We start from the raw sequence: 113,871 nt of genomic DNA, 5'->3' as shown, positions 1-113,871 counted from the left end.
CACCGCGGATGCCATGAAGGTGCGCGCCGAGATCCGCGCCAACGCGCAGCACAAGGCGAACATTTCCGACGCCGGCGGCTGGCTGGTAACCGCGGACCAGGCCCTGGCGAACACGACCGACATCCTGCGCCGGGTCAAGGACCTCGCGGTGACCGCCGGCGGCGCGGCCCTGAGCCCGGCCGACCGGGGCGCCATTGCCACCGAGATCGAGGGCCTGAAGCAGGACCTTCTGGGCCAGGCCAACACCACGTATCTGGGCCGCACCGTCTTCGCCGGCAACTCCGACGCCGGGCATGCCTTCAGCGCCGACTCATACGCGTACACCGGGGCCACCGACGCCGGCAAGCACGGCCCGGTCGAGCGCCGCGTCGACGTGCACACCAGCGTCCGCGTGGACGTGGACGGGACCACGGTCTTCGGGGAGGGCGATTCCTCCGTCTTCAAGCTGCTCGATGACCTGGCGGCGGACCTGCGCGGCAACGGCACCGGCGCTGCCCTCTCCGCCGACCTCGACGCCCGCATCAACGCCGTGCTGACCGTCCACACCGAGGTCGGCGTCCGGCATGCCCGCACGCTGAGCGCCGAGGAGCAGAACATGGAGCAGGCCGTGGCGCTGGAGACCCGCCGCTCGGGCATCGAGGACCTCGACACCGCCAAGGTGATCATGGACCTCAAGCTCCAGGAAGTGGCCTATCAGTCGGCCCTGGCCGTCACGGCCCGGGTGCTGCAGCCGACCCTGATGGACTTCCTGCGATGAGCCAGCCGCTGACCTTCGTGACGCCCCCTCCGGGCCTGGAACCCCAGGTGCACTATCTGCTCGAGGAGGTCGACGGCGCCGTGGGCCTGTTCTCGCTCGTGCCACGGGAGCCGGGCAGCGGTGTTTCCCGGCTGTTCCTGCTCGACGCCGGCGCGTACCTGCCCGGCTACGCGCCGCGGATTTCCGACGAGCAGCAGCGCATGCTGGGCCTGCGGGAACCCTCCGAGGCATGGGTGCTGGTGGTCGCCAATCCGGCACTGTCCGGTACCACCGTGAACCTGCTGGCGCCGATCGTGCTGAACTCCTCCACGGGGCAGTGCGCCCAGCTCATCCTCGAAGGCCAGGACTGGCCGCTGCGCGCTTCCCTCGAGGACTTCGCCGCCGCCTGACCGCCATCGCCTAACGGAACCCCGGCTGCGAGGGCCCGGCACATGCGACAGGGCCCCTGCTCCTTCCGGAGCAGGGGCCCTGTCGCATATCCGCGGCCGCCAGGTCCTGCGGCTGCCCGCGGCGGTCCGCCTACTGGAAGTCGGAGACCGCGGGGTCGGCGGCGATACGGCCCTCCGGGCCCTTGTCCATCGCGGTGATCGCCTGGACGTCCTCATCGGAGAGGGTCAGGTCCAGCGCCTTCCAGTTCTCGGCGATGCGGGACTCGGTGACCGACTTGGGGATCACGATGTTCCCCAGCGCAAGGTGCCAGGCGAGGACGACCTGGGCGGGGGTCGCGCCGTCGTACTTGGCGGCGATCTCCTTCAGCTGCGGGTCCTCGAGCAGGCCCTCACCGGAGCCCAGCGGGGACCAGGACTCGTGCAGGATGTTGTGTTCCGCCTCAAAGGCCCGCAGGTCCGCCTGGTTGAAGTACGGGTGGGTTTCCACCTGGTTCAGCACCGGGGTGACGCCCGTTTCGTCGATCAGCTCCTGCAGGGCTTCCTTGGTGAAGTTGCAGACGCCGATGGACTTCACCCGGCCGCGCTTCTGCAGCTCGATCATCGCCTTCCACGTGTCGACGTACTTGCCCTGCTTCGGCTGCAGCCAGTGGATCAGGTACAGGTCCAGGGTCTCCAGGCCCAGCCGCTCCATGGACGCCTCGAAGGCGGCGATCGTGGACTCGTAGCCCTGGTCCGCGTTCCAGACCTTGGTGGTGATGAACAGCTCGTCGCGATCCAGGCCGGACGCGGCGATCGCCCGGCCCACGCCCTCCTCGTTCCCGTAGATCCGGGCGGTGTCGATGTGCCGGTAGCCGACCTTGAAGGCCTTGCCGACGACCTCCTCGGCGACCTTGTCCTCCACCCGCCACACGCCGTAGCCGAGCTGGGGGATGGTGTTGCCGTCGTTGAGGGTCACGAATGGTGATGTTGTCATGGGACCCATCCTTGCAGCAGCCGATGGCCGGCCAGGCCCATGCCGGCCGTTGTTTGCTCCCCGCGAACGATCGTCCGTTCCCGCGGGCTCAGGAGGCGGCGGACAGCAGCGCTTCGGCCTCTTCGACGTCCCGGACCACCAGCGCCGCCCGGCGCCGCACGTTCTCCAGGCCCGCGGAGGCGATGCCCCACCGCTCGCCCTCCAGCCGGGACATGGCGGCCGCCTCGGCGGTCGCGGCGAGCGAATTGCCGCTGCGGGACAGGGCCCGGTGCACGCTGATCAGCGCCCCCGGGATGTCCTGGCCGTCGCTGGGGTGCAGTTTCTGCGCCTGGGCGCAGGCCTGCCGGACCCGGGGCAGCAGGTCCGAAAGAGTGTTGGCCACCAGCGCCAGCTCGTTGTACAGGGCGTCGTCCTCCACCCCTTCGAGCATCTGGTGATACCGGTCCAGGCCTCGGGTGAAACGGTCGTGGGCACGCCGCCACACTCCCCGCCCGAGTTCGACGTCGTCCTTCCGCCCCCTCCGGGCGGCTGCAAACAGTGCCATGACCTAAAGGTACTGGCCGGGGCCGGACTGGGGCTCGGCGCTGCGGGCCGCGCGGGGCTGCTGTCCGGGTCCGCCGGCACGGCGGGGTTCGCCGTCCTCGCCGACAATGACGCCCGGGGCCAGCACGGTGCCCGGCGGCAGCTGGCGCAGCTGCAGGCGGGACGCGAGCTGCTGGTTGGCTGTCTGCTGCGCGGCGATGGCGGTCTGGATACCGCGGAAGAGGCCTTCCAGCCAGCCGACCAGCTGGGCCTGGGCGATCCGCAGCTCGGCGTCGGTGGGGACCGTATCGTCGAGGAAGGGCAGGTTGATGCGCTGCAGTTCGCTGACCAGCTCAGGGGCCAGGCCGTCTTTCAGCTCCTTGAGGGAGCGCTCATGGATCTCGGCCAGCCGGTTCCGGGCCGCGTCGTCCAGCGGAGCGTTCCGCACCTCTTCCAGCAGCTGCTTGATCATGGTGCCGATCCGCATGACCTTGGCCGGTTCGTCTACCAGGTCCTTGAGCCTGGCCGGTCCGCCGTCGCGGGACCCGCCGGCTTCCGGGACGACGGCGCCGTCGCCGGCCTCCGCGACCGGCCCGTTTCCTCCGGTGCCCTCCGGTCCGCCCGGCTCCCCCGTCCCGGAGACCGACGTCGGTTCCCGGGGCGCGTCAGCCGCGGCGTCGGCGGGAACCGGCCCGGTGGACGGGACGGAATCGGTCTGGTCAGTCATGGCTTAATGCTCTCACGTAGGGGTGGCAGCCGGGATGCCACGGTCAGTTTTCGAGCTCTTCTTCGCGGTTGCGCGCATACTCTCCGTCCGGGCTGAGCCCGGCAACCTGCTGCCCGGCGTTCAGCTGGCCGGCGGTGTAGTGCCGGTCATCGAACTCCGGGCCGCCCACCTGGTCCTCCTCGGGGCGGTTGATGTCCTGGGCGAGGTGGTCATCCTCTGCGCCCAGGTCCTCGTGCGGGACGCTGATGTCGTCCAGCAGGTGCTCGTCGGAGGGCAGCTCGTTGTCGTCTTTGCGGAAGATTCCCATCAGTCAAGGAAAGCAGCCGCTGCATGGCGGATGTCAAGGCCGCGTGACGAACGCCGAAGGGCGGCACCCCGGTGCGGGATGCCGCCCTTCGCCTGCCTGCCGCCGGTCAGCAGCAGCGTCCTCCCGGGTTCGCGTCCTGCCGGTCGAACCGGTCCTTCCAGAACTCACGCTCGCTCATGGGAGCCGCTCCGCAGCCGGTGGCCTCGTGATGCGCCCGGTACTTGCGGTAGGCGTCCTCGCCCATGACGTCGCGGAAGAACCGCACGAATCCGCGCAGTCCGCCCAGGAGCCCGGTCGGAGCGGCGCCGTCGGCCATCAGTGCCCGGCTCCTGCCGTCCGGCGCTGCTCCTCGGGCAGCGTGCCCCACTGGGCCATGATCTCCTTCTCCGCCGGGGTGGCGAAGAATCCTGCCGGCGCGAACATCCGGGAAGCGACCGGCGGCGTTTCCGCGCTGGGCGCCCCGCCGGAGCGGTAGGACCGGATGCTGGCCAGGATGGCGGTGATGATCACGATGATGGCCAGTGTCACGAACACGATGGACAGGGTCCCCTGGACGAAGGTGTTGCGGACCACCGCCTCCATCGCCTCCACGCTCTTGGCGGTGCCGAAGCTCGTCTCCCCCCGTTCCAGCGCCGCCTTGAAGGCGTTGTGCTGCGCCCAGTACCCCACCGCCGGCACCGGCGAGAAGATCTTGTACATCGACGCGGTGATGGTCACCACCGCGGCGAAGCCGAGCGGCAGGCCGACGATCCACAGCCATTTGAAGGCGTTCTTCTTCGCCAGGATCGCCAGGCAGACGGCCAGTGCAATGGCCGCGAGCAGCTGGTTGGCGATGCCGAAGAGCGGGAAGAACGTGTTGATGCCGCCCAGCGGGTCGGTGACGCCCAGGATCAGGATCGATCCCCAGCCCGCCACCATGACCGCCGTGCAGATCCAGGCTCCGGTCCGCCAGCCGGTGTCCCGGAACTTCGGCACAAAGTTGCCGATGGAATCCTGCAGCATGAAGCGGGCGACGCGGGTGCCGGCGTCGACCGCGGTCAGGATGAACAGCGCCTCGAACATGATGGCGAAGTGGTACCAGAAGGCCATCATGGCCGGGCCGCCGATGAAGCTCTGCATGATGTACGCCAGGCCGACGGCGAGTGTGGGCGCGCCGCCGGTGCGCGAGACCACCGACTCCTCGCCGACGTCGGAGGCCAGGGAGGTGAGCATGTCCGGGGTCAGGTTCACTCCGGCCAGGCCCAGGGAGTTCACGAAGGCGACGGCGCCCTCCACGGTGCCGCCGGTGGCTGCGGCGGAGGAGTTCATCGCGAAGTAGATGCCGCGGTCGATCGAGATGGCGGCGACCAGGGCCATGATCGCCACGAAGGACTCCATGAGCATGCCGCCGTAACCGATGAACCGGGTCTGGCGTTCCTTTTCGATCATCTTCGGCGTCGTGCCCGAGGAGATCAGGGCGTGGAAGCCGGACAGGGCACCGCAGGCGATGGTGACGAACAGGAACGGGAAGAGCGGGCCGGCGACCACCGGCCCGTCGTCGCGCGAGGCGAACTCGCTCACCGCGGGCACGGCGATCTCCGGCCGGACCACGATGATGGCCACGGCGAGCATGACGATGGTGCCGATCTTCATGAACGTGGACAGGTAGTCCCGCGGGGCCAGCAGCAGCCAGACGGGCAGGACGGCGGCAATGAAGCCGTAGATGATGATGCCCCAGGCGATGGTGGTCCGGTCCAGGGTGAAGAACTCGGCCAGCGGGGACTCGGCGATCCAGCCGCCGCCGATGATGGCGGCCATCAGCAGCACGAAGCCGATGATGGACACCTCGGTGACCTTGCCCGGCCGCAGGTAGCGCAGGTAGACGCCCATGAACAGGGCGATGGGAATGGTCATTGCCACGGAGAAGACGCCCCACGGGCTTTCGCCCAGCGCGTTGACGACCACCAGGGCCAGGATCGCGACGATGATGATCATGATGGCCAGGGTGGCCAGCAGGGCCGCGGTGCCGCCGATCACGCCAAGTTCCTCGCGGGCCATCTGGCCCAGGGACCGGCCGCCGCGGCGCATCGAGAAGAACATGACCAGGTAGTCCTGGACGGCGCCGGCGAGGACCACGCCGACGATGATCCAGATGGTGCCCGGCAGGTAGCCCATCTGCGCGGCGAGCACGGGCCCGACCAGGGGCCCGGCGCCGGCGATGGCGGCGAAGTGGTGTCCGTAGAGGACGCGGCGGTCGGTGGCTGCGAAGTCCTTGCCGTCGGCCTTGTACTCGGCCGGAGTGGCACGCCGGTCATCGGGCTTTAGGAGCTTGCGCTCAATCAGCTTCGAGTAGAAGCGGTAGCCGATGAGGTACGTGCAGACGGCGGCAAACACGAACCAGATGGCGTTGACCGTCTCGCCGCGGACGATCGCCAGCATGGTCCAGCTGATCCCGCCGAGCAGGGCAATGCCCGCCCAGAGGGCAATCTTCCCCGGAGTCCAGCGTTTGGCGGCGGCCTCGGCCTCGGGGTCGACGGCCACCGGGGGCAGGTTCGGGTCCTGTTCCAGGACGGCGGCGTCGCCGGCGGCTGCACCGTCGCGGCGCCGTTGCTTCGCGCTCATGTTTTCCCCTTTGGTATGCGTCCTGCGGCCCAGTGGAGGCCGCGGTGATGGGCAGGGACCGGCCCTGCCCATCAGACGCTAGCATCGGGAATGTGACGTACGGCATAGGAGGCGCCCGCGTCGCGCGCCGGGTTGGATCCGAAGCGGTCCGCCGACGTCGGCCCTCCGGCACCGGGGCGCCGCCCGCCGCTAGACGGTGAGGAGGATTTTGCCCTTGTGCTCGCCCGAGTCGAAGTACTCATGGGCGGCGGCTGCCTCGGCCAGCGGGAACGTCCGGTCCACCAGGGCGCGGACCTGCCCTGCCTCCACCAGCGGCCACACGCTGCGCTGCAGGGCGGCCATGATGGCGCTCTTCTCCTCCACCGGCCGCGAGCGCAGGGTCGTGCCGATGATCCCGGCCCGCTTGCGCATCAGGGCGTTGAGGTCGAGCTCGGCGCGGGTGCCGCCCTGCAGCCCGATGACCACCAGGCGCCCGCCGGTGGCCAGGGCGTCGAGGTTCCGCTGCAGGTACTTGGCGCCGACGACGTCGAGGATGGCGTCGGCCCCGTGTCCGCCGGTGGCTTCCCGGACCGCGTCCACGAAGTCCTGTTCGCGGTAGTTGATCAGCGTTTCGGCGCCCAGCTCCGCGGCAAGGGCCAGTTTCTCCGCCGAGCCTGCGGTCACCATGGGCACCGCGCCGAAGGCGGCGACCATCTGGATGGCCATGGTGCCGATGCCGCCGGCCGCCCCGTGGATGAGCACGAAGTCTCCGGGCTGGACGTCAGCCTCCATGAAGAGGTTGGAATAGACGGTGGCCGCCGTCTCGGGCAGTGCCGCCGCCGTCACCAGGTCCACGCCCTCCGGCACCGGCAGCACCTGCCCCGCCGGGACCGCAACCTTCTCGGCGTACCCGCCGCCGGCCAGCAGGGCCACGACCTCCTGGCCGACCTGCAGCTGGGACACTCCGTCCCCCACGGCGCCGATGCGCCCGGAAACCTCCAGGCCGGGATAGGGGCTGGCCCCCGGGGGCACCGGGTAGTTGCCCTGCCGCTGGAGCACATCGGCGCGGTTCAGGCCCGCCGCCGCGACCTCGATGACCACTTCACCCGGCTGGGGAACCGGATCGGCCGCCTCCGTGAGCTGCAGGTTTCCGGGTCCTCCGGGGGCGGTGATTCCGATGGCTTTCATGCTTCTCCTCGGGCGCTGATAGATTTTGGCCGGCCGTGGCTATCTGCCAGACTACTAGTGGGGAAGGTTGTCCGAGCGGCCGATGGAGCTGGTCTTGAAAACCAGTGGGCGGTAACCCCGTCTCAAGGGTTCGAATCCCTTACCTTCCGCCAGTCACGACGGCGCCCCCGCCTCAGCGCGGGGGCGCCGTTTCCTTTAACCGGCGGGCAGCCCACATTCATTCAATTGCATGGAATTCTTGGTTCCTGCTTTCCCGGCATGCAACATAAGGGGACTGCCGAAATATTCCGGTAGGGTATTCGGGTGGTTTGAGGCCCATTGTTGGGGGTACCGGCCACTAAAGCGAACCACTTTCTGAGGAGAAATTTAATGAATCCGTCCGCATCCCGAGCCGTCCGGGCACGGAACCTGATTCTTACCGCAATGCTGGCCGGCCTGCTGTCCAGCTGCGCCGTCGCTCCCGGCAACGACGAGGACGCCTCGGCGCCGGAGACGGCCGCGGCTGCTTCCGCCGAACCCGCCGCCGTCGAGGACGACGAGGCCGAGGAGACCGCCGAAGCCGTCGACCCGGAGGTCGTGCACTCCACCGAACTCAATGTCGGTGACTGCATTCTGGATGAAACGACCGGAGAGGAAATCGGCGACGTCGACCTCGTTCCGTGCGACCAGCCGCACACCGCCGAGGTTTTCGCCGCCTACGACATGGATCCGGGCGCCTACCCGGGCGAAGAGGCCGTTACGGCTGCCGGCGAGGAGTTCTGCGCCAACGAACTCACCGGGTACATCGGGGAAAACTTCGAATCGCCCACCGCCCCGGATCTGTCCGATATCTCCATCGCCTACATGACTCCCACGCCCGAGTCCTGGAATTTCGGCGGTGACCGCGAGATCCTCTGCTACCTGACCACTTCCTCCGGTGCGACGACCACCGGGTCGCTGCGCGGCGCCCTGAACTGATCCCCGACGCTTCACAGCACGACGGCGCCCCGGCTTCGGCCGGGGCGCCGTCGTGCTTTGCCCACAGATGACAGCGGCTCCCTTGCCGGCCTTCCCCTCCTCGCGCAGGCTCGGCGGCAGCCGGCCGCTGCCGGGCGGGCCCGTCGAAGACTGTCGAGGAGACTGCCGTGGAACTTCCTGTTGGACCAGCGCTGAAATCGTCCCGTCCCGCGCTCCTTCTCCTCGCCGTGGGCGTCCTGACTGCCGGCTGCGCGGTGATTCCTTCCGGGCCCGGGGCTCAGGTGCGGCCGGCTGAGTCGCCGTCTCCACCCGCGGATGCCCGGGAAGCCGGTCTTGGCGCCGCCCGGGAGCAGGAGGCCCCCGTTGCGGGCCCGGGCGCGGATGCGGAGGAACCGGAACCGGAGACGGTTACAGTTTTCAAGCTCGTGCAGGGTGACTGTTTTGCGTTCCCCCCGGCACCGGGCAGCTCCGTCGAAGGGGAGCCCGGTGACGGCGACGGCACCGTCCACAGACTCCCCTGCAGCGCCAGGCACACTGCCCAGGTCTATGCCGTGGCAAGTATTGAGGACTCCGGCCCCTATCCGGGGATCGACGACCTCCAATGGCTGTCCGAGGCGCTCTGCACGGCCGAGAATGACGTGCTGGATCATGACCTCGTGGCCGCCGTGCCCAACCCGAAACAGAAGATGATCGTCCCCTCCCCCGAGTCGTGGGGCTACGGGGACCGGAGGATCCTCTGCTATGTGAAGAGCCCGCAGGCCTTCACCGGATCCCTGTTGATCGACCGTTGACCGGCCCCCTCTCCAGGGCTGAACGGTTGAGGGCAGTTCAGGCCCGGCCGGCGCCGTCGGCAGGCAGCACGGAGAACAGCGCAGGCGCCGCGAAGCCGTGTGCGGCGAACTCGGCCTGCACCGCGGCCGCAGCCACGTCCGCCTTCCCCTCCTCGAGCAGGGCGATGGCGGAGCCGCCAAATCCGCCGCCGGTCATCCGGGCGCCGAGGGCGCCGCCGGCGAGCGCGGCGTCGACGGCGGCATCCAGCTCCGGGCAGGACACCTCATACAGGTCGCGCAGGGACCGGTGGCTGTCGGTAAGCAGGGGGCCGACGTCGCGGATCCGCCCCTCCTGCAGCGCCCGGACGGCCGTCAGGACGCGCTCGTTCTCGGCCAGGACGTGCTGCACCCGCGCCGCAGTGGTGGAATCCAGCCGGGACAGGTCCGCGTCCGCGGGCAGCTGCCGCAGTGAGGGCACCCCGAAGGCCGCCGCTGCTGCTTCGCAGGCGGCCCGGCGGGCCCCGTAGCCGCCGTCCGCATGCGAGTGCGAGACCCGGGTGTCAATGACCAGGACCGTCAGGCCCTGCTCGGCGAGCGGCAGCGGAACGGCCTGCCCGGACAGGGTTTGGCAGTCGAGGAAGAGCGCACGGCCGCGGCTGCCCATCAGCGAGGCGGACTGGTCCATGATGCCGGTGGGGGCGCCCACGAAGTTGTTCTCCGCCCGCTGTGTGAGCCGGACAAGTTCGGGTGCGGACAGGTCCAGGCCCAGCAGCTCGTTCAGCGCGACGGCGACCGCCACCTCCACGGCGTGCGAGGAGGACAGCCCGGCGCCGACGGGGACGGTGGAGTCCAGCAGCAGGTCGAAGCCGGGCACCTGGTGGCCGGCGGCCTGCAGGGCGTGCACGACGCCGGCCGGATAGGCGCCCCATCCGGGGACGGTGCCCGGGGCCAGCGCAGCGGGATCGAAGCTGCTGCGCGAGAGGCCGGAGCCGTCAGGGGAATAGGTGGAGGCGAGCCGCACCGTGCCGCCGTCCGGACGCAGCCGCACTGCGGCCAGCACCGAGCGGTCGATGGCGAAGGGCAGCACGAAGCCGTCGTTGTAGTCCGTGTGCTCGCCGATCAGGTTCACCCGCCCCGGCGCACACCAGATGCCGTCGGGGGCGGTGCCGTATTCCTCGGTGAAGGCGCCGGCCAGGCGGGAGCGGCGGAGGTCTCCGGCGTCGGCCGCGGGGTTAGCGGCGGTCATCGGCCGGCCTCCCGCAGGCGCGCCGCGGCCTTCTCCGCCGGTACATCGTTGATGAACGCGCCCATCGCCGCCTCGGAGCCGGCCAGGAACTTCAGCTTGTCCTCGGCGCGGCGCGGGCTGGTCAGCTGCAGGTGCAGCCAGCCGGCGTCGCGGTCGGGCGTGTTGACCGGCGTCTGGTGCCAGGCCGCAATGTAGGGGGTGGGCGTTGGGTACAGCCGGTCCAGCCGGGCGAGCAGGTCCGGATAGAGCACGGCCAGCTCGTCCCGCTCGGCGGCCGACAGGGCCGCCAGGTCCGGCACCTGCCGGTGCGGCACCAGGTGGACCTCCAGCGGCCAGCGGGCGGCGTAAGGCACGTAGGCGGAAAAGTGCCCGCCCTGCAGGACCATCCGGTCGCCGGCGTCGCTCTCGCTGCGCAGCAGTTCGCCCATCAGCGGGCGTCCGGTGTCCGCCAGGTGCCGGCGCGACCGCTCCGCCAGGCGCGCAGCGTACGGGGCAGGGTACGGATAGGCGTAGATCTGGCCGTGCGGATGGTGCAGGGTCACCCCGATGTCCTGCCCGCGGTTCTCGAACGGAAACACGTGGCGGATGCCCGGCAGGGCCGAAAGGGCCGCCGTGCGCTGCGCCCAGGCCTCCACCACGGTCCGGGCCCGGTCCGGGCCCAGCCGGGCGAAGGACCCGTGGTGGTCGGGCGTGAAGACCACCACTTCGCAGCGTCCGACGGCGGGAGCGGGAACGCCCCAGAGGCTCCGGCCGGCGTCGTCGTCCGCCGGTTCGGGCAGCTCCCCCAGATCCGGGCCGAGCGAGGGGAAGCGGTTCTCGAAGACCACGACGTCGTAGTCCGAGGCCGGGATCTCGGTCTGCCGTCCGTCGCGGGAGGGGCAGAGCGGGCACTGGTCCGCCGGGGGCAGGTAGGTGCGCGCCTGGCGGTGGGCGGCGACGGCCACCCACTCGCCCGTGAGCCGGTCGAAGCGCAGTTCGCCGTTGCCGGTCCGCGGATCCAGCGGCCGCCGGTCTTCGACGTGGTCAACGGGAGCGTGGCCGGGATCGCTGAAAAACAGTGCCTGCCGCCCGTCGGCGAGGCGGTGGGAACGGACCTCGTGCCGGCTGCCTGCCTGCTCTGCTGCTTTGTGCACTGCCTCTCCACCGCTCCTCGGGTTGCCCGCCGTACTCCCCCGACAGGGCCGCAGGCGGCCGGCCCGGCCGCCTGCGGCCAGTATCCCACGCCCGAAAGCGGCCCCGCTGACGCCCTCCGTTCCCCGGCCGGACATCTGCGTGTAACGAGTGTCACCTACTATCCGTACTATTCCCTTTGCAACACCACTCGTATCCTGCCGCACACCGCGGCAACGCAACCGCGGTCCGGGGACCGCTGAGGAGCATGAGGCATGAGACCTTCATCCTGGAAGGCTGTCCTGGGCACCGCCCTGTCGGCGGGCCTGCTCGCCGCGCCGCTGGCGGCGGTGCCCGCCGTCGCGGCCGAGCCGGCGGACGGCGTCATCATCAATGAGGCCTATCTGAGCGGCGGCAGCGCCAATGCTCCGTTCACCCACAAGTTCGTGGAGCTGCACAATCCCACCGACGCTCCGGTCAGCCTGGACGGCTGGTCGCTGCAGTACCGGGCGGCGGGCACGACGGCGGCCCCCACCGGCGTCGCCCGGCTGTCCGGCAGCATCGAGCCCGGCGGCTACTACCTCGTGCAGGGCGCGAGCAACGGCTCGAACGGCGCGCCGCTGCCGGCCGCCGACGCGACCATCGGCGCGAGCTTCTCGGGCAGCGCCGGAACGCTCGTGCTTGCCAGCCAGCCCGCGGCGGTGAATCCGCTGCCCACCGGTTCGGTGACCGATCTTCCGGGCGTGGTGGACCTGCTGGGCTACGGCACCTCCAACACCTTTGAGACAGCTGCCGCCGCAGTGCCGGCCGGCAACTCCGACCCGCGGTCGCTGAACCGCACCGGCGCCGTGGACACGGACAGCAACGCCGCCGACTTCACCCTGAGCAGCACGGTGACGCCGACCAACACCTCCGGCGCCGGCGCCGAGCCTGAGCCGGGGCCTGAACCCACGCCGACGCCCACGCCCACGCAGCCGGCCGACGTCGTCGCGATCGCCGATATCCAGGGCACCGGCGACGCCAGCCCCATGGTCGGCGCCCAGGCCGCCACCCGCGGCAAGGTCACCGCCGTGTACCCGACCGGCGGGTTCAACGGGTACTACATCCAGACACCGGGCACCGGCGGCGAGCTGGGCACGGACCATGCCGCCTCGCACGGCCTGTTCATCTTCTCCGCCGCCACGGTGGGCCAGGTCGCCGTCGGCGACTACGTCCAGGTGAGCGGCACCGTCGGCGAGTACTACGGGCTGACCCAGCTCACCGTCGCCGCCGGCGGCATGAGCAAGCTCGCCGAGCCCGCTCCCGAGGTCAAGCCGGCCGCCGTCACCTGGCCGGCTGACGAAGCGCAGCGCGAAGCCCTCGAAGGCATGCTGCTGGCACCCCAGGGCGAGTTCACCGTCACCGACAACTACACGCTGAACCAGTATGCGGAGATCGGCCTTGCAGCTGGAACCGATCCGCTGGTCCAGCCCACCGCCGTCGCGCCGGTCGGATCGCCTGAGCACGCCGCCGTGGTCGCCGGGAACGCGGCGAAGGCGGTCAAGCTCGACGACGGGGCCTCCACCAACTTCCTGTCCGCCGCCAACCAGGGCAAGCCGCTTCCCTACCTGACGACGGAGGATCCGCTGCGCATCGGCGCGGCCGCCACCTTCACCACGAGCGTGATCCTGGACTACCGCAACAGCGCCTGGAAGTTCCAGCCGCTGACCGAGCTCACGCCCGCCAACGCCGCGGCCGTGCAGCCGGCGGTGTTCGAGGACACCCGCACCGCGGCACCGCAGAGCGTGGGCGGAAACCTGAAGCTCGCCTCGTTCAACGTGCTCAACTACTTCAGCACCACCGGAGACCAGCTCTCCGGCTGCACGTACTACAACGACCGCGCCGGCACCCCGGTGACCGTCCGCGGCGGCTGCGATGCGCGCGGCGCGGCGAACGAGGCCAGCCTTGAACGCCAGCAGGCCAAGATCGTGTCCGCCATCAACGCGCTCGGAGCCGACGTCGTCGGGCTGATGGAGATCGAAAACTCCGCAGCGCTCGGCAAGGACCGCGACACGGCCCTCGCGCACCTGACCGCGGCACTGAACGAGGCCGCCCCCGGCACCTGGGACTACGTCCGCTCGCCGGCGGACCTGCCGGACGCCGAAGACGTCATCCGCACGGCCTTCATCTACCGTACGGCCGCCGCCGAGCCCGTGGGTGAGTCCGTGATCCTCAACGACGAATCCGTGTTCTCCAACGCCCGCGAGCCGCTGGCACAGGCCTTCAAGCCGGCCGGCGGGGCGGACAGCGAGAGCTTCGTGGCGATCGCGAACCACTTCAAGTCCAAGGGCTCGGCTCCGGACTCGGGCGAGAACGCCGACACCGGGCAGGGCGGCTGGAACGCCGACCGGGTCCGGCAGGCCCGCGCGGTCGCGGACTTCGCCGACTCGGTGGCGGCCGACGCCGGCACCGAGCGGGTCTTCCTGCTGGGTGACTTCAACTCCTACGCGGCCGAAGATCCCATGCAGGTGTTCGCCGACGCCGGCTACGTCAACCTCGGCCAGGCCACGGGCAGGCACTCCTACGCCTTCAGCGGCATGGTCGGCTCCCTGGACCATGTGCTGGCGTCACCGGCGGCCGCCCAGGACGTCACCGGCACCGACATCTGGAACATCAACTCCGTGGAGCCGCTGGCCCTGGAGTACAGCCGGTACAACTACAACGTCACCGATTTCCACGCCCCGGATCCCTACCGGTCCTCCGACCACGATCCGATCCTCGTCGGCCTGGACCTGAGCCCGGCCGAGGCGGAGACCACCGAGCTGAACCTGCTGAACATCAACGATTTCCACGGGCGGATCGACGCGAACACCGTGAACTTCGCGGGCACGGTGGAGCAGCTGAAGGCCGCCTCGCCCGAGGGCAGTTCGCTGTTCCTCTCGGCGGGTGACAACATCGGCGCGTCCCTGTTCGCCTCGTCGGTGCAGCAGGACCAGCCGACCCTCGACGTGCTGAACGCGCTCGGGCTGCGCGCCTCGGCGGTGGGCAACCACGAATTCGACGGCGGCTTCGCCGACCTGACCGACCGGGTCGTCCCGGCGTCCGACTTCAGCTACCTCGGCGCCAATGTGTACCGGAAGGGCACGGACACACCGGCCCTGCCCGAGTACACGATCCTGGACGTCAACGGCGTGGACGTCGCCGTGATCGGTGCGGTGACCGAGGAGACCGGTGCCCTGGTCAGCCCCGGCGGCATCGCGGACCTGGAGTTCGGGGACCCGGTGGAAGCGGTCAACCGGGTGGCGGAGCGACTGGCTGCCGACGGCCTGGCCGACGTCATCATCGCCGAGTACCACGAGGGCGCCGGCGCGGGCACCCCCGACGGAGCCACCCTGGAAGAGGAGGTCGCCGGCGGCGGCGCCTTCGCCGGGATCGTCACCGAAACCAGCCCGCTGGTCGATGCGATCTACACCGGCCACACGCACAAGCAGTACGCGTGGGACGCCCCGGTGCCCGGTGCGGACGGCAAGACCCGCCCGGTGGTCCAGACCGGCTCCTACGGCGAATTCATCGGGCAGATCCGCCTCGAGTACGACGAATCGACCGATGAGGTTCTCTCCTACACCGCGGGCAACGTGGCACGGACCGCGGCACCCGCCGCGGAACTGGTCGCCGCCTACCCGGCGGTGGCCGAGGTCCAGCGCATCGTCGACGCCGCCCTGGCCTACGCGGCCGAGGTGGGCAACCAGCCGATCGGTTCGGTGACCGCCGATATCACCACCGCGTTCAACGGCGGCAACCGCGACGACCGCAGCGCCGAGTCCACCCTGGGCAACCTGGTGGCTGACTCGCTGCTGGCCTCGCTGGCCGCACCGGAGCGCGGCGCCGCCGAAATCGGCGTCACCAACCCAGGCGGACTGCGCGCCGAGCTCTACTACGGCGAGGACGGCGTCATCACCTACGCCGAGGCCAATGCGGTGCTTCCGTTCGTCAACAACCTCTGGACCACCACGCTCACCGGCGCGCAGGTCAAGACGATGCTGGAGCAGCAGTGGCAGCCCGAAGGCAGCTCCCGGCCTTTCCTGGCCCTGGGCCTGTCCGACAACGTGACCTACACCTTCGACCCGGACCAGCCGGCCGGCTCCCGGATCCAGACGGTCACCGTCAACGGCGAGCCGCTGGACACCGACCGCTCCTACCGGATCGGCACGTTCAGCTTCCTGGCCCAGGGCGGGGACAACTTCACCGTCTTCCGTGAGGGAACCGATGTCCGCGACACCGGGCTGATCGATCGGGATGCATGGATCAGCTACCTGCAGGCCAACAGCCCGGTCTCCCCGGACTTCGCCCGCCAGGGCGTGCAGGTCCAGGGCGCCCCGTCGGCCCTCACCCCCGGCGCATCCGCCACCTTCTCGGTGGGCCGGCTCGACCTGACCTCGCTCGGCAGCCCCGCCAACACCTCGCTGGCGGCCAGCTTCGTCGATGCCTCAGGCACCACCAGGGCCCTGGGCAGCACGCCGGTCACGGCCGGCAGCGCCGCCGTCACCCTCACCCTGCCGGCGGCGACGGCGGCAGGCGCGGGAACCCTGGTCCTGACGGCCGACCCGTCGGGCACCACGGTCAGCCTGCCGGTGACCGTGGATCAGGCCGAACAGCCGGGACCGGTCTGCCTGGCTCCCTCCAAGCCGCGGCACTGGTGGGATGTCATCGGCTGGCTTCGCTACGCGATTGACTACGCCCGCTATCTGGTCTGCGTCAGCGGCCGGTAGCTCCAGGCTGTGACGGTGCCGCCGGAAGCCCTGCTTCCGGCGGCACCGTCACGTTAAGGGCGTCGGTTGACCCTCCCGCCGGGGGAGGCCGCAGTATCGACATCAGCGGCAGCCATGCCGGCGGAACCAGCAGGAGGAACAGACAGATGATGGGTGTGGGAGAGTTCGCCCAGGCCACCGGCCTCACCGTCAAGGCGCTTCATCTCTACGATGAACGCGGCGTCCTGAACCCGGCCGAGGTGGACCCGCAGTCCGGATACCGCCGCTATGCGGCCGCCCAGCTGCGTGAAGGGCTGCTGCTGAAGGCGCTGCGCGACGTCGGTGTTCCGCTGAGCGATCTCGCCGGCAACGATGTCCGGGAGGCCTTCACCGGGCTTCTCGCGCGGCGGCTGGCGGACATCCAGGCCGAGCGGCGCAGCCAGGACGCGGCGGCGGCGGCAGCCCGGGCCCTCTACCAACGCCTCACGGCGCCAGTGCCGGTGGAACAGCGCCGTGCCGCCGCGCAGCCTTACGCCGCCGCCGTCCTCCGGGTTCCGGACTCGGACGAGGACCCCGAAGCCCTGGACGAGGCGGTCGGCGGCGTGCTCACCGAACTGTGGGAGCGGCTTGAAGCCGAGGACAACCCGCCCACCGGCCCCTTCTGGCTCTCCTTCGGCGGGCCTGCACGGTCCCGCCGGCCGGGCGCGGAACAGTTCCTCACCTGCTGCTGGCCCGTGGCCCGGCAGCCGGACGGCAGGGACTGGACGGCCGGGTCGGCGCTGGCCGGCACGGGGGCACTGCTCGCTCCCGGCACGCTTCCCGACCGGGACGAGCTGTTCCTGCGCTGGCCGCCGGCCGGCGGCGATGCCGCAGCCGACGGCGCCGAGGACCCGGCCGGGCCGCACCCGGCCCTGGCCGCCCTGCTTGAGGCAGTGGAAGCGCGCGGGGATGTCGACCCCGGCCGGCTCCGCCAGGTCACCTTCATGGGCGCCGACGGCGGCCCGGGCGGCGTGGAGCTCTCCTACTCCCTGGCAGGCTGACCGGCCCCCGGGCGGACCCCGTCCTAGGAGCCGGCGGGACTGCTCAGGTCCACGAAGGTGCCGTCCGGGCAGCGCAGGTGGGAAACCACCTGCCCCCAGGGCATCTCCTCCGGCTCCTGCAGCGGTGTTGCCCCGGCGGCAACCGCCTGTTGGAAGGCGGCCGGCACGTCCTCCACCGTCAGCGCCACCTCGCAGGACATTGCGGGGGAGGCTCCTGCTGCAAGGCCTTCAGGCAGATGCCTCTCCCCTGTGCTGTACGAGGCGAAGGCGAGCGCCGTGTCCCCGGTTTCCAGTTCGCCGTAGTCGGCGCCCATGGCCACCCGGGTGGTGAGTCCGAAGGCGCGTTCCATGAACCGTACCGACTGTTCCGCGTCCTCGACGTAGAGAATTGTCTTGGCCAGGCGCATGTGGCTTCCCCTTTCGCAGGTGTCGACTCAGTCAGCAGGGTAGGGCCCGGATCGTCCGTGGTCCACGGTGCGCGGGCCGGGTACGCGCGCAGCACGCAACAGCTGGCGGCCGCGCCGCGGCTCTGCCCGTTCCGGGCCCTGCCGCCGTGCGGCCCTATGCCGGTCCCGGCTGGAGGGGAGCCGGATCGGCTTCGTGGGTGGCGCGGACGGCGTCCTCGAGCACGTCGGCGGGGTCCTCCCGCCGCCCGTGGGCGGCCAGCTGCCGCACTGCGCCGGTGCCGTCCCGCAGGATCCCGGCCACAATCGCCTCGACGGCGGTGTCCTCCGCCCATTCGGCCAGGACGGGCCGGACTTCGTCCAGCAGCTGCGCCACGACGTCGCCGGCCGGCGCCGGGCGCCCGGTGGAGGGGCTGATCAGCTGCCCGCCGACCCCGGCGCGGCTCGCCTGCCAGGACCAGATCTGCAGTTCGGCGGCGCTGACGGCCAGCGGATCGGAGCCGGAGCGCCAGGCCCGGATGGCTGTTTCCACCAGCCCGCGGACCAGCGCGGCAATGCCCGCTGCATGCCCGGCGTCCATGCAGACGTCGGCTATCCGCACCTCCAGCGTGGGCACGTGCCGGGACAGGCGCGCATCGAAGTACATCATGCCCTTGTCCAGCGGCACGGCAGAGGCCATGAGCAGCTCGACGTGCCGGTCGTAAGCCGCCGGTGAGCCGAACAGCGGCGGCGGGCCCGCCGTCGGCCAGCGGCTCCAGGCCTGGTAGCGGTAGCTGCTGTAGCCGGAGTCGCGGCCGTTCCAGAACGGGGAGTTGCCGCTGAGCGCCAGCAGCACCGGCAGCCAGTGGCGGATCCGGTCCAGTGCCGCGATGCCCTCATCCTGCGAGCTGATCCCCACATGCACATGGAACCCGCAGGTCAGCTGTTCCTGAAGCAGCAGGCCGAAACGCTCCTGCATCCGACGGTAGCGCTGGTGCGGAACCAGGTGCGGTCGCAGGATTCCGGGGGCCGTGGCCACCGCCACGGCCCGGGCGCCCACCAGGGCGGCGGCGGCATCGGCGAGCGCACGGCCCCTGCGGATGGAGTCCAGCTGGGCGGCCAGGCTGATCTGCGGCGGTCCGGCAATCTCGATCTGTTCCTGCTGCACTTCCAGCGTCAGATCGAAGCCCTCCGACCCGGGACCGGCAACGGCGCCGGCGGCGTGCACCGCCTCCTGAGCCACGGGGATCGGCTCATAGCTGCGGGCGTCGACGAGGAGCAGTTCCTCCTCGACGCCGAAGGTGCGGATCGGGGAGTCCGAAAACGGTGGATAAGCAGGCATGGCGGGGCCTCCCAGGGGGACCGGTGAGCTGCCTTCTGAACTCAGGGCCCGAGCTTAGCACCGCGCGCCCGGGCCGGCCGCCTGTCCGGGGCCACCCCCTACGGGATACGGTAAGCACACTGATCATTCGGCGGCACCGCGGCAGGTTTCCCCCGCCTCATCGGAAGAAAGGCACGCCATGACTGATCCCGCGTCCCTGCCTCAGGACGTTCCCCTGCATCCCAGCGAACGACGACGGCGCGTCGCCGGCCCGGGGGCCGACCTGGCCGTCTTCGAATACGGTCCCGACCCGGGCCCGGACGTACCGGAGGTGCTCCTGGTGCACGGCTATCCGGACGACCACACCATGTGGGGTCCGGTGATCCACGAACTGGCCGCCGACCACCACGTCATCAGCTACGACACGCGCAACGCCGGAGGCTCCCGGACCACCGGGACCGGGCTGGCCGCGTTCCGGCTGCCGCTGCTCGTGGAGGACCTCTACGCCGTCCTGGACGCCGCGGCCGCCGGTCCGGTGCACCTGGTCGGCCACGACTGGGGCTCCATCCAGGGCTGGGCCGCCGCCCGGGACCCGCGCGCACCCGGGCGGCTGCTGGACTACACCAGCATCTCCGGCCCGGACCTGCTGCACTTCCGGCGCTGGTTTGCGCAGCGGCTGCGGACACCCAGGGGCTGGCCCGACGCCCTCCAGCAGGCCCTGCGCAGCTCCTATGTCGCCGGGTTCCAGATCCCGGGGCTGCCTGAACTGCTCTTTTCGGCCCTCGGGGCGCGCCTGTACGAGCGGGCCTCCGGGCGGCCGGTCCGCCGCAACCCGCAGCGCGGGCTGGCCCTGTACCGGGCGAACATGGCCGGCGCTCCCACAGATGCCGTGCGGGACGCACCCGTCCAGGTTCCGGTGCACGTGGTGGTTCCGCTGCGGGACCCGTTCCTGTCGCCCCGGCTGAACCAGGGCGTCACGGCGTTCGCGCCGCTGGCCCGCTTCACCGCGGTCGACGCCGGTCACTGGTGGCCGGCGACCCACGCATCGGAGCTGGCAGGCATGATCCGCGTCGCATCCGCACTGGCAGAATAGAGACAAGGCCTGGAGGCGCACCCCGCCTCCCTGCTCACCGGGGGGATGAGTTCAGTGGGAATGCCGCGGCCCCGACGCGGGTTTACACGACCACAGGCCGTTACCCAACCCCACAAGGAGATGGCTCATGACAACCCAGGTCGCATCGACCAACCCGGCAGAGACCGGCTGGATTCCCGCTGAACAGTTCATCGGCGGACAGTGGCGTGAAGGCCGCTCGGAGAAGGTCCTCACCGATACCAACCCCTTCACCGGGCAGGACCTGCTCACCATGCGCCAGGCCTCCCGTGAGGACCTCCACGAGGCGTACACCGCCGCCGCCGAGGCGCAGAAGCAGTGGGCGGCGCAGCCCCCCGCTGCCCGCCGCAAGGTGATTGAGCGTGCCGCCGAGATTCTCGACGAGCGCCGGGAAGAGATCATCGCCTGGCTGGCCGCCGAGTCCGGTTCCACCGTGCTGAAGTCGAACATCGAGGTGGACTCCGCCATCGCGATCACCCGCGAGTCGGCCACTTTCCCGCACCGAGTCAGCGGCCGCATCCTCGATTCCGACGTCCCGGGCAAGGAGGCCCGCGTGTACCGCGGCCCGCTCGGCGTCGTCGGGGTCATCAGCCCCTGGAACTTCCCGCTGCACCTTTCCGAGCGCTCGGTGGCGCCGGCGCTGGCCCTCGGCAACGCCGTCGTCCTGAAGCCGGCCAGCGACACCCCCGTGACCGGCGGGCTGATCCTGGCCAAGGTGTTCGAGGAGGCCGGCCTGCCCGCGGGCGTGCTGAGCGTCGTCGTCGGCTCCGGCTCGGAGATCGGTGACGCGTTCGTGGAGCACCCGGTGCCGAAGCTGATCTCCTTCACCGGCTCCACTCCGGTGGGCAAGAACGTCGGTGCCCTGGCCGCCAGCGGCGCCACGCTCAAGCACGTGGCGCTGGAGCTCGGCGGCAACGGCCCGTTCGTGGTCCTCGCCGATGCCGACGTCGACCAGGCGGTCCGGGCGGCGGCGATGGGCAAGTTCCTGCACCAGGGCCAGATCTGCATGGCGATCAACCGGATCATCGTCGAGGCTCCGGTCTACGACGAGTTCGTCGAGAAGTTCGCCGCCCATGTGCGCGGCATCAAGGCCGGCGACCCGACCGATCCGCAGAACGTGGTGGGCCCGATCATCAACGCCGGCCAGCTCGAAGGCCTGCAGGAGAAGATCCGCCTCGCGCAGGAGGAAGGGGCCCGGCTGGTCGTCGAGGGCTCCGTGGACGGGCAGGTCCTCTCCCCGTACGTGTTCGCCGATGTCACCAACGACATGGAGCTGGCCCGGGAGGAAATCTTCGGCCCGATCGCCGGCATCCAGCGCGCCGACGACGCCGAGCACGCCCTGGCCCTGGCCAACGACACCGATCTGGGCCTCTCCAGCGCCGTGTTCACCTCCGACCTGGACCGCGGCGTCGAGTTCGCCAAGCGCATGCGCGCCGGCATGACCCACGTCAACGACATCACCGTCCAGGACGAGTCGCACATCGCGTTCGGCGGTGAGAAGAACTCCGGGCTCGGCCGCTTCAACGGCGAGTGGGCGCTGGAGGAATTCACCACCGACCACACCATCACCATCCAGCGCACTCCGCGCCAGTACCCGATCTAGGTCACTGACGTACGACGACGGCGGCCCGTTCCCTTCGCAGGGAGCGGGCCGCCGTCGTCGTACGGTCAGGCTAGGATGCGGAGACCGGCCCGCGAACTGCGGGCCAGCAATGGGGGAAAGACAATGCCTGGTTCTGTCACACGCACCGCCGTGCGCGCGGCCGCATGTTCACTGCTGATCGCGGGGTCGGTGCTGCTGACCTCCTGCGGCCGGGATGAGGCGCCGGCCGCCGGCCCCTCCACGGCTGCAGGGACGCCCTCCGGCACGCCCGCGCCGACGGCGTCCGCCCCAGCCCCGAGCGCCTCCGAACCGCCCGCCTCCGCAGAGCCGGCGCCGGCCGACCCGACAACGGTGACCACGCCCAACGGGCTGCACAGCTTCTCGGTTCCGGCCGGCTGGAGTGCGGTGGAAGCCGAACCCCGCCCAGTTCCGGCCCACGCCGTCGGGTATGTGACTCCGGCGGCCTTCACCATCCTGAACGAGGCCGGACGCCCGGTGGCGTCCTTCTACAGCGGCATTCCGGGGGACGGCGCCGGCATGCCCAGCCCCGGGCACGTCCTGTACGACGCGCAGGCGCTTCCCGGTTATCTGGACAGGTTCGGCCGGCAGGTGTACTTCCAGTTCGAGTCGCGGCCCGTGTGGGAGACCGGCGGCCGGGGCTACCACGTCCAGCTGGAGCCCGGCCCGCTCCCCCAGGTCACCGGCGATGACCGGGGACCGGATTACGGGACCTTCTACTCAGCCGACGGCGGAGTCAGCTTCACGGCCGTGCCGGACCCGACGGCGGTTGCCGACGACGCCGCCGCGGAGGCCTGGATGGGCAGCGACGAGTATCGGCTGCTCAAGGACATGATGCTCTCGCTGACGTTCCACGGCTGACGCCGCCCTGACGCCGCCCCGCCGTCGTGTCCGGGGCGAGAGGTGTCAGTTTCCGATCCGGGCCACCAAGCGGCCAAGGACCTGGTTGTTCTTCAGACGGTCCAGGCCTTCTCCGATGGCGTCGAAGGGAATCTCTTCATATGCGGGCCGGATTTCCCCCCGGAGCATGAGGTCGAAAACCTCCTCGATGTCCTGCACCGTGCCGCCGAGCGACCCTTCGATTGATTTCCCGAGGATGCTGTTGGTCGCCACCGTGAAGGTTGGCCGGCCGAGGCCGACCTGGACGACCTTGCCGCCGCGTTTCAGGGCGTTCACTGCCTTCTGGGTAGTGTCGAATCCGGCGTAGTCGACAATCAGGTCGAAGGATCCGCCCGCCATCGGGTTGGCGTCGGCGGGCACCCATTCCGCCGCGTCCCTGACGCACGACACCACACCGGCCTCATAGGCGTTGGGCCAGGCCTCGTCCTTCATCTCCGCAACATGGACCTCCGCCCCGGCGAGGACCGCGGCGCGGGCGCCGATCTGGCCCAGGCCGCCGAACCCGATCACTCCCACCTTCATGCCCTTCGTGGCGCCGCCGACCTTGATCATGGCGTGGTACGAGGTCATGCCGGCGTCGGTGGCCAGAGCTGCCAGGGAAAGGTCCAGGCCTTCCGGCACCCGCGCGAGGTCCCGGTAGTCGGCGGCAAGTTTGTCCGCGAAACCGCCGGGGGTGAACATGCCGAGGGGAGGCTGGACGCCGGAGGAACAGACGCCGACCACGTCGCCCACTGCGAAACCTACGACCTCGGACCCGAGCGCGGTGATCACGCCCGCATTTTCGTGTCCCTGCGTCATGGGCAGGAACGGCATGGTCGAGTCTCCGACCTCCATGTACATCACGTCCGAGTGGCACAGGCCGGCCGCCAACACGTCGATGATGACCTGAGTGGGGGCGGGAACCGGTTCGGGGACTTCGTTCAGCTGGATCGGCTTGCGGTTGCCTTCGTACTGCCACGCTTTCAAGGGCGGACCTTCTTTCTGCACAGAACGCCGGAGCGCCTGCGCTCCTGCGTCACACCAAGGAAAGGCAGGCCACGTCAAACCCGCCCCACCTCCACGGTATGTCTGCGGCTTCACCCTCGCCCGGGGGTTTCGCACGCTGCGGAGCGCTGGCGTGCCGGGGCCGCCAGCCGTCCCCGCGCTGTTACTCTGCGACAAACCAACAAGGCCCGCCGGCCGGTCAGCCGGTCCGCGCTTCCCCCAGCGCCGCGGCTCAGGCCAGCGCGGCCGGTTCCGGTGCGGCGTCCGCCGTTTCCTGTCCGTCTCCGGTACCGGCCAGCAGCGCGGCGGCGATGTCGTCGGCGTCGCGCAGGGTGCGGGAGCCTGCCGCGGCCGGCGCTCCGGCCTCCGCGGCGATCGCGGTGCCCCACTGCACCGAGGACAGCTGCAGGCCAAGCACGTACAGGTTCTGCTGCGGTTCGCCGCTGACGCCCACCGGCCGGTACGGCGGCGGCGTGACATCCAGGCCGGGGGTCAGCACCGGGGTGCCGGTGGCGGACATCATCACCTTGGGCCGGGCCAGCCCGTCCCGCAGCAGCGAGCCGAGCAGCGGGCTGCCGGTCCGCTCGACCCGGTTGGGCGGCATCATCGCCTCCAGCAGCACGCGGGCGGTGTGCCGGGTACCTACCCAGGGCGACGCCGCGGTGAACAGCCCGGCCGCCTCATCGACGTCAAAGCGCGGATCCGGCCCGACGAAGCGCACCAGCCCGGCGCGGGTCAGGGCCGCGAGCTGCTCGATCCGCTGCGGCGGGGGCCCGCTGGCCAGGCCTTCGACCAGCGGCTCGAACCAGCCGCGCAGCTCGGCGAGCCAGGATTCCTCGGCCAGGCCGCCGTCGGCCACCACTTCCTTCAGGACGCTGCGGCCGGCGTTGAACGCGCCGATCGCCATCTTCAGCGGGTCGTCCTCCCCGGCCGCCGAGCCCGCGGCGTCGTCCTCGAGATACGCCAGCACCGCGGCGTCGAGCTCTTCGGCGCCGGCGTAGGGCCGGCGGCCCAGCGGCTGGGCGAGGGCCTCGAGGTTGGTGCGGTGGGCGTCCGGTACATACCGCCCGAGCACGTCCTCCTTGGCGGCGTCCCAGGCGGGGCCGGGAACATCCAGCGCGGCCTGCAGCTCGGTGAGGAAGTCCGAAGCGCCGCCGCGCAGGGCCCCGGGCCGGACCCGGGCCAGCGTGCCGTAGTAGGCCCAGACCGCGTCCCGGTGCAGCAGCGGCCAGAGGTCATGGTCGAAACCCGGGTTCAGGCCGCGCCGGGTCAGCCGCGACGCGGCCTCCCGGGTCAGGTACCGCAGCCGGACGCTGCGGGGGATGTAGCTGTCCAGCAGCGCCTTGGCCCGGTAGGGCGTGCCGCGGCGGGAGGCGGCCAGCAGCAGCGGTTCCCGCCCGGAGGGCTCGTAGCGCAGGGCACGGCCCGGGCCGTGGCCGGTGGGCAGGAAACGGCCCCCGCGGCCTTCGGTGACCTGCACCATCAGGTCGAAGAAGTTCAGACCGAGCCCGCGCACCAGCACCGGTTCGCCCTCGGGCAGCCGGGAAAAGTCGACGTCGCCCGGAACCGCGGGCGGAAAGTAGTCCAGGCCGTGCCGCTGCGCTGCGGCCCGCAGCCGCTCCTGCTCCGCGCTCAGGTCCGCCGGCACGTGCCCCAGGGCGAGCACGACGGCGTCGGCGTCAAGCTGCGCGCCGCCGGACAGCTCCACGGTGAACCCGGCGCCCCGCCGCTGCAGGTGCAGCGCCTCGGCCCGTTCGTGGCGCAGTTCGACGCCGTCGGCCCGGGCGGCGTCGAACAGCCGGTGCCAGGTCCACTGCAGGTAGCGGCCGTACAGGGCGCGGCTGGGGAAATCGGCGGAGGTGAGCCCGGCAAGCTCCGCCCGGTCTCCGTCGCTGAGCTGCGGGGCTGGGGCCGAGCGCATCAGCTCCCGCCATCCGTCAAAGGACAGCCCGGCCGGCGACGGCGGCATCTCCGCGGCGGTGGGCCCGGCCGGCACCACGGTGGGAAACAGGGCGGGCGTGTTCATCAGGAACAGCCGGGACTGGTCGGTGCGCCAGACATGGCCGGGCCCGGGGTCGTAAGGGTCCACCAGGACTATCCGCAGGGCGGGCCGCGCCGCCTCGGGCAGCACCCGGCGCCGGGAGAGCAGGCGGTCCACCACGGAGAGTCCCCGCGGTCCGGCGCCGACGACGGCGATCCGGGTGATCTGCGTGTTCTCCATGCTCCTAGGGTATCCGCCGCCACAGCGTCGTCGGCCGCCGCCGGCACGGACGCAGGCTCGTCCGGAGCGGCCGCCGGCGCCCCTAGGATGGGCACATGAGCACACCGACCGGCCCCGCAGCAGACCAGGCAGCCGAGGATGAATTCCTCTGGCTGGAGGACATCCACGGCGACCGCCAGCTCGACTGGGTGCGCAGCCGCAACGAGCGGACCGAACAGCTGCTCTCCCGCACCGGATTCGAGCGGACCGAGCAGCGCCTGCTCGAGGTCCTCGACTCCAGTGACCGGATTCCCATGGTCGCCAAGCGCGGGGACTGGTACTACAACTTCTGGCGCGACGGCGAGCATCCCCGCGGCCTGTGGCGGCGCACCGACTGGCAGAGCTACCGTGACGGCTCCCCGCAGTGGCAGGTGCTGCTCGACATCGACGAACTCAGCCGCAGCGAAGGCACCGAATGGGTCTGGGGCGGGGCCCGGTTCCTGCACCCGGCCGACGGCGGGCCCTACCGCCGCGCCCTGGTGGTCCTCTCCCCCGACGGCGGCGACGCCTCCCGGTACCGGGAGTTCGACGTCGAGGATCTCGGCTTCGTGCCCGGCGGCTTCGACATTCCCACCGCCAAGAGCCAGGTCAGCTGGGCGGGCCCGGACGCCCTGCACGTGGGCACCGACTTCGGGCCGGGCTCCATGACCACCTCGTCGTATCCGCGCACGGCGAGGCTGCTGCGCCGCGGGCAGGCGCTGGACAGCGCCGAGCTGGAGTTCGACGTCCCGGCAGATCACATGATGGCGTACGTGGCGCGGGACCAGACCCCCGGGTTTGAGCGGGACATCGCCGTGGACATCATCGACTTCTACCGCAGCCGCAGCTTCCTGCGCCGCGACGGCGGGTGGGTGCGGATCGAGGTGCCGGAGGACGTTACGGTCGACCTGCACCGGCAGTGGCTGCTGATGCGTCCGCGCACCGACTGGGAGGCCGGGGGCACCGTCCATCCCGCCGGATCGCTGCTGGCCGCGGATCTGGAGGCCTTCCTGGCCGGAGACCGTGACCTGCAGGTCCTGTTCCGGCCCGATCCGGAAACCTCCCTGCAGTCCTGGAGCTGGACCCGGGACTTCCTGCTGCTGAACCTGCTGCGCAACGTCAGCAGCGACATCCAGGTCATCGACCCGGCCTCGGGGTGGCGGGCCCGCACGCTGGAGGCCTGCCCGCCGCTGCACAGTGTGGACGCCTACGCGGTTGACGACGAGGACGAGGCCGCCGGCAACGACTACTGGCTGGTCAGCACCGGGTTCCTCACCCCTTCCACCCTCTCCCGCGGGGCCCTGGGCGCCGACGCCGCCGAGCCGGAGATCATCCGCACTTCCCCCGCCTACTTCGACACCGCCGACTACACGGTGGAACAGCACTTCGCGGAGTCCGCAGACGGAACCCGGGTGCCCTACTTCCAGGTCGCGCCGCGCAGCCTGGTGCTCGACGGCGCCAACCCCACCCTGCTCAACGGTTACGGAGGCTTCGAAGCCTCACTGACCCCTGCGTACAGCGGCGTGGTGGGCCGCGGCTGGCTCGAACGCCGCACGACCGGGCGCGACGGCCTCGAACGCCGCGGCGTGTATGTCCTGGCGAATATTCGCGGCGGCGGCGAATACGGGCCGGACTGGCACCGGGCAGCGCTGCAGGCCAACCGGCACCGCGCCTACGAGGACTTCGCCGCCGTGGCCGAGGACCTGATCCGCCGGAAGGTGACGTCCAGGGAGCATCTGGGCTGCACCGGACGCAGCAACGGCGGCCTGCTGGTGGGCAATATGCTGACCACCTACCCGCACCTGTTCGGCGCCGTCTCCTGCGGAGTTCCGCTGCTGGACATGCGCCGCTACACCAAGCTCTCCGCCGGGTATTCGTGGATCGCGGAGTACGGAGATCCGGACGAGCCGGAACAGTGGGAGTTCATCCGCACGTTCTCTCCCTACCATCTGCTCAGGCCCGGCACCGACTATCCGCCGACGCTCATCTGGACCGCCACCAGCGATGACCGGGTGGGGCCGGTGCAGGCCCGCAAGATGGCCGCCCGCATGGAGGCCCTGGGCGTGGACAGCGTGTGGTTCCATGAAGCGCTGGAAGGCGGCCACGCCGGCGCGGCGGACAACCGGCAGGCGGCCCGGATGCATGCCATGTCCTACGAATTCCTGTGGGAAGCCCTCACGGGAGGCCTGGCGGGAGCCAGGTAGCGACGTTTTGGCCTTCAGCCCGATCTGCGGGTACGCTGGACAGGCTGGCAACTTGCGCCGGCGGCAACTGGAGACGTGCCAGAGCGGCCGAATGGGCTTCACTGCTAATGAAGTGCGGGCCTAAAGCCCGCCGGGGGTTCAAATCCCCCCGTCTCCGCCAGACAAAGGAAGGCCCCCGGGAAACCGGGGGCCTTCCTTCATGTTTGAGCGGCTGCGTGCCCGGCAAAGCGGCCGGAGGCTGCGTCGCAGATGAGTTCACCTCGGACAGCCGGCCCGGAGGCCCCGGGCACGGGCGGGAAAAGCCTAGGGAAGCGTGTCTCCGTGGTCCAGCGCCCCGGCCAGCCTGGCGGCAAGCAGTGCCTGCTCCCGGTCATGCCGGGCCCGGTCAAGTTCCCACTCCGCGGACTCGACGGCTGCTTCGGCCATGGCCACCGCCTCCAGGTGCACCTCGGCAGGGAGGGCTGCGGCCGGACCGGGGTGACCTGCGCCGGACACATGCTCACCCGCCGGCCGGAGATCCACGGTGTAGTCGAGGCACTGCAGGATCAACGGATACGCCGATCCCGGCCCGACGGGGCCGTGCGCAGGGATGGGCGAAATGGGGGTTTGGGTCAAACAGGTTCCTGACGATTGCAGGATAAGAAATAACGCCGGTCTGAGGCCCGGCCCACAGTTATCCAAGTGGTGGCTGCCGTTCGCGGCAGCGCCTAATAGGGCGACGGTACCCTGCCCGGGTTGATTAAGCCACCGCTGAAGTTGACAGTCAGGGAGAGCTAAAAGTCTTCAGGCCGCAGGTTCTGCGCCCATCGGCTGATCTCGGCGTCGTCCGGAAGCGGGGCATCCGGGTGCGGCTTGGCTGGATCCGCTCCGCGCCCGGCGTCCGGCTCGCCTGTTGCGCCCGGACGGGGCGGCTCCGGTGCCGGGCGGTCAGCCGAGGCGGGCTCTGCAGCGGGAACATCGGCGCCGGCAGGCGGGGCAGCCGCGCCGGTCCCGGCACGGGCGGCGCTGTCCGGCGAGGACGCCGGCGGCTGGTCCGCCCGGTTCTGCGGCTGCGGCTGCGGATGGGCAGCCAGGCTGGTGACCGCCACGCTGGCGGCACGCAGCCCGGAGCCGGTGAACTGGGCGTAGAGCTTGACGGCCTTGACAGCCTGTCCCTGGGCGATGGCGGCGTATACCTGCCGGTGCTGCTCGGGCTCCAGCAGCCGGGCGGCTTCACGGGCTGTCTGCGCCGACGCGCCGGCCGGGAGCTTCGGCTTCTGGACCTGCCCTGCGGCCTGGGCGCCTGCCTCGGGCCGCGGGTCGGCGGCCGGGCTCTCGTGCCGCTTCTTCCGCGCCCGATCCATCAGGAAATTCACAAGCAGGATCGCAGCAACGAACAGGACGATCACGACAAACTCCATACTTCGATCCTAGTAGCGGTTGGCGGCCGCAGGCGCCCGTCCGGCCCTTCCGGAGGCGATTGTCCCGCCACAGTTTGGTTACGGCGGCCCGGCTCCGCCTCCCGGCGGCGCGCTCCCCGCCCGAGGCGGTCCGGTCCAGGCCGGGCCGTGGGTAAGCTGTCCCACATCCGGCCACCGCCGGACGTTCCACCGTGCGGGCCGCCGGTCCGCCGTCTGCCCGCTTCCCGCTGCCGCCTCGTCGGCGCGGAACGACCCTGGAGCTCTCCATGTCCTCTCTGCCGCCGCCGCTGCCCGCCGATCAGGGTCCCGCCGTCGGGCCCGGTGCCTGCCTTCGCCGGGAGGACGGGGAAGCACTGCGTGCCCTGCGGGTGTCCGTGGCCGCGGGCGTGGCCGAGGTGCAGCTGCTGGGTCCCGGACCGGGCAACGCCATGGGGCCGGACTTCTGGGCCGAGCTGCCGCTGGTCTTCGACCGGATCAGCGCCGACGAGGACGTCCGCGCGGTGCTGGTCCACGGTTCCGGCGGCAACTTCAGCTACGGGCTCGACCTGGCCGCGATGGCTCCGGTCTTTGCGCCTGCCCTGCGTTCCGGCCCGCCGGACGCCCGGCAGCGCGAGGAGTTCCGGCGGCGGATCGCCGCCCTGCAGGACGCCGTCACCTCGGTGGCCCGGTGCGCCAAGCCGGTGATCGCCGCCGTGGACGGCTGGTGCATTGGCGGCGGGGTGGATGTCATCGCCGCCGCAGACATCCGCATCGCCTCCCCGGCGGCGAAATTCAGCATCAGGGAGGTCAAAGTGGCCATCGTGGCCGACCTGGGGTCACTCCAGCGGCTGCCGGACATCATCGGCGAGGGGCCAACCCGCCACCTGGCCCTCACCGGGGAGGATTTCGACGCCGCCCGGGCGCTCACCCTCGGCCTGATCACCGAAACGGCCGAGGATGTCCTCTCCCGGGGCCGGGAGCTCGCCGCGTCGGTGGCCGCCAATCCGCCGCTGGTGGTGCAGGGCGTCAAGCAGGTGTTGAACCAGCGGGTCGGCCCCCAGGTGCAGGCCGGACTGGACTACGTACAGGTGTGGAACAGCGCCTTCCTGCCCAGCGCCGACTTCGCGGAGGCTGCCGAGGCCTTTGCCGGGCGGCGGGCCCCGATCTACCGCGGCCGGTAGCCCGGCCTGTCCTGGCCGGCGGGGCCGGGGGCAGCCGACTGCCTAGGCTTTCAGCGCCAGGACAAACGGCAGCACCGCGGAGGCTCCGGCCTGCCGCAGCACCCGCCCGGCTTCGGTAAGGGTCCATCGGCTGTCTGCGAAGTCGTCCACGAGCAGCACCGGCCCCGGGTTGGCGGCGAACCATTCCGCGCCGCCCGCCGGCACCGCGAACCGCTCCCACACAGCGGCCAGCCGGAAGGCGCTGTTGCCCCCGGAGGAGCCCTGCGGCCCGCCGTTCACAGCCTGCAGCTCCCCGAGGTAAGGCAGCCGGCCGAGCTCCGAGATGCCCCGGGCCAGCGAGCCGACCAGGGCCGGCCGGGACCGGGACGGGATGCTCACGACCGCGACGGGGCGCTCGGCCCAGCCCCACTGCGCCAGTACCTGGACGCAGCCCTGCACCAGGGCCCGGTCCACTTCGGTGTCCGGGGCGCCCGGGGCGAACAGCTCCCTGAGCCGGCCGCCCCAGCCGAGGTCGGTGAGCCGGGCCAGGGCGCGGCCGGGCTGCACCACGGCGTCGGGCTTGATCTTGCCCTTGGCCGGAATGCCCAGCCGGTCCATGCCGGTGGGATACATGCCGCGAGGGTCGATCTCCACCCCCACCTTCTCGAGCGCCTGCGCGGCATCCTGCCGGGCGTCGTCGGCCACGGCGTCGGAGAACCAGGCGCCGGCGCAGTTGTCGCAGCGCCCGCACGGCGCCGCCGCCGGATCATCGAGCTGGCGGGAGAGGAACTCCATCCGGCAGCCGGCGGTGGTTTCGTAGTCCAGCATGGCCTGCTGCTCGCGGACCCGGGCCGCGGAGATCCGCTCATAACGTTCCCGGTCGTAGTGCCAGGGACGCCCGGTGGCCTGCCAGCCGCCGCCCACCTTCTCCACCGCACCGTCCACGGCGAGCACCTTCAGCAGCAGCTCCAGCGGCGAGCGCTTCAGGTCGACCCGGGTCTCCAGAGCGGCGGTGGACAGGACCGCCCCGCCGGCCAGCTCCGCCAGGACCGCGTTGGCGGGCTGTTCGGCGGGCATGGACGCGGTGGCGAAGTACTCCCAGATGTCCTTGTCCTCGGCTCCGGGCAGCAGCAGGACGTCGGCGTTCGGGGTGCCGCGGCCGGCGCGGCCGACCTGCTGGTAGTAGGCCACCGGCGACGACGGCGCCCCCAGGTGCACCACGAAGCCCAGGTCCGGCTTGTCGAAGCCCATGCCCAGGGCGCTGGTGGCCACCAGCGCCTTGACCTCGTTGGCCTTCAGGGCCGCTTCTGCGGCCTCCCGCTCGGCGGGGTCGGTGCGGCCGGTGTAGGACAGCACCCGATGCCCGGCCTTCTGCAGCAGCCGGGCGGTGTCTTCGGCGGCGGAGACGGTGAGCGTGTAGATGATGCCGCTGCCCGGAAGGTCCCCGAGGTGGGTAAGCAGCCAGGCCAGCCGCGCCCGCGGGTTGGGCAGCCGGAGTACACCGAGCCGCAGCGAATCCCGGGCCAGGGCGCCGCGGATGGTGTAGACGTCTTCGCCGCCGGCGGCCAGCTGCTCCTCCACGTCCGCCACCACGCGGGAGTTGGCCGTGGCGGTGGTGGCCAGCACCGGCACCGTGGCGGGCAGCTGCTCGATCAGGCTGCGGATCCGCCGGTAGTCCGGACGGAAGTCGTGGCCCCAGTCGGAGATGCAGTGCGCCTCATCGATCACCAGCAGCCCGGACCGGGCGATCAGCTCGGGCAGGTGCTGCTCACGGAAGGACGGGTTGTTCAGCCGCTCCGGGGAGACGAGGAGGACGTCGACGTCGTCGGCTGCCAGGCGGGCGGAGATGTCCTGCCATTCGAGCTGGTTGGCGGAGTTGATCGCCGCCGCCCGCACCCCGGCCCGTTCGGCGGCGGCCACCTGATCCCGCATCAGGGCCAGCAGCGGGGAGACGATCAGGGTGGGGCCCGCCCCGCGGGCCCGCAGCAGCAGGCTGGCCACGAAGTAGACGGCGGACTTGCCCCAGCCCGTGCGCTGCACCACCAGCGCCCGCCGGCCGCCCTGGACCAGTGCCTCGATGGCCTCGTACTGGCCGGGGTGGAAGTCGGCGGAGTCGTTGCCGACCAGCGCCCGCAGCCGGGTGACGGCCTCCGCACGCAGCTGCGGGCCGGCCGCGGCCGGGTTAGGAGCGGCGGGATCGGCTCCGGCGTGTTCGTTTCCTGCAGTGTCCTCGGCGGTGTCCATGCCATCCACTATTCCAGCCCCGCCTGACAGTTTCGTCCCGGTCCAGGTCCGGCTGTGGACGGCTGCCGCAGGCGTGCCCCGGGGCGGCGGGCCGGCGGGCGCGCCGGGCGTGGCACGGAACCGGGCCTATAGACTGCATCAGGTGAACAGTGCAATCGACCTCTCGGCATCCTTCAAGGCCTACGACGTGCGCGGCGTGGTGGGCGAGACCATCACCCCGGACAGCGTCCGGGCCGTCGGCGCGGCCTTCGTGGACGTGCTGGGCCTTCAGGGACAGACCGTCCTGGTGGGCGGGGACATGCGCCCCTCCTCCCCGGAGTTCATCAAGGATTTCGCCGACGGCGCCACCGCCCGCGGCGCGAACGTCCTGCTCCTGGACCTGATCTCCACCGATGAGCTGTACTACGCCTGCGGCGTGCTGGACATGCCCGGCGTGACCTTCACCGCCAGCCACAACCCGGCCCAGTACAACGGCATCAAGATGGCGCGCGCCGGTGCCGTGCCGATCTCCGCCGATTCCGGGCTCAAGGACATCCAGGCCCGTGCCGAGCACTACCTGGCCGAGGGCAGCATCCCCGCCGCCGCCGTCCGCGGCACGATCAGCGTCCGGGACATCCTGGCCGACTACGCCGGCTATCTGCGCAGCCTGGTCGACCTGTCCGGGATCCGGCCGCTGAAGGTCGTGGTAGACGCCGGCAACGGCATGGCCGGGATGACCACCCCCGCCGTCCTGGGCGACACCATCCTGCCCGCGCTGCCGCTGGACATCGTGCCGCTGTACTTCGAACTTGACGGTTCCTTCCCCAACCATCCGGCCAACCCGCTCGAGCCGGAAAACCTGCGGGACCTGCAGGCTGCCGTCGTCGCCCACGGCGCGGACATCGGGCTGGCCTTCGACGGCGACGCCGACCGCTGCTTCGTCATCGACGAAAAGGGCGAGCCGGTCAGCCCCTCGGCGATCACCGCCCTGGTGGCCCGCCGCGAGATCGGCCGGGCGCGGGCCGCCGGCGAGCAGACCCCGGTGGTCATCCACAACTGCATCACCTCCCGCGCCGTGCCCGAGCTGGTCGCGCGTGAGGGCGGCAGGGCCGTGAGCACCCGCGTGGGCCACTCCTTCATCAAGGCCGTCATGGCCAGCGAGCAGGCGATCTTCGGCGGGGAGCACTCGGCCCACTACTACTTCCGCGACTTCTACAACGCCGACACCGGCATGCTGGCGGCCATGCACGTGCTGGCCGCCCTGGGCGAGCAGCCCCGGGCGCTTTCGGACCTGGCCCGAGAATACGAGCCGTACTTCGCCTCCGGGGAGATCAACTCGGTGGTGGAGGACGTTCCCGCGGCGGTGGCCCGGGTACGCGGCGAATTTGAACGTGAGGGCGTGAGCATCGACGCCACCGACGGGTTGACTTTCACTTCCGATGACGGAAAGTGGTGGTTCAACCTGCGCCCCTCCAACACGGAGCCGTTCCTGCGGCTGAACGCGGAGGCGGAGGACCTGCCCACCATGGAGCAGGTCCGCGACCGTGTCCTCAAACTGGTAAGGAGCTGAGAATGGCCGATCCCGAGCTGAACGGCGAGGTGGAAGACGACCAGGTCCAGGAGGACCTCAACGCCCTGGTGGGCACCGCCCTGGGGGTAGCCCAGGAGCAGCTGGAGGCGGTGGGTGCGTTCCTGCCGGCGGCCCTGGCCGTGCAGAAGGAGGACGGCGAGCTGCGGATGATCGCGGTCTCCCCCGAGGAGAGCGACGAGGAGCTCGACGCCGACGCCATGATCGGGGACCTCTACACTGTCCTGCTGGAGCAGCGCGACCAGTACCGCGCCGTCGCGGTCTTCTCCGACGTGCACCTGCCCGAGGAGCAGACCGACGGCATCCACGTGGTCACTGAACACTCCGCCGGTGTCTGCATCGGCGCCGTCCAGCCGTACTCCGAGCAGGACGGCGAATGGACCTTCGCCGACCCGCAGTGGGAATCCGGCGACCCGCGGATCTGGGCCGATCCCGAGGACTGACCGAACCCGCGCCGAAGCCTGCGGCACCGTGCACCGGCACGGCTGCCGCAGGCTTCCGCGCGTTCCGGGGCCTACCCCGCCGGCTGCCGGAGCGAATCCGGGGCGGCGGGCACGCTGCGCAGCTGGTTCTTGACGACCTTGCCGCCGGCATTGCGCGGCAGCTCATCCACGAACACCAGGTCCTTCGGGTGCTTGAACCGCGCCAGCCGGCCGTCGAGCCAGGCGGACAGCTCGTCGGCCGTCAGCGATGCCCCGGGCGCGAGCACCACCGCCGCAACCGGAACCTCGCCCCACTTCTCGTTGGGCCGGCCGTAGACCGCGGCCTCCTGCACGGCGGGATGCGCGAAGAGCGCGTTTTCGATCTCAATGCAGTAGATGTTCTCCCCGCCGGAGATGATCATGTCCTTGACCCGGTCCACCACCCAGATGAAGCCGTCCTCGTCCTGGCGCACCAGGTCACCGGAGTGGAACCAGCCGCCCGCGAAGGCCTCCGCCGTTTCCGCGGGCTTGCGCCAGTAGCCGCTCATCATGTTGGGGCCGCGGTAGACGATCTCTCCGACCTCGCCGGTCGCCACATCGTTCATCGCCGGATCCACGATCCGGTACTGCATGGTGGGAATGGGCTGCCCCACGGAGCCCAGCTTGCGGCGGGAATCGGTTCCCCGCAGCACGCAGGTGATCGGTGACATCTCGGTCTGCCCGAACACCGCCACGTTCATCGCGTTCGGAAAGGACTCCTCCATGGCCTGCAGGACACTGTCCGACGCCGGTGCGGCGCCCCAGCTGACGACCCGCAGGGCCAGGTCCCGGTCCTTCAGCCCCGGCTGGGCGCAGATCATCTGCCACTGCGTGGGCACGTTGAAGACGACGGTGGCGCGCTCCTGCTCCCAGGCGTCGATGATGGCCGCGGGGTTGAAGGCACCCAGCGGGTGGATCACGGTGGGAATGCCGAGCAGGAAGTTCGGGGCGATCGAACCGAAGCCGGCGATGTGGAACATGGGCGCCGTAAGGAACGCGACGTCGTCCTCCGTGAACACGGCGTTGGCCCGGATGCAGGTCAGCGACTGGGCCTGCAGGTTCAGGTGGTCCAGCATGGCGCCCTTGGGCCGGCCGGTGGTGCCCGAGGTGTACATGATCAGCGCCGTGGTGTCCTCGGGAACGTCCGGCGGGTCATAGCCCTCCGGGTCTTCCCCGACGAGGTCGTCGAAGGCCTCGGCGCCGTCCCCCGCCGGCCCGCCGACGACGATCATCCGTGTGATGCGCGACGTGATGGCCGCGACGGCCGCCGCCAGTGGAAGCAGGACCGATTCGACCACCAGGACATCGGCGTCGGCATCGTCGAAGATGTAGGCCAGCTCCGGCGGCGAGAGCCGGACGTTGACCGGCACCGCCATGGCCCCCAGCTGGTTGATCCCGAACACGGCCTCCGCCGTTTCCGGCCGGTTCAGGGTCAGCAGCAGCACCCGGTCCCCGAACTGCACGCCGCGCCGCTGCAGGGCGGCGGCAAACGCCGTCGACCGTTCATGCACCTGGCGCCAGGTCACGGTGTCTCCCATGAACCGGAAGGCGGTGGCGTCGGGTTTCATGCGGGCGTGGCCGGAGATCTGGTTCATCCAGTGACTGCGGCGGTACCGGGATCCGATGCCGGCGGGCACGGATTCGGTCGGGGCGGCGCTGGTAGTCATCGCGATCCCTTTCATACGGCGGTGTATGGGGCCGGCCGGGCGCGGCCGCAGACGGATTGTCGGATCAGTATGCAGGAAAAGCCCGGCGCCGTCAGCCCCTTTTGTTAACCGTGATTCACCTCTGCGGGCAGGTATTCCCGGCCTCTTCGGCGGGCTAGGCTGGGGCGCATGCCGCTGCCCGCAAAACCCCGTGCCGTCCCGGAACCGCCCGCGGTCCGGGCCGCACGGCCCAGGAACCGCCGCCTGCTCATCGCCCGGGCCGCGGCGCTGGCCTTCAGCGAGCGCGGCTACCACGGGGTGAGCATGGAGGAGATCGCCGCCGAGGTCGGCATCTCTGCACCGGCGCTCTACCGGCACTATTCGGGCAAGTACCAGCTCTTCCTGGAAGCCGCGCTGCAGATGGTGCAGCAGCTCCTGGACGCCACGGCCGAGGACGCGCTGCCGGCGGCTGCCGGCCCCGAGGAACGGCTGGAGCACCTGGTGGACGCCGTGGTCGCCGTGACCCTGGCCAACCGCGGCACCGGCAGCATCTATCGGCACGAAGCCCGCTATCTCAGCGCCGCCGACCACGCCCGGCTGTGGGCCCGGTTCGACGAGCTGACCCGCCGCGTGCTGGTACCGCTGACCGCCGTCCGGCCGCAGCTCACCGAGTCGCAGGCCCGCTTCCTGGCCGTCGGGGCCTTCGGCATGATCGCCAGCATCACCGCCCACCACACGGTGCTGGCTCCGCGCCGGATCGAAGCCGTCCTGCGCGCATCGGCGGCAGCGGTGCTGCGTTTTCCCCTACCGGATGAGGAATGCGGCGGCGGGAACCAGCGGTACGGCTCCGGCAGGTTCGGGGAACCGGGCCGTTCCAACGGGGCCGGCACGGCCGGCGCTTCCGCCGGCTCGACGGAGGCACCGCCCGCCCAGCCGCGGAAGGAGCTGCTGCTCACGCAGGCTGTGCGGCTGTTCTACCGGAAGGGCTACCGGGAGGCCGGCATCGAAGAGGTGGGAGCCGCCGCTGGGGTGACGGCCTCAGCCGTGTACCGGCACTTTCCCGGGAAGTCCGCTCTGCTGCTGCAGGCCTGCCACCGGGCCGCGGACCGGCTGGCCGCGGCCACCGCCGAGGCGCTGGCTCCCGCCGACGGCCCGGAGGAGGCGCTGGTGGCCCTCATCGGCGCCTACGTGCGGCACACCTTCGCCCATCACGAACTGATGTTCGTCTACTTTGCGGACGCCCTTAACCTTTCCGAGGCGGAACGGGCCCAGCTGCGGATCCTGCAGCGCCGGCACATCCGTATCTGGGTCGGGCTCCTGGCCCGGCTGCGCCCGGATCTCGGGGCGGCGGAGGTCCGCTTCCTGGTTCACGGCGCCTTGAACATGACCGCCGATCTGGGCCGCTTCACCCGTTTTGACCAGTCAGCGGCCAACCGGGAACGGATCACCGGCCTGATCCTGCAGGCGCTGGGAGTTCCCGGCTGACCGCGGCACGCCGGACGACAGGGCGCCGCAGCCGCCCCGGCCGCCGGACGTCAGCGTGGGCCGGTCCGGCGGCGCCGGCTGCCGTGCAGCAGGCCGAGCATGGTGCGGGCGATCCTCATGTCACGCTCGGGCCGGCGCATCCGCAGCAGGTCCAGGGGCGGGGAGAAGAGCTGCTCGGTCATCGCCTTGGGCACGCTGAACTCCCGCAGCCCCTCCGCCCCGTGGATCCGCCCGAATCCGGAGTCCTTGACGCCGCCGAACGGCAGCGCACCGATGGCGGCGAAGCCCAGCACGGAGTTCACCGTCACCACCCCGGCCTCGAGCCGCGCGGCCAGACTCCGGGCGGCGGCCCGGCTGCCGCTGAAGATGGAGGCACCCAGCCCGTAGCTGGTCGCGTTCGCCCGGTCCACGGCTTCATCCATGTCCTCCACCGGATTCACGACGACGACGGGGCCGAAGGTCTCCCGGCGCACCGCCTCGCTGCTTTCCGGAACCCCGGTCAGCACGACGGCCTCGATCGTCCGGCCCTCCCGGACGGAGTCGGGGCCGCCCAGCACCGCGCGTCCGCCGGCTTCGAGCGCGGCGTTGATGTGCCCGGCCACGACGTCCACCTGGGCGGGGAGGGTCATCGGCCCGTAGTCCGCTCCGGTCCCTGCTCCGGCCACCAGGCCCCGGCTTTTCGACACCATCAGATCCAGGAACGGCTCGTATACGGCCCGGTCCACGTAGACGCGCTCGACTCCCGCGCACGTCTGTCCGGCATTGCCCATGGCCCCGAAAACCGCGGCGGAGGCCGCGGCCTCCAGGTCGGCGTCGGCGGTGACGAGCATGGCGTCCTTGCCGCCGCACTCGGCCACCAGCGGCGTGAGCGTTTCGGCGCAGGCGGCCATCACCTGCTTCGCAGTGGCCGTGGAGCCGGTGAAGGCAATCTTGTCGCAGCCTGAGCGGGTCAGTTCCCGCCCCGTTTCCCCTCCCCCGGTGACCACCTGGAAGACCCGCTGGCCGCGGCCGATCTGCTGCCATTTCCGCTCGATCCACAACGCGGTTCCGGGCGTCAGGTCGCTGGGTTTGAAGACCACCGCGTTGCCGGCGGCCAGGGCGTAGGCGATCGAGCCCATCGGGGTGTACAGCGGATAGTTCCACGGGCCGATGACGCCGACGACGCCGTACGGCTCGTAGCCCAGCGTGGCGAGCTGGTTCGCGGCGACCAGGCCGGCGGGGCGCATCCGCCGGCGCAGTACCCGCCCGGCGTGCCTTGAGGCCCAGTCCAGGTGGCCCAGGGCGAGCATGATCTCGAGGACTGCGTCGTCCACGGGCTTGCCGGTCTCCGCCGCCATGACCGCCGCGAGCTCGTCGGCGTCGTCGGCAATCGCGGTCTTCCAGGCCTGCAGCAGTTCCTTCCGCCCCGCGAAGCCCTTCTCCCGCCACCATCGGGCCGCTTCGGCCGCCCGGGCGACGGCGGGTGCCACCGCGCGGGGTCCGTCGCTGCGGCCGGCCGCGGGGGCCGGTGCGGTGGCTTCGAGGGGGGACGGGATGCTCTGCGCTGTGCTGCTCATGGGGCCGCTCCTGTGTCGGGGATGTTCCTTGCGAGGCGGACGGCGGCACCTTGGATGTTAACCGCCGTTCACAGGCTGGGTCCGAGGGTACGGCCGGCGCCGCACCCGGACAAGGGTGCCCCGAAACCCGGTGCACCGGCTGCGGCGGGCCGCGCCGGGGCGGTATGCCGGATTCGGAGCGGTTGGGGCTAGATTCGGAGGAAGAACGCCCCTGAAGCAGATGTGGATTCCTCCGTGAGCCTTTCCTCCGACGCCGGACCGGCCAAGAAGTCCTCCCTCACCCGCGAGCGCATCCTCGACGCCGCCGCGCACGTACTCAGCCGCAAGGGATATGCCGGAACCCGGCTGACCGACGTCGCCGCCCAGGCCGGCGTGCAGGCTCCGGCCATCTACTATTACTTTCCCTCCCGTGACGGCCTGATCGAGGAGGTCATGTGGGTGGGGGTGTTCCGGGTCCATCAGCACGTCCGCGGGGTCCTGGCCGGGCTGCCGGCTTCCGCGTCGGCGATGGAGCGGATCCTGGCCGCGGTGGAGGCCCACCTGCGCTACGAACTGCAGATCTCGGACTACACCACCGCGTCCATCCGCAATGCGGGGCAGGTGCCGGAGCAGCTGCGCACCCGCCCGGCGGCGGAGGAGGCGGCGTACAGCCGGATCTGGACCGGGCTGCTGCGGCAGGCGGCGGAGGCGGGCGAGCTGCGGCCGGGCCTCGACGTGAACGTCTCCAGGCTGCTGCTGCTGGGGTCGATGAACTGGGCCGCGGAGTGGTGGAATCCGCACACCCGATCGCTGGAGGACCTGGTGAAGGCCTCGCAGGACATGGTCCGTTACGGCATGGGCAACCCGGCGTCGTTCGGTGCCGGTGGGCAGGCCTGAGCGGGCCGGCTCAGGCGCTGACTCCGGGAACGAACAGGGCCAGCCGTTCGCGCAGCACGGCCTCGGCCTGCTGTACAACCCGGCGGACCACCTCGCCCGCCGCCGGGATGTCGTGGATGAGTCCCTGCGCCATGCCCACGCTCCAGATCCCTGCCTCGACGTCGCCGGTCTCGAAGACCCGCCGGCCGCGGGCGCCGGCCACCAGTTCGCGTACCGCCGGGAAGTCCCCGCCGTCGTTCAGGACGCGCACCACTTCGCGGCTCACGCTGTTGGCGGCGACCCGGGCCGTGTTGTTCAGGGTCCGGAAGATCAGTTCGGTGTCCCGCTCGTCCGCCGCGACGATCCGGTCCTTGACGGCAGGGCTGATCGGGGACTCTTCGGTGCACATGAAGCGGGTGCCCATGTTGATGCCGTCGGCGCCCAGCGCCAGGGCGGCGGCCAGTCCCCGGCCGTCGGCGAACCCGCCGGAGGCGATGAACGGAATCTCCAGCGCATCGGCGGCGGCCGGCACCAGGACCAGGCCGGGAATGTCGTCTTCGCCGGGATGGCCCGCGCATTCGAAGCCGTCGATGCTCACCGCATCCACGCCCACCGCCTGGGCCTTGAGCGCGTGCCGGACGCTGGTGCATTTGTGGATGACCCGCACGCCGCGGTCCCGGAACATCTCCATGTGCGGCTCGGGATTGGAACCGGCGGTTTCCACGATGGTGACGCCGGCGTCGACGATCGCCCGGCGGTACTCGTCGTAGGGCGGCGGGGAGATGGAGGGCAGGATGGTCAGGTTCACCCCGAACGGCTTCTCCGTCAGGGCCCGGGCCCGCTCGATTTCGCGGACCAGGTCCGCCGGGGTGGGCTGGGTCAGGGCGGTGATCATGCCCAGGCCGCCGGCTTCGCTGACGGCCGCGGCCAGCTCGGCGCGGCCCACCCACATCATGCCGCCCTGCACCACCGGGTGCTCAATCCCGAAGGTCCGGGTGAATCGTGTGCTCAGCATGGTCTGTCCTGTCCGTCGTCGGGAGCTATGCCGGAACGGGCGAGGCGTCGGCCTGTTCCAGCAGTGATGTCGGCGGCGTGAAACGGCTGCCGTACTGCTCCGCCAGGTCGCGGGCACGGGCCACGAAGCCGGGCAGCCCGCCGGGGTATTGGTGCATGTAGCGCACCACCCCGCCGGTCCAGGCCGGGAAGCCGATGCCGTACAGCGAGCCGATGTTGGCGTCGGCGGCGCTGTCCAGCACGCCGGCGTCGAAGCAGCGCACGGTCTCCAGCGCCTCGGCGAACAGCATCCGTTCCTGCAGGTCGATCAGCGGGATCTCGCGGCTGCCTGAGCCGAACTCGGTGCGCAGCCCGGGCCAGAGGCCCACCCGCCGGCCGTCGTCGTCGTAGTCATAGAACCCGGCGCCGGTGGAGCGCCCGCGGCGGCCCAGCCCGTCCACCATCCGGTCGATGACGGTCTCGGCGGGGTGCGCCTGCCACCGCTTTCCCTCGGCTTCCTCCGCCGTCCGGGTTTCCCGCCGAATCCGCTGGGTCAGGCTCAGTGTCAGCTCATCGAGCAGGGCCAGCGCCCCGGCCGGGTAGCCGGCCTGCAGCGCCGCCTGCTCCACACTGCTTGGTTCGACGCCTTCACCGACCGCGGCAACCGCCTCGGAGATGAAGGTGCCGATAACCCTGGAGGTGAAGAACCCGCGGCCGTCGTTGACCACGATCGGCGTCTTGCGGATCTGCAGGACGAAGTCGAAGACCTTCGCCAGGACCTCGTCGGAGGTGTGCCGGCCGCGCACGATCTCCACCAGCGGCATCTTGTCCACGGGTGAGAAGAAGTGGATGCCGATGAAGTCGCTGCGCCGCTTCACTGCTTCGGAAAGCAGGGTGATCGGCAGGGTGGAGGTGTTCGAGCCCAGCACCGCGTCCGGAGCAACCAGGTCTTCGATCTCCCGGAACACCTGCATTTTCACTTCCGGGCTTTCGAACACCGCCTCGATGACGATGTCCGCGCCGGCCAGGTCCGCCGGGTCCGTGCTGGGGCGGATTCGAGCGAGCAGCGCCGCCGAAGCTTCGGCGCTGGTGCGCCCGGCGGCGACGGCCTTCGCCTCGAGGCCCTCCGCGTACTGCTTGCCTTTCGCGGCGGCGTCGAGGCTGACATCGCGCAGGACGACGTCGATGCCCGCCTTCGCGGCCACATAGGCGATGGCGGCGCCCATCATTCCGGCGCCCAGGACACCCAGCTTGGCCGCGGTGAACTGCGGGTAGCCGGCCGGCCGGCTGGCGCCCGAGGAAATGGACTGCAGGTCGAAGAAGAAGGCGGAGATCATGTTCTTGGCGACCTGCCCGTTGGTCAGGTGCACCAGGTAGCGGGTCTCGATGGCGCAGGCCGTGTCGAAGTCCACCCAGGCGCCTTCGACGGCGGCGGCGAGGGCCGCGCGCGGGGCCGGAAGCGGGGCGCCCTTGAGCCGGCGCCGCAGGTTGGCCGGCAGCGCCGGAAGCATCGCCGCCACGGAAGGGGCGGCCGGGCCGCCGCCGGGTATCCGGAAGCCCTTTTCGTCCCAAGGTTTGGTGGGGGCGGGGTGGGCGGCGATCCAGGCGCGGGCCGCCGGTTCCAGTTCCTCCACTGCGTCCACGACCTCATCGATCAGTCCCAGCTCGAGCGCCTGTTGCGGGGTGAACCGCCGGGCCGGCAGGATCACGTCGGTGAGGGCCTTCTGCAGCCCGAGCATCCGTACGGTCCGGCTGATGCCGCCGCCGCCGGGCAGCAGGCCCAGGCTGACTTCGGGCAGGCCGAACCGGACGCCCGGCAGGTCCGCGGCGATCCGGTGGTGGGCGGCCAGGGCGATTTCCAGGCCGCCGCCCAGGGCGGTGCCGTTGAGGACCGCCACCACCGGCCTGCCCAGGGTCTCCAGCCGGCGCAGGTCCGCCTTGACCGCATTGATGTGCTGCGTCTGTTCGGCGGAGCGGGCTGGATCGGCGGAGCTGAGCCGGTTCAGGTCTCCGCCGGCGAACCAGCTGTTCTTGGCCGAGGCCAGCAGGACGCCGGTGATGGTCTCCCGCTCGGCCTCGAGCCGGTCGACGACGGCGGTCAGGGACTCGGCCCAGGCGTCGTTCATGGTGTTGACGTTGCTGTCCGGGTCGTCCATGGTCAGGGTGATGACGCCGTCGTCGCCGCGCTGCCAGTGGATCGCCGTGCTGCTGCCGTCCTGCATGGGAGTCTCCTTCATTGCTCAGACGCGCTCGATGATGGCGGCGATGCCCATCCCGGCACCGACGCAGAGGGTGGCGAGGCCGCGGCGCAGGTCACGACGTTCCAGCTCGTCGAGGAGCGTGCCCAGGATGATGGCGCCGGTGGCCCCGAGCGGATGGCCCATGGCGATCGCTCCGCCGTTGACGTTGACCTTCTCGGCGGGAATGGCCAGGTCCCGCATCCACTTGAGCACGACGGCGGCGAACGCCTCGTTGAGTTCGAACAGGTCGATGTCGCCGACGTCGAGGCCCGCCCTGGCCAGGACCTTGCGGGTGGCGGGGGTGGGGCCGGTGAGCATGATCGTCGGTTCGCTGCCGACGACGGCGGTCGCGGTGATGCGGGCCCGCGGGGCCATGCCCGCGGCACGGCCCGCTGCCGCGCTGCCGATGGCCAGCAGCGCGGCGCCGTCCACGATGCCCGAGGAGTTGCCGGCGGTGTGCACGTGCCGGATGCGCTCCACGGCGTGGTACTTCTGCAGCGCCACCGCGTCGAAGCCGCCGCGCCCGCCGAGCGTTTCGAAGGCCGGCGGCAGCTGGGCCAGGGACTCGACCGTGGTTCCCGGGCGCATGTGCTCGTCGGCGGCCAGCAGGGTCACTCCGTTGATGTCCCGGACGGGCACCACGGACCGGGAGAACCACCCGTTGGCCCAGGCCTTCGCCGCCCGGTCCTGGGACAGGGCGGCGAACCCGTCGACGTCCGCCCGGCTGAAGCCCTCGATCGTGGCGATCAGGTCGGCCGAGATCCCCTGCGGCACGAAGTAGTTGTCGTAGGCCGTGGTCGGGTCCTGCGCGTAGGGGCCGCCGTCGGAGCCGAGCGGCACCCGGGACATGGATTCCACCCCGCCGGCCAGGACCAGGGACTCCCATCCGCTGGCCACCTTGGAGGCGGCGAGGTTCACCGCTTCCAGTCCCGAGGCGCAGAACCGGTTGACCTGGACGCCCGGCACCGACTCGGGCAGTCCCGCGACCAGCCCCGCCGCCCTCGGCAGGTCGCCGCCCTGCTCCCCGACGGGCGAGACCACGCCGAGGATGACGTCGTCCACCGCCTCCGGATCCAGGCCGGGATTGCGGGACTGCACTTCCCGGAGCAGGCCGGCGGCCAGGTCCACCGGTTTGACGCTGTGCAGGGCGCCGTCCTTGTTCCTGCCGCGCGGGGTCCGCAGCGCATCGTAGATATAGACGTCTTCAGGCATGTGCGGTTCTCCGGTTCCGGCTGGTGGCGGGGGATGAAGGTGGCACGGGCGGTTACAGGCCCATGCTCCGGCCGACGATCTCTTTCATGATTTCGGTGGTGCCGCCGTAGATGGTGCTGATCCGGGCATCCTCGAAGTCCCGGGCGATGCGGTATTCGCGCATGTAGCCGTAGCCGCCGAACAGCTGCAGGCAGCGGTTCACGGCGTCCACGTACTGCTCGGTGCACCACCATTTGGCGGCCGCGGCTTCCTCCGCGCCCAGCTCGCCGGCGACGTGGCGGGCGATGCAGTCGTCAATGTAGGTGCGGCTGACCAGGACGGCGGTTCGGATTTCGGCGAGGATAAACCGGGAGTTCTGGAAGGAGCCGATCGGCCGGCCGAAGGCGGTGCGTTCCTTCACGTAGTCAAGGGTCCGTTCGAGCACTCCTTCGGTGGCTGCCACCGCCGCGGCCGCGATGGACAGCCGTTCCTGCGGCAGGTTCGCCATCAGTCCGGGGAACCCTGCTCCTTCCTCGCCGAGCAGGTTTTCCACCGGCACCCGGACGTCGGTGAAGTGCAGTTCGCTGGTGTCCTGGGCGTGCAGGCCGATTTTGTCCAGGTTCCGTCCGCGGGAGAAGCCCTCGCTGTCCGCCTCCACCACGAACAGGCTCAGGCCGCGGTGCCGATCCGGGGAGGTGCGCGCGGCCACCACCACCAGGTCGCAGTTCTGCCCGTTGGAGATGAAGGTCTTGGAGCCGTTGAGGACGTACGCGTCGCCGTCGCGCACGGCGGTGGTGCGGATGCCGGCCAGGTCGCTGCCGGTGCCGGGCTCGGTCATGGCGACGGCGGTGACGGATTCGCCCGCCGCGATGCCGGGCAGCCACCGCTGCTTCTGCTCCTCGGTGGTGAGGTCCAGGAAGTAGGGGAACACGATGTCGTTCTGCAGGGCGATGCAGGCCAGCCCGGAGCTGACCGGATGGCGGGCGAGCTCCTCGCCCATCACGGCGTTGAAGCGGAAGTCGTCCATCCCGGCGCCGCCGTACTCCTCCGGAATGGCGAAGCCGAGGATGCCCGCTTCGGCGGCTTCGGCGAATACCCACCGGTCGACCTTGCCTTCAGCGTCCCACCGCTCGGCGTTGGGGCGCCCGTGCTTCTCGGCGAAGTGGTGGACGATGTCTCGGAACGCCTCGTGATCGGCGTCGTAGATGCTCCGCTGGGGCTGCTTCATTGGTCCATCCGATCCTCGCTGATCCGGCGGTGTGGGATCAGTGTAGGAACGGACGACGTTTTTTACAACGGATTAAAAAACAGACCACGTGGCACCCGTCCGGCACCGGGGTTAAACGGGTGGTGGCCCCTGCCGAAACCGGCAGGGGCCACCACCCAGGCGGGCGAAGCTACGCTGCGGCGGCGAAGCGCTCGCGCAGTTCGGCCAGCCGGTCCTTCAGCTGCTCAGGCAGGGATTCGCCGAACTGGGCGTACCACTCCTCGATTCCGGCGAGCTCGGCGCCCCATTCCTCCGGATCGACGCGGACGGCCACCTCGACGTCGGCCGGGGTCATGTCCAGGCCGGTCAGGTCCAGCGCGTCTCCGGTGGGCACGTAGCCGATCGGGGTTTCAACGGCGTCGGCCTTGCCTTCCAGTCGCTCCACGACCCACTTCAGGACGCGGGAGTTGTCGCCGAAGCCGGGCCAGGCGAAGCCGCCGTCGGCGGTGCGGCGGAACCAGTTGACCAGGAAGATCTTCGGCAGCTTCTCCTGGTTGGCCTTGCTGCTGAGCTCGATCCAGTGGCGCAGGTAGTCACCGGCGTCGTACCCGATGAAGGGCAGCATGGCCATCGGGTCGCGGCGCACGACGCCGACCTGGCCGGCGGCGGCCGCGGTGGTCTCGGAGGAGAGCGTGGAGCCCATGAAGATGCCGCTGGCCCAGTCGCGGGCCTGGGTCACCAGCGGAACCGTGGTCTTGCGCCGTCCGCCGAACAGGATGGCCGAGATCGGCACCCCGTTCGGGGAGTGGTACTCCTCGGCCAGCATGTCGATCTGGTCGATCGGGGTGCAGAACCGGGAGTTCGGGTGCGCGGCCGGGTGGCCGGCGTCGGGCGTCCACTCATTGCCGCGCCAGTCGGTCAGGTGTGCCGGCACCTCGTCGGTCATGCCCTCCCACCAGACGCCGCCGTCGTCGGTGAGCGCGACGTTGGTGAAGATGGAGTTGCCCTTGGCGATGGCACGCATGGCGTTGGGGTTGGTGCTCCAGCCGGTGCCGGGGGCGACGCCGAACAGGCCCGCCTCCGGGTTGACGGCGCGCAGTTCGCCGTCCTTGCCGAAGCGCATCCAGGTGATGTCATCGCCCAGCGTCTCGGCCTTCCAGCCTTCCACCGTCGGGTCGAGCAGGGCCAGGTTGGTCTTGCCGCAGGCGGACGGGAAGGCCGCGGAGATGTAGTAGTTCTTCTGCTCGGGGCTGGTGAGCTTCAGGATGAGCATGTGCTCGGCCAGCCAGCCCTCGTCGCGCGCCATGACGGAGGCGATGCGCAGGGCGTAGCACTTCTTGCCGAGCAGGGCGTTGCCGCCGTAGCCGGAGCCGTAGGACCAGATGGAGCGGTCTTCGGGGAAGTGCACGATCCACTTCTCGTCGCTGCAGGGCCAGGGCACGTCCTGCTCGCCCTCGGCCAGCGGCGCACCCACGGAGTGCAGGGCGGGGACGAAGAACGCGTCCAGCTCCTCCATCTTGCGCAGCACGTCGGTGCCGATGCGGGCCATGATGCGCATGGAGGCGACCACGTAGGCGCTGTCGGTGATCTCCACACCGAACTTGGGATCGTCGGCCTCGAGGTGGCCCATGACGAACGGAATGACGTACATGGTGCGGCCGCGCATGGAGCCGGAGAACAGGCCCTTGAGCTTCTCGCGCATCTTGGCCGGTTCCATCCAGTTGTTGGTGAAACCTGCGTCCTCTTCCTTTTCGGAGCAGATGAAGGTCTGCTCCTCGACGCGGGCCACATCCTTGGGATCGGAGAAGGCCGCGAAGGAGTTGGGGAACTTCTCCTGGTTCAGGCGGATCAGCGTGCCGGACTCGACCAGCTCGTCGGTCAGCACCTTGTTTTCCTCTGCGGATCCGTTGACCCAGTACACGCGGTCCGGCTGCGTCAGCTCGGCGACTTCCCGTACCCAGTCCAGCAGGGCACGGTGGGTGGTGGGAGCGGAGGCTCCCTCAGTGGTCCGCTCCGGCGCGGCCGGAGCAGCGTTCTTGCCGTCCTCATCGAGAACTAGCTGACGCGCGTCATCGCCCATGACTCTTCCCTTCGTTGGGTCAGTGGTGTGTTCCGATGCTAGTTGTCCGCCCTGTGACGGCTGAGACAAAGGTGTTACTAATGCCCCGTGATCCCCTCCACGTTCCTTGAAATTCCGGGGTTTCGCCCCCTCCCCGCCCCTGCTCGTGTGACTAAGGTCATATAGACCGGTCTAGTTCCACAGGTCACACTCTCTCGATTAGGTGTTTGTTCCAGAACCCCGTATAGTTGATGAAGGCCGAGCGGCCCGGGAAGTTTTTGACAGACCGGACGCCGGAACGGAAAATTGAAGAATATTCCGAATGCGTGCGTAGCTCAACGGATAGAGCATCTGACTACGGATCAGAAGGTTGGGGGTTCGAATCCCTTCGCGCGCACCACACAGACCCCGTCTGCACTGGTTTCCACCAGTCAGGCGGGGTTTTTCGTTATCCACCTGCATCCCCTCCCTTGTGCCGCCCTTCGCCCGGCTGGCAGGGTCGGGGACATGAATGCCGACAACAGCAGCAGCGGGAGCAGGGTCGATGTCGTGGTGATCGGCGGCGGTGCCGTCGGCGAGAACGTCGCCGGACGCACGGCCGCCGCCGGGCTCGACACCGTCCTCGTGGAGAATTCCCTGATCGGCGGGGAATGCTCCTACTGGGCGTGCATGCCCTCCAAGGCGCTGCTGCATCCCGGCGCCGCGCTGGCCGCCGCGCGCAGCCTGCCCGGTGCCGCCGAGGCCGTGACGGGTGACCTCGATGTCAGGGAGGTCCTGGCCCGGCGGAACGGCTTCACCTCCAACTGGGACGACACCTCCCAGGCGGACTGGGTTCGCGGAGCCGGGATCCGCCTCATCCGCGGCACCGGAGTGCTGACGGCGCCCCGCGACGTTCAGGTCCGCACCGGCGACGGCGAGGTGGTGCACCTGCATGCCCGCTTCGCCGTGGTACTGGCGACCGGCTCCTATCCCACCCCTCCCCCGATACCGGGCCTGGACACCGTCGACTACTGGACCACGCGGGAAGCCACCTCCGCGCAGGAAGTGCCGCAGAGCCTGGCCGTGGTGGGAGGCGGGGTGGCCGGCACCGAGCTGGCTCAGGCCTGGGCCCGGCTCGGCGCCCGGGTCACCCTCATTGCCCGGCACGATATCCTCGGGTCCTTTCCGGAACCGGCGCGGGCACTGGTCAGGGCCGCACTGGAGGCCGACGGCGTCGACCTGCGCCTGCAGTGTTCCCCCACCGGAGTGCAGGAGACGAGCCGCGGGATCAGCCTGGCGCTGGATGACGGAGACACGCTCCTCACCGAGAAGCTGCTGGTGGCCACGGGGCGGACCCCTGCACTCGCCGGGCTGGGCCTGGAGAAGCTGATGGACACCGGGGCGCTGCCCGCTGATCCGAAACTGGCTGATCCCCGGCACGGGGTCCTGGTCACCGATCCGTCCGGCCTCGCGGCCGGAACGAACTGGCTGTACGCCGTCGGCGACGCCGCCGGCAAGGTGCTGCTGACCCATCAGGGCAAGTACGAGGCGCGGGCTGCGGGCTCCGCGATCGCGGCCCGGGCCCGCGGTAAGCTGCAGGGCGGCCCGTCGGATTGGAGCGCCGAGGCAGCCACCGCGGATGAGCGGGCGGTGCCGCAGGTGGTTTTCACCGATCCCGAGGTGGCCCAGGTGGGCCTCGACCTGTCGGCCGCGCGCGCCGCGGGCTTCAACGCGTCCGAGACGGCCCTGGACATCGACGTCGCCGGCGCGGCCCTGCTGCGCCGGGATTACTCCGGCTGGGCTTCGATGGTGGTGGATGAGGACCGGCGCGTGATCCTCGGCATGTGCTTCGCCGGGCCGGGCGTGTCGGAACTGCTGCATGCGGCGACCATCGCCGTGGTGGGGCAGGTGCCCCTGGACCGACTGTGGCACGCGGTGCCCGCCTACCCTACGGTCAGCGAGGTGTGGCTGAGGCTGCTGGAGAAATACGGTCTCTAGGCGGCGCGGCCTGGAAAGCGGACAGCCGTGCCCGTCAGCGGCCGGGCGGAATCACGAAGTCGGTGACCCGGGCGTCCCGGCCGTCCAGTTCCGCCCACGGGCGGTCGGTCTGCAGCACCGTCAGGGCGGCCGTCGGGTAGTGCGTGGCCAGTTCCATGACCGGCTCCTCGTCGGAGTCCACGGACGCGAGCCGCATGGCGACCTCCTGGACGGCGGGCATGTGCGCCACCACCAGCAGGGTGCGCACGGTCTCCGGGACGTGGTTGATCACGGCGAGGACCGTGGCGGCGTCGGCGTCGTACAGCCGGCCTTCCAGGCGCGGGGTGGGGGCTTTGTCACCCAGTTCCCGGCACACCCAGGTGCAGGTCTGCCGGGTGCGCAGCGCCGAGGAGCAGAGGATGTAGTGCGGAACGTGCCCGTTATCGATCATCCAGGTGCCGGCCGTCGGGGCGTCCCGGTGTCCGCGGCCCGAGAGCGGACGTTCAAAATCGTCCACGCCCAGCGGCCAGTCCGCCTTCGCATGGCGCAGCAGCATCAGCGTCTTGGTTTGGCCGTCCATCCGGCCAGTCTATCGGCGTCGTACGGGCGGCCGGCATCGGGGCGGGTGCACCGCCGGGGCAGCTGCGGCTGCCCCGGCGGCCACCGGCTAGATGCTGTATTCCGGAGCAGCCCAGACGACCACTTCGGGATGCTCGTAGAACCGGTACCCCTGTCCGCGGACGGTGCGCACCGTGTTGGCCAGCCGGCCCAGCTTGGAACGCAGCCGGCGGATGTGCACATCGATGGTGCGCTCATTGGGGACTTCCTCGGCGTTGCGCCACAGCCCGCTGAGCAGCTCCTCACGGCCGACCGTGCGGCTGCCGTTCTCCACCAGGTAGTTGAGCAGCTCGAATTCCTTGAAGGTCAGGTTCAGCGTTTCGCCGTCCAGGTGCACTTCGCGGCGGGACAGGTCGATCAGCACGCCGGAGGGCCGCTGGGCAGCCGGCGTCGGCGGAGCGGGCACAGGGGGCTCGACCCGTGCCCGGCGGCTGACGGTGGGATCGCCGAGGGCCTGGCGCACCACTTCAAGGTCGGTGCCGGGGGCCGCAGCCGGAGCAAGGGCGACGGCGGCGTGGCTCTGCGCGTTGGGGACCAGCGTCTGCGCGTAGGTCCGCAGCTCCTGTGCCAGCTTGGTGAGGCTGGTGCCGGCGGCTGCTGCGCTCTCTTCATCCAGGCCCACATAAATGACAAACCCCCGCGCCACGGTGTCGGCGGCCACCGGCTGAGGGCCGGGCACGCCCTGCGGGGCAATAACGGGGGTTGGGGCGGTCATCGGCTGACCTTCTGCACGGGCGGCTCCGGGGAACCTGTTGCCCGGCAGGTCCGGCCCCGCCCCGGAGAAGGCGGGCTGGCCGTAAGAGGGGGCGCCGTAGGCGGGAGCGTAGGGCCGGGGGAACCCGGCGGGCTGCTGCCGCAGCGGGCCGCGGCCCTGGGGATTGCGGAGGGAGATGTGGACGTACCCGGATGCTACTGACATGTGGAACCTCAATGGTGAATTGCCGTCATCACGGCTCGAATGCAGGGGGTGTGCCCGGTCGAGATGGCGATTGATGCCCGGCGTTGGGCCTTGAGTGATGTTTGCCTGGGAGGGGGGTGGGTCCTAGGCGTGCATTCGACAACAGCAGGCACCCAGCTCGGCGGATAGGCCGGGACGGAAAGCCGGAACACATGCTGTCGTGGTGTTGTTCACTTTACGGATTATTGCATGTAACAAAGCCTGGAGCGCAAGTAACAATATGGTCGCAGTCTCACATAGTGGACACAAAAGGCGCATTTGTGAGCCATCTCACTGAGGGAACCCCGTAATCGCGGGGCGGGGCCGCCGACCGGCTTGAACCCGTGTACTCGATACTCCAGGTCCCGCTATCCAGCGGCCTCCGGGCGTGGGCCGGCAAAAAGAGGCCGCCGAACGGCGGCCTGGGGGCAGCGCCGGTCAGCGGTTTTTGATAAGGATGCTTAGCTCAGGCGGTTCGTCAAGCCGAATAGGCGCGTCCACATGCTGGACACGTAGGTGGGCGTCAGGCAGCACTCTGACAGGCCGTGGGTTACCCTGCGCCCGGGTCGCGCCTAGTGCGCGACGCCGTAGAGCCGGTCGCCGGCGTCGCCCAGCCCGGGGACGATGTAGGCCTTTTCGTTCAGCCGCTCATCGATGGAGGCGAGCACGATGGTGACGTCGGCGTCCGCGAGCTCCTCTTCGAGGACCTTCAGGCCCTCCGGGGCCGCCAGGAGGCAGATGCAGGTGACGTCGGCGGCACCGCGCTTGAAGAGGAACTTGATGGCCTCGCGCAGCGTGCCTCCGGTGGCGAGCATCGGATCGAGCACGAAGACCTGACGGCCGGTGAGGTCGTCCGGAAGGCGCTCGGCATAGGTGATCGCCTCGAGGGTCTCCTCATTGCGGGCCATGCCCAGGAAACCCACCTCGGCGGTGGGGACCAGGCGGACCATGCCCTCGAGCATGCCAAGGCCGGCGCGCAGGATCGGCACCACCAGCGGGGTGGGCTTCATCAGGCCGGTGCCGACGGCCGGGGTGACCGGCGTTTCGATCTGCATCGGCTCGGTCCGGACGTGCCGCGTCGCCTCGTAGGCCAGCAGGGTCACCAGCTCCTCGGTCAGCTGCCGGAAGACCGGCGAGGAGGTGTCCTTATCCCGCAGGACGGTCAGCTTGTGGGCGACCAGGGGGTGGTCCACTACGAGTACGCGCATACGTCCAAACTACCATCGCCTGCGCGGGCCCCCGGGCGGGCAGGCCGGTCCCGCGGCGCGGTTGAAGGCAGGACGCCGGAACTGCGAGACGATGGACACATGGACCAGCTGCCGCACCGCCACCGACAGTGGATGGATCTCGCCCTGGCCGAGGCCCGCGGGGCCTTGGCCACCGGTGACGTACCCATCGGCGCCGTCGTCGTCGGGCCTGATGGGGAGGTGCTGGGCACCGGGCGGAACGAGCGCGAGGCCAGCGGTGATCCGACCGCCCACGCGGAAGTGGTGGCGATTCGCGACGCCGCGGCCAGGCTGGGCCGGTGGCGGCTGGATGACTGCACCCTGGTCGTGACGCTGGAGCCGTGTGCGATGTGCGCCGGTGCCATTGTCCTGGCGCGGGTGCCGCGCGTGGTGTTCGGGGCATGGGATGAGAAGGCCGGCGCCTCGGGCTCGGTGTTCGACATCCTGCGCGAGCCGCGGCTGAATCACTGGGTGGAGGTCTTTCCCGAAGTGCGCAGGGACGAGGCGGCTGCCCTGCTGACCCGGTTTTTCGCCGAGCGGCGCGGCGGGGTTTCCTCGAACGGCTAACAATCAGTAGGCTGATGTTATTCGTGGTTCCCACCAGAAGGAGGACAACGCATGGCATCGGACAAGACCGGCATGGACTTTGTGGTCGAGATCCTGGAGAAGGCGAAGATCGCCCACCTGACCACCATGGATCTGGAGGGGCATCTGGTCAGCCGGCCGCTGGAGCTGCAGGAGGCGGATTCCGACGGCAACCTGTGGTTCTTCACCCAGGACCCGTCCCACAAGGCGGATGAGATCCGCGCGAATCCCAACGTGAACGTGGCGATCCAGGATTCGAAGGGGTTCCTCTCGATCAGCGGCGCGGCGTCGCTCACCAAGGACCAGGGCCGGATCGATGAACTGTGGAAGGCGTCCGCGGCGGCCTGGTTCGAGAAGGGCCGGGAGGATCCGACGGTGGCCCTGCTCAAGGTGGATTCTCACACCGCCGAGTACTGGGCCAACGACGAGCCCAAGGTCGCCTCGGTGTTCAAGCTCGCCAAGAGCGCCGTCACCGGCGGTCAGCCCGACGTCGGCAGGAACGACGTCGTCGAGATGTAGGCCTCCCCGGCGGCCGAGTTTTGGGTCTGGGGCACCTGACCGGTAAGGTTGACGCGTTGGTGACGTGTCCGAGCGGCCGAAGGTGCAACACTCGAAATGTTGTTTGGTGTAAAAGCCAACGTGGGTTCAAATCCCACCGTCACCGCCAACTGAAAGGCTCCGGCCCCCTCCACGGGGCCGGAGCCTTCTGCTTTGCCCGCAAGCCCGCACACTCTGAATGTTTTGCCGCTGCGATGGCTCCTTCAGCCCACCCGCTCATAGGAATACACCCTGGGCGTCCCGCGGCCAGGAAGCAGCACCGCGGGCACTCCCAGCAGGAGAACGGCCGCCATAATCCCGAAGGCCACCAATCTGTTCTTGATCACCTGCCGTGTGGACTTGCCGGGCCGGTCTAAACCTCCGGAAGAAACACCCACTCTCTCTCCTGCCTGACTCCGGTGACCTGCCTCAGCTCACTGGGAAGCCGTTTTAGCATGTGATGCGCCCTGCTGTTGGGGTCAGCTCGCCGGCGGTTCCAGGGGCTCGGGGACCCGCTCAGGCGGGGTGATAACGAAAGGGGAACCGCCTTTGGCCAGGTAAATCGGGCGGAGCACCGCCACCACTAAAACAATGGCCAGCCCGGCCCAGTAACTGCGCACATCCGCATACACGCCAAGGGCCAGGGCCCCGCACGTGCACGCCCAGATGATGGAAACCAGCAGCACAAGCGACAGGATGCCCCTGCCGCTCATCTGGATCTTGGCGCCTGGTATCCGGTCTCTTCGCAGCTGGCGGACCTTCAGCAGGTAAATCACCGCCATCGCTATGCCGAACGCAACCAAAGCAACAAAACTCATGACCACCACGGCAGCTGCCATGTCCCACCCCTTCACGACGGCCCGATCCAGTGCCCAGACAGAACGATACAAAAATTCGCGGTTCGCGAGGAGGGCGAAACCACCCTCCACGCATGATCGAAACTAACCCGCCAGCACTCCGGCATCTACGAGCATGGATTCAGCCAATATCCAGTGACCGTACAAGAACGCGAGAACCATGGGGACACCGATCCAATAGGCGACCATCCGGTCGCCCTTACCCATGTGATGTGCATCCGGCTTCCGCGTGGCCCGCCAGGTGAAGAACACGGCCAGCGGAACCACCGCCATGGCAAAAGGCATCGGAATCCCGTTCCGGCCGAACCTGCCGCTGTAGGAAAGCCTCGCGTCCAGGGGAACTGTCGAGAACACAAAAACAGCGATCCCCAGGCAGGCGATGAAAACCACCACACACATCATCTGGAGGACCCTATTTGCCTTGGCCCCCAGCTCGAGGTCTTGTTTGGACAGCTTCAGCGGGGGTTCACCATTCCTCAACTCTTCGCCACCGTTATCGCAACGGCGTCATGATTCGTGCACCATCACTTCGGCGCTGCGGGCAGGTGTCGGGACTCCCCGCTCCTTGCGCAGCTTCTCTGCTCGATAATGCTCACGTGTATACCGGAACGTGGTGTAGCCGGTGCTCCCGAAAGCCATAACGACGAAGGCCAAAAGCCACCAGTTGGGCATCACTCCATCTCTCATCGGCAGGAGGAAAGCCGTCAAACCAAGAACGATAAAGCCCACATGGACCGAGAGGATCATTAAGCCCATGCGCCAAGACGCTGGCCGGTTCCTATGCGGGGCCCCCTCGGGCGGAAACCCGAGTTCTTCCGGCGCATAGCTGTGCAGCGCACCATCTACCGTCCTGAACAGATGCCGGACCTCACCCCGCTCCACGGCCGCCCGATGCTCTGCACGTACGCCTGCGTCATCGCCATGCACCCGCTGGTTGCTCATGGTTCCCTTCCCGCCAAGAATTACGTTCTTCTTTGCCACCGACCAACCGACGGTTGCGGTAGAAACTACTGAATCCACCTCTCGTCAGAGGACTTATTCGGGAAGGAGTCCGGCCTCAACCATCAGCAGTTCGGCCATCACCCATTGTCCCCAAACCGTGGCAATAAAGACTGCCGACTGCAGAAGATAATATGCGATGCGTTTCTTTTTGCTCATATAATGTGCCCTGCCGCTCCTGCTGGGACGAAGCATAAGGACCAGCAGGAAAGGTATGCCGGTTATGGCCAGTGGCATGGGGATACCATTGCGGCCAAACCTGCCGGAATACGGCAGTCGAGTGTCCATCGGCACGTTCTGAAAGATATAGACGGCAATCCCGATGCACACCACCAACGCAGCGGCCCCCAGGATCGTCATGATCCTTATCGCTCTTTTGCCGAGCATAAGGTCAAGCTCTGTGAGAGAACCACTCGATGCTCCGGCCCCGCTGTCGGAAACAACTTGGTGTCTAGTCATTCAGAAAGTTCCCCTCGATCACGCAGCCCCAATCGGCACTGCCAGAGCAACTGCGATGGCTCCCCAAAAGAACCAGCGGTCTCTGCGTTTCTTGCTCGCTGAGGTCCTCACGGAACCAGCGGGAGCTCCTCCATTGGGTGGTTCGACCATGCTGCTCCACCTTCTACTCGTCCGTTCGCACCAGGACCCGATGTACCAGGAGACACGCCGCGTGTATGCGCGCTCCTGCGTCAGCAGCGATCCCCGAGTCCATCACCGGAACCAGTTTCGGTAGCTGCGAGTGAGGCGGATGCTCAGCCTCTTCGATCAGGAACCAGGCAGTGTCAGTTCAGCGCCACGCCCGGGAGTCGGAACCCCCCGCTCCTTGCGCAGCTTCTCCGCTCGATAATGCTCACGCGTATAACGGAAGGTGGTATAGCCGGTGCTGGCAAAGGCGACCACAACGAACGTCAGCAGCCACCAATTGGGCATCTCTCCGTCTTGCATGGGGAGCAGAAACACCAGCAGGCCGAAAACGATAAAGGCCACATGGACCGAAAGAATCAAAAGACCCATACGCCACGTTGTGGGGCGGTTACGGTGCGGCGCTCCCTCGGGCGGGAATCCGAGTTCCTCCCTGGCATAGCTGTGCAGGTCCCCCGCCGCGGTCCTGAATAGGTGCCGGGTCTCACCACGCTCCAACGCCTCCCGGTGCTCGGCATACACTCCAGCGTCATCACCCTGCACGCGCTGCTTCCTCATAATTCTCTTCCCACCGTCCAAAACGCCCTTCCTCATCTGCCATGCCGAAAGCCGGCAAACTTACCCCCTGGCCCCGCCTTCGACGAGGATCGCTTTCGCCAGCTCCCACTGAGCCCACACAGCCACCACCATTATGGCCACGGCCAGGATATAGAGAATCACGCGGGCCCGCTTGCCCATATGGTGCGCCTTCGAGCCGTAGGGTCGAGCAAAGAGGGCGAGAAAAACCACGACGACACCCATGGCAATCGGCATCGGAATCCCGTTCCGCCCGAACCGTCCACTGTAAGGCAGCCTTGTATCCAGTGGAACGCTTTGAAACACGTAAACCGCTATCGCAAGGCTTACCACAAGGGCGGCGAGGCACCCGACGGTCATGAACCTAATAACGCGCTTCCCCAATACCAGATCCCGCTCGCTGAGATTCGGCTTACTGCGGCTGCCAGGCTCGGGCTGCTCAGTCATCACTTAGGAAGTTCCCCTCAATTATCGACCCCCCGGACTCGACAATGGTATCGGCATGTATCTCCGTGAATGTCGGCGCGGCATGCCTGCCCCGAGGAGTCCCGAGCTCTGCCACTGCGGCGCCACTTCCCCCGTCGAAGAGGACGTCAGTAAGTCCGTAGTCCTCGCCTGAGATCCCCGCTTCAGCCATACCGCCGGTTATCGACCCCGCTGCGGATATGCCGCTCCGACCAATTCGCTCGAACGGATTCGTGGCCGACGGACCAAACAGGTGAGGGGTGGGTGCACTGATTACGCTGCTCACTCCGCCATTGACCGCCGCGCCGATCACCCCTCGAGCCGTGGGCTTATCTTCCCCTACGAGATAGACAGTGGTGCTGGCTCCAGCCCCGACCGTGCCGTCCACTACCGCGGCCGAGGCAATCTCACGGGCGGGCAGTTGGCCCAAACGGGCTGCGGCACCCGGGCTGACGCGAGCGACTGTGGAGGTCACTGCGGATCCAGCGCGCGAAGCGACCTGGGACGCGGCGGCACGAACCGGCGCAGCAGCAGCGGAACCAAGTGCCTTCGTCGCCAAGCCGCTGACCTTGCCCGCCACCGGCCCGGCTATCACCCCCACTGCGCCGGTGACAGCGACCTGCCTCCAGTCCACGGAGCCCGTCGTCGCTTTCTGAATTGCCGCATCCGCGCCCGCGAACACCAAGGCCAAGCCGGCACCCTGAGCGCCGGGAACGAACATCAACCCGACCCCGGCCGCCGCGATTGCAGCAGCAGCCACGTATTCGCCGTATTCACTGAGCCAGTCCCCCACGCCGTGAAGGAATCCCCGGTCCTGCTCATCGAGGACTCGGAGTTCCGCGTCGGTGAGGGGCTTGAGGCCGGTGGGGTCGGTGCTGTTGAGGGGGTTGTTGCCGGCGTAGGAGTAGGGGTTGGCGTCCCAGCCCGATCCGAGGACCGGTGCGAGAGGGTCTGTGGAAAGGAAGCCACGGACGGCGGGGTCATAGGCCCGCTTGCCGAGCCATTCCAGGCCGGCGACGTCGAGCCCGCCACCGGCGGTCAAACGGATACCTGCGGGCAGGAGCCCCGCGATGGACCCGGGTCCGGAGCCGGTACGGTCTCCGGTGCCCGGCGCCCCGCCAGCCAGCGCTCCGCCGGGGGCAGGGACCACGGGCGTACCGAGGACAGCCCAGGGATCGGCGGAATCGGTGGGGCGGGCGGCCCGCCAGCCCGGAGCTGTCCAGATATCGCCGACCCCGGTGATGCCGCCGGGCAGGTGCCTCACCTGCTGGTCGGCGATCCCGGCGAGGGTGGGAACAGGGTTCGCGGTGTCCCACCACAGGTCGCAGCCGTCCACGCTGGCCAACTCGCCCAGGGCATCGACCCGCAGCCGGTGCCTGGCGGTGTCGGCCCCGTCCGGGGTGCGGTCGACGGTTTCCTGCAGGTGACCTGTGGGACCCCACGCGTATTCAGTCCAAGACCCGTCGGCGCGGATGAGCCGGGTCCGCCGGCCCAGACCGTCATGCACGTACTCGGCGCGCGCCCCGTCCGGTTCAACAACGGCGGTCAGCTGGCCCGCCTCATCGTACTCATACGCGCGGGTTCCGGCGGGTGTGTACTCGCGGGTCAGGCGTCCGCCGGCGTCGTACTCCCACTCGGTGACCGCCGCCCGCACCGCTGCCGCAGCATCGGGTTCCCCGTCGTCGGTGGCGGCGGCGGCGACGAGTTGTCCGGCGCCGTCGTAGGCGTAGCGGGTCGTTGTTCCGCCTCGGGTGAGGCCGGTGATCCGTCCGTCGTCGTCCCGGCCGATGAGGGTGATGTCCGTGCCGGTGCCGGTGGTGGTGCGGGTGTGTTCGGCCAGGTACCCGTGCCGGTAGGCCCAGGCCTGAACCAGGCTGCCGGCGGTGGCGGTGGTGAGCCGACCGGAGGCGTCGTAGGAGAAGGCGGCCTCACCGAGGCGGGGGTTGCTGACCGTGACCACGCGCCCTGCGGCGTCGCGGGTGTAGGTGGTGGTGGTTCCGGTCGGGTCGGTGTAGGCGGTCCGGTGTCCGTCCGCGTCGTACGCCCAAGACATGCCCCGGCTGCCGCGGGTGCGGGAGGTGAGCTGGCCGCGCCGGTTGAATCCGAGTTCGTGCTCGACCACCAGTCCGTCGGTGCCGGTGGAGTCCGCGATCACGATGCGCCGGTTGAGCTTGTCGCGGCGGATCTCCGCCAGCACCCGCCCGTTGTAGGCGGTGGCGGTTTCCTGGCCGGCGGTGTCGTAGGTCCAGGTGGTGGTGTTCCCGTCCGGGTCGGTCTGGGACAGCTGCCGGCCGGCCGGATCATAGGTCGCGGTGGTGACCCGGCCCAGCGGGTCGGTGACCGAGGAGACCTGATCGGTGTCGGTGTAGGTGCGGGTGGTGCCCCCGCCCAACGGGTCGGTGATCTTCACCAGCCGGCCGCGGGGGTCGTACTCGAACCGGGTCCGCCCGCCGACGCCGTTGACGGTTTCGATGAGTTCCCCGGCGGTGTTGTATTTGAAGCGGCGGGTGCCGTACCAGGTGTCCTGGGCGAAGGTCAGCCGCCCGACCTTGTCATACCCGTACCGGGCCACGCCCTGGCCGGGGGTGCGGCGGCCGGTCAACCGTCCGGCCCCGTCGTAGGTGAAGGTCTCGGTTTCCCCGGTCGGCAGGGTCCGGGCGATGACGCGCTGGTCGGCGTCGTAGGCCAGTTCGGTGACCGCCCCCAACGGGTCGATCGTCCGGAAGGGCCGGCCGCAGTTGTCGTATTCGTAGCGGGTGACCGCCCCGGTGGGGGAGGTGATGGAGGTGATCCTGCCGGCAACATCGCGGGCCAGGACGGTGAGCCCGCCTTCCCCGTCGAGCAGTTCGACCGGGTTCCCGGCCGGGTCGTAGGTGATCAGTTCGGCGGTGCCGTCTTCGGACTGGACCCGGGTGGGGCGCCCGTACTCGTCGAAGGTGTAGGTGGTGGACGCGAACGCGTCCCGCAGGGTCGCGGTGCCGGTCTTGCGGTCCGTGGCCGCGTCGGCGCGGACTCCGGTCGGGTCGATGACGGCGGTCAGGTTCCCGACCGTGTCGTACTCGCGGAGCCAGTCATTCCCGGCCGGGTCGGTGATCCGGGTCAGCCGGGACAGGGAGTCGTGGGTGAAGCCCCAGCGGGCGCCGTCGGGCAGGACCGCCGCGGCCACGTTGCCCAGGTCGTCAAAGACCCGTTCCACGGACCGGCCGAGCGGGTCGATGGTGCGCACCAGTTCCCCATTCGCTGCGTACTCGAGTGTGGTGCGGCCCCCGTCCGGTGCGGTGACCGCGGTGAGCCGGCCGGCGTCGTCGTGCTCGAAGGACCAGACCGCTCCGTCCGGGTCCTCGCGGCGGGTCAGGAGCCCGGCCGGGCTGTGCGCGCAGCGGGTCAGGGCCCCGGAGGGGGTGGTCGCTTCCACCGGCCGGCCGGCCGCATCGCGGACGATGACCGCGGTGTCCCCGGCCGCGTTGGTGCTGGCGATCAGATCACCAAACTGGTCGTACGTGAACCGGATGGTGACTCCGGCAGGGTCGGTGACCTGCACCAGCAGGCCCTGCTCCCACACCAGTTCCGTCCGCCCACCCAGGGCGTCGGTGATGACGGACGGGTCGCGGGTGATCTCGTCCGCGTACTCGTAGGTGATGACCGCCCCGGTGTCGGTGACCAGGGTCGTGATCCGATCCGCCTCGTCCCACCCGTAGGTGAAGTCCGCACCCTCCGGCGTCACCGTCCGAATCCGCCGGCCCCGCTCGTCATAGGCGTGCACGGTGACCGACCCATCGCGTTCGGTGAAGGAGACCAGGTTCCCGTGCCGGTCATAGGCCATGGACTGCCGCTCATCATGCGAGTCCCGAACCCCGACCAGCCGTCCCCGGGCGTCCGCGATCCACGAATTGGAGCGGGTGCCGTCCTCATCCGAGACCACGGTCACCCGGCCGGGCAGGTACGCGAACCGGGTCCGCCGCCCGTGCTGGGTCACCTGCAGCACCACCCGGCCCTGCGCGTCATACGTGTTCTCCGCTTCCAGGACCCCGGCGGCGGAGTAGACGGCGTCGATCAGCCCGTCTCCGTTGATCCGGTACCGGCGGGTCCCCGCCGCCGTGCTCACCTCGGTCAGCCGGCCGGCGTCGTCATACCCGTACTCCACCCGCCGCCCGTCCGAAGCCCGCACCACGACCACCCGGCCGCCCACGTACTCCACCTCCAGGAACCGGCCCCGCACATGCGACAGGCGCGACACCGAACCGGTGTGACCGAGGTCGGCGCCGGTGGGCATGGTCTGTCCGTCCGCGGCACCGTCCGCAACAGTGGCGGCGGGGGCAGGTGCCTGGCGGTACACCGACATGGTGCGCCCGGGCCCGGAGCCGGCGCCCAGCCAGGCCCCGGTGAGGGTGTAGGCCCACCAGGAACCCTTGTTGTCCCGGACCACCATGAGGTGGCCGGTCCCGGCAGGAACCGATGCCAGCTCCGTCAGGGAAGGTGCGTGGACCGGCTCGCGGGAGAGCCAGTAGTTCTCCTCCACGGCTCGGCCCCAGCCCTCACCCTCGCGCGGGAAGTCCACCGCCCGACCGTCGGCCATCACCCACCGGCAACCTCCATCACTGAACACCAGGCGCTGATCCAGCACCGACGCCCAGCCCGGACCAAACACCCCCGGCGCCGCCGAAACTTCATCCGTGTCCTGCCCCGTCACGGCCAGCGAGTTGTACATCCGCGACAGCACCAGGTTCGACGCGACCCCGGCAAAACCCAGATCGGTTTCCGGCTCAATAAAGTTGCCCGTCGCCGTGTTCACCGGATCATTCGCATACCCCGTCGTCGGCTTCGCGCCCCACGCCGTCGGCGGATCAATCTCCAACGCCGCCCGGGTGGCGCTCACCCCCGCCGCGGCCAGCGCCTCCGCCAACGCCGCATCGGACACCGTCGACACATTCCCCTCACCACCGGCAGCAGCGAAGGCATCCGCCACCGTCACCGCCCACAGCGCGTCATCCTCATTCGCCTGCAGATAGTCGTCATACGCCCGGACCACCCCCGAGGCGTTGATGTGGCCCCAGTAGCACTGCGCTGCAAAAGACTGCAGATGGCTTCGGAGGGTCCCCGGCGTCGTTGCCAGGCTGGAATCGAGGGCCCGCGAGTTGGCCGCGAAGGTCCGCAGGTTTGACGGCCGCGCCGACGACGTACCGCCACCGCCGCCACCGCCGGTGCCGGGCTCAGGTGTGCGCCGGGACCCTAGGGCCGCGGCGATGGCGTCAAAGTTCGGTGCCTGCCCCGGACTCATATTCGGCCGGGGACGATCATTGTTAAGCAGGGGGTCGAGCACATGTTCCTGAAACGCGTTGCGGCTGTCCCGCCACCGAACCCACTCGTTGGCCTTCTCGCGCCGCTCGTCCTCCTCGCGGCCGGCCTCGCTCATCCTCCGGACATACTCGCCGACCAGGCGCAGCGCATCGGCGAGCGCCGTCGCATCCTGTGCCGCCGTGGTTCCGTTGGCCTGGAAGATCTCGGAAAATGCGCCGGTGAAGTCCTCCCGTGCCGCTGACACGTACCCCTGCCGCGTCCTGGCAGCTTCTTCGACCCGGGCGGCCGCCGACTCGAAAGCGGACTTCATTTCCGCAGCCACACCGTAGGTATACCGGCCATCCGGATCCTCCGGCAGCAACGGTGTCACAACATAATCGCCAATGGCTTCGCTCATAATCAGTGCCCCCCACTGAAAACTGATCTAAGAACTGCAGACAGGAAACGGGCGGCTGCTGGACGGCCGTCCGGAAAGAAGATGAACAGCACCGGGCCCGCTCAACGAAAAGCGTTAAACGGGCGCGGTGTGAAAGGACCTGCGGCTGCGGGCCGTTGGTCAGTATGTCCGGCGGACAGAGCAGCCGGTACAGGAAGATGCAGGCGGCCGGGCGGCCGCAGACGCCGAGACGGCGCGGCAGCCCGGCCCCTGCACCGGGAAATCGCAGGCCTAGGCGCCGCCGCCCGCGGAGAAGATGTTCTGCGAGATCTGCTGCAGCTGGCCGCGCAGCTGCTCCAGCTCTTCACGGGCCTTGTCCAGCGCCGCCTTGGTCTCGGGCCAGGTCGAGCCGCGGAACTGTGCCGCCAGCGGGCCGTCCCACACGTTCGGATCCGAAAGGATCTTGCCCTGCGCGTCCAGCGCCGAGATCTGATCCGTGAAACCGCCGTTGATGATCGACTGCACCTGGTTAATTGCAGTCTTGGCCTGCTCAGTAGACAACACGCGCGACATAAGAATCCCCCATCTATTGGTTACGACTAATCCGCCGAACACGGACGGTCGGCGACCGAACGAAAGGCACCTTACCAACTGCTGTCGCTAAAGCCAACAGTCACAAAAAGCAACTGTGGATAGGTGTGGCCGTCATCTGCGGCACAAAAACCGATCAGGAAAGATTCGTCCATTCGCCCGCCCACCCCCTATGATCCCTATGATGCTCAGGGCATCGGACGCGAGGGGGACGCTCATGCCAGGAACACTTACCAGCCGCTGCAAAAATCCGGAACGGGGCACGCCATGGGGACGGCGGCTGGCCGCCGTGCTCGTCGCCGCGGGACTGATCGCGACGACGTCGTGCACCCAGGACCCGGAGCCGGAACCGGTATCCAATCCCGTCAAGGTCTTCCAGAACGTCAGGGTGGACCTCTCCCCCGCGGCCGGCGTCGAAACCATCGAGGGAACCACCATCTCGGTGGCGGCCGACGGCGCCTCCTCCGCCGAGGACACGGTGTACGACACCGCGGACGTCGTGGGTGAACTGCCCGTGCGGGTGAGCCTGCAGTACCGCGCCGGCGAGAAATCCGGCACCGACCTCAACGACCTTGCCGGCCACACCGGCCCGGTGGAAATCAACGTGACCCTGGAGAACCTGACGGTCAAGCCGCAGGTCATCCAGTACGACGCCGCCGGGCAGGCCCGCTCCGAAACCGCCCTTGTCGGCGCGCCGCTGACGGTGGCCGCGTCGACCAGGCTCGAGGGCGTCCAGGCCGATGACATCACCCCCGGATCCGCCGACGGCGCGGCCGGCACCAACGGCGTCCTGAGCCGCACGGAGGAAGGCGCCGCCGTCGTGCAGTGGGCCGCAGTGCTCGCTCCGCCGCGCACCGGCGCCAGCACCACCCTGCGCCTGGTGGCCGACGTCCAGGACTTCCAGGTCCCGGCCTTCGACCTCGCGGTCCAGCCTGGCCTCACCACCGACCTGAGCGCGGAAGGCGTGGTCTCCAGCGCCTTCTCCACCGGCGCGGGCTCCGAAATGGAGCTGCAGCAGCGCACCATCTCGCTGGTCTCCGACGTCAACACCGTGCTCACCCGCGCCGGGTCCATGATCACCGAGGTGCGGCGCAACCTGGAGGTCACCTCCCAGACCCTGGGCGTCCAGACCGCCGCCGAGCTGCGCGACAACTCCGAGTCGCTCGCGACGACCATGTCCGCCCTGAAGGAGCAGCTGCAGGTCCTCGGCACGGATCTGCAGGCCGCCACGGAGGCGACCGAATCCACCGCCCTGTCCCAGCTGCAGCAGACGGTGGCCGCCGTCGACTCCATGCTGGGCGACACCTCGGCCACGATTCCCACCGCGCAGATTGACGGCAACGGCTGCGCCGCCGAGGTGGCCAAGCCGGAACAAGCGGGCACCGTCTACGGCAGCGTCCTCACCATGGCCTCCCAGCTGGACGCGTACGCGAAGGTCAGCGCGGGCTGCCGCGACCTGGTGGCCGCCGAACTCCAGGCGGCGATCGGCCCGGAGAAGCCCACCCTGGAGGCCTGCGCCCAGGAACTGGTGGATCAGGTGGAGCAGGGCGTCAAGAAGCCCACGCCCTCCCTGGCCTGTTCCATCTCCGCCTCGGGAGTCATCCTGACCGGCACCATGCTGGATCTGCTGGCCCAGGGCCAGGTTCTCGTGGACGGCCTGGAAGGGCTGCAGCTTGAGCGTGCCGCAGCCGGGCACCAGGTGACCAATGACGCGCTGAACGATCTCCTGGCAGAGGTCACGGCCATCCTCGACGCCGACCCCGATCTGGAGTACGAAACGGCGCTCGACGGCGTTGAAGACTCCATCACGACTGTCACCGAGTCGCTTGAAGCTTCGGTAGCCAGCACCCGTACTGCCGCCCAGGATGCCCGGGACAGCATTGACGGCCTGCGCCAGCAGCTGCTCGGCGTTGAGGAAGTGGCCGGGGCTGCGCGGCAGGAAATCGTGGGCGATCCCTTCTGGGACCGTTCCATGGCCGAACAGATCAGCGAGCTGGCTGCTGAGCTTTGCGACGTGGCCGACGGTGAGGATCCCCGTGACGGCCGGCTTTCCGTCGAGGACGCAGAAGAGCTCCGCTCCTACCTGACCGCTGACCCCTGCGCCGAAATGGACGAGGACGGCAACCCGACCGCGCCGCTGGCCCCGCCGCGCGGGTTCGACGAGCCTCTGGACGTGCGCCTTGAGGCCCAGGCTGCCAGCTGGGACGCCGTTCTCGCGGCAATGGACACCACCAACCCGGATGCGGCGATCGCCCAGGCGTTTGAGGACCTCGAGACCGAGATCAGCGGCATTGAGAACATCACTCTGGACGACGTCCGGGACGCGGTGGCGCTGCTGGACGCAGCCGCGAAGGATGACGTCCAGGGCAGCCGGACCGCCCTGGAGGAGCTGAAGACGGCGCTCGAGGAGGCGGTCACCTCCTCCAACACCGTGACCGCCACCCTGGCCCAGCTGCAGAAGGACCAGACGGAGCTGGTGGAGACGCTCGACAAGGAGATCGCGGAGACGTCCGAACAGGCGAAGGAAGCGGTGGCCGTGGTCGTCAACCAGCAGATCCGCCAGGTTTCGGAGATCGGCGACAACAGCACCGACCAGGTCGTCAGCGCCTTCAACCGGTCCATCTCGGGCCTGAAGACCACCTCCGACGGCGTCGTCACCGACGCCAAGGGCACGGTCGACGAGCAGCGGAAGGACCTTGAGGAGCAGAGCGGCGCCCTCGCCGGCGCGCTGGCGGAAAGCACCCAGCGTTCGCTGGAGCGGATCGCGGCCGGCACCTCCGGCTCCACCCGCGACGTCGAAGGCGCCAGCGCCCTGCTGTCCTCCAGCCTCAACAAGGTGATGCTGGACCTGGGCGACCGCTCCGTGAACGGATCCGGCCTGCTCGGCTCCATGACCACCAACGCCGCGAAGGCCGAAACCGCTGACTACCAGCTGGCCCTGGCTTCGCAGAACGCCGAAGGGTACGCCAACATCCGGTCCCAGAACGTCAACGGCCTGCTGCTGCGGCAGGCACAGTTCAAGGCCTCGCTCACGGCCGTCGACGAGCTGCCGGCGTTCGCCTTTGAGATACCGGCCGGTGCGACGTCGCAGACGCTGTACACCCTGACGATCGGCGGCGGCGAATGAGCTCCCGGGCACGCATCACCACCCTGGTCGCAGTCGCGGCGGCCGTCATCGTCGCCGCCGTCGCCGCCCTGGTCTTCCTGAACCGTCCCGAGGAGGCCCCGCGGCCGGACCCCGTGGCGGCAACGGTTCCCGTATCGCTCCAGGCCGACGGCGCTCCCGAGGACCTCTCGCTCGGCGTCGTCCTGACATTCGGGCAGTCCGGGGAACCCGGCTCGGAGTACAACCGGGCGGCGCAGGGGGCCGTGGTGGCCGCCCAGCGCTTCACCCAGGGCGGTGCCCCCGTCACCCTCGAAACCCGCAACGACCGCGGCAGGGAGGACGGCGCACGCGAAGCCGTCCGCGACCTGGCCAACCAGGGCGTCTCCGGCATCATCGTGGCCGGCACCGGGCCCCAGGCCCAGGCGGCGGCCAAGACCGCCGAGGAACTCGGCCTGCCGGCCATCCTGCCGTACGCCTCCGCGGTGGAACCCGGCCCCGCCACGTGGAGCACACGCGCCTCCGCCGCCTCCACCGAGCAGGCCCTGCTCACCGCCCTCGCAGGCAAGGAGCGGATCCTGTTCGTCGGCGACGAGGGCCAGGTCCCGCCGTCGGTCCAGTTCGCGCAGACACTGAACCTCGCCGAGTTCGAGGACGTGACCGCCCTCGCCCAGGAAGCCGCCGTGCGCACCGGCAACCAGCCGCTGCCCGCGGCACCGGATGCCCCGGCCGACGCCGCCGTCATGATGGTGGCCGAACCAGCGGACGCCGTGGTGGTCTCCGCCGCGACGCCGCAGCGGCTGGCCCGCCTGGTCCAGGCGCTGCAGGCCCGCGACGTCTCCGCACCGATGATCCTTCCCGAAGGCGCCGCCACCCCGGCCTTCACCGCCGCCCTGGCGGAGCTGGACGGCACCGTCTCCGGACAGTTGGTGACACTGGCTCCCGCGGGCGGGGACGCCGTCGCCCTCCAGCAGGATGCCCAGGGACGCGGCATGTCCGCCTTCCTCTCAGCCGTCCGGCTGGCCGCCGGCAACCAGGAGGTCCGGAACCTCGCCGGTGACGGCCCGTTCTCGGCGGAAGCCTGGGCCGCGGACGCCGCCAGCCACGACGCCGTCGTCGCCCTGGTGCGGGCTGCGGCCCTGGCCGGCAGCGGCGATCCGGCCGAGGTCGGCGAGGCCCTGCGCACCCTGGCGCTCGGTCCCGGCGAAGGCCTGGCCGGGCCCGCCCTGGACTTCACCCGGCCCGACGCGCTCACCGCGGCCGCCGTCCCGGTTTATGCTTCAGCCCAGGATCTCGGCCTTCGTCCGGCAGATGCGGCCGCACCGCGGCTGGTCTGGATAGCGGCGACGGACGCTCCCTGACCCGTTGACCGGCCCGCCCCTGGCGGGCCGGTTTCCTGCTTCAACACGGAAGGACAACCCGGTGCGCCTGCTGATCGAGCTCGACGAGGCCCGCTTCGAGTGCGAGGTGGCCCGGGCCGCCGAAGCCACCACGCTCTCGGATCTGGTGGAAGCGGCCGGCGGGCCGCGCCTGGCGGCGGACGAGGCCGTGTTCGTGGACGAAGCCGAAGTGCGCGGGTCCACCCCGGTCTCCGAGCTGGTCCTGCTGGAAGGCAGCAGGATCGCCCGCTCGCCCTGGCCCGCGCCGAAGCGGATCCGCGACTGGAGCGTCACGCTCGCCGGCGGCCAGCAGACCGGGGCCGTGGCGGAGGTTCCGCGCGGACGGGAAATGCTCATTGGCCGCTCCCCCCACGCCGACCTCACCCTTCCCACGGAGAGCGCCTCCTGGGAGCACTGCCGGCTGCGCCGGGAGGAGGACGGGCTGCGGGTGCTGGACAGCGGCTCCACCAACGGCACCCTGGTCAACGGCGCCCCGGCAGGGGACGACGGCGTGCTGATCACCGACACTGCCACCATCACCGCCGGCGGGACCGTACTCCTGGTCCGCCGGTCTCTCGACGAGTCACCGGCCCCGGCGCCGGGCAGCCTGCACAACCTCACCCCCGCGGCGACGGCCCCGTTCAACCGCCCGCCCCGCCCCGGCAAGGCCCCCGCCGGAGAGCCCCTGGTTCCGCCCAGCCGCAAGGACGTGCCGCCGGCCAACAAGTTCAGCTACATCACCGTGCTGGCACCCCTGGTGATGGCGGTGGCGATGGTGATGATCCTGCGGGACCTCCGCTTCGCCATGTTCGCGATGCTCAGCCCGGTCATGGCGGTGGGCATGTGGTTCGAACAGAAGCGCCGCCACACCAAGGGACTGCAGGAGGAGGACGAGCGCTTCTCCGGTGCGCTCGACGAGTTTGAGCAGCAGATCCGAGCCGCAGCCGAAACCGAGACGGCGCGCCGCCACCAGATGATCCCCGATCCGGCCACCGTCGTCCGCCGGGCGGCGCTGCCCGCGACGTCGCTCTGGCAGCGCCGCGCGGACTCCGACGACTTCCTGGCCCTGCATGCCGGCACCGGCGACGTCCCCTGGAGACCCGAGGTGGACCGGGCGGCCGGCCCGCGGCTGGACCAGGAAGTGAAGGACACCCTCGCCGCCGCCCGGCTGCTCGCCGCACCGGTCCTCGTGGACCTCACCAACGCCGGGGTGGTGGGCATGGTGGGGCCGCGCGAAGGCGCCCTGGCCCTCGCCCGGTCGCTGCTCGCCCAGGCCGCCGTCCACGTCGGCCCGGCGGACCTGACGGTCGGCGTGTTCTGCGACCCCGGGCGCGCCGACGAATGGGAGTGGGCGTCCTGGCTCCCGCATACCCGCCAGGCCGGCAGCAGCACCGGGCAGCGGTGGATGTCCGCGCATCGGGAAACGAGCCTGTCCATGCTGCGGGCGCTGAAGGACACGGTGCAGGAACTGCCCACCCCGGCCCTGCTCGTGGTGCTGGACTCCGAGGTGCTCACCGAAGGCCGGGACGCACCGGCCCGTGCCCTGCTCGGCATGGGCCGCACCGACGCCGGCTCGAGTGCCCGGCAGCGGCAGGAATCCCGGGTGGCGGGCATCGTCATCGCCACCTCGGAGGAACAGCTGCCCGCCTCCTGCACCACAATCATCCGGGTGGGCGAGGATGCCGCTGCCACGGTGGAGCAGCCTGAAGACCTCACCCGCGTGGACGACGTCATCCTGGCCGGGCTGGCCCGGGAAGACGCCCTGCGCTGCGCGATGCATCTGGCCCACTTCGACGACCCGGAGCTGAGCGTGCCCGGAGCCTCGCTTCCCTCGCTCGTGCGGCTGCCCACCCTGCTCGGCTACGACCGGCCCGACGCCGCGGCCATCCGCCGGCTGTGGCAGGCACCCACCGGCATCTCCACCCCGATCGGCACCGGAGAGAACGGGGACCTGACCCTGGACCTGGTCAAGGACGGCCCGCACGGGCTGGTCGGCGGCACCACCGGCTCCGGCAAGTCCGAGTTCCTCCGTTCCCTGGTGGCCGGCCTGGCGGCCCGCAACGACCCGACCCGGCTGAACTTCATCCTCATCGACTTCAAGGGCGGCGCCGCGTTCAAGGCCTGCGAGCGCCTCCCCCACACCATCGGCACCATCTCCAACCTGGACGAGCAGCTGGCGGACCGGGCGCTGCAGGCGCTGGAGGCGGAGATGGAGCGCCGCCAGCGGGTCTTCGCCGAAGCCGGCGAGGGCATCGACAACCTGAACGCCTACCTCGCCACCAACCCGGCCGAGCCCATGCCCCGGCTGCTGCTGGTGATCGACGAGTTCGCCATGCTGGCCAAGGACTTCCCGGACGTGCTGACCGCGCTGGTCAGCGTGGGTGCCGTCGGCCGTACCCTGGGCGTGCACATGATCCTCGCCACCCAGCGCCCGGCCGGCGTGGTGAACGACGACATCCTGGCCAACACCAACCTGCGGGTTGCACTGCGCGTGCAGAGCCGCGAGGACTCCAACAACGTCATCGGCGTGCCGGCGGCCTCGGCGATCGGCCGCGCGCAGATGGGCCGGGCCTACGTGAAGCTCGGCCAGGACGACATCACCCCCGTGCAGACCGCCCTCGTCACCGGGCAGGCCCAGCAGGGCAGCGGACCCGCCGTCGAGGTCCGGGAGATCCAGCAGTTCGGCGTTCCCGCGCCGGCCGCCGCGCCCCCGTCCTCCGCGGCGTCGGACGAGAACGACCTGGACCTGCTGATCGACGCCGTGGTGGCCGCCAACGCCGACGCCGGCTACGCGCCGCCGCGGCAGGTCTGGCCGGAGGCGCTGGGCGAACGCGTTGAGCTGGAGGGTTTCGACGCCGCTCCCGAGGACACCGATTCCACCGGCGCCGCCGAGTCCGCCGTCGAGCCAGCGTCGCCGCTGCCCGTGGTGGGCGGCGTCGCGGACTCCACCGTCCTGGTCACCCTGCGCGACGAACCGGAGCTGCAGCGCCAGTCCCCCGCCGGCTGGGATATGGCCGAGGGCAACCTGATGCTGATGGGCGTCGCCGGCTCCGGCACGACGACGACGCTGGCCTCCATCGCGCTGACCCTCGCCCGCGAGTACGACCCGGCGGACCTGGACCTGCTGATCCTGGACATGGGCTCCCGCGGCCTCGAACCGTTGGAACGGCTGCCGCACACCGTGGCCTACGTGGGCACCGGCGCCGGGGCGAAGGAGCAGCAGGCCCGCTTCCTGCGCTACCTGCACACGGAGCTGGAAAGCCGCAGGGCCCAGCCCGGAAACCACCGCCGCGCCGTCGTGCTGCTGGACGGGCTCGCGTCGCTGCGGGACGAGTTCCAGGACTTCGAGGGGCAGCAGCTGATGGACCTGCTGTTCCGGGCCTACGCCGACGGCCCGGCGCTGGGCCTGTCCTTCGCGGTGTCCACCACCCGCGCCAAGGCGATCCCCACGGCGATGAACGAAGTGACCCTGCAGCGCTGGCTCTTCCGGCTGGCCGACGCCTACGACTATTCCTCCCTGGGCATCCGCGGCAAGCAGATCCCGGCGGCCCTGCCAGGCCGCTGCGTCGATCCGCGCAACGCGCTGCAGATGCACGTGGCCACCCCCGCCGTCGGGCTGGCCGCCGCCGTGGACCAGATCCGGCAGGGCTGGGCCGAGGTGCCCGGCAAGGCCCCGGCGATCCGGCTGCTGCCCGCCCAGCTCACGCTGCCGGAGCTCGGCGCGGAACCGCAGCTGGCCGGCGAACCGTGGCTGGTCCCGGTCGGGCTGCGGGAGGCCGACTTCGCCCCCGCGTTCCTGGAGATCTACGAGGGCGAACACGCCCTCATCGCCGGCCCGGCCCGCTCCGGAAAGTCGACCCTGCTGCTGGCCCTGGCGGCCGCCCTGCACGGGGCCCCCACGGAGCAGGGGCCCGCCCAGGTCTGGGGCATCTGCGACCGCCGCTCGCCCCTGGCCCTCGCCGCACTGGACCGGGTGGCGGTGGGAACCGATGAAGTCCCCGCCCTGCTCGCCTCGCTGCGGCTCGAACGCGGACCCGTCTTCCTGCTGATCGACGACGCCGAGCGGTTCGAGGACTCCGACCAGTCCATCGCCGGCGTCGTGTCCTCTGGGCAGCCGGGACTGTGCGTCATCGCCGCCGGCCGGGCGGCCGACCTGCGCGGGCTCTACAGCCACTGGACCAAGACGCTGCGCAAGTCCCGCCTGGGCGTGCTGCTGCAGCCGGACGTGGACTACGACGGAGAACTGCTCGGCGCCATGCTCCCCCGCAGGGCACCGGTGGCCCTGACCACGGGGCGCGGCTACATCAGCGTGGGCGGCCAGCTGGCCCTCATCCAATCGATCAGCCCGGCCGGGTGATCCGCGCCCGGCGGTAATCTGCGGGGCATAATCGCAGCGGCAGGGAAGAATGGGAACCGGCCGGCCGGCCACGGAAGTTTCACTCGACAGCGTTGGAGAAGACGGTATGCAGTTCGCACAGACGGGCCAGGCGCTCGGCGCGTCCTACCGGTTCGGTGAGCGGGTGGGCTCCGGCGCCGTCGGCGAGGTCTGGACCATCATCACCGCCGACGGCGGCACGCTGGCCGCCAAGGTGCTGCGCCCCGAACACGCCGACGACCCCTCGCTGGTGGAACGCTTCGTGCGCGAGCGGTCGGTGCTGCTGGGCCTGCAGGACCCGCGCATCGTTCCGGTGCGCGACATGGTGGTCGAGGGCTCCCGGCTGGCGATCGTCATGGACTACATCGAGGGCGGCTCGCTGCGCGACGCGCTGAAGGAGGCCGGGCCGCTGCGCCCCGCCGCCGCCCTGGCCATGGCGGCCGAGATCTTCGATGCGCTGGCCTTCGCCCACTCCCGCGGCGTGACCCACCGCGACATCAAACCCGACAACGTGCTCCTGGCCCGCCGCTGGCCCGACTGCGGCCCGGAGGATGTGCGGGTCTCCGACTTCGGCATCGCGGACGTGGTGGGGGAACGGATCCGCCAGACCACCGGACTCATCGGCACGCCCCAGTACATGCCGCCCGAACTCATTACCCAGGGCCGGTCCGGGCCAGCCGGCGATGTCTACTCCACCGGGGTGCTGCTGTACGAGCTGCTGGCCGGGCGGACGCCCTTCGCCGGGCCGGGAACCGACTTCACCATCGCGTACCGCCACGTTTCCTCCCGCCCGCCCCGGCTTCCGGTGGACGATGAGCTGTGGGAGACCCTTGACCGGCTGCTGTCCAAGGATCCCGCGGGCAGGCCTGCGGCCGCCGAGGCCGGGGCGAAGCTCCGCCGCCTGGCGGCCCGCCTCGCGGACCACGCCCCGCTGGAGCGCGGGGACGCCCCCGAGGAATTCGACGAGGTTGAACGCCCGGCCACGGTGGTGCGCGGCGCGTACACCGATGACGACCTGACGGCCTTCGCCGCCCCCGCCCCGACCGGAGAGCCGGCCGAGCTGCCCTCGCTCGGCGAGGCGGGAAGCGCCACGATCGCCAGGCCGATGCCGCGCCGGGAGGAACGGCCCCGCCCCGAGGCCCGCGCCGCGGCCGCGGAGCAGGAGGCGGTCCCGTTTTGGCGCACCCGCAAGGCCCTGCTCCTGGCCGGGACCGCCGTCGCCCTTCTCGTGGCGATGGTCGTGGGGTTCATGGTGCTCTCCCCCGCCGATCCCGGGGAGGACAGCGCGGCTGCCGACCAGCAGCTGTCCTCCCAGCTGCAGGGCCAGGCCCTTCCCACCGGGCTGACGATCTCCCGCAGCGCGTCCTTTGAACCGGAGTCCGGACAGATCCGCCTGACGGTGGCGTACTCCGCCCAGAAGGCGCCGCTGTCCGGTGACTTCCTGGAGGTGGTCCCGGGGCTGGCCGAGGGCGATGCCTGCCCCGCCGTCACCTGGGAGGGTGCCTCGGTGAAGCGCAACCAGGGTTCCCTCACCGGCGTCGACGTCGAGTGCGGCTGGAGCGTGTCCGGCCTGCAGATTCCGGCCGGCGGCTCCGCCCAGGTGACCGCGGCGGTCACCGCCGCCCCTGCCGATCAGCAGGCCCTCGATGCCTGGCTGCGCGCCGGTGACGAGGCGACGACGGCCGCCGTGCAGGATCCGGCGGTGGTCGGCACCGCCTACCCCGTCCAGCGCCTGATGGACGTGGAGGTGCGCACCCCGGCCCGGGTGGTGACGCCGAGCCCGCTGAAGATCACCCTGGTACCGGTGTGGGCCGGCGGAGCGGATGAACTAAACCCGCTCTACATCAGCCCGGCGACGGGGACGCCGTCAGGAACCCTGACCGCGGTTGCCGGCGGCGAGCAGGGCGTGCGCTTCGCCGACGGCTGCGGTGGGGCGCTGGCGGTGGACGGCACCGGCCTGACGGTCACCGCGCTCCAGATCTCCCCGGAATGCACCGTGCGGGCGAGCGTCGGCAACTTCACGGAGCTGCAGTCCACCCGCTTCGGCATCACGTCCCGCGAGGCCGCAGGCGAGTAGCGCGTCGGGGCTTAGCGGCCCGTCCCGGACGCGTCGTCCGGGTCCGGGACCTCCGCCAGCGTCAGTTCCGCCGGACCGTAGGTCAGGGCCCAGCGCCCGGTGCTGCGGCGCGCGGTGGAGATGAGCCATTCCGGTCCCCGCCGGCTCAGCTGCCATTCGATCAGCTCGTCTCCGAAATCCGCCACTGCGCTCCGCAGCCGAAGGTAGAGCTGGGTTCGCGCCTTCTGTTCCCGGTTGTCCCCCCAGTGCGAGACCGCCATGGCGACGGCGATCACCGCGGCGATGCCGGCCCAGAGCGGGCCCGTGAGGTGCCCGGGAAAGCCGAGCCGATGGCCGTAGACGCTCAGGGCCAGGCCGAGCACCGGAAGGCCGAACAGCACGGGTTCCGCTGCCCGTATCACCCCGCCGACCCGGCGGGCCCGCCACAGCTGCCCGGCCGCCGGATCGGTCACGACCGTGGACCGGAGGATCGGTTGGTGGTTCGCATCCATCGTCAGTCCTGCTGCCCGCTCTCATCGTCGTCGTCGTTTTCATGCTCGTGCGGAGCCAGCTCGGTGATGGTTAGCTGGTCGCCGCTGTAGTCGAGGGCCCATTCGTACTTCTGTTTCCAGGTCCCCCGGGAGATCAGCCGCTCCCGGGAGCCGCGCCCGCCGCCCACCACCCATTCGATGCCCCATCCGGCCCGGAGGGCGGTCAGGGCCTTTTCCACCTGCGGGAAGACCTTCATGCGGGCCCGGAACGCGCGCCGTTCCAGGGCGTGTTCCAGAGGCCACAGCCCGAACGGCCCCAGCAGGCAGATCACCAGCAGGTACCCGATCACCTCCATCACCGCCCCTGGAAGCAGCGGCTCGAGCAGCAGCATGGGCAGCAGGGGCAGCAACATGCCCCAGAGCAGCAGCATCGCCCACCGGATGCGGCGAAGGCCGGTGCCGGCCCGTTTCAGCCGCCGCACCTCCGGGCCGCGAACCGTTGCAGTGCGCAGCTCCGGTTCGACGGCGGGGAGCGGGATTTCGGCCATGCATCCGAGGCTACCGTCTGGCCGGGCGGCGCTGAGGCAGACAGCACCGGGGCAGCCCCCGCTCAGCTCGGAGCAATCCCGCCGCTGCGTGCCCGGGTCAGGCCCGGGGCTGCTTCCGCAGCAGCTCGATGGCCCGCGCCACCTGCGGGTCGCTGCCCAGGGTGCGCAGCGCGTCGTCGAACTCGGGCAGCCCGAACCCGGCAGGACGGTACCTGGCCATGATGACGGGGCGCCGCCCGCCGGAGGCCGCGGGGCGGGCGAGCCGCAGGGCGATCTCGGTGCCGTCGTCCGCGGAACGGATGAGGCGGCCGCGGTCCAGCAGTTCCAGCAGCCCCGCCCGGTCCACGCCGGGCGCGTCCGGATAGAAGCTGCGCAGATACCCGGTCAGGCCCGCGGCAGCCGCCTCCGTCTGCAGGCGCAGCCACCACCAGAACGCTGCCGTGGCCGCCGCCGCGATCACCAGCAGCACAATGCCGGGCCGCCCGGTGCCCAGCAGGATCAGCACGGCGATGATCAACGCCCAGAACGGTTTCCGGCCGATCCTGCGGGGGAACCGGCGCGGCGGGTCGAAGGGGGCACGGAAGGAAACCGGGGTGAACGCCGGGGTGCGGGGGTCGACGGCGCTCACAGGCGGTCCTGCCGCAGTTCGGCCAGGGCCTTCGCCTGGTGGGCCAGCCGCTGGGCCTCGCGCAGCTCCTCGTCCAGGACGGCGCCGGCGCCGCCGCCGGACATGGTGCCCAGCCCGGCCCCGCCCCGCCCCAGTCCGCGAAGCTTGTCCCGCCCGGCAGCTTCACGCTCGGCCAGCTCCAGGCGTGCGGCGGAGTGTCCCAGCTTATCCAGGGCCTCGTCCAGGCGGCGCCGGTGCTCAAGCAGGGCCTGCAGCCGCCGGTCCGCCTCCGTCTGCACCGCCCCGGCCTGACGGCTCATCCGCTCCGCCGTCTCCTGCAGGGCCTGGGCGTTGTCTGACGGTGCCCCGTTCCGCATGGCTTCCTGCAGCGCCCGGCTCCGGTGGCCGTAGGCCTCCGCGGTGGCCCGGCAGTGCTCCACCATCGCGGCGGCGGCCTCAATCCGGCCGCTCAGCTCCTCGCGGGCCAGGCGCAGCGAGCCCTGGGCCAGCCGGAGGCGGACGGCCATATCCTCCGTGCCGCCGGGCGGCGTCCGGCCCTGCTTCGCCCTGCCGATCACGTGATCCCCCTTCACCCGGTTCGGCACAGCCTAGCGGCCCGGGCGGGAAGCGAAAAGGGCGGCGTCGGGGGTTTGGCGCAGGAAACCGCAGCGGAATCAGCCAGGGCCGGCCGGGGCGATCAGCCCGGTTAAACGGGGAGCTGCCCGGACGCTGGGGGAAACGTCCGGGCAGCTCAGTAACCGTGTTACTCCTTGTTCAGCTTGTCCTGAACCGTACCGGCGATCTTTTCCACGGTGTTGGGGATATCCGTGGTGCCGTAGTAGCGGGCGTCAGGACGGGTAACGTCCGGCATCGGCGCCGTGGTGGTCGGCCCGTCGTGGTAGCTGAACTCGCCCTTGCCGTCCGGGGTGGGGCCGGAAGCCCAGCTGCCCTCGGCCGCAGCCGGACCGTTGGAGAAGTTCAGGTACTGGTACGACACTTCGCGCTCTTCCTTCTTGATCGGGAAGTTGCTCGGCACCGGCAGCAGCTCGTAGCCCTCTTCCTGCAGCTCGCGGGCCGCGGCGGTCCACTGGTTCTGGTGCATGGTGTCGCGTGCCAGCAGGAACGAGAGCATATCGCGCACGCCCTTGTCGTCGGTCATGTGGTACAGCCGGGCGACGGCGAGCCGGCCCTGCATTTCCGCATTCGCGTTCGAGGTGAAATCGGCCAGCAGGTTGCCGCTGGCCGTCACGTACGCTGCGGTCCAGGGGTTGCCGTTGGAGTCCACCGGGCGTGCGCCGGCGCCGGCCACGATGGCGTGCTGAACATCCATCCCGCCCACGACGGCCGCGATGGTCGGATCGGACTGGACGGCGTCTTCGGTGATCCCCAGGGGCGCCTTCTCCAGCAGCTGGGCGATCATGATGGCCAGCATTTCCACGTGGCCCATTTCCTCTGCCGCGATGCCGTAGAGCAGGTCCCGGTACTTGCCGGGAAGATGCGAATTCCAGGACTGGAAGCCGTACTGCATCGCGACGGTGATTTCACCGTACTGGCCGCCGAGGACCTCCTGGAGCTTGCGGGCGTAGACAGCATCCGGCTTGTCAGGAGTCGCTTTGAACTGGAGTTCCTGCTTGTGGAAGAACATACATTCACCTCCGCTTGGGACAGCCCGGCCCCTGCCGCCCACTGCTGGACGACGCCGGGATTGAATATGAAGCTAGCTGATGACTTTGTATATAAGCAAACTTAGTAATCGCTCCCGGCGGGCACGGACACCCGCAGCGGCCCGGCGTCGTCAGCAGGCTTTGTAAGATGAACCATGGCCACCAACGAAACACCCCCGACCCTCGACCAGCTTCGCGCCCGGCAGACCCAGCTCGTGCTGGGGCTGGCTCAGGAGACCAGCAGTGCCCGCCTTGCGGCCATGAGCGATGAGCTGGAGGAACTTCTCAACGTGATCCAGAAACGCGAAGCGGAGGAACAGGGATCCCAGGTGCCCCAGCGGGAGGACGGCATCGTGGTCGAGCCCGGGGCGGACCTGGACCGGGACCTGCAGGGCAAGGTCGGCGACGACGGGCGCTGACCTTCCGCCTCCCGGGCCGCCGTCAGCTGCCCCACAGCTCCCGCACCTCGGCCAGCCGCTGCTCCGCCTGCCGCCGGCCCGCCTCGGCTGAGGGACGGCGCGTGGACTGCAGCAGCATATTGCTGCCGAAGGCCTGAAGCGCTGCGGCATCCGCCTCGATGAGCACGACGCGGCTGTGCCGGCCCAGTTTCTCCAGCGCCTGCGGCAGCGGGGGCCCGAAGGGACTGCTCGGCGCCTCCAGCCCGCAGGAGAGCACCAGCACCGAGTCATAGCCCTCGGCGACGTCGGCATTGGTGGCGGAACGGATGCCGCCGTCCATGTACCGGTTCCCGTCCACGTCCACCGGCGGCCAGACCGTGGGCACCGCGCAGCTGGCGGCGACGGCGCGCTGCAGAGACACGCCGTCGTCGGCCCCGAAGACCCGGAACTCCCCGGTTCCGGCGTCCACCGTGGTGACCGCCAGCGGGCGCCCCGGCCACGCGGCAGCCGGCACGAGCGCGGAGATCTGCCCCACCCACTGCTCTTCGGACAGCTGCGTCGAGGCGCCCAGTGCCAGCTGACCGATCCTGGCCCGGGCCGCCTGCTCGCCCCCGCCCTGGGCTCCGGCTGCGGCGAGGGCGTTCAGGAAGGCCTCTCCGCTGAACGCCGTGGGCTCCCGGTACTGCGCCGGCGGAGTGTCCTCGGCGATCTGCGCCTGGTAGGCGGCCTCGGCCTGGCCAAAGCGCAGTGCGGCGCCGACGACGGAACCGGCGGAGGTGCCCACCACCAGGTCCGTGCCGCCCAGGTCGACCCCGGCGTCGGTGAGTCCATGCAGGACGCCCAGCTCCCAGGCAATGCCGGCCACCCCGCCTCCGCCCAGGACCAGTGCTCGTTTGTGCTCGGCCATGCTTCCTCCCGGGTTCGAACAGCGTATGGGCGTGGAGTCTAGCCGCTGCGGGCGCGTTTCCGGCCGGACTGCCCGGCGGTATTGAATAAGGGCATGGCACTGCGCGTATTGATGGTCGGCCGCAAGCACGAGGACTGGGTGGTGGACGGGATCCGCCGCTACGAAAAGCGGCTGAAGAAGCCCTTCGACCTCACCTGGGTGCCGATCCCCCATTCCGCCCGCGAGGGCGACGCCGCCCGCAGGGAGGAATCGGAGCGGCTGCTCGCCAAGACGGGCTCGGACTACGTGGTCCTGCTCGACGAGCGGGGCAAGGCGATCACCTCCCCCCAGCTCGCGCAGACCCTGCGCCGGCCGCTGGACAACTCCCGGAACGTCACCCTGGTGATCGGCGGCGCCTACGGCGTGGACCAGTCCGTCCATGACCGCGCGGACTTCGTCTGGTCGCTGTCCCCGCTGGTGTTCCCGCATCAGCTGGTGCGGCTGATCCTGGCTGAGCAGGTGTACCGGGCGCAGGAGATCGCGGCCGGGCGGCCGTACCACCACGAGTAGGTTCCGGGCGGGTCCATGCCCGCCGGTAGAGTCGAAACCATGCACAAGTTCCGCACCCCCCTGCTCGCCGCCGCCGGCACCGCCGGGCTCCTGGCCCTGGGCCTGGGCCCGGCGTCGGCGCACGTCCACGTCTCCCCCGACTCCACCGCCGCCGGGTCCTCGTCCCGGCTGGCGTTCGACTTTTCGCACGGCTGCTCCGGTTCGCCGACCACCAAGGTCACGGTCACGCTGCCCGATGAGCTGACCGACGCGGTGCCCACCGCCCACCCCGGCTGGGACATCGAAAAGGTCACCGAGGAGCTGGCCGAGCCGCGCACCCTGCCCAACGGCTCATCGGTCACCGAGCGCACCGCCCAGGTGGTCTTCACCGCCAAGGAACCGGTGGCCGACGGCGTGCGCGACGTCCTCATGCTGGATGTCACCCTGCCGGACGCGGAGGGCTCCACGCTCGCGTTCCCCGTGCTGCAGAGCTGCGCCGAGGGCGAGAGCGACTGGGCCGAGGTCCCGGCCGAGGGCCGGGACGCCTCCGAGCTGGACTACCCGGCGCCGTCACTGGTGGTCTCCGAGGCGGACGATGACGACGACGACCACGGGCACGGCTCCACCGCCGCCGCAGCCGCGCACGATGACGACGATGACGAGATCGAGCGGGCGGAGACCGCCGGCTGGATCGGCCTGGGCGCCGGGGCCGCCGGCCTCGTGGCGGGCCTTACCGGGCTGGCGCTCAGCCTGGCCAACCGCCGTCGGGCGGCCCGCTGAGCCCTGCCCTGTGCCGGGTTCCGTCCGCTGCTGACGCTTCGGCCCGTTGAGGTTCCGGCCCGCCGACGGCGGGCCGGAACCCGCGGCGGCCCGCCCGGCGGGACCGGTCCGCGGCCGCGCCCCGGGCCAGGCTCCGACGCGAATTGACGCGGAGCACGCAACGGACGACTGTGACAGGTATGACATCGCGCACCACTGGCTCCACAGCCGTTCCGCTCCTTGCCCTGGCTGCCCTGCTGGCGCTGTCCGCCTGCGGCGGCAGCGGCGGCGGCACCCCGAATGCAGAGGCCTCGACCGCTGCCTCGGACACCGCCTCCCCCTCCGCTGAAGATTCGGCCGCCGCCTCCGCGCCCGCAGCCTCCGCGGCGTCCCCGGGCGGCGAGACCGCCGCCGCCCTGCCCCGCTGCACCGCGGACCTGCTCTCGGCCACGGTGGAAACCGAGCCCGGCGGCGGCGCGGCAGGCAGCGTGTACCGCACCCTGGTGCTGACCAACGATTCCTCCACCGCCTGCGCCACCGGCGGCTACCCCGGCGTTTCCTACGTGGACGCGGCCGGCAGCCAGGTCGGCGCGCCGGCAGCCAGGGCCGAGGCCGAGGCCGTGCCCCTGGTCCTCGAACCGGGCCGGCAGGCGGCCGCGGAGCTGCGCGAGACCCGGGCACAGAACTACGGCGATGAGTGCGCTGCCGCAGACACGGCCGCCCTGCTGGTGTATCCGCCGGACGACACCGCCTCGCTGCGGGTGGAGCATCCCTCCCTTGGCTGCGGGAATGAGGAGATCGAACTGCTCTCCGTCGGGGCGCTGCAGCAGCGCTGACCCGCGGCGGCAGGGATCGGTGCGGCGCCGGCAGCTGCAACCGCCGGCGTCGTACGCCCTGAGCCGAAGGCCACGGAAGGAGCCGGAAATGTCACCGGGGTGCGGAACAATGGGGGCATGAGTCCGGCTGCCTCGGTCCTGCAGAAGTTCACCCCCGCCACGCGGGAGTGGTTCGAGGGCGCCTTCACCGCGCCGACCGCCGCGCAGGAGGGTGCCTGGGACGCCATCTCCAACGGCTCCAACGCCCTGGTCATTGCCCCCACCGGGTCCGGCAAGACCCTCGCCGCGTTCCTGTGGGCCCTGGACAGTTTCATCAAGGACGCCGCGGCCGGCGGCAGCGGCGCCTCCCCGGCCGCTCCCGGGCAGGGTGAGCTCGACGTCGAGCTTCCGGCGGCCGCCCGCACGGCAGGCGGCAAGGGCAGCTCCCGGCGTGGAAAGGCCGCCGAGCCGAAGCGCGGCACCAAGGTGCTCTACATTTCCCCGCTGAAGGCCCTCGGCGTGGATGTGGAGCGGAACCTGCGCTCCCCGCTGATCGGCATCACCCAGACCGCCAAGCGCCTGGGCCTGCCCGCCCCGTCCATCACGGTGGGCGTGCGCTCGGGCGATACCCCGCAGGCGGAGCGGCGGGCCCTGCTGACCAGGCCGCCGGACATCCTGATCACCACTCCCGAGTCGCTGTTCCTGATGCTCACCTCCCGGGCACGGGAAACCCTCGCCGACGTCGACACCGTCATCGTGGACGAGGTGCACGCCGTCGCCGGCACCAAGCGCGGCGCCCACCTGGCGCTGACCCTGGCCCGGCTCGACGCAATGCTGGAGAAGCCGGTGCAGCGCATCGGGCTCTCCGCCACCGTGGAACCGCACGAGACCGTCGCCCGGTTCCTGGGCGGCAACGCCCCCGTGCAGGTGGTGGCCCCGGCGTCGGCCAAGTCCTGGGACATCACCGTCACCGTGCCGGTGGAGGACATGTCCGACCTGGCCGGGGCGCCGACCACCGACGACACGCTCGACGGCGGCTACGCGCCGCAGGCGAGCATCTGGCCGCACGTCGAGGAGCGGATCGTTGACCTGATCGAGGCCAACCGCTCCACCATCGTGTTCGCCAACTCCCGGCGGCTGGCCGAGCGGCTCACCGCGCGGCTGAACGAAATCCACGCGCTGCGGCTGGAGATGGCGCAGCTGACCGCCGAGCAGCTGGCCGCCGGACTGGACAGCGCAGACGGCGACGGCGGGAACGGGGCCGCCGGGTCCGACGCCGGTCCGGGGCGCCCCGCCGCGCCGCCGACCGCCCGGCCCCCGGCGCAGCTGATGGCGCAGGCCGGCGTCAGCGTCCGTGCCCGGCCGCCGGCCGACGTCGCCGCCGCGGACGATGAGGGCCCGCTGCTGGCCCGCGCCCACCACGGTTCGGTGTCCAAGGACCAGCGGGCGATGATCGAAGACGACCTGAAGTCCGGCCGGCTGCGCTGCGTGGTGGCCACCAGTTCCCTCGAGCTGGGCATCGACATGGGCGCGGTGGACCTGGTCATCCAGGTCGAGTCCCCGCCCTCGGTGGCCAGCGGCCTGCAGCGGGTGGGCCGGGCCGGGCACCAGGTCGGCGAAACCTCGCAGGGCGTGCTGTTCCCCAAGCACCGCGGAGACCTGCTGAACACCGCCGTCACCACGGAACGGATGCTCGCCGGGCAGATCGAACCGCTGGCCATTCCGGCGAACCCGCTGGACATCCTTGCCCAGCAGACCGTCGCCGCCACCGCCCTGGGCGCGATTGATGTGGAGGAATGGTTCGACGTCGTCCGCCGCGCCGCGCCCTTCGCCGCCCTGCCGCGCTCGGCCTACGACGCCGTGCTGGACCTGCTGGCCGGCCGCTACCCCTCCGATGAGTTCGCCGAGCTGCGCCCGCGGATCATCTGGGACCGCGAGGCCGGCACCATCACCGGCCGGCCCGGTGCCCAGCGGCTGGCGGTCACCAGCGGCGGCACCATCCCGGACCGCGGACTGTTCGGCGTCTATCTGGTCGGCGAATCGGAGGGCAAGAACAGCCGCCGGGTCGGCGAGCTCGACGAGGAGATGGTCTACGAGTCCCGGGTGGGCGACGTGTTCGCGCTCGGGGCGACCAGCTGGCGGATCGAGGACATCACCCATGACCGGGTGCTGGTCTCCCCCGCCTTCGGCCAGCCCGGCAAGCTGCCGTTCTGGCGCGGCGATTCGCAGGGCCGTCCGGTGGAACTGGGCCGGGCCCTGGGCGGCTTCGTCCGTGAGCTGGCCGGGGCCGCAGAGGATTCCGCCCGGGAGCGGCTCGCCGCCGTCGGGCTGGACGAGTGGGCGATCGGCAACCTGCTGACCTATCTGCGCGAGCAGGAGCAGGCCACCGGCGTGGTGCCCACCGACCGGACCCTGGTGGTGGAGCGTTTCCACGACGAGCTGGGCGACTGGCGGATCGTGCTGCACAGCCCGTTCGGCATGCCCGTGCACGCGCCCTGGGCGCTGGCGGTGGGTGCCCGGCTGCACCAGCGGTACGGCCTCGACGGCTCGGCCATGGCCTCCGACGACGGGATCGTGCTGCGGGTGCCGCTCATGGAGGACGAACCGCCCGGCGCCGAGCTGTTCCTGTTCGATCCGGAGGAGCTGGAGGGCATTGTCACCGCCGAGGTGGGCGGCTCCGCGCTGTTCGCCTCCCGGTTCCGGGAGTGCGCCGCCCGTGCCCTGCTGCTGCCGCGGCAGAACCCGGGCAAGCGCACCCCACTGTGGCAGCAGCGGCAGCGTTCGGCCCAGCTGCTGGACGTGGCACGCAAGTACCCGACCTTCCCCATCATTCTGGAGACCGTGCGGGAGTGCCTGCAGGACGTCTACGACCTGCCCGCGCTGAAGGGCCTCGCCGCCGCGATTGAACGCCGCGAGCTGCGCCTGGTGGAGACCACCACCCAGCAGCCCTCCCCGTTCGCCCGCTCCCTGCTCTTCGGCTACGTCGGCGCGTTCCTGTACGAAGGCGATTCCCCGCTGGCCGAGCGCCGGGCTGCGGCCCTGTCGCTGGACCCGACCCTGCTGAACGAACTGCTGGGCCGGGCCGAGCTGCGCGAACTGCTCGACGCCGGCATCATCGCGCAGACCGAGCGCGAGCTGCAGCGCCTGGCCACGGACCGGCGGGCCCGCGGCCTGGAGGGCGTGGCGGACCTGCTCCGGCTGCTCGGCCCGCTGTCCGTGGCCGAGACCGCCGCCCGGCTGCAGCCGCCGGCGGAGGCGGCGGAAGAGGCTGCGGACAGCGCGCAGGCCGACGCCGGTTACGCCGAGGAGCTGCTCGAGCAGCTGGTCCGCGCCAACCGGGCGCTGAAGGTCGGCGTGGCCGGCAAGACCCGGTACGCGGCCATCGAAGACGCCGCCCGGCTCCGCGACGCACTCGGCGTGCCGCTGCCGATGGGCGTGCCGCTGGCCTTCATCGAACCGGTCGCGGATCCGCTGGGAGACCTGATCGGCCGCTACGCCCGCACCCACGGCCCTTTCACGGCAGCGGAGGCCGCCGCACGGCTGGGACTCGGCGTCGCCGTCGTCACCGCCACCCTGCAGCGGCTGGCCGACGAGGGCCGCGTGGTGGAAGGCGAGTTCCGGCCCGCCGAGGCGCAGCTGCTGTCCCCGGCCGAGGGCACCGACGGCGGCAGCGCCGTCGTCACCATCCCGGCGCAGGGCACCGAATGGTGCGACGTTGAAGTGCTGCGCCGGCTGCGGCGGCGTTCCCTGGCGGCGCTGCGCAGCGAGGTGGAGCCGGTGGACCCGGCCACCTACGGCCGGTTCCTGCCCGCCTGGCAGAACGTGGGCTCCAACCTGCGCGGCCTGGACGGCGTGGTGACGGTGGTGGACCAGCTCTCCGGCGTGCCGATTCCGGCCTCCGCCTGGGAGCCGCTGATCCTGGGCACCCGGATCCGCGACTACGCGCCGGCCATGCTCGACGAGCTGACCGCCACCGGCGAGATCCTGTGGTCCGGCAGCGGCTCCCTTCCGGGCAACGACGGCTGGATCAGCCTGCACCTGGCCGAAAACGCGCCGCTGACGCTGTCCTCCGATCCGGAGTTCACGCCGTCGGACCTGCAGCAGCAGCTGCTCGAAGTGCTCGACGGCGGCGGGGCGTACTTCTTCCGCCAGCTCGGCGAGGCCCTCGCCGCGGCGGGGCAGAATGTGCCCGACGCCGACGTCGTCACCGCGCTCTGGGAACTGACCTGGGCCGGGCGGATCAGCAACGACACGTTCACCCCGGTCCGGTCGCTGCTCGCCGGCGGCAAGACCGCCCACAAGCAGCGTTCAGGGCCGCCGCGCGCCCGTACGGCCCGGCTGAACCGGCTGGGCCGCGCCCCCGGAAAGTCCCTGACCGGCAGCTCCATGCGCCTGGCCATGAACGGCCAGGGCCCGGCGGCCCGTACCTCCCCTGCCCTGGCCGCGGGCCGCTGGAGCGTGCTGCCTGCCCCGGAAACCGACACCACCCTGCACGCGCATGCCACCGCGGAACTGCTGCTGGACCGGTACGGGGTGGTCACCCGCGGGTCCGTGGCCAGCGAGGGCACCCCCGGCGGGTTCGCGCTGCTGTACAAGGTCCTCGCCCGGCTGGAGGAACAGGGCCGGTGCCGGCGCGGCTACTTCATCGAGCAGCTGGGCGCCGCCCAGTTCGCCGTCCCGGCGACGGTGGACCGGCTGCGGTCCTTCTCCCACGACGCCGACCTGCACCGCACCGAGCCGAAGGCCGTCGCCTTGGCCGCCACCGACCCGGCGAACCCCTACGGTGCGGCGCTGCCCTGGCCGGCGACCGATTCCGGGCACCGGCCCGGCCGCAAGGCCGGGGCGCTGGTGGTGCTGCTCGACGGCGCGCTGGCCCTGTACGTGGAGCGCGGCGGCAAGACGCTGCTGACCTTCACCGAGGATCCGGCGGAGCTGGAGCTCTGCGCGCAGGCGCTGGTCGGCATCATCCGCCGCGGAGCCGCGGAGAAGATGGCGGTGGAAAAGGTCAACGGTGCCGACATCCTCGACACCCCGGTGGCGCAGGCGCTGACCGCGGCCGGCTTCTACACCACGCCGAGGGGGCTGCGGTACCGTGCCTGAGGGAGATACCGTCTGGCGGGCGGCCAAGGATTTGAACGCCGCCCTGGCCGGGCGCGCCCTGACCCGCTGCGATATCAGGGTGCCGAAGTTCGCCACCACCGACTTCACCGGGCAGACGGTCGACGACGTGGTGTCCCGCGGCAAGCACCTGCTGATCCGCGTCGGCGGTGAGGACGGCTGGATCCTGCACTCCCATCTGAAGATGGAGGGCCTCTGGCACCTCTACCGGACGGGCGAAAAGTGGCGGCGTCCGGCATTCAAGGCCCGCTGCGTGCTGGAGGCCGGCGACGTGCAGGCGGTCGGCTTCGAGCTCGGGTTCCTGCGGGTGCTGCCGCGCCGGGAGGAGGCCGACGCCGTCGGCTATCTCGGCCCGGACCTGCTGGGCGCGGACTGGGACGCCGCGGAGGCGCTGCGCCGGCTGCGGGCTGAACCGGAGCGGCCGATCGGGCTGGCCCTGCTGGATCAGCGGATCATGGCCGGGCTGGGCAACGTCTACCGGTGCGAGCTGTGTTTCCTGGCCGGGGTGCATCCGCTCACCCCGGTCGGGCAGGTGCCGGACCTGCCGCGGATCGTGGAGCTGTCCAAGCGGCTGCTGGAGGCGAACAAGAACCGGTCCCGCCGGATCACCACCGGAGCGATGGGCCGGGACCAGCTGTGGGTGTACAACCGGGAAAAGCGCGGCTGCCTGCGCTGCGGCACCAAGGTCGCCCACGAACTGCTCGGCGACGACGAGCTGTCCCTGCGCGACCTCTACTACTGCCCGCACTGCCAGCCGCTGCGCGCCTGACGAGCCGGTCATCAACCACCGCCCCGCTCCGTAGACTGGAGGCCATGCCCAGGAACCTGCCCCGGATCTCCACCCTGCCCCGTGCCGCCCTGATCTGGCTGGCCGTGGGGCTCCCGGCGGCCCTCGCGCTGGTCGTCGTCGCGGCGCAGATCCACGGACTGGACTTCCGCGTCTACCGCGAGGGCGTGCTCGCCCTGCTCGGGCTGAACGGCCACCAGCTGTATGACCCGAGCCTGATCGAAACCGACACCCGCGGCCTGCCGTTCACCTATCCGCCCTTCGCCGCGCTGATCTTCGTGCCGTTCGCCTTTCTGCCCGAGGCCGCCGGGCAGGCCCTGGTCACCGCAGCGTCACTCATCTGCCTGGTTGCGGTGGCCGCCGTGCTGGTTGGATACCTGCGCCGAAACGCCGGGCTTCTGCCGGCCCGGCTGGCCGGCGTCCTGGACAGGCCCGCCGGGCGCGCGGGCGCCGTCGTCGTCGCCGTGCTCCTGATCGGTGTGCTCGGCCCGTGGCGGGAAGGGCTCGGCTTCGGGCAGGTCAATCCCATGCTGATGCTGCTGGTGCTCGCCGACCTGCTGCGCCCGGCCACCCGGGTGCCGCGCGGGGTGCTGATCGGCCTGGCGGCCGGACTGAAGCTCACGCCGCTGGCGTTCGGGCTGATCTTCCTGGCGCGGCGGGACTGGCGGTCCATCGTGGTCATGGGACTCACTTTCGCCGCCACGGTCGCCGCCGGTTTCGCCGCCGCCCCGCAGCAGGCCGCCGCGTTCTGGACCAGTGCGCTGTTCGACGCGGAGCGGGTCGGAGACACCACAAATATGTACAACGTGTCGCTGAATTCCCTGGTCGCGCATTTGGGCGCCGGGGAGGCGCTGCAGCGGCCGCTCTGGCTGGCGGCGTCGCTGGCCATCATCGTGTTGGGCTACCTGGCGATCCGGCGCGCCGACAACGTCGGTGACACGCTCGCGGCGATCTCCGCGAACGCCGTCGTGATGCTGGCGATCTCGCCCATCTCCTGGTTCCATCACTGGGTGTGGGCCGCGCTGCTGCTGCCGGTGGTCTATGTGTCGGCGCGACGTCGGACCGGCGGCGCGCGCGCCGTCGGCTACGGCCTGGCCGCGGCGATGGTGCCGGTGTTCCTGTTCTCCTCGGTGTCCATCACGCTGACCTTCACCGGCGTGGTGATGGAGCAGGGCCCTCCGGCGCTGGAACTGTTCACCGGTCTCGGTGTTGTCCTGCCGGCGGCGGTGCTGGCCTGGTGGCTGGCCGTTCCCGCACCGCGCGGAACGCAAAGCCGTCCTGCGATGCCGGTTCCCAGTCCAAGGTGACGGCCTGTCCGCAGGCTCAAAACCGGAGCACCTGCATCTCGACCGTCCCGTCCCGGTAGGTCACCTGCACCGGCATGCCCTCGCTGGAAGCGTTCCGCAGTTCATCACCGGGCATCCACAGGGCGAACTGGCCGGCGTTGACCGTCGCCTCGACGGGTCCGTGAACCGGGCTGTCGTAGACGACGGCGGCGACGTCCGTCCCGGCCGGCCCGGCCGCCACCGAGACGCTGCCCGGGCTCATCGTCCCCGTCCCCAGGGTGATGGGACGCAGGTCCCGCGGGCCCGGACGATCCGACTCGCGCAGGGTGCCGATGGCGCCGATCCGCCCACCGCCTCCGAACCCGAGGAGACCCGGCTGGTTGTCCGTGATGCACACGGCCGAGAATCCAGCCCCGCCGGTGAGGACCACCGTGGTCCAGACTCCCCGGCGTTCCGCGACGGCGACGTCGGCGGACTCCAGCTGGGAGCGGTACATCCCGTCGCCGGTGTCCGCGGAGTCCGCCCGGCACCGCGAGCCCGCCTTCTCCTGCTCGGCCGCGACCATTCCGGCCGGCTCAGGCGTCCAGCTCGCGTACGCCGGATCAGCATCCTGCAGCATCGGCATTGCGAGGATGCCGACGGTCACGGCCGCGACCGCTCCGAGGACCGCGGCGCTGCGGCGGATGACCCGTTTCCCGGGCGCCCGCCTCGTGTTCGGCCGGACCGCCGCCGAGCCGGCCGTGCCGCCGGGCCGGCCGGCCGGATGATTCGCCAGGATCCGCTGCAGGTCGGCCCGCGCCCGGACCGAATCGGCGGTGGCAGCCGGATCAGCCGGGTCCAGGCTGCGCAGCAGGGTGTCCAGGTGCAGGTCGGAGGTCATGACGGGTTCCTTCCGGTGCCGGCGGCGGAACCGGCGGGCTGGGGCAGGTGGTTCAGAAGCAGCCGGAGCGCCCGGCGGGCACGGCTGAGGCGCAGCCGGAAGGCGACCGGAGAGATGCCGAGCACTGACGCTGCCTGGGGGGCAGCGAGCTGCTCGAAGACTGCCAGTCCGAGGGCTTCCTGGTGCACCTCGGACAGCCGGTTCCAGGCTCGCGCGAGGTCGATGCGGGTCGCCGTCAGGTCATCTTCCGCCTCGACGGCGGTGTCGGCCGTGTCTGCAATCCGAACGCCGAGGGCCTCCCGGCGCCGCTCGCCCCGCTGCACGTTCAGCAGGATGTTGCGGGCGATGCCGAAGGCCCAGGCGCGGGCGTCTCCGCCGTCGTCGGGCGCATCGTCGAAGCGGCGCCAGACAACAAGCAGCGCCTCGGCGACCACATCCTCGGCCTGTCCAGGCGCCGTCCGGCGCTGCACGAAGCGCAGCAGGTCCGCATATACGGCGGAGTACAACTCCCGGAAGCGGCGCTCCCGCTCCGCATTCATTCGGCTCATAACCCCTACCTGTCCGCCATGCCCGCGGTTGTGTCAGGGCTGCCGGAACCGAGGTTAGGCGGCTGGTGGATGGCCGAATCCCCCGAGCGTTTCCGCCGGGCGAGAATCGCGGCGTGGGGGCGCTGCCCGACGTCGGTGCGCCGGCGAGTCTCCACCACCTCGAACCCGGCGCGGCTCAGCTCCGCCGCCAGCTCCTGGACTGGCCAGCGGAAGGCGGTGAAGACGGCATGGTCGAACGGTTCCACCGTCGGGCCGTCGAAAACCCCCGTGAGGAGCGTCCCGCCGGGTTTGAGCACCCGGGCACATTCCCTCAGCGGTACGTGGAGAGTGTCGGGGCGGAAGTGAATGAGCGAGTACCAGGCGAGGATGCCGCCCAGGGAGGCGTCCTCCACGGGAAGCGCGTCGAGGCTGCCTTCGTGGAAGCGGACACCGGGGAACCGCATCCGGGCCTGCTCAAGGAACGCGGGCACGGGGTCCACCCCGACGGCATCGGCACCCAGGTCAGCCAGGAAACTTGTCCAGTGGCCGGGACCGCAGCCCGCATCCATGAGCGGCCCGTTCACTTGCGCCGCCCAGTCCGCCACCAGCCGGCGGTCCTCGGCATGGACCGCGTCCATGCTCCCAAGGACCTCGGTGTACTCAACCGCCCGTGCGGCGTAGGCGTTCCGCACCGCCTCGTTCATCAGGAGGCCTCCGGCGCGTTGCCCCGCAGCGCCCGGGCCGCCCGCCGCACCGCCGCCGTCAGCCGGTCCAGCCGCTCGGATTGCAGGGCCCAGGACTGCCAGTACAGGACGACGTCGGATTGGGCCTGATCATCAAGCAGCACCAGGCGGCCGTCGTCGAAGTCGGAGCCGACCTGCAGTTCCGGCACCATGCCCCAGCCCAGCCCCGCGCGCACCGCGGCGACAAACGCCTCGGAGGACGGCACCATGTGCGTCGGAGGACGCCTGCCCGCATCGCGTGAGGCAAGGAACCTCCGCTGCAGGTCGTCCTTGGTGTTGAACTGCACCATCGGCATGGCGTCCCAGTCCACGACGCCGCCCGCAGCGTACCGGTCCCGAAGATCCGGTGCGGCGGCGGGGACATAGCGCATCGCCCCCAGCCGGACGGCATGGCAGCCGTTGACCGGTCTGGGGTCCGCAGTGACCGCGCCGAGGACGTCGCCCTGCCGCAGCAGCCGGGCGCTGTGATCCTGGTCCTCCACATGCAGGTCCAGCGTGGTGCCGGCCCAGCCGGCGGCTTCCTGCAGCACGGGGAGGAACCAGGTGGCCAGCGAATCGGCGTTGACCGCGACCGGGGTGGCGGTCCGGGCGAAGCCCGCGCCCAGGGCATCCCGGGCTTCGGCTTCCAGCAGCTGCACCTGCCGTGCCAGGCGCAGCAGCGCCCCGCCCGCCCCGGTGGGTGTGCAGGGCACCGTCCGTCGCACCACCACCTGCCCCGTCGACTTCTCCAACGCCTTGATGCGCTGGCTGACCGCGGACGGACTGATATGCAGCAGATCGGCGGCGGCTTCGAAGGTGCCCTCGTCGACGACGGCGGCCAGGGCGCGCAGGTGCTCGAAGTTCATGAAGGAAATCTAATGCATCCTGAAATTCATTCGTTTGTCTGCAGCGCGTTCCGGCCCTAGCGTCGAAGGCATGTGGAGCATCTGGAGCACGGGCCTGCTGACCGGCCTCGGACTGATCGTGGCCATCGGCGCGCAGAACGCCTTCGTGCTGCGCCAGGGTATCCGCCGTGAGCACGTCGGCGCCGTCGTCGTGCTCTGCGCGGTGAGCGACGCGGTGCTGATCCTGGGCGGCACCGCCGGCATCGGCGCACTGGTCTCCGCGTTCCCGCTGGCTCTCGACCTCCTGCGCTGGGGCGGTGCGGCCTACCTGGCCTGGTTCGGGATCCGGTCGCTGATCTCCGCGCTGAAGCCCGCCGCGCTCACGGCGCAGGAGCCGCGCTCCCGCGGCTCGGTCATCGCGACCACCCTGGCCCTGACCTTCCTGAATCCGCACGTGTATCTGGACACGGTGGTCCTGCTGGGCAGCATCGCCAATCAGTACGGTCCGGACGCGCGCTGGATCTTCGCCGCCGGGGCGGTGGCGGGCAGCATCCTGTGGTTTTCCGGGCTCGGCTACGGAGCCCGGGCCCTGTCCGGGGCGCTGAGCCGCCCGCGCACCTGGCAGGTGCTGGACCTGTTGATCGGCGTCGTGATGCTCGCCCTGGCGGCGAAGCTGCTGTTCGGGTGACCGGGCGGGGCCGGGAACACGGCACAATGTCTCTATGACCCCCGTTCCCGCCCCGGCTCCCGCCGGGTCCAGCCTGCGCGCCGATGTGCTGGTGCGCGGCATTCACCGGGTGCGGCTGGTGCTCAACGCCATCGTGTGCCTGCTGGTCCTGGCCATGGTGCTGATCTACGTCGCGCTGCTGCTGGGCATGCCGGACATCCCGCTGGGCCCCGACGAGACCGCCATGTTCGGGCTGCTGGGCACCATCGCCGTGGTGTCCTTTATCGCGCTCATCTACGGCGCCCCGGTGATCCTGGCGGTCAACGTCCTGGACTGGGGCGTGGCCCTCTACGTACGGCGGGCGGCTCGCCGCGGACTGCGGGAGGAACCGCCGGTGGTGAAAGAATCGGAGGCGTGAGCACCTCCGCCCCGAATTCCTACCGCCTTGTTCCCGGTCCTCCGCCCGTGGATGCCTACCTGCGGCTGCGCGCCGAGTCGGGCCTGTCCCCGAAGACGCGCGAACAGGCCGAAGCCGGCCTGCCCGGCGGATGGGCCGCCTGCCACGTCGTGGACGAGGCGACGGGCGAACCGGTGGCGATGGGCCGGGTGATCGGCGACGGCGGCTGGTACTTCCACGTGGTGGACATGGCCGTGCTGCCCGGCCACCAGCGCCGGGGCCTGGGTGACCGGGTCCTGACCCATCTGCTGGACACCATCCGCCGCGAGGCACCCGCCGGAGCCTGGGTGACCCTGATGGCCGACGCCCCGGGCCGCCGCCTCTACGCCCGCCACGGCTTCACTGAAACGGCGCCGGAGTCCCTCGGCATGGGGCTGACCCTCTAGCTGCCCCGCGCCGTCGGACCCCGGCCGCTTCCGCTGCCACCTTGGGACGCCGCTGCCACTGCGCGGGAGCAGCGGCGTCCCGAACCGGCAGCGGCGCCGGCGTTACGCCGGAGCCGGGACCGAAGCCGTCCGGTGCGTGGCCGTGACCCAGCGCAGCAGCGAGTAGAGCAGCTGGGAGGCGCCGGGCATGAAGCCCGACCCGTGGTGGTAGACCGGGTCCATGGTGGTCACCAGCAGGCGGGCGGGCTGGTTCACCTCGTCCACGTACAGCAGCGCGCCGAGCTCCGCGCCGTCCTCCTCCATGACCACCAGCTGCCGGGCGCCCGGGCGCGGGTGCAGCACGCCGTGATGGTGCCAGGCCACCGCCCGCGGGGTGAGGAACTGCCACATCGGGTCCTCGGGCAGCCGGAGCCGGGTGCCGTTGTCCTCCCCGGTGCGCCAGGTCCAGAACACGGTCGGCCGGAAGGTGTAGCCCACGCCGGGCAGCCAGTCCTCGACCTTGTTTTCACCGAGCACGACGACGGTCTTGGCCGGGTCCTGCAGCACGTCCCGGAGGGCGGGGGCAAAGCGGGCCAGCTGCCCCTGGTGCAGCCGGTCCCCCACGACCACCGCGTCCAGATCGGCCAGCACGGCCGGGTCCGCCTCGGGCAGGTACACCGACTCGATCCGGTACGGCGCCAGGGCGGGATCGGCCAGGGTACGCAGCGCGGTGAAGGTGCCGCAGTGCAGCAGCCCGATCCGCGGCGCGTCCCCGCTGGTCCGGGGCGCGACGGCGGCCGTCCGGCCCGCAGCGTCGACCGGAGCTGCATCGGACGGGACATCGGTGTCCGACGCCGGCGCTGCCGCAGCCCGGCCGCCGGTGCCGCCTGCCAGCCAGGCCACCAGGTTCGGGCCGATCCGCCCGATCGTGTACTTCTCGTCGCTGAAGCTCTCCAGGTCGTTGCCGCCGTGCACCAGCACCTCGCCGGCGCCCAGCGGATACGCGTAGTCCAGCGGCAGCCGGTACTGGCCGATGCCGGTGATCACGGAAGCGCCGTCGGGAAGGTCCAGATGGTAGCCGCGGCCGTAGAAGCCGGCGACGCCGATCTCCTCCAGCCGCCCGTAGCTGTGCACGCCGGGCACGCCGGTGCGGTAGTGCAGGTCCTTGTAGTCCACGCCGTCCCACACCGGATGCGGGGTCACGGCATGCGGGCGCACGTCCTGCGCGCCGCGGAACTCCAGCTTTCGCCAGGCGGCCAGCCCGTCGATAAACGGCCGCACCACCTGGCCGTTGACCAGGACCCGGCCGCCGCGGCGCACGAAGTCCGTCAGCCCGGCCCGGTGCCGGCCCAGCAGCAGGTGGTCGACGCCGCCGCCGATGATCATCCCGGAGGCCGAGAGGATGCGGGCGCGGGCGGCCTCGTTGTCCAGGTCGTAGGCGTCGACGTCTTCGATGGCGCCGCGCCAGGTGGGGTCGTTCCGGCCGCGCATCGGCGTGCCGCCGATCAGGCGGATAATCACGGGTGGTCCTTTCGGGAAGAGACGTGCAGGGGTTCGGCAACAAGAACCGGGGCAACCGGCGCACCGACAGCCTCGGGCACGGGGCAGGCCCGGCAGGACGGGCCGAAGTCCGGCACCGCGATGACGCGGTCCCCGGAGACGGTGCCGACCGTCGGGGTGCAGATCGGCAGCCCGTACACCTCGGACAGGGCCGGTCCGGTGAGCAGGTCCTCGGTGGGGCCCCAGCGGGTGTCGTCGCTGCCCACGAACAGCAGCGCGTTGCGGCTCACGTGCAGCGCGTGGTCGGGATGGTGGGTGGTCATGATGATGCCCATGCCGTCCGCGGCCAGGCCGGCGAGGACGCCGAGCACCCGGGACTGGTTGTGCAGGTCCAGGGCCGAGGCCGGCTCGTCCAGGATGAGCAGCTCACAGCCGGAGGCCACCGCCCGGGCGATCAGCACCAGCTGGCGCTGCCCGCCGGAAAGCTCGGAGTAGTCGCGGTGCGCCCAGTCGGCCACGCCCACCCGCTGCATGGCGGCGTCGGCGGCGTCGTGGTCCTCGCGGCGCGGGCTCTGATAGGCGCGCAGGTGCCGGGTGCGGCCCATCAGCACCATCTCGGCGACGGTGAAGGCCGGGCCGGCGCCGTGGTCCTGTGGCACGTAGCCGATGCCCGGGGCGCAGTCGATGCTGCCCTCGCGCGGAGCCAGCAGCCCGGCCAGGCACTTGAGCAGCGTGGTCTTGCCGCGGGCGTTGGGTCCGAGGATGGAGAGGATCTCGCCGCGGTGCAGCTCGAATGCGAGGTCGCGGAACAGCCAGGGCCGCAGCCGCGAGTAGCGGTGCCCCAGGCCGGTGACCCGCATCAGCGGCTCACCGGCGGACGACGCCGCCGTCCGGGCGGGCGCGCCGAGCGGGTGCGGCGGCGTTCCCGGCGTGGGGAGGCGGCGCCGGTCCGCGCCCGAAGCGGGGGCCTCGGCGCCGTCGACGGCGGCCGGATCCGTTGCGGAGAGTGCGGTCATGACATCTCGCCTTTCTTCTGTGAACGCGCCAGCAGGGCCACGAAGACCGGGGCGCCGATGATGGCGGTGAGGATGCCCAGCGGCAGTTCGCTGCTGGACAGGGAGCGGCTGAGCGTGTCGATCAGCATCAGGTACGCGCCGCCGAGCAGCGCGGACGCCGGCAGCAGCACCCGGTGGTCCGGACCCACCCAGAGCCGGGCCAGGTGCGGCACCACCAGGCCCACCCAGCCGACGGCGCCGGCCACGGCCACGGTGCCGGCGGTCATCAGCGCCACCGCGCACAGCAGCACCACCCGGGAACGGTGCGGGTTCACGCCCAGGGCCGCGGCGTCGTCGTCGCCCAGGGAGAGGACGTTCAGCCGCCAGCGCAGGGCGAGCACGACGGCGGCGCCGAGGGCCACCGGCACCAGGGCGGTGAGGACCTTGTCATAGCCGGCGGCGGCGATGGAGCCGAGCAGCCAGTGCACGATCGAGGGCAGCTCGGAGTAGGGGTCGGCCAGGTAGGTCATGAAGGAGACCAGGGCGTTGAAGAACGCGGCCACCACGATGCCGCCGAGGACGATCATGAGCATCGGGTTGCTGCGTCCGCCCATGCGTCCCAAAGCCAGCACCACGGCGAGCGCGGCGAGGCCGAAGCCGAACGCCCCGCCGACCATCCAGCCGCCGGACAGGCCCAGGGTCAGCACCAGCACCCCGCCGAACGAGGCGCCGGCGGTGACGCCGATGATGTCCGGGCTGACCAGCGGGTTGCGGAACAGGGCCTGCAGGCAGGCGCCGCCGAGGGACAGCGCCCCGCCGACCAGGAAGGCCAGCAGCACCCGCGGCAGCCGGACATCCAGCACCACGGTGGCTTCCTGGTCGGTCCAGGTGCGGCGGATCAGGCCCTCGCCGCCGAACAGGGCGGTGGCCTCGTTCGCCAGGATGCGCAGGATCTCGTTGGGCGGCACCCAGTACCGCCCGGCCGCCATGGACACCAGCGCCACCGCGAGCAGGATGAGCACGCAGAGCAGGATCGGCAGCCGGTGGCTGCGCTGCCGGCCGGCCGTGGTGTCGGGCACCGGACTAGTGTCCTGCCCGGTTGTCAGCACGCCCACCTCAGCCGCGGAAGACGTCGTAGCCAACGCCGTCGCCGTTCATGTCCAGGCGCAGCGCGGCGTCGATCTGCTTCTCGGAGACGTCGTAGCCGTAGAGGTAGCGGATCTTCTCCTTCATGGCCGCGCGCAGCGTGTGCCCGGTGCGCTCGGGGTGGTACAGCTCGGCGGCCCACTGCCACATCAGCGGCGACTCGGCGCAGGGCACCTCCCAGCGGTAGCCGCCCAGCGGCGCCTTGTAGACCCTGCGGTTCCTCACCGCGGAGACGGAGGCCAGGGAGGCGTCGGCGTACACCTCTGCGGGTGTGCGGGCATCGAAGCCGCCGAGGGTGATGATTTCGGGATCCCACTCGATGAGCTGTTCCGCGCTGACCACGTTCTCGGCGGAGAGGTTGTCCGCGGCCATGTTCCGCCCGCCGGCCAGCTCCATCCAGTAGTGCATGTAGGAGGTCTTGTTGGACGCGGAGTAGCCGTCCCCGGACTGGCCCAGGTGGACGACGCGGACGGGAGCGACGCCGTCGAGCTCCTCCTGCAGCCGGGCGATGTCGGCGTGCATCCAGTCCACGATCTCGGTGCCGCGCTCGGGCTTGCCGAGGATGGTGGAGAACAGGGACACCCAGGTCTCGAGGTATTCCTGCGTGCCGTAGAGCAGGCAGACGGTCTTGAAGCCGGCGTTCTCCAGCGGCTCGACCAGCCCGTCGCCCTGGTCCGCCCACTGGAACACGACGTCCGGCTCCAGCGTGGTGATGGTCTCGATGTTGGGGGTGAAGCTGGACGGGGAGATGGTGGTGGTCGTCTTCGACTCGGGGAACATCTCGCCGAACAGGCCCTGCTGGTTGGCCTGCAGGGTGGATTCGTTGATGCCGACGATTTTGTCGTAGCCGCCGTCGACGGCGGCCAGCATGGACGGCGAGGGAATGACCGTGGTGGCGATCCGCTGCACCGGGGCGTCGAAGTGAACCTGCACGCCGCGCATATCGGTGACGGTAAAGCCGCCGGAACCGGCAGCGGCGGCTCCGGCGCCGACGGTCTCGCGGGAGGAGCAGGCGCCCAGGGCCAGGGCGGCCAGGCCGAGGCCGGCGCCGCCGAGCAGGCTGCGGCGGGAGATGCGCTGAGGGGGGTGGGAGACAGGCAACGGCGATCCTATCGGGCACAGAAGGTTAGGCTTCCCTAAGGAAGGATGACCTAATCATCAGAGCACACCGAACCGATTAGCGCATATTTTTATGTCCTAAATGGCACATGGGGTCCGTCACACTGTTCGAGGGCCCCAGGCTAGGGCAGCCGTCCTCCCATGCGTTCCTGCAGGGCGGCGCTCGCGGCGTTCAGGCCGGTGATCGTCACGGTCTTGCCGCGGGTCCGGTACTTCTCCGTGATCGAGTCCAGCGCCGCCACGGTGGAGGCGTCCCAGACATGCGAGCCGCTCAGGTCGATCCGCACCTCGGCCGGATCCGCCGCGTACTCGAACTGCGTGTAGAGGTCGTTCGAGGAAGCGAAGAACAGCTCGCCGGTGACCGCGTAGGTGACCGACGCACCGTCGTCGGCCACCGCGCGCTGCACGGTGACGAAATGCGCCACCCGGCGGGCAAACAGCACCATGGCGGCCAGCACGCCCACCCCGACGCCGATCGCCAGGTTGTGGCTGACCACGGTGACGATCACGGTGGTCACCATGACAGCGGTCTCCGACTTTGGCATCCGCTTCAGGGTGTCGGGGCGGATGCTGTGCCAGTCGAACGCGGCGTACGCGACGAAGATCATCACGGCCACCAGCGCGGCCATCGGAATCAGGGCGACGACGTCGCCGAGCACCACCACGAGGATGAGCAGGAACACCCCGGCCAGGAAGGTGGAGATGCGGGTGCGGGCTCCGGAGGCCTTGACGTTCATCATGGTCTGCCCGACGACGGCGCAGCCGCCCATGCCGCCGAAGAAGCCGGTGACGATGTTCGCGATGCCCTGACCGGCGGCCTCCCGCGGCTTCGAGGAGCGGGTGTCGGTGATGTCGTCCACCAGCTTGGCGGTCAGCAGTGATTCGAGCAGGCCCACGAAGGCCATGGCCAGCGCGTAGGGGGCGATGATCTGCAGCGTCTCGAGGGTCAGCGGCACGTCCGGGAACATCAGGGCGGGCAGCGAGTCCGGCAGCTCGCCCTTGTCCCCAACGGTCGGCAGGTTCCAGCCGGCCAGGACGGCGGCGACGGTCAGCACCACGATCGCGACCAGCGGGGCGGGCACCGCCGTCGTCAGCCGCGGCAGCAGGAACACGATCAGCAGTCCGGCGGCGACCACCGGGTAGACCAGCCAGGGCACGCCGATCAGTTCGGGCAGCTGCGAGGAGAACACGAGGATGGCCAGGGCGTTGACGAAGCCGACCATCACCGAGCGGGGGATGAACCGCATCAGCTTCGCGACGCCGACGGCGGCCAGCAGGATCTGGATGATCCCGGCCAGGATGACGGTGGGAATCAGGTACTCGACGCCGTTGCGGGCGACCACCGGGGCGATGACCAGGGCGACGGCGCCGGTGGCGGCGGAGATCATCGCGGGCCGGCCGCCCACGACGGCGATGGTCACCGCCATCGTGAAGGAGGCGAACAGGCCCATCCGCGGGTCGACGCCGGCGATCACGGAGAAGGCGATGGCCTCCGGGATCAGGGCCAGCGCGACCACGAGCCCGGCCAGGACCTCCGTCTTCAGCAGCCGCGGTGAGCGCAGGGTGTCGAGGACGGTCTGGCGGGCCGGGGCGGGCTGCAGGGCAGGGGCCGGGTTCGGGGCAGGAGAAGGCAAGGCGGTTCCGTTCACGTCTGGTTCAGGTGCCGGGGCCGGGGCGGCTGCGCCGGGGCCGTGCGTCGAACACCGGTTCCAGAGTACCGCCGTCCTGCGGCCCGTTTCCGGCCGGCCGCAGGAGCGGACTCCGGGGCGCCGTCCCATCCCCGGCAGCCGATCTGCACCGCGCGGGAGCAGGCGGCTACGCCCGTTCCGCCATCAGCCGATTGGTGGATTCCGCGTCCACCGGATGGGCCGGTGATGACGGCCGCGCGGGCGATTCGGGGCCCGCGCCGCATCGACAGACTGAAGTCATGACAATCATTGAGGTGCGGGACCTGGTCAAGCGCTACGGCGCCCGGACGGTGGTGGACGGCGTCGGCTTCGATGTCGAGGAGGGCGAGATCTTCGGCATCCTCGGGCCCAACGGGGCGGGGAAGAGCACGCTGGTGGAGTGTGTGGCCGGCCTGCGCATCCCCGACGGCGGCTCCGTCCGGGTTGCCGGGCTGGATCCCCGGCGGGACCGTCGGACGCTGCCGGAAGTGCTCGGCGTCCAGCTGCAGCACAGCGAGCTGCCGGGCAGGCTCACCGTCGGCGAGGCACTGGACCTTTACAGCTCCTTCTACGACAGCCCCCTGGACCGGGGTGAGCTGCTCGGGCCCCTGGGGCTCGCCGACCGGCTCCGGGTGCAGTACCGACGCCTGTCGGGCGGGCAGAAGCAGCGCCTTTCCATCGCGCTTGCGTTGGTCGGCAATCCGAGGGTGGTTCTCCTCGACGAGCTGACCACCGGGCTTGACCCGCAGGCGCGGCGGGACGTTTGGGACCTCATCGAGCACGTCCGGGCCCGCGGCGTCACGGTCGTGCTCGTCTCCCACTTCATGGAGGAGGTCGAGCGGCTCTGCGACCGGCTGGCGGTGATCGACGCCGGACGCCTCGTCGCCCTGGACACCCCGGCGGGGCTCGTCCGGCGGACCGAGGACCGGCAGCGGCTGCGGTTCCGTCCCTCGGCCCCCGTCGACCCCACCCTGCTGAGAGCCCTTCCCGAGGTCTCGTCCGTCGTCGAGGCGTCCGGCGGTCTCCTGGTGGTTGCCGGTACCGGGGAGCTCCTCCTCGCCGTGACCAGGGAACTCGACGGCCACGGCGTGGCCGCAACGGATCTGCGACTGGAGCAGACCACCCTCGAAGACGCCTTCGTCCACCTCACCGGCCGCACCCTCGACGAGAGGAACTGACCATGTCGGCTCTCCTGCACCTGACCGCCGCGGAAACCAAGCTCTTTTTCCGCGACCCCATGACCTGGACGTTCGCGCTGGCCGTCCCGCCGCTGCTGCTGGTGGTGTTCGGCGCCATCCCGCCCTTCCGCGAGCCCGACGCCGAGCTGGGCGGGCAACGGGTCATCGACCTCTACGCGCCGATCCTCGTGGCGGTGGGCATCAGCATCCTGGCCGTCTACAGCCTGCCGCAGCAGTTCGCCGGGTACCGCGCGGCCGGAATCCTGCGGCGGATGCGCACCACCCCGGTCAGCCCGGCAACCCTGCTGGGTGCACTGCTCGTCCTGTTCGCGGTGTTGTCCCTCGCAACGGTGGGAATCGTCCTGGCCGTCGCCCGGCTGGCCTTCGCCGTCGACCTGCCCGGCAACGCCGCCGCCTATGCCCTCGCGTTCGTCCTGACCGCCGTCGCGCTTCTCGCGGTGGGGCTGCTCATCGCCGCCCTGGCGCCCAGCGGCTCGAGCGCAAGCGCCATCGGCCTGGTGCTGTTCTTCCCGCTGGCCTTCTTCGCCGGGCTGTGGATTCCACGCGAGTCCATGAGCCAGACGCTGCGTACGATCTCCGACGCCACCCCGATCGGGGCCGGCGTGCAATCATTGCAGGACGCCGCGGCCGGAAACTGGCCTTCGCTGCTCCACCTCGCCGTTCTGCTGGGCTGGTCGATCGTCGCGGGAGGACTGGCCGCCCGATACTTCCGCTGGGAGTAGGACATGAGCATCGAAACGGAGCTGCGCGAGCAGATCGCGCTCGCCGAGCGCCGCGAGGGCGTGTTCTACGCCGTGCTGCCCTACGCCCTGCTGGCGATCAGCACCGTCCTGGCCCTGCTGCAGTTCGGGTGGGAAGAGGAGCGCGTCAACCTACCGGCGACGCTGGGCCTCACCCTGGCGACCGCGGCGTGGCTGGCCGTGTTCTTCCCGCCCCGGGGCCGAAAGCCCAGCCGGGCCCCTGTCGGCGTTGCGTACGCGGGCCTGATGACTGCGGCTGCGGGCCTGGTGATGCTGGCCTCGTGGTACGGAATCTTCGCGTTCACGGGCTACATCCACGCGTTCCTCTTCCTGTCCGGGGCGTGGCGGTACGTCGGCGTCGCCGCCACGTCGATCATCATGGCGGTGTCCTATGTGGGCGGGTGGGACACGGTGACCGAGGGGCGGTGGGGCATCTGGGCGGCGGTCAGCGTGGTGACCGGCGTGCTGGCCGGCGCGTCATTCTATTTCGCCGATTCCTCCGACGTGAACGGGCGGAAGCAGAAGCGGGTCCTCGCCCTCCTCCATGACGCCAACGCCAGGCTTGAGGCTGCCTTGGAGGAGAACGCTGGCCTGCAGGCCCGGCTGCTGGAGCAGGCACGGGAAGCCGGTGTCCTTGACGAGCGGCAGCGGATTGCCGGGGACCTCCATGACACCCTCGCGCAGAGTCTCGCCGGCATCCTGACCCAGCTGCAGGCCGCGGAACAGACGCTGGACAGCTCCCCCGCCGCCCGCCGGCACCTGGAGAACGCGGTGGCGCTGGCCCGCGAGAGCCTTACCGACGCGCGGCGCACCATCCACGCGGTGGAACCGGAGCCGCTGGCCCACTCGCAGCTGCCCGAAGCCATCGGACACCTCACGCGGCGGTGGGCCCAGGCGCACGCCGTGGAGGCGGAGTTCACCGTCACCGGCGAGGCCCGCCCGCTGCGCAGCGACGTGGAGGCGACCCTGCTGCGGGCAGCGCAGGAGGCGCTTACCAACGTGGCCAAGCATGCCGGTGCCCGCCGCGTTGGCCTGACCCTGTCCTACATGGACACCCTCGTGAGCCTTGACGTGCGCGACGACGGCGCGGGCTTCGTGCCGAAACCGGCGCCCTCTGCAACCAGGGACGGCGGGTTCGGGCTCACCGGCATGCGCCAGCGGGTCCAGCGGCTGGCCGGCCACTTGGTGGTCGAGTCCGAGCCCGGCGCCGGAACGGCGCTGTCCGCGACGGTCCCTGCCCTTCCGGCGGAAAGGACACGATGATCTCCCTGCTGATCGTGGACGACCACCCGGTGGTCCGTGACGGGCTCCGGGGCATGTTCAGCGCGGATCCGCGCTTCGACGTGATCGGGGAGGCCGGCAACGGAACGGAGGCCGTCAGCAAGGCGGTGGAGCTGCGGCCCGACGTGATCCTCATGGACCTGCGGATGCCGGGCGGAGACGGGGTGAGCGCGATCCGTTCCCTCGCCGCGCGCGGCGTAGCGTCCCGCGTTCTGGTCCTCACCACTTACGACACCGACGGCGACGTCAGCGCGGCGATGGACGCCGGCGCCACCGGATATCTGCTCAAGGACTCGCCCCGGGATGAGCTGTTCCGCGCGGCGGAGGCGGCCGCGCAGGGTCACGCGGCGTTGGCTCCGTCGGTCGCCGCCCGGCTCCTGGGACAGATGCGCCGCCCCGCGTCGGGCAGGTTGTCGCAGCGGGAGCTCGAGGTCCTCGGACTTATTGCCCGTGGTTCCACCAACAGGGAAGCCGCACGCCGGCTGTTCGTCAGCGAAGCGACGGTCAAGACGCATCTGCTGCATGCCTACGCCAAGCTCGGGGTGAATGACCGCGCGGCCGCGGTCGCCGAGGCCTTCTCCCGCGGCTACCTCACGCCCGACGCCTAGCCGGCCTGCCCCGGCTTCAGGCGCGTATCGAATCAGCACGGGGGCGGGCTCCGGCCGCGGCTATCCTTGAACCGTGATGCAATCCCCGCTGCCCGTCCGCAACGGGGTCAACGCCACCCGCCTGCGCCTGCCGGCCGACGGCCCCTGGGCCACCGCCATGGAGTACGTCCTGGACCGCTTCGGGCATGTGGACCCGGACGGCATCGTCGACCGCTTCGACCGCGGCGAGGTCGTCGGGCTGGGCGGCGTTCCGCTGGACCGCACCACTCCCCTGCGCGAGCACACCTTCATCTGGTACTACCGGGAACTGCCCGCCGAAACCCGGCTGCCGGTGGAGCTGAGCGTCCTGCACCGCGACGAGGACCTGCTGGTGGTGGACAAGCCGCACTTCCTGCCGACCACCCCCGGCGGCATGTACGTGGCGGAATCGGCGCTGGTCCGGCTCCGGGTGCAGCTGGAGCTGCCGGACCTGGTGCCGATCCACCGGCTGGACCGGATGACCGCCGGCGTCCTGCTCTTCGCCGTGAATCCGGCCACCCGCGGGAAGTACCAGGTGCTGTTCGAAAAGCGCCGCGTGGAGAAGGAGTACGAAGCCATCGCCCCGGTCCGCGGCGACCTGGAGCTGCCGCTGACACTGCGCTCCCGGATGGAGAAGTCCCGCACCTATCTGCTGGCCCGGGAGGTCGACGGCGAGCCGAACGCCGAGACCCGGATCGAGCTGCTGGAGCAGCGGGCCGGCCTGGGCCGGTACCGGCTCCTGCCGCACACCGGCAAGACGCACCAGCTGCGCGTGCACATGGCTTCGCTTGGCATCGGGATCCTGAATGACCGGTTCTACCCTGACCTGCTGGATGAGGCTCCCGACGACTACGCTAATCCGCTGCAGCTGCTGGCCCGCTCCATCCGCTTCACCGATCCGCTGACCCGGCGCGAGGTGGAGTACCGCAGCGGGCTGAACCTCTCGGCGTTTCCGCCGGACAGTCCGGCCGCCAGGTCTGATCTGCCGCGCCGGCGGGACGCCCGGAACGCCTAGACCGGCTCCCACCGCCCGCGCCGGCGGCGCAGGATCCGCAGCCGGCCGACGTCGGCCACCTCCGCCACCGCGTGCCGCATCGACAGCGCCGCGCGGGTGGCCTGCCGGCTCTCCGCCTCCCAGTCGGCCGGATCCACGAGGAAGCGCAGGGTGATCCGCGGGATGCCGGCGGCGATGTCCAGCTGGTTTGCCTCGACCAGGTGCAGGCTGCCAAGGACCGCGACGGCGGTGTCCATCACCGCTTCGGGCCGCTGTCCCGGATGCAGGGCAAGGATTTCAAGCTGGGCACGGAAGGAAGGCACCCGATAACCCTAGGACACGGGCGCTCAGGGAACGGTGACGGCGATCTTGCCGGCGGTATGGCCCTCCATGCTCAGCCGCACCGACGACGACGCCGGCCGGGGCCCAGCCGATGATGGCGGGGAAGTCCACGTGCATGGCCTCGTCGAGGTCACCCGCGAGCAGCTTCCAGTCCACGGGATGGACCGAACTGGCCTGCACCGCACCAGAACGGAGTCCGGCCCGAGCCTGGGCTCGGGCCGGTCACCGCGGGTCAGCTGCTCGGGGCCGCCGTAGGCGGAGCAGGACACTGCTTTCACGGCTGCCTCCGGCAGCAGGGTGGGCTCAGATGCCGCGTTCGGTGTCCTCGGCGTCGAACTCCGCCAGGGAGTCGCCGCCGCGGTTGAGGGGATCATCGCTGGCGTCGTCCTCGTCAGCCACCGTGGGATCGTCGAAGTCGACGTCATCCGCGGCTTCGCCGATGGTGGGCGTGCCGGGCGGGATCTGGCTGTCTCCCTCGTAGAAGCGCTCCTCGGCGGTGTCGTCGCGGAGGGTCTGGTCGGATTCGACGCCGGGCTCGTTCAGCAGCGGCTCCTCCTTGATCAGCGGGTCGTCCTGCCAGTTCTCCGGGTTGTCCTCGGCCGCTCCGGGGTAGCTGAGGTCCTCGGCGTCGGTCAGTTCGCTTTCCTCCAGCAGGTCCTCTTCGGAAACCACGGTCAGCTCGTCCGGAGTCGCAACATCGGCGACATCGTTGGCCAGGACCGGGTTGTCGCCCAGCTCGGGATCGGGAATGCTCTGCTCGCTCATGCTCTGCCTTTCCGTCGAAGACTGCCGCCGGTGAACCGGCGACCTAATAGTAAGCCTACTGATCCTTGGCGCCCGGCACCAGTTGGATCAGCCGGGCGGAAGCCGCTGCAGCGGGCGGAACGGGCCCCGGAATGCCTGCCCCGCTCGCGCGTCATTATGCCCGGGCGGCTGCCCAGCGGAAGACCTGCCAGTCGAATCCGCTGAATATTTCCCCACGTCAGCGGGATTACGTCACAAAAGTTTGCCGTAAAGGATTACCTAAGTAAGGGTTGCCTTCGTTATGAGAACGCAACACACAGAACAGGGGTCCCTCGTGACGCTGTTGCAGAAACCCGAACCGGCCCTCGAGGCGGACCGACGCCCGACGCCCACGGCGCATCCGGTCCTTTCCCGCGATGCGGCTGCCGCCGCGCCCGCCGCCGCAGACCGCACGCCCGGCGTCGTCGATCAGCTGCTCACCGCCCGCACGGCGGAGCGCTACCGCAGCGAGGTCACCGCCGCCGTCACGCACACCGCTGCCCGGGTCGCCGCCGTGGAACGGCCCTTCACCGGCGTCCGTCCTGCCGAGCTGGCCCCGGCGGTGGAGGCCGTGGACCTGGACACGCCGCTGCCGGACACCGAAGCGGTGCTGGAGGAAATGGATGAGCTGTACCTGCGCGACGCCGTCTGGTTCCACCATCCCCGCTACGCCGCGCACCTGAACTGCCCGGTGGTGATTCCGGCGCTGGTCGGCGAGGCCGTGCTCTCCGCCGTGAACTCCTCGCTGGACACCTGGGACCAGTCCGCGGGCGCCACCCTGATGGAGCGGCGACTGATCCGGTGGACCGCGGACCGGCTGGGCCTGGGTCCCGATGCCGACGGCGTCTTCACCAGCGGCGGCAGCACCTCCAACCTGCAGGGCCTGCTCATTGCCCGCAACCACGCCGTCGCCGGCCTGCGCCGCGAGCCGGGCCGGGACCGGGCCCGGCTGCCGGCGCTGCTGGGCCAGCTGCGGATCTTCGCCTCCGAAGCCAGCCACTTCAGCGTCCAGAAGTCCGCCGCCCTGCTCGGCCTGGGGTACGACGCCGTCATCACCGTTCCCACCGACCGGCACCGCCGGATGGACCCGGCCGCACTGGAGCAGGCCCTGGCCGCGAGCGCGGCGCGCGGCGAGACGCCGATGGCCGTGGTCGCCACGGCCGGCACCACCGATTTCGGCAGCATCGATCCGCTGGCCGCCTGCGCCGACGCCGCCGCGCGCCACGGAGCCTGGCTGCACGTGGACGCGGCCTACGGCGGCGGGCTGATGACCAGCCGCCGCCACCGCAGCCGGCTGGCCGGCATCGAAGCGGCGGACTCGGTGACCGTCGATTACCACAAGACCTTCTTCCAGCCCGTCTCCTCGAGTGCCCTGCTGGTGCGCAGCGCCGCGTCCCTGGGGCACGTCACCTACTACGCCGACTACCTCAACCCCGAGAGCGCCGCCGCCGAGGAGATTCCCAACCAGGTCGACAAGAGCATCCAGACCACCCGCCGCTTCGACGCGCTGAAACTCTGGCTCACCCTGCGCACGCTGGGCCCGGACGGGGTCGGGGAGCTGCTGGACGCCGCCGTCGACCTCGCCGAGACCGCAGGCGCGCTGATCGAGGCCGATCCGGACTTCGAGCTGGCCGCCCCCGTGCAGCTGAGCACCGTGGTGTTCCGCTTCCGGCCGCCCGGCGGCAGCGAGGACGCCGCCGACGCCGCCGCGCTGCGGATCCGTCGCGCGCTGGCCGCCGAGGGCTCGGCCGTGGTGGCCGGCACCCGGGTGGACGGCCGGCACTGGCTCAAGCTCACCCTGCTCAACGCCGAAGCCACGGCGGCCGACGTCCGGGCCATCCTGGACCGCATCCGTGCCCTCGGCACCCTCCCGAACGGAGCGGCCGCATGAACTCCTCGCTTCCCCCCGCAGCCTCCACACCGGACACCGCCTCCGCACGGCACCGCGGCGCGGAACCGGAGCGGGTCCACGACCTGCTCGGCATCGGCGTCGGACCCTTCAACCTGGGCCTGGCCGCGCTGAGCGAACCGATCGCCGCCCTGGACGCCGTGTTCCTGGACGAGCGGCCCGGCTTCGACTGGCATCCGGGCATGATGCTCCCCTCGGCCCACCTGCAGGTGCCGTTCCTCGCCGACCTGGTCACCCTCGCCGACCCCACCTCCCGCTATTCCTTCCTGAACTTCCTCAAGGAGACCGGGCGGATCTACCGGTTCTACATCCGCGAGAACTTCTATCCGCTGCGCGCCGAGTTCAACGCCTACTGCCGCTGGGTCGCGGAGCAGCTGCCCGGCGTCCGGTTCGGCACCCGCGTCACCGCCGTGACGCACGGCGGAGGCCTCTACACGGTCACCGCCGAAGGTCCGCAGGGCACCGAAACGTACCGGACCCGGCGACTGGTGCTCGGCACCGGCACCGCCCCCTGGCTGCCTGCCGGCGCCCGGCACCTGCCGGAGGCCGGCGGCACCGCCCTGCACAACGCCGACTATCTGGCCCGCCGCCCGGAACTGCTCACCGCCGGGTCGGTGACCGTCGTCGGCAGCGGGCAGAGCGCCGCCGAGGTGTACCTGGACCTGCTGCAGAACCGTGCTCCGGACGCGGAGCTGAACTGGGTGACCCGCTCGGGCCGGTTCTTCCCGCTGGAGTACACGAAGCTGACGCTGGAGATGACCAGCCCGGACTACGTGGACTACTTCCATGCCCTGCCTCCGGCCACCCGCGACGCCCTGGTCGCCGAGCAGAAAAACCTCTACAAGGGCATCGACTCCGACCTGATCAACCAGATCTACGACACCCTCTACGAACTCAGCGTCACCGGCGCCCCGCGCACCCGGCTGCTGACCGGCGTCGAGCTGGAGTCCGCGGCCTGGGACCCCGACGCCGGCACCCACCGGCTCCGGCTGCGGCACGGCGAGCAGGGCAGCGGCTTCGCCCTGGACAGTGAGGCGGTGGTGCTGGCCACCGGCTACGCCTACCGGGAACCGGAGTTCCTGGCCGGCATCAGCCACCGGATCCGCCGCGACGCCGCCGGGCGGTTCGACGTCTCACGCAGCTACGGGATCGGCGTGGAGCCGGGCGAACTGTTCGTGCAGAACGCCGAGCTGCACACCCACGGCTTCGTCACCCCCGACCTGGGCATGGCCGCGTACCGGAACTCGTCCATCCTGCGCGAGGTCCTCGGCTTCGAGTACTACCCGGTGGAGGAAACCACCACGTTCCAGGAATTCGGCACCCCGGCCCGCGGCACCGAAGGGCGCGGGAGGACCGGGGCCGGCGAGCCGGCGGGCGTTCCGGCGGCACGGATCGGAGCAGGCGCATGAGGTTCGAATTCCGGCCCGTGGATCCGTCCGCCGACGCCGCGCTGCTGCATTCCTGGGTCACCCTGCCCTATGCCCGTTACTGGATGATGCAGGAGGCCTCCCCGGCCGACGTCGAAGCCGAGTATGCGGGCATCGCCGCCAACCCGGACCATGAGGCGTTCCTGGGCCTGGAGGACGGGGAACCGGCCTTTTTGATGGAAAGCTACGCGCCCGCCGCCTCGCCGCTCGCTGCCCACTACGACGTCGCCCCCGGAGACCGCGGCATGCACCTGCTGGTCGGGCCGCCGGACACTCCGCGCCCCGGCTACACCTCCGCGGTGTTCGCCGCGGTGATGCGGTTCCTCTTCGCGGACCCCGCGGTGGAACGCATCGTGGTGGAGCCGGACATCCGCAACACCAAAATCCACACCCTCAACGAGCGGTACGGTTTCCGCCCGGCCGGCGACATCCGCCTGCCGGAGAAGACCGCCCGCCTGAGTTTCTGCACCCGCGCGCAGTTCACCGCCGCGCTCCAAGGAGTTACCACATGAGCCTGACCACCACCAGCGCACCGGGCCTGAGCCCGGCCGCTCCCGCCGCCGTGCCCGACGCCGCGCCGTCGGCCGCCGCCCGGACCGCCGTCGTGCCCGGCCCGCTGGCCTCCCCCGACCATCTCGACGCCGCGCGCTGGGCGGCCGCGAACCGGCACCTGGTGCGCAAGGCGATCGCCGAGTTTTCGCATGAGCGGATCCTCGCCCCGGTCCCCGACGACGCGGGTACCGGACCGGTATCCGACGGCGCCGGCACCCTGTGCGGCTACCGGCTGGTGTCCGACGACGGCGCGGTCGAGTACCGCTTCCGGGCCCGGATCCTGGACCTGGAGCACTGGAGCGTCGACGCCGGCAGCATCCGACGGATCCGCGGCGGGCAGGACCTGCCGCCGGACGCGCTGGACTTCGTCACGGAGTTCGCCGGCACGCTGGGCATCCGGGACAAGATGCTGCCGGTGTACCTGGAGGAGCTCAGCGCCACCCTTGCCTCGCACGCCTTCAAGCAGTCCCCGGACCGGCCCGGCAGCGTCGAGCTGGCCGCCGGGATCACCGGCGGCACGGACCCGGCCGCCGATTTCCAGGCCGTGGAGCAGGCCATGAGCGAAGGCCACCCCTGCTTCGTCGCGAACAACGGCCGGCACGGCTTCGGCCGCGGCGACTTCCTCGCCTACGCACCCGAGGCCGGTGCCCCGGTGCACCTGGCCTGGATCGCCGGGCGGGCGGACCGCACCGAGTTCACCGCGGTGGACACGCTGACCTACCGCCGCCACCTGGCCGCGGAGCTCGGTCCGGAGCTGCTGGCGCACTTCGAGGGCAGGCTGGCGGCCCGCGGCCTGGACCCGCAGGCGTACCTGCTGATTCCGGTGCACCCGTGGCAGTGGGAGCACAAGCTCACCGTCACGTTCGCGGCCGACATCGCCGAGGGCCACCTCGTGCCGCTGGGCACCGGCCCGGACAGCTACCAGGCGCAGCAGTCCATCCGCACCTTCTTCAACCGGGACCGTCCCGCCGCCTGCTACGTGAAGACCGCCCTGTCAGTGGTGAACATGGGCTTCATGCGCGGGCTGTCCTCCGAATACATGCGCTCGACGCCGGCCATCAACCAGTGGGTGGCCGACCTCGCCGCCGGGGACGCCGTGCTGCGCGGCACCGGCTTCGAGGTGCTGCGGGAGGTGGCCGCCGTCGGCTACACCAACCGGCACCTGCAGGCCGCCGCTCCGAAGGGTTCGCCCTACCGCAAGATGCTCGCCGCACTGTGGCGGGAGAGTCCGCTGCCGCGGCTGCGCGACGGCGAGCAGCTGGCGACCATGGCGTCGCTGCTGCACGTGGACCGGGACGGCCAGCCGCTGGCGGCCGCCCTCATCCGCCGCTCCGGGCTGCCCGCCCGGCGCTGGCTGGGCAGCTACCTGCGGGCTTACCTCGTGCCGCTGCTGCACTGCTTCTACGCCTACGACCTCGCCTTCATGCCGCACGGCGAGAACGTGATCCTGGCCCTGCGGAACGGCGTCCCGGAGCGGGTGTTCATGAAGGACATCGGCGAGGAGGTCATCGTGATGGGCGATTCGGTGCCGCTGCCCGAGGCGGCGCGCCGGATCCGGATCGAGATTCCGGAGGAGGAGAAGGTGCTCTCCCTCTTCACCGACGTGTTCGACTGCTTCCTGCGCTTCCTCGCCGCGATCCTGGCCGAGGAAGGGCTGCTGGACGCGGACGGGTTCTGGAGCGCGGTGGCCGACACCGTCCTGGAGTACCAGCGGGAGCATCCGGAGCTGGCGGAACGGTTCGCCGCGCACGACCTGTTTGCCGCCGACTTCGCGCGCTCCTGCCTGAACCGGCTGCAGCTGCGGGACAACCAGCAGATGCTGGACATCTCCGATCCCTCCGGCGGCCTGCAGTTCTCCGGCCGGCTGGCCAACCCGCTCGCCCGGTACCGCCCCGCCGCCGGCTGACACCGGCCGCCGGAGCCGCCGTCGGCTCCGGCGGCCGTCAGCTTACTTGGGCCCCATCCGGATGGCGCCGTCCAGGCGGATGGTCTCGCCGTTAAGCATCTGGTTCACCACGATGTGCTCCACCAGCTGCGCGTACTCCCCGGGCCGCCCCAGCCGCGAGGGGTGCGGAACCTGGGCGGCGAGCGAATCCTGGGCGGCCTGCGGCAGCCCGGCCATCATCGGCGTCTCGAAGATGCCCGGGGCGATGGTCACCACCCGGATCAGGTGCCGGGCCAGTTCGCGCGCGATCGGCAGCGTCATGGCCGCCACCCCGCCCTTGGACGCCGCGTAGGCGGGCTGGCCGATCTGCCCGTCGAACGCCGCGACCGACGCGGTGTTGATGATGACGCCGCGCTCCGCGGTGCCCTGGGCTTCGACCGGATCGGTCTCAGCCATGGCGGCCGCGGCCAGCCGGATGACGTTGAACGTGCCGATCAGGTTCACGTTGATGACCCGGGCGAAGTCCGCCAGGGGCAGCACTCCGTCCTTGCCGAGCACCTTGCCCGGGGTGGCGATGCCTGCGCAGTTCACGGCGATCCGCAGCGGCCCGGCCGCCATGGCCGCCTCCACCGCCGACTGCACCTGCTCCGGATCGGTCACGTCGCCGGGCACGAAGTGCGCGTTGTCGCCCAGCTCGGCGGCGTAGGCCAGCCCTCCGGAGGAGGGCAGGTCCACCAGGATGACGGTCGCGCCGGCGTCGTGCAGCCTGCGGGCCGTGGCCCGGCCCAATCCTGACGCGCCGCCGGTGACAAGGGCCGATGTACCGGAAATGTCCACTGATTCCTCCTGCAGATGGTTGCCTGGACTCCGAGCCTACTGTGGTCCGCGCCACAGGCGCAGCAGCGCCGGCCGTGCCTGCTCTTCCATGACGTTCCGCCGGCCGGCCGCCGGCGGCTGGCTAGGCTGGGGCCATGGTGGATCCCGCAGCCGTACCCGATGACGATGCCGTTCCCGCTGCCCGGGCGGAGGCGGCGGCCGACGCCGTGGTGCGCACCTTCGGCGGCAGGGCGCTCGGCCTGCCGGGCACCCACCTGGCCCGGGTGCAGGCTCCCGCGCCGCCGGCCGGCGGGCTCCGGCGCCTGGCACCGGCCGGGCCCTGGCACTACTGGTGGCAGGCCCACTATCTGGAGGCGCTGCTGGACCGGGCCGAGCGGCTGCAGGCCGCGGGACGGGCCCGTGAGGCGGCCGCCGCGCTGCGGACGTCCCGGCGGCTGGCGCGCGGCATTGCCGTCCGCAACGGCCTGCGCTGGACCAACAGCTTCTACGACGACATGGCCTGGCTGGCGCTGGCCACCCACCGGCTGGGCGCGCTCGACGGCGACGCCGGGACGCCGCGGCAGCTGACCGACGCGCTGGTCTCGGCGCACACGCCGGAGCTCGGCGGCGGGCTCTGGTGGAACCGGGACCGCAACTACAAGAACACCGCGGCCACCGGTCCGGCGGCCCTGCACTTCGCCCGCCTCGGCGAGCACGGCCGGGCGCAGGAGCTGGTGGACTGGCTGCAGGGCACGCTCCAGGACCCGGAGTCCGGCCTGTTCCTGGACGGGATCCGGATGCGCGGCTCAAAGCCCACGCTGGACCGCGCGGTCTACAGCTACAACCAGGGACCGGTGCTCGGGGCGCTGCTGGAACTTGGCGGAGAGGCGAACCTTGCGGCGGCCGCCGGGCTGGTGGAGGCCGTGGCCGTACACCTGGCCGGGCCGGAGGGCGTGCTGCGCAGCCACGACGGCGGCGACGGGGGCCTCTTCACCGGCATCCTGGCACGGTACCTGGCGGCCGCTGCAGTGGATCCGAGGCTGCCGGACGGCCCGCGGGCCGCCGCCGCCGCCCTGCTCGACGCCACCGCAGACGCCCTGTGGGCAGGGCGGGGCAGCCTCGGCGGGCTCCCGGTCTTTGCCCGGCACGCCGGCCGGGACGCCGACGCGGCGTCGTCGCCGGGAACCGCCGTGGGTCTCTCCACGCAGCTGCAGGCGTGGCTGGTGTTCGAGGCCGCCGCCCGGGCGGCCGGCGGAGGAATCAGCCGGAGGTCTTGAGCGGCTGCTGCGACTGCGCGGCATGCTCATCGAGGTCCGCCAGGGTCAGAGGATGGCTCGGCTCCGCCGGCAGCGGAAAGCTGCGCTCCACTTCCAGGCCGCTGTGCACGCGGAGCACCTCGCCGGAGTCCATCAGCCGCCAGTTCGGGTTGTCGTCCATCTTTTCGGTGGCGATCACGACGGCGGGGCGCCGGTTACGGGCCAGGTCCTCGCTTTCCATGCTGATCCGGGCCGAGCGCTTGCCCTTGTGCGGTTCCTCGGCGGCCACCTGCAGCACGTACAGCGGATGGGTCGCCGGATAGCGGACAGCCCACAGTTCGCCGGCGGTGGCGATGATGAGGTTCACCGCGTAGAGGCGCAGGTTCCCGGCCACCCACGTCAGGGCCGCGGTGATCGCCGCCCCCAGGTCCCCTCCGTTGCGGCGCGCCTCCCCGGTGATCAGGGCAAACACCCGCTCCGAATCCGTCTGGCCCCGCACCAGGTCCATGACCCCCAGCTGCCGCAGCCGGTCCTCCAGCAGCCCCAGGTCCTCCACCACCCCGTTGTGGGCCAGCAGCCGGTTCTCCT

The 113,871-nt window shown here is 70.7% G+C and carries 95 protein-coding genes and 4 tRNA genes (2 of these 99 running past the window's edge); 46 read left to right on the top strand and 53 right to left on the bottom strand.

Features of this window, described 5'->3' with window-relative positions:
* Together flgL and AC5RV6_RS15750 are read left to right on the top strand one after the other, a co-directional pair.
* A protein-coding gene (gene flgL, locus AC5RV6_RS15755; protein ID WP_494008301.1) for a flagellar hook-associated protein FlgL crosses the window boundary here: on the top strand, positions 1-757 show its 3' portion. The gene continues 140 nt to the left of window position 1, outside the view; the window shows 757 of its 897 coding nt (coding positions 141-897); its start codon lies off the left edge, out of view; its stop codon occupies positions 755-757.
* Positions 754-1,146 carry a flagellar assembly protein FliW gene (locus AC5RV6_RS15750; RefSeq protein WP_494008300.1) on the top strand — a complete coding sequence of 131 codons (393 nt, stop codon included), beginning with the start codon at positions 754-756 and terminating at the stop codon, positions 1,144-1,146. Before flgL ends, AC5RV6_RS15750 begins: the two co-directional genes overlap by 4 nt.
* 130 nt (positions 1,147-1,276) lie before the next feature.
* On the opposite strand, the gene AC5RV6_RS15745 is transcribed toward AC5RV6_RS15750, so the two are convergent.
* From AC5RV6_RS15745 to AC5RV6_RS15715, 7 genes are all read right to left on the bottom strand, one after another.
* Positions 1,277-2,119 (bottom strand): aldo/keto reductase, encoded by an 843-nt coding sequence (locus tag AC5RV6_RS15745; protein WP_494008299.1) that lies wholly within the window; start codon positions 2,117-2,119, stop codon positions 1,277-1,279.
* Between the two features lie 88 nt (positions 2,120-2,207).
* A complete protein-coding gene (locus AC5RV6_RS15740; protein ID WP_494008298.1) occupies positions 2,208-2,663 on the bottom strand; it encodes a hypothetical protein in 456 nt (151 codons plus the stop codon).
* A gap of 3 nt (positions 2,664-2,666) precedes the next feature.
* Positions 2,667-3,368, bottom strand: coding sequence for a bacterial proteasome activator family protein (locus AC5RV6_RS15735; protein ID WP_494008297.1), 702 nt, complete (start codon positions 3,366-3,368; stop codon positions 2,667-2,669).
* A gap of 43 nt (positions 3,369-3,411) precedes the next feature.
* Complete coding sequence (locus AC5RV6_RS15730; RefSeq protein WP_494008296.1) at positions 3,412-3,675, bottom strand: hypothetical protein; 264 nt, start codon at positions 3,673-3,675, stop codon at positions 3,412-3,414.
* 106 nt (positions 3,676-3,781) lie between these two features.
* Entirely contained in the window at positions 3,782-3,991 is a 210-nt protein-coding gene (locus tag AC5RV6_RS15725) for a YbdD/YjiX family protein (protein ID WP_494008295.1), read from the bottom strand.
* Positions 3,991-6,276, bottom strand: coding sequence for a carbon starvation CstA family protein (locus AC5RV6_RS15720; protein WP_494008294.1), 2,286 nt, complete (start codon positions 6,274-6,276; stop codon positions 3,991-3,993). Before AC5RV6_RS15720 ends, AC5RV6_RS15725 begins: the two co-directional genes overlap by 1 nt.
* 189 nt (positions 6,277-6,465) lie before the next feature.
* Positions 6,466-7,443 (bottom strand): NAD(P)H-quinone oxidoreductase, encoded by a 978-nt coding sequence (locus AC5RV6_RS15715; RefSeq protein ID WP_494008293.1) that lies wholly within the window; start codon positions 7,441-7,443, stop codon positions 6,466-6,468.
* Between the two features lie 61 nt (positions 7,444-7,504).
* On the opposite strand from AC5RV6_RS15715, the gene AC5RV6_RS15710 reads away from it, so the two are divergent.
* The 3 genes from AC5RV6_RS15710 to AC5RV6_RS15700 all read left to right on the top strand — a co-directional run bounded on the left by AC5RV6_RS15710 (position 7,505) and on the right by AC5RV6_RS15700 (position 9,191).
* Positions 7,505-7,595, top strand: a tRNA-Ser gene (locus AC5RV6_RS15710).
* Between the two features lie 217 nt (positions 7,596-7,812).
* Positions 7,813-8,400, top strand: coding sequence for a septum formation family protein (locus AC5RV6_RS15705; protein ID WP_494008292.1), 588 nt, complete (start codon positions 7,813-7,815; stop codon positions 8,398-8,400).
* Between the two features lie 551 nt (positions 8,401-8,951).
* Positions 8,952-9,191: a hypothetical protein gene (locus AC5RV6_RS15700; RefSeq protein WP_494008291.1), complete on the top strand. Its 240-nt coding sequence runs from the start codon at positions 8,952-8,954 to the stop codon at positions 9,189-9,191.
* 37 nt (positions 9,192-9,228) lie between these two features.
* On the opposite strand, the gene galK is transcribed toward AC5RV6_RS15700, so the two are convergent.
* Both galK and galT read right to left on the bottom strand, forming a co-directional pair.
* Positions 9,229-10,416, bottom strand: coding sequence for a galactokinase (gene galK, locus AC5RV6_RS15695; RefSeq protein ID WP_494008290.1), 1,188 nt, complete (start codon positions 10,414-10,416; stop codon positions 9,229-9,231).
* Positions 10,413-11,549, bottom strand: coding sequence for a galactose-1-phosphate uridylyltransferase (galT, locus tag AC5RV6_RS15690; protein WP_494008289.1), 1,137 nt, complete (start codon positions 11,547-11,549; stop codon positions 10,413-10,415). Before galT ends, galK begins: the two co-directional genes overlap by 4 nt.
* Before the next feature lie 252 nt (positions 11,550-11,801).
* On the opposite strand from galT, the gene AC5RV6_RS15685 reads away from it, so the two are divergent.
* Positions 11,802-16,274, top strand: coding sequence for an ExeM/NucH family extracellular endonuclease (locus tag AC5RV6_RS15685; RefSeq protein WP_494008288.1), 4,473 nt, complete (start codon positions 11,802-11,804; stop codon positions 16,272-16,274).
* A gap of 146 nt (positions 16,275-16,420) precedes the next feature.
* Positions 16,421-17,293: a MerR family DNA-binding transcriptional regulator gene (locus AC5RV6_RS15680; protein ID WP_494008287.1), complete on the top strand. Its 873-nt coding sequence runs from the start codon at positions 16,421-16,423 to the stop codon at positions 17,291-17,293.
* 23 nt (positions 17,294-17,316) lie between these two features.
* On the opposite strand, the gene AC5RV6_RS15675 is transcribed toward AC5RV6_RS15680, so the two are convergent.
* Together AC5RV6_RS15675 and AC5RV6_RS15670 are read right to left on the bottom strand one after the other, a co-directional pair.
* Positions 17,317-17,700 (bottom strand): VOC family protein, encoded by a 384-nt coding sequence (locus tag AC5RV6_RS15675; RefSeq protein ID WP_494008286.1) that lies wholly within the window; start codon positions 17,698-17,700, stop codon positions 17,317-17,319.
* 154 nt (positions 17,701-17,854) lie between these two features.
* A complete protein-coding gene (locus AC5RV6_RS15670; protein ID WP_494008285.1) occupies positions 17,855-19,018 on the bottom strand; it encodes a glutamate--cysteine ligase in 1,164 nt (387 codons plus the stop codon).
* 178 nt (positions 19,019-19,196) lie between these two features.
* Between AC5RV6_RS15670 and AC5RV6_RS15665 the strand changes: the two genes are divergently transcribed.
* The 3 genes from AC5RV6_RS15665 (at position 19,197) to AC5RV6_RS15655 (ending at position 22,590) form a co-directional block, all read left to right on the top strand.
* A complete protein-coding gene (locus AC5RV6_RS15665) occupies positions 19,197-20,090 on the top strand; it encodes an alpha/beta fold hydrolase (protein ID WP_494008284.1) in 894 nt (297 codons plus the stop codon).
* A gap of 127 nt (positions 20,091-20,217) precedes the next feature.
* Positions 20,218-21,711, top strand: a complete 1,494-nt coding sequence (locus tag AC5RV6_RS15660) for an aldehyde dehydrogenase family protein (protein ID WP_494008283.1) — start codon at positions 20,218-20,220, stop codon at positions 21,709-21,711.
* Between the two features lie 123 nt (positions 21,712-21,834).
* The gene (locus AC5RV6_RS15655; protein ID WP_494008282.1) at positions 21,835-22,590 is read left to right on the top strand and encodes a hypothetical protein; all 756 of its coding nucleotides are present in this window, start codon (positions 21,835-21,837) and stop codon (positions 22,588-22,590) included.
* 45 nt (positions 22,591-22,635) lie between these two features.
* Here the strand turns inward: AC5RV6_RS15655 and AC5RV6_RS15650 are convergent, their stop codons facing one another.
* Positions 22,636-23,595, bottom strand: a complete 960-nt coding sequence (locus AC5RV6_RS15650; protein WP_494008281.1) for a zinc-binding dehydrogenase — start codon at positions 23,593-23,595, stop codon at positions 22,636-22,638.
* Between the two features lie 250 nt (positions 23,596-23,845).
* The gene (locus AC5RV6_RS15645; RefSeq protein ID WP_494008280.1) at positions 23,846-25,834 is read right to left on the bottom strand and encodes an FAD/NAD(P)-binding protein; all 1,989 of its coding nucleotides are present in this window, start codon (positions 25,832-25,834) and stop codon (positions 23,846-23,848) included.
* A 95-nt stretch (positions 25,835-25,929) separates the two neighbouring features.
* Here AC5RV6_RS15645 and AC5RV6_RS15640 point away from each other — a divergent pair, with 95 nt between their 5' ends.
* Both AC5RV6_RS15640 and AC5RV6_RS15635 read left to right on the top strand, forming a co-directional pair.
* Positions 25,930-28,056 carry a prolyl oligopeptidase family serine peptidase gene (locus AC5RV6_RS15640; protein ID WP_494008279.1) on the top strand — a complete coding sequence of 709 codons (2,127 nt, stop codon included), beginning with the start codon at positions 25,930-25,932 and terminating at the stop codon, positions 28,054-28,056.
* A 69-nt stretch (positions 28,057-28,125) separates the two neighbouring features.
* Positions 28,126-28,216: transfer RNA gene (locus tag AC5RV6_RS15635), tRNA-Ser, on the top strand.
* A gap of 143 nt (positions 28,217-28,359) precedes the next feature.
* Here the strand turns inward: AC5RV6_RS15635 and AC5RV6_RS15630 are convergent.
* Both AC5RV6_RS15630 and AC5RV6_RS15625 read right to left on the bottom strand, forming a co-directional pair.
* Entirely contained in the window at positions 28,360-28,671 is a 312-nt protein-coding gene (locus tag AC5RV6_RS15630) for a hypothetical protein (RefSeq protein ID WP_494008278.1), read from the bottom strand.
* A gap of 158 nt (positions 28,672-28,829) precedes the next feature.
* Complete coding sequence (locus tag AC5RV6_RS15625; protein WP_494008277.1) at positions 28,830-29,456, bottom strand: hypothetical protein; 627 nt, start codon at positions 29,454-29,456, stop codon at positions 28,830-28,832.
* 266 nt (positions 29,457-29,722) lie between these two features.
* Here AC5RV6_RS15625 and AC5RV6_RS15620 point away from each other — a divergent pair, with 266 nt between their 5' ends.
* Positions 29,723-30,616: a crotonase/enoyl-CoA hydratase family protein gene (locus AC5RV6_RS15620; RefSeq protein ID WP_494008276.1), complete on the top strand. Its 894-nt coding sequence runs from the start codon at positions 29,723-29,725 to the stop codon at positions 30,614-30,616.
* A 42-nt stretch (positions 30,617-30,658) separates the two neighbouring features.
* On the opposite strand, the gene AC5RV6_RS15615 is transcribed toward AC5RV6_RS15620, so the two are convergent.
* Positions 30,659-32,839, bottom strand: coding sequence for a RecQ family ATP-dependent DNA helicase (locus tag AC5RV6_RS15615; protein WP_494008275.1), 2,181 nt, complete (start codon positions 32,837-32,839; stop codon positions 30,659-30,661).
* Positions 32,840-32,981: 142 nt separating this feature from the next.
* Here AC5RV6_RS15615 and AC5RV6_RS15610 point away from each other — a divergent pair, with 142 nt between their 5' ends.
* Together AC5RV6_RS15610 and AC5RV6_RS15605 are read left to right on the top strand one after the other, a co-directional pair.
* Complete coding sequence (locus AC5RV6_RS15610) at positions 32,982-34,388, top strand: phosphomannomutase/phosphoglucomutase (protein WP_494008274.1); 1,407 nt, start codon at positions 32,982-32,984, stop codon at positions 34,386-34,388.
* Positions 34,389-34,390: 2 nt separating this feature from the next.
* Positions 34,391-34,849: a hypothetical protein gene (locus AC5RV6_RS15605; protein ID WP_494008273.1), complete on the top strand. Its 459-nt coding sequence runs from the start codon at positions 34,391-34,393 to the stop codon at positions 34,847-34,849.
* 71 nt (positions 34,850-34,920) lie between these two features.
* On the opposite strand, the gene AC5RV6_RS15600 is transcribed toward AC5RV6_RS15605, so the two are convergent.
* Positions 34,921-36,534: a long-chain-fatty-acid--CoA ligase gene (locus tag AC5RV6_RS15600; protein ID WP_494008272.1), complete on the bottom strand. Its 1,614-nt coding sequence runs from the start codon at positions 36,532-36,534 to the stop codon at positions 34,921-34,923.
* A 168-nt stretch (positions 36,535-36,702) separates the two neighbouring features.
* Between AC5RV6_RS15600 and AC5RV6_RS15595 the strand changes: the two genes are divergently transcribed.
* Positions 36,703-37,998 carry a TetR/AcrR family transcriptional regulator gene (locus AC5RV6_RS15595; RefSeq protein ID WP_494008271.1) on the top strand — a complete coding sequence of 432 codons (1,296 nt, stop codon included), beginning with the start codon at positions 36,703-36,705 and terminating at the stop codon, positions 37,996-37,998.
* 50 nt (positions 37,999-38,048) lie between these two features.
* Here the strand turns inward: AC5RV6_RS15595 and AC5RV6_RS15590 are convergent, their stop codons facing one another.
* Positions 38,049-39,554 (bottom strand): aldehyde dehydrogenase family protein, encoded by a 1,506-nt coding sequence (locus AC5RV6_RS15590; protein WP_494008270.1) that lies wholly within the window; start codon positions 39,552-39,554, stop codon positions 38,049-38,051.
* 234 nt (positions 39,555-39,788) lie between these two features.
* On the opposite strand from AC5RV6_RS15590, the gene AC5RV6_RS15585 reads away from it, so the two are divergent.
* Positions 39,789-40,430 carry a TetR/AcrR family transcriptional regulator gene (locus AC5RV6_RS15585; protein ID WP_494008269.1) on the top strand — a complete coding sequence of 214 codons (642 nt, stop codon included), beginning with the start codon at positions 39,789-39,791 and terminating at the stop codon, positions 40,428-40,430.
* A 10-nt stretch (positions 40,431-40,440) separates the two neighbouring features.
* Here the strand turns inward: AC5RV6_RS15585 and AC5RV6_RS15580 are convergent, their stop codons facing one another.
* The 5 genes from AC5RV6_RS15580 to AC5RV6_RS15560 form a co-directional block, all read right to left on the bottom strand.
* The gene (locus AC5RV6_RS15580; protein WP_494008268.1) at positions 40,441-41,541 is read right to left on the bottom strand and encodes an NAD(P)H-dependent flavin oxidoreductase; all 1,101 of its coding nucleotides are present in this window, start codon (positions 41,539-41,541) and stop codon (positions 40,441-40,443) included.
* Positions 41,450-43,624, bottom strand: coding sequence for a 3-hydroxyacyl-CoA dehydrogenase NAD-binding domain-containing protein (locus tag AC5RV6_RS15575; RefSeq protein WP_494008267.1), 2,175 nt, complete (start codon positions 43,622-43,624; stop codon positions 41,450-41,452). Before AC5RV6_RS15575 ends, AC5RV6_RS15580 begins: the two co-directional genes overlap by 92 nt.
* 18 nt (positions 43,625-43,642) lie before the next feature.
* Complete coding sequence (locus tag AC5RV6_RS15570; RefSeq protein ID WP_494008266.1) at positions 43,643-44,854, bottom strand: acetyl-CoA C-acetyltransferase; 1,212 nt, start codon at positions 44,852-44,854, stop codon at positions 43,643-43,645.
* 52 nt (positions 44,855-44,906) lie between these two features.
* The gene (locus tag AC5RV6_RS15565) at positions 44,907-46,061 is read right to left on the bottom strand and encodes an acyl-CoA dehydrogenase family protein (RefSeq protein ID WP_494008265.1); all 1,155 of its coding nucleotides are present in this window, start codon (positions 46,059-46,061) and stop codon (positions 44,907-44,909) included.
* Positions 46,062-46,230: 169 nt separating this feature from the next.
* Positions 46,231-48,120, bottom strand: coding sequence for a phosphoenolpyruvate carboxykinase (GTP) (locus AC5RV6_RS15560; RefSeq protein ID WP_494008264.1), 1,890 nt, complete (start codon positions 48,118-48,120; stop codon positions 46,231-46,233).
* A gap of 303 nt (positions 48,121-48,423) precedes the next feature.
* Here AC5RV6_RS15560 and AC5RV6_RS15555 point away from each other — a divergent pair.
* Positions 48,424-48,499 (top strand) — tRNA-Arg (locus tag AC5RV6_RS15555).
* Between the two features lie 107 nt (positions 48,500-48,606).
* Positions 48,607-50,076 (top strand): dihydrolipoyl dehydrogenase family protein, encoded by a 1,470-nt coding sequence (locus AC5RV6_RS15550; protein ID WP_494008263.1) that lies wholly within the window; start codon positions 48,607-48,609, stop codon positions 50,074-50,076.
* Positions 50,077-50,110: 34 nt separating this feature from the next.
* On the opposite strand, the gene AC5RV6_RS15545 is transcribed toward AC5RV6_RS15550, so the two are convergent.
* From AC5RV6_RS15545 to upp, 3 genes are all read right to left on the bottom strand, one after another.
* Positions 50,111-50,635: a SixA phosphatase family protein gene (locus AC5RV6_RS15545; protein ID WP_494008262.1), complete on the bottom strand. Its 525-nt coding sequence runs from the start codon at positions 50,633-50,635 to the stop codon at positions 50,111-50,113.
* Positions 50,636-50,722: 87 nt separating this feature from the next.
* On the bottom strand, positions 50,723-51,592 hold the full coding sequence (locus AC5RV6_RS15540; RefSeq protein WP_494008261.1) for a winged helix-turn-helix domain-containing protein: 870 nt from the start codon (positions 51,590-51,592) through the stop codon (positions 50,723-50,725).
* A gap of 590 nt (positions 51,593-52,182) precedes the next feature.
* Positions 52,183-52,818: a uracil phosphoribosyltransferase gene (gene upp / locus AC5RV6_RS15535; RefSeq protein ID WP_494008260.1), complete on the bottom strand. Its 636-nt coding sequence runs from the start codon at positions 52,816-52,818 to the stop codon at positions 52,183-52,185.
* A gap of 99 nt (positions 52,819-52,917) precedes the next feature.
* On the opposite strand from upp, the gene tadA reads away from it, so the two are divergent.
* The 3 genes from tadA (at position 52,918) to AC5RV6_RS15520 (ending at position 54,088) form a co-directional block, all read left to right on the top strand.
* Positions 52,918-53,403: a tRNA adenosine(34) deaminase TadA gene (gene tadA, locus AC5RV6_RS15530; RefSeq protein ID WP_494008259.1), complete on the top strand. Its 486-nt coding sequence runs from the start codon at positions 52,918-52,920 to the stop codon at positions 53,401-53,403.
* Positions 53,404-53,454: 51 nt separating this feature from the next.
* Positions 53,455-53,940 (top strand): pyridoxamine 5'-phosphate oxidase family protein, encoded by a 486-nt coding sequence (locus AC5RV6_RS15525; protein WP_494008258.1) that lies wholly within the window; start codon positions 53,455-53,457, stop codon positions 53,938-53,940.
* Between the two features lie 58 nt (positions 53,941-53,998).
* A tRNA-Ser gene (locus AC5RV6_RS15520) sits at positions 53,999-54,088 on the top strand.
* A 349-nt stretch (positions 54,089-54,437) separates the two neighbouring features.
* On the opposite strand, the gene AC5RV6_RS15515 is transcribed toward AC5RV6_RS15520, so the two are convergent.
* From AC5RV6_RS15515 to AC5RV6_RS15480, 8 genes are all read right to left on the bottom strand, one after another.
* Positions 54,438-54,797 (bottom strand): hypothetical protein, encoded by a 360-nt coding sequence (locus AC5RV6_RS15515; protein ID WP_494008257.1) that lies wholly within the window; start codon positions 54,795-54,797, stop codon positions 54,438-54,440.
* A 102-nt stretch (positions 54,798-54,899) separates the two neighbouring features.
* Positions 54,900-55,217, bottom strand: a complete 318-nt coding sequence (locus AC5RV6_RS15510) for a hypothetical protein (protein ID WP_494008256.1) — start codon at positions 55,215-55,217, stop codon at positions 54,900-54,902.
* Between the two features lie 105 nt (positions 55,218-55,322).
* Positions 55,323-55,757, bottom strand: coding sequence for a hypothetical protein (locus AC5RV6_RS15505; protein WP_494008255.1), 435 nt, complete (start codon positions 55,755-55,757; stop codon positions 55,323-55,325).
* Between the two features lie 93 nt (positions 55,758-55,850).
* Positions 55,851-56,174 (bottom strand): hypothetical protein, encoded by a 324-nt coding sequence (locus AC5RV6_RS15500; RefSeq protein ID WP_494008254.1) that lies wholly within the window; start codon positions 56,172-56,174, stop codon positions 55,851-55,853.
* A gap of 405 nt (positions 56,175-56,579) precedes the next feature.
* Positions 56,580-56,999, bottom strand: coding sequence for a hypothetical protein (locus AC5RV6_RS15495; RefSeq protein WP_494008253.1), 420 nt, complete (start codon positions 56,997-56,999; stop codon positions 56,580-56,582).
* 75 nt (positions 57,000-57,074) lie between these two features.
* A complete protein-coding gene (locus AC5RV6_RS15490; protein ID WP_494008252.1) occupies positions 57,075-57,479 on the bottom strand; it encodes a hypothetical protein in 405 nt (134 codons plus the stop codon).
* The gene (locus tag AC5RV6_RS15485) at positions 57,472-63,117 is read right to left on the bottom strand and encodes a DUF6531 domain-containing protein (protein WP_494008251.1); all 5,646 of its coding nucleotides are present in this window, start codon (positions 63,115-63,117) and stop codon (positions 57,472-57,474) included. Before AC5RV6_RS15485 ends, AC5RV6_RS15490 begins: the two co-directional genes overlap by 8 nt.
* A gap of 345 nt (positions 63,118-63,462) precedes the next feature.
* On the bottom strand, positions 63,463-63,735 hold the full coding sequence (locus AC5RV6_RS15480) for a pyrophosphorylase (RefSeq protein ID WP_494008250.1): 273 nt from the start codon (positions 63,733-63,735) through the stop codon (positions 63,463-63,465).
* A gap of 244 nt (positions 63,736-63,979) precedes the next feature.
* On the opposite strand from AC5RV6_RS15480, the gene AC5RV6_RS15475 reads away from it, so the two are divergent.
* From AC5RV6_RS15475 to AC5RV6_RS15460, 4 genes are all read left to right on the top strand, one after another.
* A complete protein-coding gene (locus AC5RV6_RS15475; protein WP_494008249.1) occupies positions 63,980-66,889 on the top strand; it encodes a hypothetical protein in 2,910 nt (969 codons plus the stop codon).
* Positions 66,886-68,226, top strand: a complete 1,341-nt coding sequence (locus AC5RV6_RS15470; protein WP_494008248.1) for an ABC transporter substrate-binding protein — start codon at positions 66,886-66,888, stop codon at positions 68,224-68,226. The genes AC5RV6_RS15475 and AC5RV6_RS15470 overlap by 4 nt, the downstream gene beginning before the upstream one ends.
* 61 nt (positions 68,227-68,287) lie before the next feature.
* Entirely contained in the window at positions 68,288-72,601 is a 4,314-nt protein-coding gene (locus AC5RV6_RS15465) for a type VII secretion EssC family protein (protein WP_494008247.1), read from the top strand.
* Positions 72,602-72,707: 106 nt separating this feature from the next.
* Positions 72,708-74,696, top strand: coding sequence for a serine/threonine-protein kinase (locus tag AC5RV6_RS15460; protein WP_494008246.1), 1,989 nt, complete (start codon positions 72,708-72,710; stop codon positions 74,694-74,696).
* 11 nt (positions 74,697-74,707) lie between these two features.
* On the opposite strand, the gene AC5RV6_RS15455 is transcribed toward AC5RV6_RS15460, so the two are convergent.
* The 5 genes from AC5RV6_RS15455 to AC5RV6_RS15435 all read right to left on the bottom strand — a co-directional run bounded on the left by AC5RV6_RS15455 (position 74,708) and on the right by AC5RV6_RS15435 (position 77,966).
* The gene (locus AC5RV6_RS15455; protein ID WP_494008245.1) at positions 74,708-75,187 is read right to left on the bottom strand and encodes a hypothetical protein; all 480 of its coding nucleotides are present in this window, start codon (positions 75,185-75,187) and stop codon (positions 74,708-74,710) included.
* 2 nt (positions 75,188-75,189) lie between these two features.
* Positions 75,190-75,714, bottom strand: a complete 525-nt coding sequence (locus AC5RV6_RS15450; RefSeq protein ID WP_494008244.1) for a hypothetical protein — start codon at positions 75,712-75,714, stop codon at positions 75,190-75,192.
* 97 nt (positions 75,715-75,811) lie between these two features.
* Positions 75,812-76,342, bottom strand: coding sequence for a hypothetical protein (locus AC5RV6_RS15445; protein WP_494008243.1), 531 nt, complete (start codon positions 76,340-76,342; stop codon positions 75,812-75,814).
* Entirely contained in the window at positions 76,339-76,848 is a 510-nt protein-coding gene (locus tag AC5RV6_RS15440) for a hypothetical protein (protein ID WP_494008242.1), read from the bottom strand. Before AC5RV6_RS15440 ends, AC5RV6_RS15445 begins: the two co-directional genes overlap by 4 nt.
* A gap of 236 nt (positions 76,849-77,084) precedes the next feature.
* Positions 77,085-77,966 (bottom strand): manganese catalase, encoded by an 882-nt coding sequence (locus tag AC5RV6_RS15435; RefSeq protein ID WP_494008241.1) that lies wholly within the window; start codon positions 77,964-77,966, stop codon positions 77,085-77,087.
* Positions 77,967-78,140: 174 nt separating this feature from the next.
* On the opposite strand from AC5RV6_RS15435, the gene AC5RV6_RS15430 reads away from it, so the two are divergent.
* The gene (locus AC5RV6_RS15430) at positions 78,141-78,404 is read left to right on the top strand and encodes a hypothetical protein (RefSeq protein WP_494008240.1); all 264 of its coding nucleotides are present in this window, start codon (positions 78,141-78,143) and stop codon (positions 78,402-78,404) included.
* A 22-nt stretch (positions 78,405-78,426) separates the two neighbouring features.
* Here the strand turns inward: AC5RV6_RS15430 and AC5RV6_RS15425 are convergent, their stop codons facing one another.
* Positions 78,427-79,290, bottom strand: a complete 864-nt coding sequence (locus AC5RV6_RS15425) for a patatin-like phospholipase family protein (RefSeq protein WP_494008239.1) — start codon at positions 79,288-79,290, stop codon at positions 78,427-78,429.
* A gap of 93 nt (positions 79,291-79,383) precedes the next feature.
* On the opposite strand from AC5RV6_RS15425, the gene AC5RV6_RS15420 reads away from it, so the two are divergent.
* The 6 genes from AC5RV6_RS15420 (at position 79,384) to AC5RV6_RS15395 (ending at position 88,604) form a co-directional block, all read left to right on the top strand.
* Positions 79,384-79,839, top strand: coding sequence for a 23S rRNA (pseudouridine(1915)-N(3))-methyltransferase RlmH (locus AC5RV6_RS15420; RefSeq protein ID WP_494008238.1), 456 nt, complete (start codon positions 79,384-79,386; stop codon positions 79,837-79,839).
* Positions 79,840-79,878: 39 nt separating this feature from the next.
* Entirely contained in the window at positions 79,879-80,598 is a 720-nt protein-coding gene (locus tag AC5RV6_RS15415; RefSeq protein WP_494008237.1) for a YcnI family protein, read from the top strand.
* Between the two features lie 179 nt (positions 80,599-80,777).
* Positions 80,778-81,413 carry a DUF4232 domain-containing protein gene (locus AC5RV6_RS15410; protein WP_494008236.1) on the top strand — a complete coding sequence of 212 codons (636 nt, stop codon included), beginning with the start codon at positions 80,778-80,780 and terminating at the stop codon, positions 81,411-81,413.
* Between the two features lie 117 nt (positions 81,414-81,530).
* Entirely contained in the window at positions 81,531-86,492 is a 4,962-nt protein-coding gene (locus AC5RV6_RS15405; protein ID WP_494008235.1) for a DNA glycosylase AlkZ-like family protein, read from the top strand.
* Positions 86,485-87,279, top strand: coding sequence for a DNA-formamidopyrimidine glycosylase family protein (locus tag AC5RV6_RS15400; RefSeq protein ID WP_494008234.1), 795 nt, complete (start codon positions 86,485-86,487; stop codon positions 87,277-87,279). The genes AC5RV6_RS15405 and AC5RV6_RS15400 overlap by 8 nt, the downstream gene beginning before the upstream one ends.
* Positions 87,280-87,323: 44 nt before the next feature.
* Positions 87,324-88,604, top strand: a complete 1,281-nt coding sequence (locus AC5RV6_RS15395) for a glycosyltransferase 87 family protein (protein ID WP_494008233.1) — start codon at positions 87,324-87,326, stop codon at positions 88,602-88,604.
* Positions 88,605-88,620: 16 nt separating this feature from the next.
* Here AC5RV6_RS15395 and AC5RV6_RS15390 read toward each other — a convergent pair whose 3' ends face one another.
* From AC5RV6_RS15390 to AC5RV6_RS15375, 4 genes are read right to left on the bottom strand one after another with little or no spacing between them, the layout of a single operon-like run.
* Positions 88,621-89,463, bottom strand: coding sequence for a hypothetical protein (locus AC5RV6_RS15390; protein WP_494008232.1), 843 nt, complete (start codon positions 89,461-89,463; stop codon positions 88,621-88,623).
* Positions 89,460-90,011 carry an RNA polymerase sigma factor gene (locus AC5RV6_RS15385; protein WP_494008231.1) on the bottom strand — a complete coding sequence of 184 codons (552 nt, stop codon included), beginning with the start codon at positions 90,009-90,011 and terminating at the stop codon, positions 89,460-89,462. The genes AC5RV6_RS15390 and AC5RV6_RS15385 overlap by 4 nt, the downstream gene beginning before the upstream one ends.
* A 5-nt stretch (positions 90,012-90,016) precedes the next feature.
* Positions 90,017-90,694 carry a class I SAM-dependent methyltransferase gene (locus AC5RV6_RS15380; RefSeq protein WP_494008230.1) on the bottom strand — a complete coding sequence of 226 codons (678 nt, stop codon included), beginning with the start codon at positions 90,692-90,694 and terminating at the stop codon, positions 90,017-90,019.
* Positions 90,694-91,578: a LysR family transcriptional regulator ArgP gene (locus AC5RV6_RS15375; RefSeq protein ID WP_494008229.1), complete on the bottom strand. Its 885-nt coding sequence runs from the start codon at positions 91,576-91,578 to the stop codon at positions 90,694-90,696. The genes AC5RV6_RS15380 and AC5RV6_RS15375 overlap by 1 nt, the downstream gene beginning before the upstream one ends.
* Positions 91,579-91,648: 70 nt before the next feature.
* Here AC5RV6_RS15375 and AC5RV6_RS15370 point away from each other — a divergent pair, with 70 nt between their 5' ends.
* Genes AC5RV6_RS15370 through AC5RV6_RS15360 form a run of 3 tightly spaced genes read left to right on the top strand, consistent with a single transcriptional unit; the run spans position 91,649 to position 93,067 of the window.
* A complete protein-coding gene (locus tag AC5RV6_RS15370) occupies positions 91,649-92,245 on the top strand; it encodes a LysE/ArgO family amino acid transporter (protein ID WP_494008228.1) in 597 nt (198 codons plus the stop codon).
* A 34-nt stretch (positions 92,246-92,279) separates the two neighbouring features.
* Positions 92,280-92,642, top strand: a complete 363-nt coding sequence (locus tag AC5RV6_RS15365) for a hypothetical protein (RefSeq protein ID WP_494008227.1) — start codon at positions 92,280-92,282, stop codon at positions 92,640-92,642.
* Entirely contained in the window at positions 92,639-93,067 is a 429-nt protein-coding gene (locus AC5RV6_RS15360) for a GNAT family N-acetyltransferase (protein WP_494008226.1), read from the top strand. Before AC5RV6_RS15365 ends, AC5RV6_RS15360 begins: the two co-directional genes overlap by 4 nt.
* A 102-nt stretch (positions 93,068-93,169) precedes the next feature.
* On the opposite strand, the gene AC5RV6_RS15355 is transcribed toward AC5RV6_RS15360, so the two are convergent.
* From AC5RV6_RS15355 to AC5RV6_RS15335, 5 genes are all read right to left on the bottom strand, one after another.
* Positions 93,170-94,567 carry a hypothetical protein gene (locus tag AC5RV6_RS15355; RefSeq protein WP_494008225.1) on the bottom strand — a complete coding sequence of 466 codons (1,398 nt, stop codon included), beginning with the start codon at positions 94,565-94,567 and terminating at the stop codon, positions 93,170-93,172.
* Positions 94,564-95,562 (bottom strand): ABC transporter ATP-binding protein, encoded by a 999-nt coding sequence (locus AC5RV6_RS15350; RefSeq protein ID WP_494008224.1) that lies wholly within the window; start codon positions 95,560-95,562, stop codon positions 94,564-94,566. The genes AC5RV6_RS15355 and AC5RV6_RS15350 overlap by 4 nt, the downstream gene beginning before the upstream one ends.
* Positions 95,559-96,620, bottom strand: a complete 1,062-nt coding sequence (locus AC5RV6_RS15345) for a FecCD family ABC transporter permease (RefSeq protein ID WP_494008223.1) — start codon at positions 96,618-96,620, stop codon at positions 95,559-95,561. Before AC5RV6_RS15345 ends, AC5RV6_RS15350 begins: the two co-directional genes overlap by 4 nt.
* A 37-nt stretch (positions 96,621-96,657) precedes the next feature.
* Positions 96,658-97,788 (bottom strand): ABC transporter substrate-binding protein, encoded by a 1,131-nt coding sequence (locus AC5RV6_RS15340; protein ID WP_494008222.1) that lies wholly within the window; start codon positions 97,786-97,788, stop codon positions 96,658-96,660.
* Positions 97,789-97,928: 140 nt separating this feature from the next.
* Positions 97,929-99,440, bottom strand: coding sequence for a SulP family inorganic anion transporter (locus tag AC5RV6_RS15335; RefSeq protein ID WP_494008221.1), 1,512 nt, complete (start codon positions 99,438-99,440; stop codon positions 97,929-97,931).
* A 293-nt stretch (positions 99,441-99,733) separates the two neighbouring features.
* On the opposite strand from AC5RV6_RS15335, the gene AC5RV6_RS15330 reads away from it, so the two are divergent.
* The 5 genes from AC5RV6_RS15330 to AC5RV6_RS15310 all read left to right on the top strand — a co-directional run bounded on the left by AC5RV6_RS15330 (position 99,734) and on the right by AC5RV6_RS15310 (position 104,334).
* Positions 99,734-100,651, top strand: coding sequence for an ABC transporter ATP-binding protein (locus AC5RV6_RS15330; protein ID WP_494008220.1), 918 nt, complete (start codon positions 99,734-99,736; stop codon positions 100,649-100,651).
* Positions 100,652-100,653: 2 nt separating this feature from the next.
* Entirely contained in the window at positions 100,654-101,394 is a 741-nt protein-coding gene (locus AC5RV6_RS15325; protein WP_494008219.1) for an ABC transporter permease, read from the top strand.
* A 3-nt stretch (positions 101,395-101,397) separates the two neighbouring features.
* The gene (locus AC5RV6_RS15320) at positions 101,398-102,675 is read left to right on the top strand and encodes a sensor histidine kinase (protein ID WP_494008218.1); all 1,278 of its coding nucleotides are present in this window, start codon (positions 101,398-101,400) and stop codon (positions 102,673-102,675) included.
* Positions 102,672-103,301 carry a response regulator gene (locus tag AC5RV6_RS15315; protein WP_494008217.1) on the top strand — a complete coding sequence of 210 codons (630 nt, stop codon included), beginning with the start codon at positions 102,672-102,674 and terminating at the stop codon, positions 103,299-103,301. The genes AC5RV6_RS15320 and AC5RV6_RS15315 overlap by 4 nt, the downstream gene beginning before the upstream one ends.
* A gap of 76 nt (positions 103,302-103,377) precedes the next feature.
* Positions 103,378-104,334: an RluA family pseudouridine synthase gene (locus AC5RV6_RS15310; protein ID WP_494008360.1), complete on the top strand. Its 957-nt coding sequence runs from the start codon at positions 103,378-103,380 to the stop codon at positions 104,332-104,334.
* Here the strand turns inward: AC5RV6_RS15310 and AC5RV6_RS15305 are convergent.
* Positions 104,331-104,636, bottom strand: coding sequence for a hypothetical protein (locus tag AC5RV6_RS15305; RefSeq protein ID WP_494008216.1), 306 nt, complete (start codon positions 104,634-104,636; stop codon positions 104,331-104,333). The genes AC5RV6_RS15310 and AC5RV6_RS15305 overlap by 4 nt on opposite strands.
* A gap of 322 nt (positions 104,637-104,958) precedes the next feature.
* Positions 104,959-105,420: a hypothetical protein gene (locus AC5RV6_RS15300; RefSeq protein WP_494008215.1), complete on the bottom strand. Its 462-nt coding sequence runs from the start codon at positions 105,418-105,420 to the stop codon at positions 104,959-104,961.
* Between the two features lie 313 nt (positions 105,421-105,733).
* Here AC5RV6_RS15300 and AC5RV6_RS15295 point away from each other — a divergent pair, with 313 nt between their 5' ends.
* The 4 genes from AC5RV6_RS15295 to AC5RV6_RS15280 are packed head-to-tail and all read left to right on the top strand — an operon-like array spanning position 105,734 to position 111,232.
* Positions 105,734-107,329 carry a pyridoxal phosphate-dependent decarboxylase family protein gene (locus tag AC5RV6_RS15295; RefSeq protein ID WP_494008214.1) on the top strand — a complete coding sequence of 532 codons (1,596 nt, stop codon included), beginning with the start codon at positions 105,734-105,736 and terminating at the stop codon, positions 107,327-107,329.
* Entirely contained in the window at positions 107,326-108,756 is a 1,431-nt protein-coding gene (locus AC5RV6_RS15290) for a lysine N(6)-hydroxylase/L-ornithine N(5)-oxygenase family protein (RefSeq protein ID WP_494008213.1), read from the top strand. The genes AC5RV6_RS15295 and AC5RV6_RS15290 overlap by 4 nt, the downstream gene beginning before the upstream one ends.
* Positions 108,753-109,286: a GNAT family N-acetyltransferase gene (locus AC5RV6_RS15285; RefSeq protein WP_494008212.1), complete on the top strand. Its 534-nt coding sequence runs from the start codon at positions 108,753-108,755 to the stop codon at positions 109,284-109,286. Before AC5RV6_RS15290 ends, AC5RV6_RS15285 begins: the two co-directional genes overlap by 4 nt.
* On the top strand, positions 109,283-111,232 hold the full coding sequence (locus tag AC5RV6_RS15280) for an IucA/IucC family protein (RefSeq protein WP_494008211.1): 1,950 nt from the start codon (positions 109,283-109,285) through the stop codon (positions 111,230-111,232). Before AC5RV6_RS15285 ends, AC5RV6_RS15280 begins: the two co-directional genes overlap by 4 nt.
* A gap of 42 nt (positions 111,233-111,274) precedes the next feature.
* Here the strand turns inward: AC5RV6_RS15280 and AC5RV6_RS15275 are convergent, their stop codons facing one another.
* Positions 111,275-112,048, bottom strand: coding sequence for a 3-hydroxyacyl-CoA dehydrogenase (locus AC5RV6_RS15275; RefSeq protein WP_494008210.1), 774 nt, complete (start codon positions 112,046-112,048; stop codon positions 111,275-111,277).
* 134 nt (positions 112,049-112,182) lie between these two features.
* Between AC5RV6_RS15275 and AC5RV6_RS15270 the strand changes: the two genes are divergently transcribed.
* Positions 112,183-113,304 (top strand): glycoside hydrolase family 76 protein, encoded by a 1,122-nt coding sequence (locus tag AC5RV6_RS15270; RefSeq protein WP_494008209.1) that lies wholly within the window; start codon positions 112,183-112,185, stop codon positions 113,302-113,304.
* Here AC5RV6_RS15270 and AC5RV6_RS15265 read toward each other — a convergent pair.
* Positions 113,288-113,871 carry the 3' portion of a class II glutamine amidotransferase gene (locus AC5RV6_RS15265; RefSeq protein WP_494008208.1) on the bottom strand. Its footprint extends 289 nt past the window's final position, so only the last 584 of its 873 coding nucleotides appear in the window; the start codon falls outside the window, past its right edge; its stop codon occupies positions 113,288-113,290. The genes AC5RV6_RS15270 and AC5RV6_RS15265 overlap by 17 nt on opposite strands.

This window comes from Arthrobacter saudimassiliensis (assembly GCF_059090665.1).
The sequence above is the reverse complement of the archived record's forward strand: the minus strand, read 5'-3'. Positions and strand labels throughout refer to the sequence as shown.

Excerpts from the sequence above, each read along its gene's own strand:
- AC5RV6_RS15575 (WP_494008267.1), bottom strand. The coding sequence starts at position 43,624 with ATGCAGGACGGCAGCAGCACGGCGATCCACTGGCAGCGCGGCGACGAC.
- AC5RV6_RS15395 (WP_494008233.1), top strand. The coding sequence starts at position 87,324 with ATGCCCAGGAACCTGCCCCGGATCTCCACCCTGCCCCGTGCCGCCCTG.
- AC5RV6_RS15420 (WP_494008238.1), top strand. The coding sequence starts at position 79,384 with ATGGCACTGCGCGTATTGATGGTCGGCCGCAAGCACGAGGACTGGGTG.
- AC5RV6_RS15370 (WP_494008228.1), top strand. The coding sequence starts at position 91,649 with ATGTGGAGCATCTGGAGCACGGGCCTGCTGACCGGCCTCGGACTGATC.
- upp (WP_494008260.1), bottom strand. The coding sequence starts at position 52,818 with ATGCGCGTACTCGTAGTGGACCACCCCCTGGTCGCCCACAAGCTGACC.
- AC5RV6_RS15615 (WP_494008275.1), bottom strand. The coding sequence starts at position 32,839 with ATGGACACCGCCGAGGACACTGCAGGAAACGAACACGCCGGAGCCGAT.
- AC5RV6_RS15490 (WP_494008252.1), bottom strand. The coding sequence starts at position 57,479 with ATGACTGAGCAGCCCGAGCCTGGCAGCCGCAGTAAGCCGAATCTCAGC.
- AC5RV6_RS15590 (WP_494008270.1), bottom strand. The coding sequence starts at position 39,554 with ATGAGCAGCACAGCGCAGAGCATCCCGTCCCCCCTCGAAGCCACCGCA.
- AC5RV6_RS15545 (WP_494008262.1), bottom strand. The coding sequence starts at position 50,635 with ATGGACGGCCAAACCAAGACGCTGATGCTGCTGCGCCATGCGAAGGCG.
- AC5RV6_RS15380 (WP_494008230.1), bottom strand. The coding sequence starts at position 90,694 with ATGAACGAGGCGGTGCGGAACGCCTACGCCGCACGGGCGGTTGAGTAC.
- AC5RV6_RS15670 (WP_494008285.1), bottom strand. The coding sequence starts at position 19,018 with ATGCCTGCTTATCCACCGTTTTCGGACTCCCCGATCCGCACCTTCGGC.
- AC5RV6_RS15715 (WP_494008293.1), bottom strand. The coding sequence starts at position 7,443 with ATGAAAGCCATCGGAATCACCGCCCCCGGAGGACCCGGAAACCTGCAG.
- AC5RV6_RS15330 (WP_494008220.1), top strand. The coding sequence starts at position 99,734 with ATGACAATCATTGAGGTGCGGGACCTGGTCAAGCGCTACGGCGCCCGG.
- AC5RV6_RS15540 (WP_494008261.1), bottom strand. The coding sequence starts at position 51,592 with ATGTCAGTAGCATCCGGGTACGTCCACATCTCCCTCCGCAATCCCCAG.
- AC5RV6_RS15505 (WP_494008255.1), bottom strand. The coding sequence starts at position 55,757 with ATGAGCAACCAGCGGGTGCATGGCGATGACGCAGGCGTACGTGCAGAG.
- tadA (WP_494008259.1), top strand. The coding sequence starts at position 52,918 with ATGGACCAGCTGCCGCACCGCCACCGACAGTGGATGGATCTCGCCCTG.
- AC5RV6_RS15270 (WP_494008209.1), top strand. The coding sequence starts at position 112,183 with ATGGTGGATCCCGCAGCCGTACCCGATGACGATGCCGTTCCCGCTGCC.
- AC5RV6_RS15410 (WP_494008236.1), top strand. The coding sequence starts at position 80,778 with ATGACATCGCGCACCACTGGCTCCACAGCCGTTCCGCTCCTTGCCCTG.
- AC5RV6_RS15365 (WP_494008227.1), top strand. The coding sequence starts at position 92,280 with ATGACCCCCGTTCCCGCCCCGGCTCCCGCCGGGTCCAGCCTGCGCGCC.
- AC5RV6_RS15705 (WP_494008292.1), top strand. The coding sequence starts at position 7,813 with ATGAATCCGTCCGCATCCCGAGCCGTCCGGGCACGGAACCTGATTCTT.
- AC5RV6_RS15570 (WP_494008266.1), bottom strand. The coding sequence starts at position 44,854 with ATGCCTGAAGACGTCTATATCTACGATGCGCTGCGGACCCCGCGCGGC.
- AC5RV6_RS15405 (WP_494008235.1), top strand. The coding sequence starts at position 81,531 with ATGAGTCCGGCTGCCTCGGTCCTGCAGAAGTTCACCCCCGCCACGCGG.
- AC5RV6_RS15735 (WP_494008297.1), bottom strand. The coding sequence starts at position 3,368 with ATGACTGACCAGACCGATTCCGTCCCGTCCACCGGGCCGGTTCCCGCC.
- AC5RV6_RS15375 (WP_494008229.1), bottom strand. The coding sequence starts at position 91,578 with ATGAACTTCGAGCACCTGCGCGCCCTGGCCGCCGTCGTCGACGAGGGC.
- AC5RV6_RS15605 (WP_494008273.1), top strand. The coding sequence starts at position 34,391 with ATGGCCGATCCCGAGCTGAACGGCGAGGTGGAAGACGACCAGGTCCAG.
- AC5RV6_RS15660 (WP_494008283.1), top strand. The coding sequence starts at position 20,218 with ATGACAACCCAGGTCGCATCGACCAACCCGGCAGAGACCGGCTGGATT.
- AC5RV6_RS15665 (WP_494008284.1), top strand. The coding sequence starts at position 19,197 with ATGACTGATCCCGCGTCCCTGCCTCAGGACGTTCCCCTGCATCCCAGC.
- AC5RV6_RS15425 (WP_494008239.1), bottom strand. The coding sequence starts at position 79,290 with ATGGCCGAGCACAAACGAGCACTGGTCCTGGGCGGAGGCGGGGTGGCC.
- AC5RV6_RS15675 (WP_494008286.1), bottom strand. The coding sequence starts at position 17,700 with ATGCGCCTGGCCAAGACAATTCTCTACGTCGAGGACGCGGAACAGTCG.
- AC5RV6_RS15310 (WP_494008360.1), top strand. The coding sequence starts at position 103,378 with ATGCAATCCCCGCTGCCCGTCCGCAACGGGGTCAACGCCACCCGCCTG.
- AC5RV6_RS15560 (WP_494008264.1), bottom strand. The coding sequence starts at position 48,120 with ATGGGCGATGACGCGCGTCAGCTAGTTCTCGATGAGGACGGCAAGAAC.
- AC5RV6_RS15750 (WP_494008300.1), top strand. The coding sequence starts at position 754 with ATGAGCCAGCCGCTGACCTTCGTGACGCCCCCTCCGGGCCTGGAACCC.
- AC5RV6_RS15430 (WP_494008240.1), top strand. The coding sequence starts at position 78,141 with ATGGCCACCAACGAAACACCCCCGACCCTCGACCAGCTTCGCGCCCGG.
- AC5RV6_RS15720 (WP_494008294.1), bottom strand. The coding sequence starts at position 6,276 with ATGAGCGCGAAGCAACGGCGCCGCGACGGTGCAGCCGCCGGCGACGCC.
- AC5RV6_RS15625 (WP_494008277.1), bottom strand. The coding sequence starts at position 29,456 with ATGGAGTTTGTCGTGATCGTCCTGTTCGTTGCTGCGATCCTGCTTGTG.
- AC5RV6_RS15655 (WP_494008282.1), top strand. The coding sequence starts at position 21,835 with ATGCCTGGTTCTGTCACACGCACCGCCGTGCGCGCGGCCGCATGTTCA.
- AC5RV6_RS15415 (WP_494008237.1), top strand. The coding sequence starts at position 79,879 with ATGCACAAGTTCCGCACCCCCCTGCTCGCCGCCGCCGGCACCGCCGGG.
- AC5RV6_RS15510 (WP_494008256.1), bottom strand. The coding sequence starts at position 55,217 with ATGATGTGTGTGGTGGTTTTCATCGCCTGCCTGGGGATCGCTGTTTTT.
- AC5RV6_RS15460 (WP_494008246.1), top strand. The coding sequence starts at position 72,708 with ATGCAGTTCGCACAGACGGGCCAGGCGCTCGGCGCGTCCTACCGGTTC.
- AC5RV6_RS15455 (WP_494008245.1), bottom strand. The coding sequence starts at position 75,187 with ATGGATGCGAACCACCAACCGATCCTCCGGTCCACGGTCGTGACCGAT.
- AC5RV6_RS15730 (WP_494008296.1), bottom strand. The coding sequence starts at position 3,675 with ATGGGAATCTTCCGCAAAGACGACAACGAGCTGCCCTCCGACGAGCAC.
- AC5RV6_RS15640 (WP_494008279.1), top strand. The coding sequence starts at position 25,930 with ATGAGCACACCGACCGGCCCCGCAGCAGACCAGGCAGCCGAGGATGAA.
- AC5RV6_RS15475 (WP_494008249.1), top strand. The coding sequence starts at position 63,980 with ATGCCAGGAACACTTACCAGCCGCTGCAAAAATCCGGAACGGGGCACG.
- AC5RV6_RS15450 (WP_494008244.1), bottom strand. The coding sequence starts at position 75,714 with ATGGCCGAAATCCCGCTCCCCGCCGTCGAACCGGAGCTGCGCACTGCA.
- AC5RV6_RS15685 (WP_494008288.1), top strand. The coding sequence starts at position 11,802 with ATGAGACCTTCATCCTGGAAGGCTGTCCTGGGCACCGCCCTGTCGGCG.
- AC5RV6_RS15745 (WP_494008299.1), bottom strand. The coding sequence starts at position 2,119 with ATGACAACATCACCATTCGTGACCCTCAACGACGGCAACACCATCCCC.
- AC5RV6_RS15595 (WP_494008271.1), top strand. The coding sequence starts at position 36,703 with ATGCCGCTGCCCGCAAAACCCCGTGCCGTCCCGGAACCGCCCGCGGTC.
- AC5RV6_RS15500 (WP_494008254.1), bottom strand. The coding sequence starts at position 56,174 with ATGACGATCCTGGGGGCCGCTGCGTTGGTGGTGTGCATCGGGATTGCC.
- AC5RV6_RS15645 (WP_494008280.1), bottom strand. The coding sequence starts at position 25,834 with ATGGAGAACACGCAGATCACCCGGATCGCCGTCGTCGGCGCCGGACCG.
- AC5RV6_RS15320 (WP_494008218.1), top strand. The coding sequence starts at position 101,398 with ATGAGCATCGAAACGGAGCTGCGCGAGCAGATCGCGCTCGCCGAGCGC.
- AC5RV6_RS15350 (WP_494008224.1), bottom strand. The coding sequence starts at position 95,562 with ATGACCGCACTCTCCGCAACGGATCCGGCCGCCGTCGACGGCGCCGAG.
- AC5RV6_RS15280 (WP_494008211.1), top strand. The coding sequence starts at position 109,283 with ATGAGCCTGACCACCACCAGCGCACCGGGCCTGAGCCCGGCCGCTCCC.
- AC5RV6_RS15550 (WP_494008263.1), top strand. The coding sequence starts at position 48,607 with ATGAATGCCGACAACAGCAGCAGCGGGAGCAGGGTCGATGTCGTGGTG.
- AC5RV6_RS15525 (WP_494008258.1), top strand. The coding sequence starts at position 53,455 with ATGGCATCGGACAAGACCGGCATGGACTTTGTGGTCGAGATCCTGGAG.
- AC5RV6_RS15300 (WP_494008215.1), bottom strand. The coding sequence starts at position 105,420 with ATGAGCGAGCAGAGCATTCCCGATCCCGAGCTGGGCGACAACCCGGTC.
- AC5RV6_RS15600 (WP_494008272.1), bottom strand. The coding sequence starts at position 36,534 with ATGACTACCAGCGCCGCCCCGACCGAATCCGTGCCCGCCGGCATCGGA.
- AC5RV6_RS15470 (WP_494008248.1), top strand. The coding sequence starts at position 66,886 with ATGAGCTCCCGGGCACGCATCACCACCCTGGTCGCAGTCGCGGCGGCC.
- AC5RV6_RS15390 (WP_494008232.1), bottom strand. The coding sequence starts at position 89,463 with ATGACCTCCGACCTGCACCTGGACACCCTGCTGCGCAGCCTGGACCCG.
- AC5RV6_RS15680 (WP_494008287.1), top strand. The coding sequence starts at position 16,421 with ATGATGGGTGTGGGAGAGTTCGCCCAGGCCACCGGCCTCACCGTCAAG.
- AC5RV6_RS15565 (WP_494008265.1), bottom strand. The coding sequence starts at position 46,061 with ATGAAGCAGCCCCAGCGGAGCATCTACGACGCCGATCACGAGGCGTTC.
- AC5RV6_RS15725 (WP_494008295.1), bottom strand. The coding sequence starts at position 3,991 with ATGGCCGACGGCGCCGCTCCGACCGGGCTCCTGGGCGGACTGCGCGGA.
- AC5RV6_RS15285 (WP_494008212.1), top strand. The coding sequence starts at position 108,753 with ATGAGGTTCGAATTCCGGCCCGTGGATCCGTCCGCCGACGCCGCGCTG.
- AC5RV6_RS15325 (WP_494008219.1), top strand. The coding sequence starts at position 100,654 with ATGTCGGCTCTCCTGCACCTGACCGCCGCGGAAACCAAGCTCTTTTTC.
- AC5RV6_RS15315 (WP_494008217.1), top strand. The coding sequence starts at position 102,672 with ATGATCTCCCTGCTGATCGTGGACGACCACCCGGTGGTCCGTGACGGG.
- AC5RV6_RS15385 (WP_494008231.1), bottom strand. The coding sequence starts at position 90,011 with ATGAGCCGAATGAATGCGGAGCGGGAGCGCCGCTTCCGGGAGTTGTAC.
- AC5RV6_RS15435 (WP_494008241.1), bottom strand. The coding sequence starts at position 77,966 with ATGTTCTTCCACAAGCAGGAACTCCAGTTCAAAGCGACTCCTGACAAG.
- galK (WP_494008290.1), bottom strand. The coding sequence starts at position 10,416 with ATGACCGCCGCTAACCCCGCGGCCGACGCCGGAGACCTCCGCCGCTCC.
- AC5RV6_RS15440 (WP_494008242.1), bottom strand. The coding sequence starts at position 76,848 with ATGGCCGTCCGCCTCCGGCTGGCCCAGGGCTCGCTGCGCCTGGCCCGC.
- AC5RV6_RS15620 (WP_494008276.1), top strand. The coding sequence starts at position 29,723 with ATGTCCTCTCTGCCGCCGCCGCTGCCCGCCGATCAGGGTCCCGCCGTC.
- AC5RV6_RS15515 (WP_494008257.1), bottom strand. The coding sequence starts at position 54,797 with ATGGCAGCTGCCGTGGTGGTCATGAGTTTTGTTGCTTTGGTTGCGTTC.
- AC5RV6_RS15740 (WP_494008298.1), bottom strand. The coding sequence starts at position 2,663 with ATGGCACTGTTTGCAGCCGCCCGGAGGGGGCGGAAGGACGACGTCGAA.
- AC5RV6_RS15290 (WP_494008213.1), top strand. The coding sequence starts at position 107,326 with ATGAACTCCTCGCTTCCCCCCGCAGCCTCCACACCGGACACCGCCTCC.